Source organism: Fibrella forsythiae (assembly GCF_017353175.1).
Lineage (GTDB): Bacteria > Bacteroidota > Bacteroidia > Cytophagales > Spirosomataceae > Fibrella > Fibrella forsythiae.
The window spans coordinates 912786-1028128 of record NZ_JAFMYW010000001.1 but is presented as its reverse complement, the minus strand read 5'-3'; the positions used below and the strand labels follow the sequence as shown (position 1 = coordinate 1028128).

Sequence of the window (115343 nt, the reverse complement as noted above, 5' to 3'; positions counted from 1 at the left end):
CCGCCCCATACACGATACGCACATGGGCGTTGGCTGGAAGCAAAATAGCAACGGGCTGCCCTGTCGACGCCCGTTGCTGAGCGTAGGAAGGCAACCCGACCAGGAAGGAAAGGAGGAAGGTAAACGCGGTGAATTTTGTGAAGAAGCGCATCAGGAGCGGCTGGACTAGTCAGGCAATGTATGACAAACATACCAGTTAATAACGTCCCGCTTCTCCACCATTTTCTCTGAACATTATACCATGTTAGCGAGGATTATCACCGCCCCTTCAGGCGGTTGGGCAGAATGAGGGGTAAAGGCTAATACCCGTCATTCTGCCGGAACTCAGCCTTGTTTGTAACGGCGTCGATCTCACTTTGCGGAATGGGTCGCAGCACGTGATACGGCTGGATGTACGCGGCGGCATCCGGGTTGTATTTTTTAACCCGCTCAACGAGCTTGCCCGTCCGTTTCAGGTCGAACCAACGTACCTGCTCACCGGCTAATTCGCGCGCCCGTTCGTCGAGGATGAAGTCGAGCGTCACATCGGTGGCTGTTATGCGCATGGCTGCCTGCCTGCCGGGCACAGCCGCCCGGGTGCGAACGGCGTTGAGGTAATAGGCGGCGGAATCTGCCTGGCCAAGCCTGAACTGCGCCTCAGCCGCAACCAGGTACGTATCGGCCAGCCGAATCATGTAGGCATCGCGTGAACTCTGCGTTTCGGTATCCGTGGCGCGGGTTGGATCATCGAATTTCCGTAGCGAAATGTAGTGAAAACGGTCGTTTGGCGTACCGTCTGCCTTGTACATGTCATTCACATCATAAATCCGGTATCTTTTCGACTGTCGGAAGCTCGCTGTCACCGGATATTTCGTGGTCAGCACCGCCGTATCGCCTACATTGATACCCGCCGGGCGTTTGGTGGCGTCGGTTTCATTGGCCAGCCAGGCCGATTTGAACGAAGCGTTGTAGCGCGAATCGTTTTGCTCGTTGAACAGATTCAGGAGGAACAGCGTAGGCATGTACCGAACGTTGGGAAAGCCATTGGCCACGTCGCGTTTCATGCCCGGCTGGGTGTTGTATTCCATCAGAAACAGCGTGTGGTTCAGGTTGCTCCCCGCGTTGAATGTCAGGTTTGTTGAGTAGTTCACGGCCCATAGCACTTCCGTATTTTGTTGCCTGGTGATGTTCCACAGGTCGGCATAGGTGGGCAGCAATCGGTAGGTTGATCCGTTGATCACCCTGGTGGCGTAATTGCCGGCTTCCCGGTATCTGCCCTGGGTCAGGTACACCTTCGCCAGAAAAGCCTCGGCGGCGGGCCGCGTAATCCGGCCATACTCTGTCGTAGTTGGTGGAACAGCAGTAACGGCAAACTGAAGATCTGAGGAAATTTGCTGGTAAACAGCCTCAACGGGTGCGCGCGTGGCGGTTGTTTCAATGCTTTCGGTTGGTGTTAACCGGAGGGGAACAGCCCCGAAGGCTTCAACTAAATGGTAATAATACCAGCCCCGCAGGAATCGGGCTTCACCTTCCAGTTCTGTGCGGCGGGTGGCCGTCAGACCAGCGTTTGGCATGTAGGCCAGCACACTGTTGGCCAGATTAATGGCCGCGTAACACTGTTGCCACAGGCGGTTCTTAATCCAGAGGTTATCGGTCGTCAGCCCCTGATATGTCGTTAGCGCGGGTTGCGGAAAGACACCGTTTGAGCCGGTATTGCCGTTATTGGCGGCGTTCGTCCAGATGTCTGACCCCATTTCCATAAGCGCCTGCCCCTCTTCTTTTCCGTAGAAATAGCGGTTGTAGGTGTACAGGCCATTGACGCCCGCTTCAATGCCTTCGGGGGTGGTGAACAGGCTCTGGGCGGTAGAGCCGGCTGGGTTGTACTCGGTCAGGTCTTCTTTACACGCCAACAACATGGTGGCCAGCCCCAGCATCGACAGATAGGTCAGGTACGTTTTCATAATTGGATGCGGTTTGGGGTTAAAAGCCAAGGTTCAGGCCAACTACATACAGGCGCGTAAGGGGCTGATCAATAACGCCTTCTCCTTCCGGATCGAAATCTTTCAGGCTGCTGAACGTATGCAGATTTTTTCCTGATACGTATACCCGCAGGTTATCAATCTTTAGTTTGTTCATGACCGTTTTGGGAAGGGTGTAGCCCAGGGTAATGTTCCTGATCTTGGTAAACGAAGCCTGCCGTTCGGTCAGCGTGGTAACGTAGGTCGAAGCGCGGTTGGCGTTCGGGCGAGGGTATTCGTTCGTTGGGTTTTCGGGCGTCCAGTAGTCGATACTGGCTCCGTTATTGTTGCCATTCCGGTTGTACTTCGCGTAATAATCAGAGCTGATCCACTGACCCACGCGGGCCACAAGCAGTATGTTCAGGTCGAATCCTTTGAAGCGGATATCATTCGAGAGGCCACCCGTCCACTGCGGTACGCGGGAGCCAATGATCGTGCGATCCTGACCATCGATTTTGCCGTCATTGTTCAAATCGGCGATCTTTATATCACCCGGGATCGAGCTGTATCTGGCCGCTGCCGATTCTTCTCCCAGTTGCCAGATTCCCAGTTTCTTATAATCATAATAAATCTGCGACGGCTGGCCTTCAATCAGCGAGTTCCGGTAATCATCGGCAATGACGTTGCCATTTGGTAGCGAAACGATCATCTCCTTATTGCGGGCGAAAGTCAGGTTGGTCGACCAGGTAAAGCCTTTCCGATTGATGTTCTGCGTGGTGATACCGACTTCGATACCCCGGTTCCGGGTTACGCCAATGTTGCGGTTCACCGTCGTTACGCCCGTCAGCAACGGCAGCGTATAGGGAAAAATAAGGTCGTTGGTGCGGGCATCGTAGTAGTCGATATTGGCCGTTATGCGGTTGTTCAGCAAACCAATATCCAGCCCCACATCGGCCGTTGTGGTCAGTTCCCACTTCAGGTTCTGATTGCCGATGGTCTGGTTAATCAGGTAGGCATTGGCTGCGTTGGCATCGTTGTAGGAAAACGAAGCGGTTGTCAGCGAGCTTTGCGTGGCATAGGGGTTGATCACGTCATTCCCCGAAATACCGTAGCTCGTGCGGAGTTTAAGGTCAGAAACCACCTTCTGGTTTTTGAAAAACGGCTCGTCGCTGATGCGCCAGCCCAGGCCAGCCGAGGGGAAAAAGGCCCATTTATTGCCTTCTCCCAATTTCGACGACCCGTCTGTGCGCCCCGTAACGGTCAGCAGGTATTTATCTTTCCAGGTGTAGTTGATCCGCCCCGTGAACGAGATGAGGCGGTTGCTGCTATACCCACTTCCGTAAAATGGATTCTGGTTTGCCGCCGCCAGATTATAGAAGTACTGGGCCGGAATCAGTTGATTATTGCCGCCTGCAAAACTCGACGTGTTGTTGAACGACAAATAACTGGTAACACCCGTAACCGTGAAGGAGTGATCCTGGATGGCGCGCTTGTAGGTGAATACGTTCTCCCAGCTCAGGTTTCGGCTCTGGTTACTGGTAATAGATGCCTGCGACCGGCTGCCTGCTCCATCGATGGTATTTCGTCCGTAGTAACTACCGGCTTCGGACGTCGCGAAAATGGCACCCAGTGTTGAGCGAACCGAGAAACCCGCAAAAGGGGTCAGTTCAATGTAGGTGGAGAGCGTACCCCGGTTGGTTTTGGTGTTTCGTTTATAGGCACCCGGCTGCTCATCGGCCAGCGGATTGATGATGGTGCCGCCCAGCGGAAACGGGATAAAATTGCCATTTTCGTCGTAGGGCGTTCCCAACGGAGGAATATTGGAGGCCCGGTTAAACGGGTCGCGGCGAATGTCGTTATCGATGTACGCCAGTTGGGTTTGAATGCCGACGGTGACCCAGTTATTGATCGTCTGATCGATGTTGAGGCGGGCCGAGTACCGTTTGAATTCATCGAGCCGAATGATTCCCTTTTCGTTGTAATACCCAGCCGAGAAATACACTTTCGTTTTATCGGTGCCGCCGGTGATACCCAGCTGATGATCCTGCTGGAATCCCGGCTTGAGCAACAGATCGGGCCAAACCGGAAACTGATTTTTCTGAATAGCATCTAACTGAGGCGCGTTGAAAATCTTTGCGTCATCGGCGGGGCTGTTCCAGGTGCCCGCCGCCCGGTAAGCTTCGCGACGGAACGCAATGTATTCAGGACCCGTCATGAAAGCGCCATAACCCGCTACATTCGAGATGCCCGCGTAGGTGTTGTAGCTGAGTTTCGGTTTGCCGCTCGTACCCCGTTTGGTGGTTATAATAATAACCCCATTGGCCCCCCGCGACCCATAAATGGCCGTTGATGACGCGTCTTTCAACACATCGATCGATTGAATATCATTCGGGTTGATGTCGGCGGCGCTCACACCCTGCACGCCGTCAACAATGTACAGTACGTTGTTTGAACTGCCGGGGTTGGCAATAGAACGATTACCCCGAATCCGGATCGACGCACTGGCGCCTGCGTAACCACTGGCGCGGGTAATGTCGGCCCCCGGAATTTTCCCCTGAAGCGCTTCCACGGGGGTAGTAACGGGAATTTTCGTTGTTTCATCGCCTTTGATAGACACCACGGAGCCGGTCAGATCGCGTTTGCGCTGCGTGCCGTAGCCGATCACGACCACCTCCGACAACTGCTTGTTGTCTTCCAGCAGGGTGATGGCCAGCTCAGTCGATGCACCAACCGGCACTTCCTGTGCTACGTAGCCTACGAAACTGAAAACCAACACGCTCCCTTCGTCGGGAACAGTGAGCTGGAACGTACCTGACGGATCGGTAGTGGTGCCGCGCCCGGCGTTTTTAATGACAACACTCACGCCGGGCAGGCCCTGACCATTTTCATCCTTTATGGTACCCTTCACCACTTTGTCAACGGCCACCTGTGATAGCGCCGACGGCTGGAGAAAACGGCTCGTCGATGATTGTCTGGCCAGGTCTGTCTGCGTGCTGGCAAGGGTCTGAGAAAAGGCAACAGTGGAATAGCTTAGCTGAACCAGCCCGAGCAGGCTGATTGTCAATGCGTGCAGGTGCTTCATACATATTGGGTTGAGTAAGGTATCGGCAAAGGCCGTAGCTAATCAGCTGGCAGTCAGTAATCTGCCAGGTTTATATCTACTGTTGATTGACAAACTTAGTAGATTAGTGTGGCGTCAATTTCCACCATTTTCTCTAAAAATTGTACAATGTTATCCTGGTAGAATAAGGTGATTAACTAGGCTCATTTTGAGGAGCAGTAGGCCGGGGAGGCTACGTTCTTCGGCTGGCGATGGCCTATGACCGCGCCAGCCGGAGACCCACCGTGGAGCAACGTACCCCATTTACTCAAACCAACTTTTCCGAAACCTGAATAGGGGCAACGTCTTCCACCTTGGGTACTTCAGTTGTTGGCTGCCGACGCCAGTAATTGGCCAGGATAGACCCCGAAATATTCATCCAGGGGCTGAATACGGCGGCGGGCAACCCGAGGGTGCCCAGCTTCCCCATACTGCCCGCCAGCCCCGACGCCATGCCGCCGTTTTGCAGGCCAACTTCAAACGCGATGGTTCGGGCCGAATTTTTATCTAACCCAAACAACCGGCTGAGCCAGTAGCCGAAAAAGTAACCTGCTCCGTTGTGAATCACTGACGTGATAAAGAGCAGAAAACCAACCTGCAACAGATTGTCGCGACCGGCAGCGGTGGTAACAGCGGTGAAATAGATGATGCCGAACATAGACAGATAGGGCATCCAGTCGTCTAGCTTCGGGTTGCGCTTTGCCAGTTGATGGTAAATAAACCCGACCAAAACGGCTCCCAGCAGAAAGCTACCGATCTCAAGGAATTGGCGTAGTGCAGTACTGGGTACGTTTACTTCGATATACGCCCAGCCGCCCAGGGCCAGCACCGCCAGCCAGATGGTCGACAGACAAACCACTGCCCGAACGGTCCGAATGCCGGGTACTGAGGCCGTTTTCAAATAATCATGCAACAGGGCCGCGAAAATGGGCACAATGACGATTTTGATAATCTCCATCATCATGTTCACAAACTTGATCTCGATCAGCGTACCGGCCAGCAGTTTCAGCAGCAGGGGCGTTAGAAAGGGTGCCGCCAGCGTAGCCATAGCCGTAACCACCACCGACAGCACCAGATTGGCTTTTGCCAGATACACCATCACGTTCGACGCCAGTCCACTCGAGCAGGAGCCAATCAGAATGATACCGGCAGCAATTTCGGGGTCGAAATGAACGATGCGGGTCAGGAGTAAACCCATGAGCGGCATCACCGAAAAATGGCAGAGTAGCCCAATGGCAACGCCTTTCCCGGTGGTGGCCAGGCCCGAAAAATCACGGATACTCATCTGAATGCCCATGCCGAACATCACAAGCTGGATGATCACCAGAATGAGCCATTTATTCCGCAGATCGAACGTACCCCAATGCGTAAACGCCGCCGGGTAGATCATCCCTGTAACCACCGCCACAATGATCCAGGCGGTGTATTGGTACGTTTTTAGTGCCTGAACAGATCGCATGCCAAAGGCAAAACTAACGGCTGCCAGTACAGCCGCTGGCTGCCAGACAGCCGGTTGGTGAATCAGTAAACCAAGCAGCAATGCCACAAAAGCAAGGGCAGCGATCAGAAGCGGGAGTTTGGTCATGGGAAGGGTTCGGTTTGGTTGGCTGGTTAAGTTCGACACTCCGGGTTGCCTCGCGTGAGCAATTACGCTGCCACGCGAAGCGCACACTCGCGAAACATCTCGCTAGCCCATCTGCGACGCCAGATGCCCGATCGCGATGCCGGGGCTGGCCAGGATGGGGACAAGTTTATCCGCATCGGCCAACGAATCGACGACGCGTGCCATGGAAGCCTGGGCCAGCAGAATGACATCAACCTGTTGGCTCAGTTCCTTCAAGGCCGCAGCAACCGTTGCATCATGTGTTGCTGCATCGCCGCTCATGAGTGCGTCGAAAGCACCTTCGCACAGGACAGCCGTTAATTCGATTGCTTTACCAGCAAGGGCTGCCCGTCGACGAACCAGATCGCTGGTTGGCTCCAGCGTGGTGGCCAATGTGGCAATCACCCCGATATGCTGCCCCATCTGAACGGCCTGGTCAGCCATTGGCTGATCGACCCTCAACACAGGTACGTTGGTTTGTGCGGCAGCGGCTTCAACGGCGGCACCGATAGAGGAACACGTAACCAGAATAGAATCGGCGCCGGCATCCTCGGCCGAACTAACGTAATGGCCAACCCGGCGGGCAATGTCGGGCGTCAGTTCACTGCGCTGAATAATATTTCTGACCAGGCTATCATCAACGATGTTGACGATCTGTACACCCGGCAGGTGTTTCGCGCAAAGCTGCTGGAATACAGGGACTAACGTGGCTGAGGTATGGATGAGACCCAGTGTTTTCATACTGATAATGTTGTTGTTTTCTTGTTAAGACACCCTGCCTGCGCGCAGTATGCCGAAATAGTCGGGAGCACCGACTTGACCGCCTTTGAAATTCACCTCCAGGCCATCCAGCGGTGAACCGGGCGCCGTAGCTCGGCAAAGTGGTGCGCCCGGAACCAGCGCGGTAATTATTTCAACAGCTTCGATGCCCATTGCCCTTGCTGCGTAACTCGACGTATCGCCCCCCGCTACAACGACCCGTTTCACCCGTGTTTGCCGAACGATTTCTCTGGCAATCTGCCCCAGGGCAGTCCCGAGCTTCTCGGAAGAGAGCGTACGATGCTGCCGAACAGCCCCCCCTGCCGTGTGAACGATCACATTAGCGCCCTGACCTACGTGAGCAATCGCCTGCTGAACGTACCCGGCCACAGCGGCATCGGGTATGATACTGTCGTGGATTGTTTGCGCATCAAGAATCACCTCTGCAAATCCGTTTGCCCTTGCCCAGGCAATTTGCCCAGCCGTAACTGGTGAGCAACTGCCTGAGAGCACCAGCAACGGATTCGCACTGCCCGGGTCGGGCCAGGATGTTACCGGCGTCAAGGCCCCAGTCTGTGCCCAGTGGCTACCCAACGCCATATCAACGCCCGACGAACCGACCGAAAAGAAGGGCGTATCGGGGTTACCGTACGAGTCGATCAGCTCGCCAATCGAACGTAACTGCGTATCTTCCATCGCGTCGAACAGGATGACCTGCGCCCCATTTTCTATTAATTTAGTTGTTGAATCGGCAATAAACTGCTGACTGGTAGTGAGTTGGGTTAAATCGATCAGTCCGGTTGCTTTGTCGGTCTGCCTGGCCAGATGAAGCCTGATGTCGCTTTCTTCTGCGGGTGTAACCGGATGCTTGCTCATGGACGGGTGCCGGTCGAGCCGATAGACGGTACCGTAGCTACCTGTACCCAACCGGGCAAAGAGGTTGCCGAACGCACAATATCGGCCCAGGGAGGGTGCGGCAACCAGCAGGGGCACGAACTGCCGCTGAAACAGGGCGTGTCCAACATCAATTGCCCGTCCGATACTGCCGATTGCTGGCGACGAGTCGAAGGTTGAACAGACTTTGTAATGGACATGCCGGGTGCCCAGTTTCCGGAGTTCGGCAAAGGCTATCTTCAGCGTCGTTTCCATCGTTTCGGGCGGCATGGACCGAGTAAGACCCGCAACCCCAATCGCATCAAGGCCCTGGTACCTGCCCAACTGGTCGGCCGTTGGCGGTTCAATGAACAACGCCGTTTTCGCCCCCGCCCGACTAAGAAATTCGAGAGCATCGGTTGAACCCGTAAAGTCATCGCCATAAAAGGCCAGTAGCAGGGGCTTATCCACGTTACTTACCGCCAAATTTTTCCACCGATTTTGCGAACTCCGGGTACGTTGCCGCCGCCTGTTCAATACTCAATCCATCAACTGCTGCTTGCCACGCCTGTTGCAGGGCAGTTACGCCCGCCGCCGGGCCCATCGGGTGAGCCAGAATACCCCCGCCAGCCATGTAGAGCAAATCGGTGGTTTGGGTACGGCGGTACGTTTCGGGAGCCTGACCACCCCATTGCCCTGACGATACGACCGGCAACACCGAATAACCGCCAAGTACCGGAGTCAGGCATGCCTTGATCGACTGCACCACGCTGTCGTCCGATTCCCAGAACTTGTTTTGAATGCCATTCACGTGAATCTGATCAACGCCCGCCAGCCGCCACAATTTCTGATAGGCCGTAAAGTCGATGCCGAGTAGTGGGTGACGGGTCAGCATGCCCCAGCCGTTACGATGGCCGTGAATGGCCAGCACACGTTGATCACAGATTTTTTTGGCTCCCGCCAGCCCTACGCTGTTCAAACTGACCATCGCGCAGGTTCCACCTCGGCTGACGATCAGTTCGTACCGCTCCATCATCTCGTCGATTTCGCCGCTGATATTGAAGGCGTACATCACTTTTTTGCCCGTCTTATCGGCATGTCGGTTGATGACGTCCATCACCGTATCGACGCGCTTATCGAACGGTGAATTGGCTGATGAGCTGAGTAATTCGTCGTCTTTAATGAAATCGATACCAGACTCGGCCAGCGTCTGAACCAGCGTGGCGGTTTGCTCGGGCGATAGGCCGACGCTTGGTTTCACGATAGTCCCGATGAGTGGGCGACCCTGCACGCCGGTCAGTTCACGGCAGCCCGCGATGCCGAATGCCGGACCACCATAGTGATCGGCGTAAGAGGGAGGAAGCTCGATATCAAGGAGTTTCAGTCCGGTAAACTGCCGGATCTCGTATAAATTGCCCTGTAACGTAGAGATCAGCACCGGCAGGTTATACCCGAAATTCTCGACTGACCAGGACACGGTTACGATTGCCCGCTGATACGTACCTGACGCGCTGACGGCTCCCGGAATAGCGGGTTCGGTGACCGTTTCCAGTTGCACAACAGACTCGACCCGCGCGGCAAACCGATGTTTCAATTCGTCTGTCTCGCCCGGCACCGCCACGAACGTACCTGACGATTGTTCGCCAGCCAGCACCTGTGCCGCCGCCTCCGGGTCAAATGGGGTTTCAATGTAATACGTAGCTTTTATGCGTTCCATAGTGGGTATGGCTTACCGGATCAGCGGAATCCAGACGGCCATTTCAGAATGGCCCCGATTCGCCCAGGCGTAGTAGGGAATGAGCCGAACGGGCGTTGATTGCGGTGCTTTTTCTGACACTTCGCGGTAAAGCTGGTTTGTCCAACTGCTTTCGTCGAGTAGCCTGGCCGTGCCGTCGAGCGCGATCATATCGGTGTTCTCGAACCGGACAGGTGTCGGCTTGAAATCGAGTTTGGTTGATAAGGCGATGGTTGCCAGCTTCGTTTTACGATTATCCACCGACTCCAGACAGTAGACGATCGGGCCGCGTTTCACCGCCACCTGGTTGCGGTTTTCTTCCACCAGCGGATTCGCTTCGATGAGCTTTACCGGCATCGGCAGGTCGATGTCGACCCGGTCGCCCGCCGCCCATTTCCGGTTCAGTTCCGCGTACGTACCTGCCTGTACCCGCGTCTTCACCAAGGCCCCATTCACCTTGATTGTAGCCCCCTGGCACCAGCCCGGAATCCGAACGAACACTGAGAACGACGAGGCCGGAACCTGGTCCAGTTGAATGGTAATAGCACCATCCCAGGGGTAATTTGTTGTCTGCGTGAGCCGAAGCGGTGACCCGTCTTTCAGTTGGGTGTTCAACTGGTTGCTCCCAAACATAGTCAGCCACAGGCCTTTGTCGGAAATGCTGTACGCGTAATTGCTCACTTCCGAGACTGTACGCACCGTATTGGGCGGGCAGCAGTTCGACAGACGGATGTAGTTCTGGCGGCCACCCATCCAGCGCAGGCCGTAGGGGTACTCATCCGACGCACTCAGTGGGTTGGTGTAGAAGAACTTGTTGCCATCCAGACTGATGCCCGACAAAATGCTGTTGTAGAGTGCCAGCTCCATCACATCCGCGTATTTGGCATCGCCCGTGATCTGCAACATCCGGTAGTTCCAGAGCAGGTTGCCGATGTTGGCGCAAGTCTCGTTGTGGGCCGAATGGTTGGGCAACTGATACGCTTTTCCGTAGGCCTGATGAATTTTCTGAACCGTATCGGGCTTGTACGACGTGCCCTCGGGCGAGACACCATCATACAGCGCACCGCAGCCGCCCGTCACATACATTTTCCGGTTCACCACGTCGTTCCACATCAGATCGAGCGTAGCCAGCAGCGTACTATCGCCGGTTTCGGCAAAAACATCGGCGGCACCGGCAAACAGGTAATTGGCCCGAACAGCATGACCGATCACTTTGGTCATCTTGCGAAACGGCACCCGATCCGAGTTGTCGTCGGTCCCTTCCGACAGGCCCCGAATGTCGATCAGCTTCTGGGCCAGCGCCAGGTATTTCGGGTCGCGGGTAGTACGGTACATCTCCGTAATCCCCATATAATGCGACGGACAAATGGCATTACGCGCCTGTTCGGGACTGGCGTTGTTGTAAAAACCGATCAGGAAATCGGTCGCTTTTTTCGCCACGTTCAGGAGCGACGTTTTGCCCGTTGCCCGGTAGTGTACGCAGGCAGCGGTCATCAGATGGCCGAAGTTATACGCTTCAAAGCTCAACTTGTCATCGAACATCTTTTTCTCGCCCGACTTCTTCTGCTGAATAATGGCTTTCGTGTAAACGTATCCATCGGGTGCCTGCGCTTTGGTGATGACTGCAATGGCCTTGTCCATCTGCGCATCCAGCTTCCTGTCTTTGGTCAGCGCATACATACTCGCCACCGATTCCAGCGTTTTGTAGAAATCGCCATCGTGGAAGGATGGTCCTTTGAACTCACCTGATTGCAGCCCGGCGGCTATTTCGAAGTTCCGAAATGAATGGCTGACGGTCGGATTCGTGTAGGTATCCCAGAGGTGCGGCACCATCGAATCGCGGCATACCCGAAATCGATCAGCCCAGAATCCTGTTGTCCAGGTCAGTGCGTTCAAATCGGGACTTTCCAGCCGGGCAAATTTGCTTTGCGACGTATTGACCAGCGCGTTCGTCTGTCCCGGCGATACCTGCGCCGTTAATAGGTGAAAGCCGGACAAGGCAACGTACCTGAAAAGCTTATTGATGGAATTCATACGGAGTAAATAGCATAAAAGCCAAAACTAATGGTAATAAACCGCTGCCGTTTGTGCTATTTTCTCAAGGAGTTGTAGGATGTTAGCGTATCGGATTGGCGCGGTTATTCTGCTGAGAATGGATTGATGTTTGGCTGAAGGTTGCGTTGCGAGGTAGGTTGCTGATGCCTTACAGCTTGTAGCTCACCACGTAACTCTTTCCTTTTTCGATGGTCAACTCGAACTTTCCGTCGGATGTTGTCCGAATGGCTCCCTGCTTGCAAATGGGTTTTGCTTTACTGGCAAACCGAAGGGTACCGGTTCCGGCAGCGGCACCCGTCACGCGGATGTCTTTGGCACTGCAATACACGCTGACGTCGCCATCGGGTGTGGGTACCTTGCCGTCGATCCAGGCCAGGCCGCCCAGTTGTGGCTCGATCAGGTACGTATCGTAGGCAGGCGTGAGGGGTTTCACGCCCAGGTAATATTTGCCCAGGAGGTAAATCGGGCTGGCACCCCAGGCGTGGCAAAGGCTCTTGCCGAACTCACGACCATACATGGCGTAGTGCTCGGCTCCTTTTTTCGTCGGGTTGTATTCTTCCCAGAACGACGTGGCTCCGAGATCGAGCATACCGCCCCAGTAGGCCTTCATTTCCTTCGTTACATACGTCTGTTCGCCCAGTGCGCAAAGGGCTTCGAGTTCGTAGAAACGCATGTAGGGCGTGGTGATCCTGGGAACGTCCGGGTTCAGCAATACATGCTTTTTTACGGCCTGTTTTTTGGCTTCGTCGAGGTAGTTGAAAAAGATAGCAAACATGTTGGCGTAGCGCGTCACGTTCTCGGTCGGTACCCCGTTTATCCGGCTGTGAACGAGGGCCTGTTTCTGCTCATTCCAGTAGGCACTAAAGAGCGTTTGCTTCACGTCGGCGGCCAGTTTGGCATACTTGGTGGCGTTGGGAACATCGTTGACGATGTTGGCACAAACGGCCATCGTTTCCAGACTGCGCGCAAAGAGCAACTGCTCGAAACTGACCTCGCCTTTCTTGCTCAACCCTTCGGCCCAGTCGATGAAAACCCAGTCACCGGCCAATCCTTCGAGCAGGCCATTCTTGTTTCGTCGGGCCAGCATATAATCCATCAGGCTCTGCATACGCGGATAAAACTGCTGGACGAAGGCTTTGTCGCCCGAATAGAGGTAGTAATCGTAAATGCTTATGAACCAATAGGATGAATAATCCATGATGGTGTTGATGTGGCTCGTGACCGGATCTTTCCCGCGCATGGCCAGCATGGTGCGGGTCACCGTTGGCGAGTCGAACAGCAGGTAGTAGTTCATCAGGTAACTCTGCGAGGCATCGCCCGACCAGACCCAGCGGTCGCGCTTGATACCGTCGATAAAAAACTCGCGGGTGTTCAGGTGCAACGTGTAGGCCGCCACATCGTAGATCTTGTTGATCTGCTCATCCGAACAACGGAAACTGCCCCGGTCGGCCACGGGCAGGTACTCATATAGCATTGACACATTATCGATCGAAACGCTGCCATCGAACTGGATAGATACGTACCTGAACGCCTTGGTCAGTTCCATGACCGAGTCACGTTTTTGGGTCATCGCCAGGTGCAGTTCATCGGTCGTTTCACAGGTTTCGGTAGCCAGCGCTTCTTCCCGCGATTCGCCGTAGTAGATCATCACCTTGCCCTTGCCGGTCAGTCCGTTCAGCTTGATGAAGCCAAATGTTTCCTTGCCAAAATCAAGCAGGATGGAGCCCGGTTTCCGCTCTGTTTTCACGGCTGCCTGTTCGGTGGTGTTCAGCCTGAATGCCGATGGTGGCGTCTGGGCGGTGTTGAAATTCCACGATCCTGCTTTTAGCCAGGTTGTACCCGACTGATCAGAGGCTTTGCCCGTCTCGTCGATCCATTCTTTGTCTTCAAACGTAACTAGCCAGCTGTTGTCGGAAACCACGTTTTTGCCCTTCACGAAAATAGCGGGCACCCGATCCTGACAAAATACTTTCAGGCTCACCCGGTGCTTTCCGGCGGGAACCGTGATCTTCGTTGGAAAGCCCGGAAAGGCTTTGCCGTCTATCTTGACGTTGTACCGACCTTCTACGGTCAATTCTACCTCTTCAGCCTCAGGTATGTCGAAATCTTTATGGAAATCGATCAGGTTGTAATGACTGTCGAGCTTCCAGAACGGGGGCAGGAACGTGCCTCGTTCGGTACGTCGATTCTGCATGTTGTTGCCCAGCCAGACTTCATAATCGCCTGGGTACCAGATCCATGTTGCCTGTTTTTGGGCAAAACCCGGTGAGAGAAATGAGAGCAGTAAGCAAGCAAACAAAAGAGACTTTTTCATGAAAGAGGGGTAGGAGGAAGGGTAAGTGGGAAGTTGGGGGTGGGTGCATACTATCGCTATGAGCGTGTAACAACGGCTTTTTTGTCATCCCGACGACAGGAGGGATCGTGGCGTTCCTCCCGATAGCGCTTGGCACTTTTGACAAGAACGCCACGATCCCTCCTGTCGTCGGGATGACAAAAATCGCACCCTTTACCCCAGCATGCCGATCAGGTTCTCAACCATAATGGGTGAACCAATGTAGAGCGGCACGCGCTGGTGAAGGCTGGTGGGCTTTACATCAAGTACGGCCTGATGCCCTGTTGAGGCCAGGCAGCCTGCTTTTTCGGCCAGGAAAGCCAGCGGAAAGGCTTCGTAAAGGAGGCGTAGTTTACCGTCGCGGTTCTTTTTGGTGGGCGGGTACATGTAGATGCCTCCTTTCAGCAAATTCCGGTGGAAATCGCCCACCAGCGAACCAATGTAGCGGGCGGTGAACTGTCTACTCCGGCAGTTGGTCAGGTAATCGCGTACGCCCTGCTCGTAGCTGTCGAGATTGCCATCGTTGCAGGAATAAATCTGACCATCGACGGGGCTGTGAATGTCCGGGTGCGATAGAATGAACTCGCCTAGTGAGGCATCATACGTAAAGCCATTTGCACTGTGGCCGGTGGTGTAGACCATGATCGTAGATGAGCCGTAGAGGATATACCCGGCTGCTACCTGCCGCCGACCGCCCTGCAGGAAATCGGCCATGGTTGGTTCACTGCCTATTGGGGTAACCCGACGGTAAATCGAGAAAATTGTTCCGATCGAGACGTTCACGTCAATATTCGATGAACCGTCGAGCGGGTCGATGGCCACCACGTATTTGCCGTTGTTATTGCCCGTGAAGATGATGTCTTCGTCTTCTTCCGAAATAATGGCGCAGGCTTCACCGCCGTTCTTAAGTGCCCGACAAAAACGGATGTTGGCGATCATATCCAGCTTTTGCTGACTTTCGCCCTGCACATTCTGAACACCCATGCCACCCGTCAAGTCGATTAGGCCGGCCCGGTTCACTTCCCGGTGAATGATCTTTCCCGCCAGCGCAATGTCGCGGAGCAGCTGGGAGAGGTCGCCGGTGGCATAGGGGAACGCCGTTTGGCGGTGCATGATGTACCGGTCGAGGGTAACTCCGACGGGTAGTGCCAGGGGGTGCGACGACGAGATTTCGAGTTGGCTAACGTTCATGAGTATAGCAGCTAAAATTGGTACAGAAAAGGAGTAGTGCTGGATAGAAATGGAAAGTAACGTACCTGGCTCGTGCGTTGACAGGCAGAGCAAAGGCTACTCAAAGCAGACTGGTTGATAGATGACTCGTTGGGCGTAAAATCTGACAATCAGCAGATTGGCTATGTAAGATTAAGTTGCCAATTTTAGATACAGCTGTTTTTAATCTTTTTTATTCACGCAATCGTTATCGGGAACGTTGCCAATTATTGAACGGGATTCGACATTTATGTCTCAACCATCCCTTTCGCGATTTGCCCCCTTAGCGGTAAGTATTGAGTTGGGTGAGTGGCAAAGACTTTTCCAATGAATTGATTAGCGATATCTGGCTTCGCGCTGTGTTGCTTCGCGCTACGTGCCCTGCGCCTGTCGGGGACGCCTAGTCGAAGGGCAAGTAGCGCGAAGCAACACAGCGCGAAGCCAGCTACCTCACTACCGCGTCTGCTTCAACAACCAGATAGCCAGATCCTTACCCGCGTTGAAATTCTCGAAGGTGGCCGGGATTTTTCGCCCGTCGACGTACTCGGTGTAGAGCCAGGGATCACCCACGGCAAACACGGTGCCTTTGCCGATTTTAGCCGTTGCTATGATGACGTCGCCCGCTTTACTGACTACGGCTTTGGCTGGCGCTTTTGCGTTGATGGGTGCTAATTCTTTGATGTAAGCAGACTTCGTATTTGGGAAAATGGCACTACCAGCCGGGATGTCAACGCGGCCTTGCTCAAACTGATCGCCCTTCACCATGTTGATGTTTTTCGGCAGAAACTGCATTCCAAACTGAGCCGCTAACTGATTCAAATGGACATGCTCACAGTTCGATGTGTCGTTGGCCATCAAGACCAGCACACCACCCGCTTTCACCCAATCGGCAATGGCTTTACTGTCGGCGGCGCTGATGTAGTTTGGTTTCGCCGTTTCCTTCGGCGTATCAGGGTCGACGATGATATAGATATCTACATGTTTGAGTGAAGCAGCCGTTGGTGCTCCTGATACTGATACCGTTTTTGCGCCCAGATCGCGGAAGGTGTTCCCCCACAGCCAGAAACCCGAATGCTGCCGGTCTTCCCAGGTGTAGTGATACGGCTCCTGCTGTCCATCAGCACCCTTGCGGAATTCGTGGTTGAAATAGGTGTCTACGGCTACCGTGCGCGGTTTCAGACTAGCTCGCTCGTTGGCGGCTTCCATTTCCAGGCTGGCCAGCACGAACGGGCCAACGCCTTTCAAATCGTCCTGCCGGAGCTTTTCGCTCAGGTAATAGTCGTAGCTGCCATCGCGGTAGGGGTTGCCGCCCAGCCCGCCAACCGATACCGTCTTCTCAAGGTGAACCAGACCCTTTGCATCGGTCGAAGTGAAGTTTTTGAGCATGCCATCGTAGCCTTTCCTGGCGGCGGCCATCATCGATGCGGGCAGGTAACCCATCCGCACGCCCTTTGCCAACGTGTACACAAACATGCTCGTGCCCGACGCTTCGAGGTAGTTCCCCTTGTCACCAAGTCGGTCGGTTACCTGGTACCAGCAGCCCGATACGGGGTCCTGAAATTTCAGAACGGCGGGCATGAAGCGTTGTAGGATCGCTAGCAATTCGCCCCGGCGTGGATGCGAGGCAGGAATGTAATCCAGTACGTCGGCCAGCGCCATACCGTACCAGCCCAGCGACCGGCTCCAGAAATTTGGTGAAGTACCGGTTTTGGGGTTGGCCCATTTTTGCTCACGGCTTTCGTCCCAGGCGTGGTAGAGTAGACCGGTTTTCTCGTCGCGGGCGTGTTTCTCCATCCACACAAACTGGTTGATGATATCGTCGAAACCTTTACCGGTTGGGTCGTAGAGCTGGGTGTATTCGGCGTAGAACGGTTCGGCCATATACAGCCCGTCGAGCCACATCTGGTTTGGGTACGTCTGCTTGTGCCAGAAACCACCCTCTTTCGTTCGGGGTTGGTTTGCCAGTTGTCTCCGAAGCAGGTCTGCCGCTTTGCGGTATTTCTCTTTTCTGGGTAGCGACAGCTGAGACAGCAGCAACAGCGAGCGGCCGGGTGCGATGAAGTCGATGTTGAACTTGCTGGCCTCGTAATTCTTGATCGAGCCGTCTTCGTTCACCATCTGGTCCATACTTTTCAGCATGTAGTTGTAATAGCGCGCATTGCCGGTGCGGGTCCAAACGGCTTCAACGGCGTGCATCATCAGGCCCATCTCGTAGTCCCAGTGTGCCATCCGACCACCTTTGGCTACCATCGAATCGGGGTACGTTGCCATGATGGTGGCGGTCATTCGCTGCGACCAGGGAAGGGTTTGCGCCTGCACCCAGCAAGGCAGCAGGGCTAAGGCAAGGAGTACGTTTTTCATGGAAGTAGGTAATCACGACAAAAGTGGCCGCAACAACTGTATCTACCTTCCTGAACCTACCTGCATCAACGTAGAATTCGTTTCTGCGGGAAACGCGCCCTGAAAACGACTAGCCAATGTTGGGTGTAGATTGGTTGCGTTTATCTCCCGGCTGGCTGGTTTACAGCTTTTTATACCGACGGCGCAACGTACCTACAATGGAACTGCCCATGTTGCTGCTCAGACTCGACAGTAGACTCTGTCGCGACGGGGGTGTTCCGGTTGCTGTCAGCAGCGTGTGCCCGTTTAGGGCGCGATCGTCACCCGAAAAGGTTTCCCATTGTATTTTCCAGTCAGCAGTTGACTGATCGGAATCCGTCCAGATGACCCGGCCTGTTTTGGTATCGATCGCCCGCAGGTCGACGTCCATCCTGGCCTCTACGAGGTGTGTATGCAACGTAAGCGTTCCCTTTACCTTCTCCATCACGTCAACAACCGTGGAGTCGTTGATCCGCTTCGTGCCAACTTTGTAAAGCTGGTTGCTCTCTACGGTGGTCGACGTGGTGGTGAAATGACTGTCGTAGGGTCGGTAATCACTCACAGCCACCTGCACGGCTTCATTGACCGGAAACCCATCATAAAGTCTGAAGGCCCCGTCGATGCCAACGTCAACCTGATTGGGGTCGAGGAGGTGTACGTAAGGGGATGGGTGGTTGTCGCCCTGTAAACTGGAAAAAATGTCACGTCCCAGTTCGGCCGTTTCAGATGGGTCGAGTTCAGGGGTTAACACGGGCGGCTCAATCAATACGCGGAGAACGGCGTAGGGAAACGATTCCAGCGATTTTTGAGCGGCCTGCCGGTAACCGGGCACCCACGCCAGTGCTTTCTGATACTGCTCGTAGGCATCGCGCGCCGCCTGCCGGTTGCTCTCCCGATACACGTAGGCTGATTCGGCCAGCGCGTACCGTTCTTCGGCCGCCAGCCCCCTCGACTCGTCCAGACGCTGGCTGTAATCGGCTGGGTACGTTGCCAGCCAGTCTGAACCGGGCGCCGCCTGCCGGGCGTCGGTTGTCATTTGCTGGAGAACGCTGTATTCGGTAAAAACGGCTTCCCAACGAAAGGGCTTGCCGGCCTGGGCGACCAAACTACGGATAGTTGATTGATGCTGTTCGTAGCCATCCACAAAAGCCCGCTGAATAACCTGTTTCGCCAGCGCATGCCCCCGTCGGCTAATGCCCGGCTTCTGGCTCAATCGTTGACTGGCTTTTTGTACCGCTTCGGCAAAATCGCCGCGACGGTAGGCCGTTTTACCACTGCTGCACGACAGAACTACGACGCCGACAGCAACGAATAGCGGGAGCAGGTACGGTTTCATGACATAACGGATTTGGGAATGGGCAGTGGTTGCGTGTCAATAATGGTTAGTTAATGACACGTAGCTATTAAAAGCGATCTTTGCACTTTGACGTAATTGGAGTACTAAGGTTTAAGCAGCATATCATTGGCACGACGTCGCTATAAAGTATCGAAGAAACCGGTGGGTACGTCGCCGGGTACGTTGACCTACGTAGGTCAGGAAATAAAGCACGCGACCAAGATCAAGCGGGTCGAGTATAACGAAGAAGACTACCACATTGATGAATCGGGCAAGCTGAGCGCCTGTAAGTTACCCCCGGGCGACACCCCGCATGTGCTCTGGCTCGATGTAGACGGCATTCATGAAGCGTCGGTGGTGGGGGCGCTGGGCACGCAGTTTCGGCTGCATCCGCTGCTGCTCGAAGACGTGATGAACACGGAGCAGAAACCCAAAATTGACTTGTATGACGACACGCGGGCGAGTTCGGCGGGCGTTTTTGTAACGCTGAAGATGCTGCACCACAATAGCCGCAGTCAGGAAATCGACGCCGAGCATGTCAGCCTGGTGTTGGGAGCCAATTACCTGATCTCGTTTCAGGAAGAACGGACTAAAGATATTTTTGCCCCGGTGCTCGAACGAATCAAACTATCGTCGGGCAAGACCCGCCGGAACGGAGCCGATTACCTGCTCTACGCTACCATGGACGTGGTGGTCGATCATTATTTTGTGGTCATGGAAGGCATGGCCGAAAAACTCGACGACATCGAAGACCGGATCATTCGTGATGTTGCCGGCCGTGATACGCTGGCCCGCCTGTATGCTCTGAAGCGGGAAATGACGCTGATGCGCCGCTATGTGCAGCCACTCCGTGACATACTGGGCGTATTGCTGCGCGAAGAGTCTCCGCTGGTACACCCAACTACGATGCCTTTCCTGCGCGACTTGCTCGACCATGTCAATCAGGTGGTAGAAACGCTGGATTCGTACCGCGAACTCATCCCCGGCCTGCTCGACGTGTACCTCTCAACGACCAGCAACCGGATGAACGCGGTGATGAAAACGCTGACCATTCTGTCGGCCATTTTTATGCCGTTGACGTTCATTGTCGGTATCTACGGCATGAATTTCGACCATATGCCTGAGTTACACTGGCACTACGGTTATTTCATGGTACTCGGTATTATGACGGTGGTGGCAACGGCAATGGTGATCTACTTTAAACGACGCGGCTGGATGTAAGGGAATAGGGAGGAAGGTAAGAACGGAGGAAGGGGGAAAGAAAGCGCTGGTTTACCTTTGTTGCATGGTAACGCTCCTTCCTTCCTTTCCTTCCTCCCCACCTTTTCTCCTTCCTTTCTGGCTTACAGACTCGCGGCAGGTGATGGTGCCTGCACAGTCTGTTTTCTTCGCCATCCGCGGCGATCATCACGACGGGCATAACTATATCGGTGAGCTTTACAGGCAGGGCGTTCGGCAATTTGTCATCGAGCAGCCTGTTCCTGAGCAGGTCAACCATCCTGACGCTGAGTTTATCAGCGTACCCAGTACCGTGGCGTTCATGCAGGCACAGGCGGCCGCGCACCGGGCCTCATTTTCGATTCCGGTGATTGGCATTACGGGTAGTAACGGCAAAACGATCGTTAAGGAATGGCTGGCGCAGTTGCTCGCCGGGCCGGTCAACGGGGTGGCGTCCGGGTCGGCCGGGTACGTTGTGGTGCGTAGCCCCAAGAGCTATAACTCCCAGATTGGCGTGCCGCTGTCGGTACGGCAACTGAACGATACCCACACGCTGGCGATTTTCGAGGCCGGTATTTCCCGGCCCCATGAGATGGCCGCCCTGGAAGCGATCATCAAACCAACGATCGGTATTTTTACCAATATCGGCACGGCTCATGATGAAGGATTCAAAACCCGAAAACAGAAAGTTGCCGAAAAACTACGTCTGTTTACGGGCGTTGACACGCTGATCTATTCGCTTGATCAGGAGGAGGTTGCCGATGAAACAGGCATGTTGATCAGGGCTGTAAACCCTGGCTGTCAATTAGTGGGCTGGTCGCGCGAGGGGCGTCAGGGAGCAACGTACCTGATAGCCGTTCAGGGCGACAGACTCACCGTTACTCAGTCTGACAAGGCAGGCAAGTGGACAGTCCGCACGCCGTTCACCGATCGGGCTTCGGTTGAAAATCTGACCCATTGTGTGCTCACACTGTTAACGCTGGGGATTACCGACGAGACCGAACTCAACCGCCGCGTTGCCCGTTTGCGGCCCGTTTCCATGCGGCTTGAACTGAAAGAAGGAATCAACAACTGCGTGCTGATCGATGATTCGTATAACAACGATGTGGCCGGATTACGGCTGGCCCTCGATTTCCAGAAGCAACAGAGCAACCGAGCCCACAAGACCGTGATTCTGTCGGATGTGCTGCAATCGGGGCAGAACGAGGCCGACCTCTACACATTCATCGGGCAGTTGCTGGCCGAACAGGGCGTCTCGAAAGTACTGGGTATCGGGCCGGTTATCAGCCGAAACAGTGCCTCGTTTGGTAAGAATAGCCTGTTTTTCCCTGACACAGATACGTTTCTTGGTACGTACCCCACGCAACAGCTCCGCGACAGTGTTGTGCTGATCAAAGGAGCACGGGCCTTTGGTTTTGAACGAATCGTTGACCGGCTCCAGCAAAAAGTACACGGAACGGTGCTGCACATCGACCTCGATGCCCTGACGCACAACCTGAACCAGTATCGCGAACGGGTGGGTAGCCAGACAAAAATAATGGTGATGGTGAAAGCCTTCGCCTACGGAAGTGGTAGTGCCGAAGTGGCCCGTCTGCTTCAGTTTCACCGGGTCGACTGGCTGGCCGTTGCCTATGCCGATGAGGGCGTTTTTCTGCGTCAGCAGGGTATCACGCTGCCCATTATGGTGATGAACCCCTCGCCCGAAACCTTCCAGATTCTGCTGGAAAATAAACTGGAGCCAGAGCTATACAGCCAGCGTATGCTCAACGAGTGGGGTGGTTTCCTCGAAGGTCAACAAGCGCTGCACGCCGCGCCGCCAACTCCCTGCCACCTGAAAATTGATACGGGCATGCATCGGCTCGGTTTTCTGGAAGCTGAAATACCGGCCGTCGTAACGTACCTGACGGCGCATCCGGCGGTTCAGATCGCCACGGTCTTCAGCCACCTGGCAGGGGCTGACGAAGCAAAGTTCAACGCGTTCTCGCAAGAACAGTTTGAGGCGTTCAGCCGGGCAACGGCGGCGTTGGCGGCGGGTATTGACTATATGCCTGTTCGCCACTTACTCAACTCGGCGGGAATTGTCCGGTTTCCGGAGTTCAAACTCGACATGGTTCGGCTCGGCATAGGGCTCTACGGCGTTGAAAGCAGCCAGACAGAACCGTCGCTGTTGCACCCGGTAGGTACGTTGACCACTACCATCAGCCAGATAAAAACCGTACCGGCCGGCGATACGGTCGGCTACAGTCGGCGTGGTGTGCTTGATCACGATTCGCGGATTGCCACACTGGCGCTGGGCTATGCCGATGGCTACGACCGACGTCTCGGAAACGGAGTCGGATCGGTATGGGTAAACGGTGTGCTGTGCCCTACTGTGGGCAGTGTCTGCATGGATATGACCATGATCGACGTGACGAATGCCCCCGCCAGCGAGGGCGATTCGGTCGAGGTTTTTGGCCCCAACGTACCTGTCACTGACCTCTCGCAATGGATGGGTACGATCCCTTACGAGGTCCTGACCGGCATCAGTGAACGCGTTAAACGGGTATTCTTTGCCGCCGGCTAACAACCGGTGTACAGGATTCGCTGTACATTGGTCTGTAAACGGCTCAATACAATGAACGGACAACTCATTCCAACTCTCTACACCTGGGCGGGCGAAAACGACCGGCTGGAACAACTCACGGCCCACTTCTACGCGAAAGTGGCGCAAGACGAGATACTGGCTCCGGTATTTCTGCACATGTCGGCCGAACACGCCCAGCACGTGGCCCACTTCATCGGTGAAGTGTTTGGCGGGCCGAAGCGTTACACCGAGACTGATGGCGGCAGTCATGCCAGCATGGTTGAGCACCACATTGGCAAGCACCTCACCGAAAAACAACGCCGCCGCTGGTTAGCTCTCCTCCTCGACAGTGCCGATGAGGTTGGTTTACCTGACGATCCGGAGTTCCGCTCAGCGCTGGTTGGTTATCTGGAATGGGGCAGTCGCCTGGCTATACTCAACTCACAGATCGACGAAAACCCGATCACCGAAAGTGAGCCCATGCCAAAGTGGGGCTGGGGCGAAACCGGCGGGCCGTATAATCAGTGAATAGTTATCAACGTACCAAGCTACTAATTCAATGTTGTGTTTAGGTAGCTGGGTACGTTGATAACTAACTAGGAGAACTTCACCGCCCAGCTAATAAGCTTCCGAACGCGGTCGGTGTAGGGCGGAAACAGGAACTTCATGGTGCCGAACTGGCGGCGCAGAATACTTCGCCGGTGTGAGAGTTCCTGAAAGCCGAAGTAGCCGTGGTAACTGCCAATGCCGCTGTTATTTATTCCACCGAAAGGCATCTCCGGGTTGGTAAAGTGGATCATGGCGTCGTTGATCACCGTATCGCCGGCCGAGGTTCGGTTGATCAGGTAGTCGATATTTGCCTGTTTTTTGCTGTGGATATACAGGGCCAGCGGCTTCTCGCGGCTGTTGATGTGCGCCAGTGCTTCGTCCAGATTCTTCACGCTGACGACAGGCAATACCGGGCCAAAAATCTCTTCCTGCATGATTTGCATGTCGTTGGTGACCCCGTCGATCAGCGTGGGTTCGATGAAATTATCGGCTTCGTTGGTTCGTCCGCCCATCAATACGGTAGCCCCTCTCCGGGCGGCATCATCGATCAGCCCTTTGACGCGTTGAAAATGGCGCCGATTGACGATCCGGGCATAGCTGTCGGAAGCGGCACGGGCGGCGGCATCAGGGCCGTACATGTGTTCTACCACGGTTCTGATTTCGTTCAGCAGCGGCGTTTTTACCGTTTCGTGCACCAACAGGTAATCAGGCGCAATGCAGGTTTGGCCGTTGTTGAAATATTTAGCCCAGGCCAGAATCTCCGCCGTTTTTCTAATGTCGGCCGTTTCGTCAACCACGAAAGGCGATTTGCCCCCCAGTTCGAGCGTAACCGAGGCCAGGTGTTTGGCGGCAGCGGTCATCACCACCTTGCCCAGGGCCGGGCTGCCGGTAAAAAAAATATGGTTGAAGGGTAGTTCCATCATGGCTTGCGCCGTTTCAGCTGCTCCTTCGAAAAGCACCACTTCTTCGGGAGGAAACACCTCATCCACCATTCGTTTAAGCAGGGCGGCCGTATTCGGCGTCAGCTCCGACGGTTTCAGCATGCACACATTTCCCGCCGCCAGCGCCGCAATCAGCGGACCCACCATCAGATCGAACGGGTAATTCCAGGGCGAAATGATCAGCACGACGCCTTTCGGTTCATAATGGAGATAACCGCTGGTACCCACCAGCGAAAGGGGCGTTGGCACACGTTGGGGCTTCATCCACTGCTTCAGGTGCCGGATCGTATAACGCAAATCACCCATCAGCCCAACCAGTTCACCCAGATCAACCTCCGCCGATGGTTTCCTGAAGTCGGCGTGCATGGCCGCGTGAATAGCAGATGTGTTGGCCTCAATCCACGACTTGATCCGTTTCAGCCGCTCAATTCGTTCAGGAGCGGTTGTTAAAGCCATTGTGGCGGCGTGTTGGCGCAATTGGTTGAAGGCCGTTTGAATCGGTGCTTTCAGGTCAGTTTCGGGCGATTGGACGATCATAGCAGGGTAGGAATTTTTGATGAAACTACATAAAAAATGGATAGTTTCTGTCAGCCACGTGCCGCCATCACGGCTTGTTTAAGCACCCTGTACGCCGCTCGTACGGATGAAGTCGTGGTTAAAAACGGGTTGGTGCAGGAAGGTGTAACCCTATAAATCGTCTACCTTTAGGGCTCTCTGCTTGCACACTTCATCAGATCTTAACGGCTTACTGCACTATTCATCGAAAAATATGCCTTTTCCGATGAATATTTGGTGGGCCGATCGTTTTGCCGAATTTTCAACAAATTTGCGACGCTAATGCATAGGCAGAACCGTGCTTATCTGTTTGTTACGAATCTGTCAATAGCTACCCGATTTATCATCTTTTGATTCTGTGAAAGACTATATCCGCCCAATCAACCGACTGCTGGTTGCAAACCGGGGTGAAATTGCCATCCGCATCATGCGGGCTGCCACTGAGCTAGGCATCACCACCGTAGCCGTTTACACCTACGAAGACCGTTATTCGCTTCACCGCTATAAAGCTGACGAAGCCTACCAGATCGGGCGCGATGATGAGCCGCTGAAACCCTATCTCGACGTAGAAGGCATTATTCTGTTGGCAAAGAGTAAAAAAATCGACGCGATTCACCCTGGGTATGGCTTCCTGTCAGAGAACGTAAATTTGGCCCGTCGCTGCCGCGAAGAGGGCATTATTTTCATCGGGCCAACGCCCGAAGCAATGGAAGCGCTGGGCGATAAAGTCCGGGCCAAAAACCTAGCCACCATTGCTGAAGTACCCCTGATTCCCGACTCGCGGGAAGAAAATATGTCGGCCGAACGGGCCAGCGAAGAAGCCGCCCGGATTGGCTTTCCAGTGATGGTGAAAGCCGCCGCTGGTGGTGGTGGTCGCGGGATGCGAGTTGTGCGCGAAGCTGATCAGTTCGAGAAAGCGTTTACCGAAGCCAAGAACGAAGCGAAAAATGCGTTTGGCGACGACACGATTTTCCTGGAGAAATTCATCGAGAATCCGAAGCACATTGAAGTGCAACTGCTGGGCGATACGCACGGAAACCTGATTCACCTGTACGAACGCGACTGTTCGGTACAACGCCGTTTCCAGAAGGTCGTAGAAGTGGCTCCCTCGTTTGGTCTGAAGCAGGAAACGCGCGAGCAACTCTATGCCTATGCCCTGAAAATTGGTAAAGCGGCGGGCTATAGTAACGCCGGCACCGTTGAGTTTCTGGTCGATAAAGAAGAGAATATCTACTTCATCGAAGTAAACCCCCGAATTCAGGTCGAGCACACGATCACGGAAGAAGTAACGGGCATCGACATCGTACGGTCGCAGATTCTGATCGCGATGGGCTATCTGCTGTCTGACAATGGCATATACATCAACCACCAGGATGAAGTACCGCTGAACGGCTACGCCATTCAGTGCCGGATCACGACGGAAGACCCCGCCAACGGCTTCAAGCCCGATTTTGGTACGATCATCGCCTATCGGAATGCCGCCGGTTTCGGTATCCGTCTCGACGAGGGCAGCAGCTATCCCGGCGTAAAAATCTCGCCGTATTTCGATTCCATGATCGTAAAGGTGTCGGCGCGGGGGCGTACGCTGAAAGGCGCTACCCAACGCCTGCAACGCGCACTGGTCGAGTTCCGGATCCGGGGCGTGAAAACCAACATCTCGTTCCTGATGAACGTGATCGATCACCCGGTTTTCCAGCGGGGTGATGCGCGGGTATCGTTCATCGAAAGCCACCCTGAACTGTTCAAACTCCGGCAGCCACAAGACCGCTCCACGAAAGTGCTGCGGTACCTCGGCGAGGTGATCGTGAACGGGAATCCCGAAGTAAAAAAGCGCGACGACAGCAAGGTGTTCCGCACGCCCGTTGTTCCGATCTACGACCAATACGGAACGTACCCGGCCGGCAACCGCGACCGCCTGAACGAACTGGGCCGCGAAGGGTTCGCCAACTGGGTACGTGATCAGAAGCAGATTCTCTACACCGATACCACCTTCCGCGACGGCCACCAGTCGTTGCTGGCCACGCGGGTACGTACCCAGGATTTACAGAAAGTAGCCGAGGGCTTCGCCAAAAACCACCCCGAACTGTTCTCGATGGAAGTGTGGGGCGGTGCCACCTTCGACGTGTCGATGCGGTTCCTCTACGAAAGTCCGTGGAAGCGGCTGGCCGCCCTGCGCGAGGCTATGCCCAACATGCTGTTGCAGATGCTGTTCCGGGGTTCCAACGCCGTTGGTTATTCGGCTTATCCGGATAACCTGATCGAAAAATTCGTCGAGAAGTCGGCCGAAACAGGCATCGACGTCTTCCGTATTTTCGACTCGCTGAACTGGGTCGAGGCCATGAAAGTGAGCATCCGTGCCGTTCGCGAGCGCACCAACGCCATTGCCGAAGCCGCCATTTGCTACAGCGGTATCGACGAGAAATACACGCTTCAGTATTACGTCGACATGGCGAAGCAACTCGAAGACGAAGGCTCGCACCTGCTGTGTATCAAAGACATGGCCGGCTTGCTGAAACCCCTCGACGCGCAGTTGCTGGTTGGTGAATTAAAAAAATCGCTGAGCATTCCCGTTCACCTGCACACACACGACACGGCGGGTATTCAGGCGGCAACGTACCTGAAGGCCATTGATGCGGGCGTCGATATTGTCGACTGCGCTTTGGGTGCGTTGTCGGGTCTGACGTCGCAGCCGAATTTCAACTCCGTAGTGGCGATGATGCAGGGCCACGAGCGCGAATGCCCGGTTGATCTGCCGTCGCTGAACGCCTACTCCAACTATTGGGAAGACGTTCGGGAGTATTATTATCCGTTCGAGAGCGGCATGAAAGCCGGTAGCGCCGAGGTATACGAGAACGAGATTCCCGGCGGCCAATATTCGAACCTGAAACCACAGGCCATTGCCACGGGGCTGGGCGACAAGTTCGAGACGCTGAAAAAGAACTATTCGGTGGCCAATCAGCTGTTCGGCAACATCATCAAGGTGACGCCTTCCTCAAAGGTGGTGGGCGATATGGCGATCTTCATGACGGCCAATAACCTGACCGCCGACGATGTGCTGCAACGCGGCGAATCGCTGTCGTTCCCCGAGTCAGTGAAGGAGTTGATGAAGGGAATCTTGGGTCAGCCTTATGGTGGTTTCCCGGAAGATATTCAGAAGGTGGTCTTGAAAGGCGAGGAGCCCATTACCGGGCGCCCCAATGAGCACCTGGCCCCGATCGATTTCGACGCTGATTTTACCAAATTCCAGGAGGCGTTCCCGCGCAACGATGGCTTCCTCGATTACCTCTCGTACCAGATGTATCCGAAGGTGTATGAGGAATATTATAAGGCCATTGACCAGTACGGCGACGTCAGCATCATTCCAACGCCCGCGTTCTTCTATGGCCTGAAGCCCAACGAAGAAATCCTGGTGCCGATTGCCGAAGGCAAGAATATTCTGGTTCGGCTGCTGTTCATGTCGGAGGCTGATGCGTCGGGTATGCGCACGATCACATTCGAGCTGAACGGACAGGGCCGTCAGGTTCAGGTACGTGACAAGGCCCAGAAAGTGGTGAAAGCGCAGAACCAGAAAGTAAGCAAACCCACCGACATCGGCTCGCCGCTGCAAGGTCGCCTGACGCGTATTTTGGTGAAGCCCGGCGACGAGGTAAAGAAAAACCAGCCGCTGTTCGTGATCGAAGCCATGAAGATGGAAAGCATCGTGGCCGCCCAGCAGCCCGGCACCGTCAAGCAGGTGCTGCTTAAAGAAAACACCACCATCGAGCAAGATGACTGGGTCATCGAGATGGCGTAGCGAATATCAATCCGCGTTCACAAACTAAAACGCCTCGTGTCCACATGAAATATGTTGGATATGAGGCGTTTTAGTTTGTGAACGCGGATTGTTCCGAATCGATAATGCTTAGCTGACGTTTTGTAGCTTTACGAGCTTCTTTGGAGATAGCATAAGCAACTATTTCTTTCTTCTTGCCAAACGCCACCGCAGCCTTCTCTCCTGATCTCACGACTTGAATCACTGCTGAAAAATTGGCTTTCAAGTCGCTGATTGTTAGTGCTTTCATTATGGCCTGAATGCAGTTGTGCCCAAATATAGCAACAAGCGGGTTCAACCCACTACCTTACTTTACGCATGGCTACGCCGCCATCGAAGATCTGTTTCCATTGCCACGAAACCTTGCCGTTGGTGCGTTGCAGCACGAAAAATGGATCGTTGATCTTGACCCGGTCTTTGGCGTAGAAAGCACCATCTGTGGCCGATCGGTAGTAGACCTTCAGGGTCGTAGGCGTTCCGGTGGCCACGCATTCCAGCGTGTAGAAGGTTTGAATGCCCTCGGCGTGCACCTCGCAGAGGTTCATGCCTCTGTACTTATCGTTGACCTTAATGGTGTAGGTGACGCCGTCCTTCGTTTCGCCCGACCACGTACCCAGCCAACTGTCTGTTTGCTGAAAACCCGACAGGACGGCGGCTCCGAACCACATACCCGCTATGAACAATACCGTACGCATATAATTTAGCTGTAAAGTGATGAATGGGCGCTGACTACGAGTGCAGGAATCCGTACCACATCAGGCCAACCAGTATCGATTCGGCAATCCAGACATGCAATGTATTGTTCCGGGCCGCGCGGCGGACGACATAGTGCAGGCCCAGCGCCCCGGCCGCGAGCGGAATACCAAAGAGAAATTGAAGGATGTTGTTATCCCGCTTCATATCAACGAATCCGTAGAGGATCATTATCACACCCATCATGGCCATAAGCACGAGTGGGGTAATCAGGCTGGCTATTTTTGATAAATCCATCTGCGTGTCGGGTTAGCATTACCTTATTCTAACATGACTAGACGGGCATGTGTTTTAGGCCAGGGTTCCTGTGGGCGTCTGTTTTGCCTTCTTAGCTGATCGACTTCAACCGCTGACCTGTAGAAAAAGCCATTGGCTGTTTACGTTTCAGGGCCTTTAGCGCGAGGCCATTCAGCAACAGGCTTATACGCGACTCGGTCACGCTCCCCACTAAATCACCCGCGTCCGGCCTGCCTTATGTAGTGGCTTGGCCTGTGCTTCGATTTGTCCTATTTTTGCACACGAAGTCTGTTCATTCCCGGTGAACAATTGATACTCAACTTACAGTTTACCAGCGTTTTGCCAAAGCACCTCCTCCCGTTTCTCTGTCTACTGCTCATCGGAATGTTGTCATCTGGCACCGTGGAGGGCAAGCCTAAACCGCGCAGCAAAGCTGTTGTCCATACCCGACGAGTGGTTGTGCGCACAACTACGAAGCAGCCGGGAAAACGGCAGAAATCAGGTGTGACCAAGCGGGTTGTTATCAAAAAAGTAGTGATAACGAAGAAAGCCGCGAAGCCCGTTTCACCCGCCGTTTTGAGGAAGCTGCCGCTTGGGGGTACCATTTTTTATCTGGCCTCGGGGCATGGTGGTCCCGATCCCGGCGCGATTGGAAAGTTTGGCAAATCGCTTTTACCCGAAGATGAATACGCCTACGATGTGACCATCAGGCTCGCCGATTTACTGAAAAAGCAGGGAGCAACGGTGTTTATGCTGGTACAGGATCCTAACGATGGAATCCGGGATGATGCCGTACTGAAGCTCGACCACGACGAGGTAGCTTACCCGCATCAGGTGATTCCGCTCAATCAGACAGCCCGGCTTGATCAGACCACCACGGCAGTCAATAAGCTGTATGCCAGCCATAAAGCGGCTTATCAGCGGTTTATCACCATCCATGTCGATAGCCGGAGCCAGGGCCAAACGATCGACGTTTTCTTTTACCACCATAGCAACAGCCCGGTTGGGAAGCGGCTGGCCAGCCATATTCACCAGCGGTTTCAGGCGAACTACAAACGGCATCAGCCCGCCCGCCCCTACTCCGGCAAGGTATCGACCCGCAACACGTTGTACGTTGTCAAAAACAGCCACCCGCCCACTGTTTTCATTGAACTGGGCAATATTCAGAACCGGCTCGATCAGCGGCGGTTTCTACTGGCCTCAAATCGTTTGGCGCTGGCCAGCTGGATGATGCAGGGTATCATCGACGATTACAGGTCGCGCGGTAAGTTGCCGTAGGCCCGCCGCGGCGTACCGTCCTAAATCTTTCCAGAATTGGCCGCTACTTTCGTTTATAAATCAGGAGATAACGTTATGAAAGTACTGGTTGTAGAAGATGAACGGGGGCTGGCCGAGAGCATTACCGACTACATGACGAAAGAGGAATACATTTGCGAAACAGCGGCTACCTTTCGTGAGGCGGATGAAAAAATCCACCTTTACCAATATGACTGTATCATCGTTGACCTCACCCTGCCCGACGGTAGTGGCCTGCACCTGATTCAGACCCTGAAACAGCTCGTAGCCACTACCGGGATCATCATTATTTCGGCCCGCAACAGCCTGGAAGACAAGCTGAAAGGCCTTGAAATTGGCTCAGATGATTACCTGACGAAACCCTTCCACCTGTCGGAACTGAATGCGCGGGTGAAATCGCTGTTGCGTCGGCGTCAGTTTGGCGGACACAATGAACTGCGGTTTCACGAGATCACCGTTGTGCCACATGCCCGGCGCGTGTATGTGAATGAACAACTCACCACGCTGTCGCGGAAAGAGTATGACCTCTTGCTATACTTCCTGTCGAATACGGATGTTGTACTAACGAAAGCGTCGATTGCCGAACACCTCTGGGGCGACAACATCGACTCGGCCGACTCGTTCGATATGGTTTACTCGCACATAAAAAACCTTCGCCGTAAACTGCTCGACAAAGGAGCTGCCGACTATGTGCAATCGGTCTACGGGATCGGCTATAAATTTGGCTCGTTGTGAAGCTGCTCAACAAAGCCAATTACATTTACCTGCTCTTTTCGCTGGTTATCTACCTGCTGTCGGCGCTGGCGTTCTACCAGGTGACACGCTTCCTGATCTACGACGAAGTGGAAAGCCGGTTGCGGGTCGAGAAACGCGATTTCGAAGCCTACGTACGTACCCACCATGATTGGTCGAGCAGTCCGTATTTCGTTGAGAACAAGATCGTTGTGACGCCCGTCAGCCAGCGTACCCAGCCGCCGCCCGAAGCATTCTCTGATACGCTGATCCTTAATCGTTACGACAACGAACTGATTCCATTTCGGCAGTTGACGTTCTACGAGCCGGTCGACGGCGTCATGCACCGCGTTGCCATTCGCAAATCGCTGATTCAGACCTACCGGCTCCTTGAAGCCATTACGGCCACGATGGTTCTCTTTCTGGGCATGCTCCTGCTGGGTACGTTCTGGTTTCAAAGTCGCCTGTCGGGCCGTCTCTGGCAACCGTTTTACGACACCCTGGCAACCATAAAACGATTCGACCTCAGCAGTACGCTGCCCCTGCAACTTCCCCAGCCTGCGATCACTGAGTTCAGCGAATTGAACGACGTACTGCGTAAAATGGCCGATAAAATGCAGCACGACTATCACAGCCTGAAGGAGTTCACCGAGAATGCATCGCACGAGATGCAAACGCCCCTGGCACTCATCAACGCCAAGGTAGAGCAACTGATTCAGACTGAGCAATTGACCGCCACGCAAACCCACTGGATCGATAGTATCTACGAAGCATCGCGGCGGATCGCCCGCTTAAATCAGGGACTTCTTCTGCTGGCAAAGATTGAGAATCACCAGTTTATCGATGTTCATCCGGTTAATTTATCTGCCGAATTGCGGCAACGGTTGCTGGATATGGACGAGGTGCTGCTTCATAAGCAAATCCGGGTAAGTGAGGAGCCGGGTGCTGATTTTCAGGTGCTGTTACCTCCATTTCTGGCCGAAAGCCTGCTTAGCAATCTGGTCAGTAACGCCATTCGACACAACCATCCCGGCGGGTTCATCCAGGTACGTTCATCCGCCAGTCAGTTGCAGCTCTGTAATTCCGGGCCTTCACTCCATACAGCCCCTGAAAGCCTGTTTCAGCGTTTCCGGAAAGAAGGTAACAGCCACGAATCGGTAGGGCTGGGCCTGGCCATCGTCAGGCAGATTTGTGACACCTACCACTTGATGGTCACCTATCAGTATGCAGAGGGCTTGCACACACTCACGTTGGCGGGGCGCGAATAAATCATCCTTGCTGATAGCACAGAAGCCGACACATCGATGCTACCGGCAAGCATGATCAGTTGCCTGAACGGCCTTGAGCAGCCTGTCATTTTTGTCAACCATTCCATCCCGCTGAACCCGAAACAGGCGCTACGCATTACTTTTGTATGATGTCGCTTTGTGGCATTCCTTTTCAGCTCAATCAATGCGTAAATTCACCATACAACTACGGTCCGCCATTGCGGTTTTCTGTTCATCGTTCGTTCTCCTTGCCTGCACCACCTCCGACGATTACCTCGACCAGGGGCGGGCGTTACTACGCGAAGGTAAATCGCGGGAGGCGCTCACCGCCCTGAATCAGGCTGTAGAAGCCGATGCCGACAATGCCGATGCCTTCAATACCCGAGGCGTGGCTTATTTCGAGTTGAAAGAATATAGCAACGCTCTGCTCGACTACGATCAGGCCTTGAAACTCAAACCCGACTTTTACCGGCCGTATTATAACCGCGCTCTTCTTAAAACAGCCCAGGGAGACGTGCCGGCGGCGTTGAAAGACTATTCCGAAGCCATTCGACTAGCACCCGACACCGCCCGAACGGCCACCTCCGAAACGTACCTGAACCGGGGGCAGTTGTTTGCCCTACAAGGCCAAACCCAGCCTGCACTGACTGATTTTGACCAGTCGATCAAACTGAATCCGAAAAATGCGCTGGCGCTTTACAACCGGGGCAACCTCCGGTTCAACGAGAAAGACCTGCCCGGCGCCATCGCCGATTTTCAGGCTTGCGTGGCCACAGACCCAACTTTCGGTAAAGCGTTTTACGGGCTGGGGCTGGCACAGGTGCTGGCGAATCAGCGCGACGCCGCCTGCCTCAGTCTCAGGCAGGCGCAGAAGCTGAACTATGCGGATGCGGCCAGTGCTATTGCTGCGTACTGTAACTAGTGACAATCTACTGCCATGCGTAAAACGATCTCAGTGATTTTCGCCGTGCTATTCGTGCTCTTCGCGGCCCTTCAGTACAACGACCCAGATCCGCAGCTCTGGATTCCTGTCTATGGCTTTGCGGCCATGGCCTGCCTGATGGCGTTTGCCCGCATTGGTCAAGTCTGGTTTTTTGCCTTGATGGCCTTGCTCTATGGCGTGGCGGCTATTTACCAGTGGCCGCCCGCCTTCGAAGGCTTCCTGCTCGATGAAATGGGCATGAAGACCGTCAACATTGAGCTCGCCCGCGAATCGGGCGGCTTAGTCATCTGCGCCCTTGCTATGGGCCTGATGGGTTGGCTGGTGTGGCGGGAGAAGAGAGCGTTTACCTGATTTGTGTGGGTGTTGCTGCCGGGTGTTGTATTGCTGATGTATGGCGCTGCAGTGGTAGACTGGGGGCAGCCTGGGCGGAGTTGACCCGGTGGCTGCCCCGGGCCTGGAGTACGAAGCAAATCACGTCCGATGGCCCTGGCAACGTACCTACGCTGCCAGGGCCATCGGTACGGCTTCCGTTTTTCCTTCCGGCAGTTGCTCGGCAACCGGCTCTACCGTCACGATAATGAACTTAGACGTTGGCGTATTGCTGATGTACGCAACGCTGGCTACCGGTACCAGTGGGTTCACTTCCGGGTAGTAAGCCGCTGTGTTCCCTTTCGGGATATTGTAGGTAACGGCTATGAACCGTTCCAGTTTCCGTTCCTGACCCTCAAAATGGCTGGTAATGTTCACCAGCTGGCGCTCCCGAATACCACGTTCGTTCATGTCATCAGCGTTCATAAAAATCACACGCCGTTCCCCATACACCCCCCGATACCGGTCATTATAATCATAGATCGTCGTGTTGAACTGGTCGTGGCTCCGAATCGACATCATAACCAGCTGATCGGGTGCAACATCGTGTTTCATCATGTCGGTCACCGTAAAATTGGCCTTGCCGTTTTCGGTGGTAAAATTCCGTTCGCGTGGCCCGTTGGGCAGGTAGAATCCGCCGGGTTTCCTGATCTTTTCGTTGAACCTGTCGAAACCCGGAATAACGCGGGAAATGGCATCCCGTATGTTGTCATAATTTTCGGTGTAGCCGACCCAGTCTACCTTCGATTTCTCGCCCAGGGTAGTGATCGCAATACCCGAAATAATAGCCACTTCGCTCAGCATCTCACCTTCCAGCGGCTGTAACACGCCTTTATTCTGGCTAACTACGCCCATCGAATTCTCGCAGGATGTAAACTGCTGACCTGATTTCTGCCTGTCTATGTCGACGTGCGTCAGGCAGGGAAGAATCAATGATGTGTTGCCGGTCACCAAATGGCCACGGTTCAGTTTCGTGCTGACAAATACCGTCAGGCTTTGTTTGCGAATGGCCTCGGCCACAAATTCAGTATCGGGCGACGCCGACAGGAAGTTGCCGCCCAGGCTCATGAAGACTTTACTTTTCCCTTCGTGCATGCACTTGATCGATTCAACCGTGTCATGCCCGTGTTCACGCGGCGGCTCGAATCCGTATTCGTTCTGAAGCGCATCCAGAAACTCCTTGTGTGGGCGTTCCCAGATTCCCATCGTTCGGTCGCCCTGTACGTTGGAGTGGCCTCGCACCGGGCACGTACCTGCGCCGGGCTTGCCCACTGCCCCCTTCATCAGGTGCAGGTTCACGATCTCCTGAATGCTCATTACCCCATTTTTCTGCTGCGTCAGGCCCATGGCCCAACAGGTAACGAGCTTCTGTTTGGGCGCAATGATGTTGGCTGCTTCGAGCAACTGCGCCCGCGTCAGGCCGCTCATCTCCTCGATCTCTTCCCAACCGGTGTTTTTGATTGAGGTCAGAAACGCGTCGTAGCTGGCGGTGTATTCCTTGATGAACGCGTGGTCGATAACCACGCCCGGATTCAGTTCTTCGGCCCGGATCAGGTGCTTCATGATACCGCGAAGCACCGCCATGTCGCCGTTGATCTTTACCTGCAAGTGAAGATCGGCAATTGCCGTACCCTGGCCCAGCAACGTACCTACCGCTCTGATCGGATTCATGAAATCCTGCGGATTCTTGAAATGGCTCAAGCCCGCTTCGTGCAGCGGGTTTACGGCAATGATCTTCGCTCCGTTACGCTTGGCAATCTGGAGGGCTGTCAGCATCCGGGGGTGATTGGTGCCGGGGTTCTGCCCCATGATCAGGATTACTTCTGCCTCATGTACATCGTTTAGGGTGACTGACCCTTTACCCAGCCCCAACGTGGGACTCAGCGCCGAGCCGCTGCTTTCGTGGCACATGTTCGAACAGTCGGGCAAGTTATTGGTGCCAAACTGACGAACGAATAACTGGTACAGAAACGCGGGCTCATTCGGTACTTTCCCCGATGTGTAGAAGATGGCTTCATCGGGCGAATCCAGGGCGTTCAGTTCGTTGGCTACCACCTGAAACGCGTCGGGCCAGCTGATCTGCGTGTAGTGCGTTGCACCGGGACGGAGCACCATCGGGTGTGTCAGCCGACCAGCATTATTTAAATCCCGATCGGTCATGTGCGACAGGTCAACCAGACTGTGCTGGGCAAAGAACGCGGGATCTGCGCGGCGAATGTCGGCATCAGAAGCCGTTGCTTTGGCCCCGTTTTCGCAAAACTCCGCCACCGACCGATGATCGTCGGGGTCGGGCCAGGCGCAGGATGAGCAGTCGAACCCGTCTTTCTGGTTAAGTTTCAGTAAGGCATGCGTACCCCGGCCAACACCCGCTTCGCTCCAGGAAAATTCCATCGATTTCAGCACGGCCGTAACACCAGCCGCTACTGTGGCCGGTTTGCCCAATTTCAGGCCGGTGAAGGCGTTGGGCGGTTGGGCCAGCACGGGATTTCTGTCTTTCGCGCCAATGGTATCGGGGGCGGTTAACACGCGTTTATCCGCCGAACCATCATTTGACAAATCGGTCAGGTCGGCTTTACGCTGTATTCGTTCGTGATCTGCTGCCATTTCTGTTCCCTGATTGGGGTGTTCACCGCTCATCGGTTGATTTTCAGCGACTTGGTCAGCGGGATCGCTGGGCCTGCTTTCGCTTTTTGGGGATTTATCCATACTCGAAACAACTAACGTTGAGGGCACCAGGTAACTGGCTGGCGCTATGTAACAAGATAACAAAAAAACGGCCCAATGGGGGCAAAAACGCCTACACTTACTCATAACCAGGCGATGTAGGGTAATCTATTGGGTCTTCCGCCAGCAATTCATTACTTGTTAATCCTTCCCTCTATCAGACGTTCTGTTGGCTAAACGAGATAGGTTAAGCTGCCGCACAGTGATGAACACACGCCTGTCTCATAGTCAATCGCTGCGTTCAGTGTCGCCCCCTGGCGGAGATGCGGCGGCGGGATACCTTTCTTCGGAAGATCTAGTTGGTACAAACCGGCCAGCACAAGGCTATATATTTTCAGGCATGCGCCACTTAACGCGTGCCAGTTAACTATATCGCTTCATATCTGGGCATATCGCCCGAAAACGTTCAACTGATCGAGGGGACGAAGGGATAGATAATATCCTGTTTTTGTATACTATCCATAAAGTCAGTAAACGACCGATTAGCTAATAGTCATTTTTGGCACGATAATTAACTGGGCGCGGCTAGTAAAACATCCGGGCTCTTATAGCTCCATACCTGGCGAAAAGGAGCGAAATCAGTAAAAAATACCGTTGCCTAATCAAAAAATAAGTTGGCTTGACTTTTGTTAGGATCACCCATCAGATGAGGATAGCCAATAGTTCCCAGTGATTTAGCAGGTTAACCAATTCCTTCATTGTCAGTTTTTTAGCCTTCAGCATCCTGGTTGTTTATGGTATTTTCGAGCACTTTTCGGTAACCAGACACCCGGCTTCGTACACTAGACAGGTTACCAGAGACAGAAAGAACAGGCTACTCTGGCAGCGCACCTTATGCATTAACGACCACCGATTACCTCGGTTCTCGCCTGGTCGACGTAGGGCTTCCGCCTCACTATATGCCATTTCCGGTATGTAGTGTCCACCCAATTGATTCGATCATCTTGCCACCCCGTAGCTGACAAACCCCGGCGGTTGCCTGCCTGGTTACTGACTGCTTTTTACTGCTTCAGGCGCAGCCTTTACAACAACCGATGCCCAGGCTATATGGATGGGAGCATCAACCAGTTACAAGCCAATACATCTCATCACAGTAAGCGCTCTGCTTGCCAACTTATGCACTCATGAAGAAAGGACTATTCACTTTAGTCGCCTATGTTCTTTTACTGGCTTTGCCCATTGCCTCCGTTGGGCAGGCAATCAATCTGGGCACTGCCTCCACATTTGCCCTCTTTACGGCAAATGGTGCGTTCAATACCACGGGGGCGGCCGTGGTAACGGGCGACGTTGGTACGAGCTTAGGGGCTTTCAACGCGTTTCCGCCAGGGTCAGTTACCGGTCAGATTCGTTTGCCGGGCAGTACGCAGGCGAACCAGGCAGCGCTGGATGTGGTGGCGGCTTACAACGATCTGACGTCGATTACCTGCAGCACCTTGATCAGCCCCATTCTTGGAAATGGCCAGACACTGACCGCGGGTGTTTACTGCCAGACAACAGCCGCGGCATCATCCTTAGAGGGTACATTGACCCTGAATGGGCCGGGTACGTATATAATCAAGCTCAACAGCGCCCTCACTACTGCCGCCGGATCGACCATCAACCTAACGAATGGAGCCTGCATCAATGACGTTTATTTTCAGGTGAATGGTGCCGTAGCCCTCGGCGAAGGCGCTGTGTTCAGAGGGACGCTACTGGTAAACGGAGCCATCAGCCTGCTTGCCGGTGCCACCCTGGAAGGGCGCGCGCTGTCGATTGCCGGTGCAATTTCCGTTAGCAACAACGCGGTGACAGCCTATGCCCAGACAATGGCCGTTGCCGTTACTGCGGGCAGCTGCACCAGTGCAACCAACACCTACGATCTTACAGGCACGGTGTCGCTCACGGCGGCAGTGGCAGGTACGTTGATCATCACCGATGGCAGTAGTTCAACAACTGTATCAATCACCACGGGTCAGCCGTCGGCTACGTTTGGTCTTTCGGGGCTTCTTTCAGGAACAGAAACGCATACCGTTACCGTGACAGGCCCCGGCTGTAGTTCAGCGGTGATCACGTATAATGCGCCAACTTCCTGCACAACGGCGGCCCCGACCTCAGCTACATTAATGGGGTCGGTATACGTAGATAACAATGCCAATAACGTTCGTGACGGTGGCGATACACCCATTGCAGGTGTATCGGTCACGCTGCTGAACAGTAGCAGTTTGGCCGTTGCATCAATAACGACCGGGCCATCAGGTACGTATAGCTTCACGGGATTGACTATCGGCCAGCCTTACTCAGTCAGTTTCTCAACCCCGGCCGGCTATTCGATCGCCACACCTGCCGGTAGCATTACTGGTCCACTGACAGTACCCTCTGGAGCAACCGTTGCCATTGTTGATGCCGGTTACCGATTCCTTTCACCAGCAGTAACCCTGGGTCTGTTCGTCGATCGCTCCATTGCCAGAGTGGGTAACGTGCTCACATACACGATCGTGGTGACGAATTCAGGTAATGGCCCGGCTGCCAATGTCGTTGTGCGTGATTCAACATCGGCGGGTCTTAGTTACGTACCCAATTCTGTGATCGTTCCCGTTGGGACGACCTTTACTCAGGGAACGCCCGGAAACTGGATTATTCCCAGTCTCGCTGCCGGACAAAGCCTTAGTCTGACGTTTCAAGCTGTGGTCAACGGGGCAGGTATTTTGTATAATACGGCCAGTATTCCCGGCGATACGCTTCGGGTTTGTACGTCTATTCCCGTCAAGCTTTGCCCCGGTGACCAGTATATCCTGTCAGTGCCGGCCGGAAGTGCCAGTTATCGCTGGTTTAAAGATGGTGTACTAATCCAGGGCCAGATAACCAACGAATTAACGGTCAGCGCACCCGGTTCCTACAGCCTAGGCATTGACAACGTGGGCGGCCAGTGCCCCAATTTCTCTTGTTGTCCGTTTATCGTAGAAGCAGATACTTTACCTGTGTTTGCAGCAGCGGCCATTCCCGCTACCTGCGTCAGTAATACCGCGCAATCGAACGGGCAGATCGTGTTGAGTGGGTTCAACGCCAGCCATACGTATCAATATTCACTCGGCACCACCTTCGACTCGACCAACGCAGTAGCTGGTACAGCCCAGCCAATTCCTGCCAATGGACTCATTGCGAGTATGCTGGCGAATCCGGTGGTGGCGCAGGCGTATACGATTCGCGTAACGAACATCGCAGGCTGTTACACCGACGTAACCGTTATGCTCATGCCAACCGTCTGTACCTGCCCAACAGACGTCTGTGTGCCAATCGTTATTCGGAAAACAAAAGGTGTTGCTGTAGCTCGGTAGTGAGCGTACGAAATTGATATCCGTCAATTTTCAGGAGTTGAGTACGCCGTTGCTTTGGGGGTGTTCCATGGTGGCTCGCCACCTTATCGCTCCATAGCTATGTTATACATCATTTTCGGCGTTTTTGCCTGCTGTTTCGTACTCGAACGTTTGATACCCGGCTGGAAGCTTCCAGACGTACCTACCTGGACAATTCGTGTGCTGGCGATCAACTTCGTTCAATTGATCGTCGTGGTGCTTGCGGGTTTCACCTGGGAGAAATGGCTATCGGCCTATTCCGTATTTCACCTGTCTGAAGCCGTTGACAACGTACCTGGTGGAGCTGCGCTGGGGGGCGTAATCGCGTATGTGATTGCTACATTTATCTTTTACTGGTGGCATCGGTGGCGGCACACCGTCGATTTTCTATGGACGCATTTCCATCAGATTCATCATAGTCCGCAACGGCTCGAAGTGATCACGTCGTTCTACAAGCATCCGCTCGAGATGACGGTCAACTCCATCATTGGTAGCCTGCTGGTATACACTTTGCTCGGTCTGAATGCCGAAGCAGGCGCGATTTATACACTCTGCACGGCGCTCGGCGAGTTCTTTTATCATACCAACGTGAAGACGCCGCAATGGGTCGGGTATATTTTCCAGCGGCCCGAGATGCATCGTATTCACCACGAGTACGAAAAGCATACGAGCAACTACGGCGACATCGTGTGGTGGGATATGCTATTCGGCACCTATCAGAACCCGAAGGAATTCACGTCTACCTGCGGCTTCGATCAGGAAAAAGAACTTCGTCTCGGCGACATGCTCCGTTTCCGCGACGTACACAGCAAGTGAACCAAGTTGATGGTACACGGATTGGGCGGATTGACCTCTACGTAAGAAAATCTGTATCCGCCCAATCCGCATTCCTATTCACTTCCGCGTACTCTTTTTCGCCAACGATTTTGCCAGGTTTTCCTGTACTCTGAATTTGACGATGCGGGTGATCAGGTCGATGGGAAGCGGCTTGTCTAGGGGAAACTGGACCGTGCCTTTCGCGCAATTGTAAGCTGATAATTCGTCTTTGAAAGCCGTAATTCCCGAAGGTGTTGGGTAAAATCCGATATGGTTTTTGTAGCCCGCGAAATAGACCAGTTTGCCATCCAACATAAACGCAGGCATCTGGTAGCTGATCGTTTCTACCGCCTCCGGAGCTGCTTCTCTGATCGCCTGCCTTAGTTCTTCCAGCAGGTACTGAACAGCCTCGGGGAAATCATACAGGTATTCGTCGATAGTTTTTGGGGTGGGGGCACCTGCCTTCATACGTTCTAATAGAGATAAGTTGTGGCGTTCTTAGCAAAAGGCACAAACAACTTATCTCTAATAGGTTATACCCGACAAAGCCTATTTTTCGCCCGGATGATAGGTCTTCTCCACGTGCTTCTGCACATCTTCGGGGTAGAACAGTACGTCTTTAAATTTCCCTTCACAGTAAAGCGGAGCCTGGTCGGTAAAGTGTTTTTCGCCGGGGCGGCTGCTTTGTCCCCCCGTCACCACCGAACGAGCTTTTACGCGGTTACCAAACTCAACCACGGCCACGAAACTGTTGCCGACGCTACCATACCGTTTTTTCGTGCCTGGGTACGTTTTCGCTGCAAAAGCCGCCAGCGAGCCCCAGGCCGACGAGGTGAACCCCACGGGAATACTCGGCTGATTATCATCGTAGGTTTCCTGCGTCTTACCCGTCAGGCGCTGGTAGCGGTTGATTTCGCCCCAGGGTGTTTTCCAGGTACCAAAGTCGCGGGTCAGATCTTTCAGTACATCAGCCAGCGCAGTTACTTTCTCCTGCGCCGACGTTTTTTCGTTGGTAAACGCACTAAGACCCAGGTTATCGAACCGCTGGTCGGCAGCGGCACGGCTACGGGCCAGGCGCTGAATTTTTTCGCCCCACATAATCGCCAGCGTTTGCCCGATCGAAGCCTTTCCGTAGTTTTTGTCCCAGACTTTCAATACCTGAATCGCTTCAATAAGGTCGTTTGACTGATTGACTGCATCGCCCGAAACGGTCTGATACGCATTGAGCAGAGGCGGCAGCAGATCGTCGAACGCGGCCAGGTGCGGATCGTTGGCGGCCGCAATCAGCGTATCGAGCGTGAATATGGCTTTATGACTAAGCACCCTGTCGGCGTTAATGCCCCGATAGTTTTCGGCGTCGGGTGCCATATAGGTGGGGTACCTCTTTGGGTTGGGGCTGCTGGTTCCCGACACGGTAAAGGGCGTTGAATTGCAGTTCTGAATCCAGCCGGAAGCCGGGTTACGTACCTGCACGATATCATCGATCGAGTGCAGTCCCTTCCAGTCAGTCTCCGGGTTGCTGCCATCAACGGGCTGATCCCAGTTGAATTTAGGGTCGCGGCGGGGCATGAAGTTGCCATGCCAGTAGGCAATCGTCCCGTTCCGATCAGCGAAAACCGTGTTGTTTGAGGCGTTCCCGTTCAGCTTCATCACCTCTTTGTAGCTCGCGTAGTCGGTTGCTTTTGTGCGCAAATACGATTGCGAAAGAGCGTTCAGGGGCGTGTTCATCATGTCAATGGCGATCCATTTCCCATCTTTCTCGCCCGCAATAGGGCCGTGCTGTGTGAAATACATCGTGAACTCCCTGTACTGAATTCCGTTGCCCGATTTGTAAGGCAGGCGCACTTTCTGCGTCCGAACGGGCTTGAGCGTCACACCGTGTTTGTAGTAAAGGTCATTGCCTTTCTTCTCGATAGTTTCCAGATACTCGTCCATCGAATCGGCGTAACTCGACGTGTGCATCCAGCCACAATTTTCGTTGAAGCCCTGATAGACAAAGAATTGTCCCCAGGTAACGGCGCCGTACGCATTTAACCCCGCCTGACTGACCATGTGTACTTCCGATCGGAAGTAGAACGACGTATGCGGGTTGATCAGCAGCAGGGCATTCTTCGTTGCGCTCTTCGACGGCGCGATGGCAAACCCGTTCGAGCCGATGGATTCACGCTCGTAATGGTCGATATTGCTGTTAAACGACGTCGATTTACGCTGTTCATAAAACGCCTTCAGTCGCTCGATAGGCACCACGCTGATATTCCCGCCGATGCTGCCTTCGCTGAACAAGAGTGGCATCCAGGGCTGGAAACGTTTGATGAGCTTTGGCGTCACGGCCGGATGAGTGTGGAGGTAGTAGTTGGCACCGTCGGCAAAGGCATCCAGTAGCTGTTTCATCCAGACCGGGCTTTTCTTGTAAATGGCCATGGCCTGTGTAGAGTCCATAAACAGCCGGGCCCGCAGGTCATGGTACAATGCTGACTCGCCTTCGATCTCGGCCAATCGACCAATCGAGGTGATGTAGTTTTCTTCAACCCGGCCAAAATCATCTTCGCATTGCGTGAATAGAAGGCCAAACACCGCGTCGGCATCTGTCTTACCGTAAATATGAGGTACACCCCAGGTATCGCGGGTAATGGTAACCTGTTTTGCCCGTTGCTGCCAGCGCGCAATCTCAGCTTTGGTAAACGCCTGCCCGTTTACTTTATTGAAACTCAAGAAAAGGATGAGGCTTACGGCTAAGCACACCGACCGCGATGTAAAGCGATTCATTGAAAGGTAGTTATGATGAAATGAGGATAATGCTGGGTACGTTTCCCAAAATACACTTACTGCCCAAGTGCCACAAACCGTTTCGGAGCCCTTCGGTGAAGCGTTGCCTGTTCGTAGCTGTAGGTCAGCTTTATCAGGGTTGGCTCGTCGAATAACCGGCCCAAAAACTGAAGGCCTGCGGGCAAGTTGCCGGTGGTGTAGCCCATCGGGATGGTGAACGCAGGCAGGCCCGTGGCAGGGGCAATCAGCTGACTGTTATCGCCTTTGTAACCTTTGGCGTCGCCAACCAGCGCGGGGGGGTAATTCCAGCTTGGGTAAATGAGGGCGTCAACCTTGAGCCGATTCATTTCCGCTTCAATGCCTTTGCGGTACGCGATTCGGAGCGGGTCGGTGAACGCATCGCCACAGGGAATTTCAGGATGAACAGCCCGGCCCGAATGCGTTTGCTGGTCTTTCAACCTATTACGAACAATATCGGAATAGCCGCCCACGCGGATGATGTCTTCCAGCGTTTTCAGCGTGTCCCGCTTCACGAACGTCCGCAGGTACGTCTCCACATCGGCCCGAAAGTCGGCGCACCACTGGTTGGCGCGTAACGAATCGAAATCAGGAATAGTCACGTCGATCACTGTTGCCCCGGCGCGGGTCAGATCGGCCACGGCTTTATCAAACAGCGCTTTGATCTCGGGGTGAATATTCGTCTCCGTCAGTTGTCGCATCACACCGATCCGGGCGCCTTTTAGCCCATCTTTCTTCAGAAACTGGGTATACGTTTTGGGTACGTGTCCCTGACTGTTTTTGGTGATCGGATCATGCGGATCATAACCGGCCGTTACCTCCAGCAGGCGAACGGCATCTTCGACCGTGCGACACATCGGTCCGCCCACGTCATTGCGCGTATACAACGGGATAATGCCGTATCGGCTTACCAGTCCGAGCGACGTACGGAAGCCTGCCAGCGCGTTATGCGACGATGGGCCACGGATTGAATTACCGGTGTCAGACCCCAGTCCAACTGTTCCCAGATTGGCCGCTACCGCCGCTGCCGTTCCGCCACTCGATCCCGCCGGTACGTAGGCCAGGTTATACGGATTCAGCGTTTCGCCCCCCATTGAACTCTGCGAGTGCATCGGCGTAAACGCCCATTCGGCCATGTTCGATTTGGCCAGCACAATCGCCCCGGCTTCCTTCAGTTTCTGAACCTGCCACGCATCCTCACCAGGCACAAATCCCTTCAGGGCAATGGAGCCGCCGGTTGTCTGCAACCCTTTCGTATTGAAATTGTCTTTCACAATCACCGGAATACCGTGTAGTGGCCGTAGTTTCCCGGTTTTCCGAAACTCAGCGTCCAGCGCCCGAGCTGTAGCGATAGCTTGGGGGTTGATGAGGATAATTGAGTTGAGTTTGGTAGGTTGGTCATACGTCTGAATGCGCTCCAGGTACGCCCCAACCAGTTGTTCGCTCGTTAATGAACCCGTACGAAAAGCCTTGTGAATAGCGCTGATCGTGGTTTCAACCAGTTCGAATCTGGTCGCTGATACTGCTTTCGTTTGGGCTGAAACAAATTGTGGCGGCAGTACACCGGCAAGTAAGAAACAGACAAGGAATGAAAAGTAACGAAGGGCTACGTGCATACAGAGACTTGCGAGCGATGAAGTTGTCTGGTAAAAATAGCCTTTCCTGCTTCAACTCAGCCACATCCGTGCACTAGAACACTCGTTTCTTTGGCTTCTGCATGAATAAACCAAAGAAACGAGTGTTCTGGCGAACGGTGTCAGCTCTCTGAATGGTCGTTTTTCTGCCGGCGGCACTCAGGGGTTCACGTTTGGGCAGTCAGTGTAAGTCCGGGCTTCTGAAAAAGGAACACCGTCGGCATGCCGAATAGGGCACGTTCAACAGAGTTGCCCGCCTTGTCAGGCCCGGTGGCCCATCGATGGGTGGCTGTCTGTTCATGCTTCAAGATAATCCATGTCCTTCGAGAAGGTTTCCTCCAGGAACTGCAGGGCCAGCAGCGAGCAGAGCACAATCATGGTTCCGATCAGGAGCGGACCGTACGTTAAACCCAGCGATGGTTTCAGACCCACGAACAGCCAAGTAAGCGGTACGGTAGCTCCCCGCACGAAATTGGGTACCGACGTAGCCACGGTTGCGCGAACGTTTGTGCCGAACAACTCAGCGGCCAGGATGATGAACAACGTCCAGTAGCCGTTGCAGAAACCCAGGCAGGCACACAGCGCATAAAACTGTGTGGTACTGCTGACTGGCAGACATAGATAGGCTATCATCGTAAGAAACGATAGCAGCATAAACAGCCGGATTGCTTTCTTCCGGCTTTGCCACCGCTGACTGACGAGCCCGCTCACGATATCGCCAAACGACTGCCCGGCAAAGGCAAGCATGACCGCTTTCCCGGCTACGATCGGTTCAACGAGACCGGCATTTCGGCCAAATTCCGGCGAGAAGGTGATCAGAATGCCGACCACAAACCAGAGCGGAACCCCCACCACAATAGCCAGCAGGTACTTTTTCAGGCTTTCGGCATTCGTAATCAACTTCAGAAAATTACCCCGTTCCAACTGCTGACTCTTCAGGTTTTCAAATAACCCGGACTCAAACACGTTGACCCTCAGAACAAGCAGTAGCAGCCCGAGGCCGCCGCCCACATAATATGACATCCGCCAGGCAAACTGGTCAGCCACGAAGTAGGCAGTAATGCCGCCCAGTACGCCCATTGTAGCCACCAGTACAGACCCATAGCTACGTAATTGTTTCGGCAGAATTTCGGCAACCACCGTGATACCAGCGCCTAACTCGCCAGCCAGACCAATGCCCGCGATAAATCGAAGGGCGGCATACTGGCTCAGGTTGGTAACCAATCCATTAGCGATATTGGCGAGCGAATACATAAGGATTGAACCGAAAAGTACGGATAACCGCCCCCGTTTATCGCCCAGAATACCCCACAGAACGCCGCCAATCACCAATCCGGCCAGCTGCATATTGAGCAGAAAAACGCCTTCGGGCAACAACTGTTCGCCCGTTACACCCAACGCTTTCAGACTCGGTACCCGCACGACGCTGAACAAAAACAAGTCGTACATATCAACGAAATAACCAAGAGCAGCTACTAAGACCGGTAACTGAAATAAATACTGACGCGACGAGGCAGGCGTAGAAATCATGGAGTTAGGATGCTGGATATTGGTCGTTGGCTATTGGCTGATTGACTTGAGAACCAGAAGCTGCTTAAGTCAATTAGCCAATAGCCAACACCCGGTCTTTGCTAATTAAACGTTCGTTGGAATCACGTAAGGGGCTCTGTATTTGCGGGTAAGCATGGCGTTCGCCTGTTTGTCGCCCACAAACATTTCTTTCTGCGGATCGAAATCGAGGGTGCGGCCCAGGCGATAGGCGATGTTGCCAAGGTGCGCCAGCGACGAGGCCAGGTGCGCCGTTTCAACGGGGCCGTTCAGCATTTTCTTGTCTCTGGCCCGCGCGGCATCGGTGAAGTTCTTGTAGTGGTCGCCGCCCGCATTTCGGGCTGGGCCCGGTTCGCGGTTACGGCCCAGGTACGTCTTGTAATCGTTGTATCCGTTGATGACCATATAGCCCTTGTCGCCGTAGAAAATATTGCCTACTTCAACACCATCTTCTTTATTGGTCATCCAGGGACGTACCTCGAACTCAATGATCTTGCCCTGTTTCGGATAATGGTAGGTCGATGTCAGCACTTCGGGCGTCTCCTTGCAATCATTCCAAAGAAATTTCCCCCCTGCCGACGTGATTTTTTCGGGCAGGCCCACGTCGAGCCCCCACATGCAGAGGTCGGTTTCGTGAATACCCTGGTTGCCGATATCGCCGTTGCCGTAGTCCCAGAACCAATGCCAGTTATAGTGTACGTAGTTCTTGCTGAACTCCCGTGCCTGGGCTGGTCCCTGCCATAAATCCCAGTTCAACCCTTCCGGTACGGGCGAATTACCCAGGTTGCCAATGTCGGCCCGCCATTTATAGACGGTACCGCGCGCCATGTACACTTTACCAATAAGGCCGTCGCGCAGGTGTTTGATCGCTTCCTGAATGGCCACCGAACTCCGTAGCTGCACGCCATGCTGCACAATCCGGTTGTATTTGGCCGCGGCCTCGATCAGCTTCCGCCCTTCGAACAGGTTGTGGCAACCCGGTTTCTCCACATACACATCTTTCCCCGCCTGACAGGCCCAGATCGCGGCCAGCGCATGCCAGTGGTTGGGCGTGGCAATGCTTACGGCGTCGATGTCTTTATCGTCGTAGACCTTCCGCAGGTCCTGCTCCATCTTCACTTTCTTCTTGAATTTTTCCTCAAAGTCTGAGGCTGATTTCCGGAGCACCACGTCATCAACATCGCAGAGGGTAGCGATCTCCACGTTATCTATTTTCGAGAAGCCCGAAATGTGGTCTTTCCCCCGGCCGTTCAGGCCGATAACGGCGATTCGCAGGCGGTCATTAGCGCCAAAAGCACTACTCGGAATAAGGGTGGGAAGCCCTAAAACAGCCGCGCCAGTGGCCGCGGTCTGAATGAACTTCCGACGGGAAAAAGAAGCGTTTTCCATAAGAAAGATAAAGGAGTTATTGTTAGGAATAGGGACTTGAACTGTATCTGTTTCAGGTGGGGTGTTGCTGGTTGCGTGTGTTGCCGACGCCCGGTTGAAGGGCCTGAAGAAACAGCATTACGCGAGCAGGTGATTACCCGCAGGCAACTCCTGTTACTTAATCGAAAAAGGGACCTAAACTACTCTGAACCAACCGCTAAAATTCACAGGCGGGAAAGCGTCAGCCCGCCATCGACCATAAAAACCTGACCGGTTGAATACGGGAATCCACCCTCGGCGATAGCGGCCACGGCCCGGCCAACGTCATCGGGTAAGCCCCAGCGCGGTTGCACCGTCAGGCCATCAGCAATGAGTGTGTCGTATTTGGCTGTTACACCCGCCGTCATGTCGGTCTTGATGATTCCCGGACGTACCTCATAAACCGGAATCCCGAACTCGCCCAGTCGCACGGCGAATAGTTGGGTTGCCATGCTCAGACCCGCTTTTGAAATACAGTAATCGCCCCGATTAACGGAGGCGACCGTGGCCGATATAGACGAAACCGTTATGATACCTGCCTGAAAACCGGCATCCTCTTTCTTTTGCCGAATCATCCAGTTCGCTACTGCCTGCGTCAGAAAATAAGCGCCTTTCAGATTGACGTTCAGCAGTTGATCGAAGCTTTCTTCGGTGGCTTCCAGAATATCGGCACGTACCTGCGGCGCAATACCCGCATTGTTGACCAGCAGCGTCAACTGACCAAACCGGTCGTTGATCCTGGCCAGCATAGTGGCACGGGAAGCGGCGTCGGCAATGCTTCCCTGACAATAAATCACCTCGGTGCCAAACTGCCGTAACGTACCCAGCACATCCGTAACGGCCGATTCGTCGCGAACGCCGTTGATGGCGAGGTCGAACCCTTTTCTGGCGAGGTGTTCGGCAATGCCAAGGCCAATGCCCCGGCTGCTTCCCGTAACGAAAGCTACGGGGCGGGTACGTTCCGACTGTTTCACAGGCTCTCCTTGATAGCTTTTAACTGTTCAGCCTCCGGCAACTTCTTATACAGTGGGTCAAGCGGATAACAGCCGGAGACGAGGCCGTTGCGGGGTGCGGTGGTGCAATCGGAAAACGTTCGGCAGATGTGATTACGCACCAGCGACCGGCCAGCGATCATGTCGGCGGGCATCGTGGGGTAGGAGAGTACCATCCGGCCGAAACCGACACTGTCGGCCATGCCGTTGCGTAGCACGTACTGAGCTACGTTGGGTAGCCATTCCTGCAAGTAGGAGTAGCCTGATCCGATGATGACCAACGCCGGAAACGCCTTTTTCAACTCGCTGGTCACGTCGATTTGCCGCTTCACACCCAGCAGCGGATCTTCGGGCGGTAAATAGCCGTCAGATGGAGGAAACAGGGCCGGGCGCATCAGATGCGGATTGTAATAAGGACTGCCACCCGTGATGCAGATCAGCTGGATGCCCAGCGACTGGGCCAGGTCGAGGAATGCTTTCGGCTCGTTCAGGTCGATGTCTAATCCGGTTTGCTGCCCGCCAAATGCATACGGGTAGGCATCGGTTAGTTCGGGTTCACCAACGTCGTTCAGCCCTTTTTTAAACGGCAGCAAATCGAATGCACTCAGCCGAATTCCCATTTCCAGGCCTGGCGCCGACTGCCTGATGCCAGCAACGATGGTCTGAAGAAACCGGGTACGATTCTCGAAGCTGCCGCCGTAGTTGCCGGCTCTGTTTACGGCACTCAGGAACTCGTGGCCCAGATAACCGTGGCAATGTTTTATGTCAACAAAGTCGAAACCAGCCTGTTGCGCCAGCACAGCCGCATCCACGTATTTCTGAATAATGCCGTCGATATCCTCGTCGGTCAGCGTTGGATACTCGGCATTCATCCCAAATTTCTGATTGAGGTACGGATGCGAATACAGGATCTGTGATTCGAATTTCTTGTGGCTGTTTGGTTTGCAAAACCGGCCCGAGTGGGTCAGTTGAAGGCCAATCACCAGATCATCGGTACGACCGAATTGCTCCCTATGCTTATCCAGAATAAGCAGCCGAAGTTTGGTCAGTTCACCAATTGTGTCGGCGTTGATCACTAATTGGTTTGGGTTTGCTTTCCCCTCGTGGCAAACGGCTACGGCTTCGCACCCAAACAGCAGTTTGGCGCCGCTCTCGGCAAATTTCAGCCAGCGTTTCCGGGTAAAATCAGTCGGCTTCCCATCCAATGTTCCGTCCCAGCCCTCCATTGGTAAAATACACAGGCTGTTGCCAATCGTCTTCCCGGATTTCAACTGAATCGGTCGACCAAACGGACTTTCATCGGGTGGCAACAGCGTCTCGTCGAAGGCCAGATCCACCCCGTTCGTTTTCAGGTACGTTGTCAAATCCGAGGCCGTTTTAATCTGGGCCATCCGGGTGTACTTTGGTTTGTATTTACCACTCATGCTTAAAAAGGGAGGTTCAGGAAGGGTAGGGAAAGCAGCTTATACGCAGTTGAAAAACAGGTAATATGGTGCCTGGTCAATGGCTCGCTGGACGTACAGGGCTGCTTCCCGAATGTGGTAATCGCCCCACATACTCGACTCGCCGTAGGGGATTTTGCTTCCCCGGGGTACGTAGTCCCAGCCATTGGGCCGATGGTAGATTGAGTGCAGCAACAGGCCCTGGTGCTGCGGGTCGGTGCTGAGGTAAGGTTCGTCGAGCAACGTACCCAGCACGGTCAGACCGGCTTGCCAGTAGGTCTGGCCTGCCTGCCAGTTGGTTTGTCCCAACAACCCAACGTCGGGCACCTGGTCGGGATTTGTCCGTTGCTTGTTCATCAGGTAATTACCTAGTCGCAGCAAACCCTGCGCGGCAATGGCGGCGGCAGAGCTATCCACCGGTTCATGGTCGTTGACCGGTTTAGCGGGACGGTCCAGGTAGTCGCCGAGTTTATGGAGGTTCGGCGCGCCGGTGTCCCAGTAGGGAACGCCATCGGTCGGTGTGTTTGCAATGTAAAAGTCGCAGGTAGCGCGGGCGGCTTTGAGCATCATCGCCTCCAGGGCCTCACGTCCGCCCAGACCAGCCAGTTCATCATCATGAATGGTTGCCAGCGCTTCGAGTTCTTCGGCAAACCCACACATGGCCCAGGCCAGGCCGCGTGTCCAGGTGCTGAAACCGGTGTAGCCCTGCTGCGAATTCGGACAACGGTAATTTCCGTCAGTGACGTTAAAAATGCTTTCATGGGCGGTACGTCCCCACACATCGTAGGAGTCGCGCCCTTCACCGTAATACACCGAAAAATCGGCGGTAGCTTTGATGTGGAGCAGTGCCCGTTCCAGCAAATTGATGCGCACATCGCCTTCACCCTGGAATGTATGGCCAAGTAAGTAGCTGATAACCAGTGATCGGCAGGATCGAATTGTATCGACAAACAGGGAATGCGGCCCATTGAAGGAGTGTATGAAGCCGGCGGGTGTCCCTGCTCTTTCCCGCGTCGGTGTCCAGCGGTTTGCCTGTACGGCCCCCGACACTTTAAGCGCTAGCTCGTAGAAGTTCTTTTCCCACTCGTTGTACGGAATCTTACCTTCCCGCATCAGCCTGAGCAAGTTTCCGTAGGTACTGACGTTGTTGAAGCCGTGGTCGTGCACACCCACATGACTGACGTGAGGAGCCATACATTCAATTGTTCGCTGGCGACCCAGTTCGAGGAACTCATCCTGGCCGGTTGCATCGAACTGGAGAATAGCCGAACCATATTGAAAGCCCTGCGTCCACTCGGTCCAGCCGCGGGTGGTGTAGCGGCCTTGCATCGTGAAAACGGGAGACCCGTTGCTGATGTCATACTGCTGCTCGATGAGGTTGATTTTTTGCGCAGAGAGCGCCCAGAATCGCTGGAGTTTTGAGGATAAGTCAGCCGGTTTAATGGAAGGGTTGACGTGAATCATGCGGGATTGACGAATGGAATGTAGCGCAGCTTGTGCCACTCGAAGCTGAAAAACAGCATTTAGCTACATTCTACTTTCAGGCGGGCCGTTCGTACTATTTCATCCCGTTATAGGGCCGGTAATCCACCAGGGTTGGTAGTCGATTGGTTTGGAATAAGCTACTTTTGCACGTTAGTTAAGTCACTGAAAACAAACATGAAACAGACTGTTCTACTTTTTGGCTTGTTCCTGCTGGTCCTGACCGGGGCATCGGCCCAATCCTTTCGTGCGCTCGATAAATCACCCATGGATATGGCCTATTACCCGGACGATTACGCACATGATCGCAAGTTTGCCCCCGCCAAAGTGGGTAACGACAAGCTGGCTGCCCGCGTCACCTACACTCGCCCCGCGAAGAATGGGCGTGAGGTATTTGGCAAGCTGGTTCCCTACGGTAAGGTGTGGCGGGCCGGTGCGAACGAAGCGCCAGAGGTCAAATTCTATCAGGACGTAACGATTGGGGGCAAGAAAATTCCAGCCGGGAGTTACGCGTTGCTGACCATTCCGAACGAAACCGAGTGGACAATCATTCTCAGCACTGACCTCGACCAGTGGGGTGCCTACAGCTACAACCAGGCGCTCGACGTGCTCCGCGTGAACGTACCTGTACAGAAAGCAGACACGCCAATCGAGAACTTCTCGATCCAGTTTGCCAAAAAAGATGCCCAAACCGCTACGATGTATATGGGTTGGGATACTACGATGATAGCCGTGCCAGTGGGCCTGTAGGCGCTGCAATCTACTGTTCGTTCAACTGCTTCCTGACGCTGTGTATGCATGGCGTTGGGAAGCAGTTTTGGTGTTAGGCTGCGTTGCGAGTCAGGCATTCCGACTACGCCGGTTCGCCGCCCCGATCCCCATTATTTCGCCGGAAAAGTACCCCGATGCCTTCACTGGCAGCGGCTTTCCCAAATGTTTCCAGAATTGACTTCGTGTTTTGTCGACAGGTATCCGTGAGCCAGACCAAAGCCGGGTACGTTGTTTCTGATGAATCACTTACGTCGCGTATGTCGCTTCGGTCGGCAATCAGCAATCGGACCGTTGCTCGTGGGGATGGGCGTACTAGCGATGCCTGCCTGCGGGCAATCGATAACGCTGAACCAGGTGCTGGAGCAGAGTGTTCGGCAGTATCCGTTTCTGCGCGCTAAACAGGCCGAAATCAGCAGTAGCCAAAGCCGCCTGAAAGGAGCACGTATTGAGTTTCTGCCCAGCCTGATTGTGCAGGACCAATACACCTATTCGACCAGTAACGCCGTGAACGGGTCTTTTTTCCCGAACGAAGGAACGGCCATTTCTACGTCGGGGGGTATCCGGTCGCAGAACTATTACCAGCCTGCGCCCGGCAGTTATACCAGTGCCGTCATTGAATGGCGGGCCATCACTTTCGGGCGTATCAAAGCGAATGTGTCGCTGGCCAGGGCCGAGGTGCAACGTGCTCAGGCCGACTACGAAAACGAGCTGTTTCAGCATCAGGTACGTACCATCGACGCTTATCTGCTGCTGCTGATCAACCAGAAACTGGTGCAGATTCAGGAGCGGAACCTGGAACGTGCCCAAACGTTCAAACGCGTGGTTGACTCGGGCGTTCGGTCGGGTATGCGGGCGGGGGTCGATAGTTCGCTGGCCGGTGCCGAGGCCGTTCGGGCGCGGTTGCTCCTGCTGGAAAGTCAGCAGAATGAGCGGGTGCAGCGGCTCCGGCTGTCGGAGTTCACGGGGCAGTTGCAACCCGGCATGCAGGTTGACAGCCTGGGCTTTTACTCTAAACTGCCAACTCATCCGTCTGGCACGGACTCTGTCTCGGCGAAAAATCCGGTGCTGCGTCTGTTTCAATCTCAGATTACCCTATCATCGGCTCGCAGTCTGGCTACGCAACGGACCATGTTCCCCACGATCTCGCTGCTGGGGTCGGGCTGGGCGCGGGGGTCGGGCTTTGCCAATCAGGGCGATGTGTACCGGCCCAATCTGGCGATGGGCTTTGGGTACCAGGCCTATAATTATCTCTTCGGCGTGGTGGCCCGCTGGAATCTGACCAACATACTGCGTGTAAAGCAGGATTATCAAGGCGACCAGTATCAGGTCGAGCGTTTCCGACAACTGTTCAACGAGCAGCAACTCCGTGTCAATCGCCAGTTGCAGGAAGCCGACCTGCAATATCAGGTGGCGTTGGAGCAGGCCCGCCAAACGCCCATTCAACTGCAGGCCGCCCGGCAGGCCTACAATCAGGCAAACGCCCGCTACCAAAGTGGCCTGACCGATTTACCCACCTTACTGCAAAGCGTGCTGACGCTCAACCGCGCCGAGGTGGATGGGTACGTTGCTGCGAGCAATGTGTGGCGCTACCTGCTGTTGAAGGCTGCTGCCGAAGGTGATCTGTCTTTATTCACGAATCAGGCTAACTAACTGGTTATCATGAATCAACTCATTCGCTCCGCCCTGCGGAACCCCATTTCGGTGCTTGTCGGCGTTATCGCGATCCTGTTTTTCGCCGTCATGTCGCTGTTTAAAATCCCGGTCGATATTTTCCCGAGCCTCGATTTGCCGACGATCTACGTGGTGCAGCCCTACGGCGGTATGGCCCCCGACCAGATGGACGGTTTCATCGCCACGCGCTACCAGGACCACTTTCTGTACGTGTCGGGTATCCGTGACATCGAGGTGAAAACCATCCAGGGGCTGTCGCTCATCAAGTTACAGTTCTATCCCGGTACCGATATGGCGCAGGCCGCCGCCGAGGTGGCCAACAATGTGTCGCGTGCCAAAGCCTACATGCCCGACGGAACGGTGCCACCTCAGGTGGTCCGGTTCGATGCCAGTTCGGTGCCGGTTGGCCAACTGGTGTTTGAAAGTCCGTCGCGGTCGCTGAATGAAATTCAGGATTTTGCGTCGGCGCGGGTACGTCCCATGTTTTCGCGTATCGAGGGTGTCTCCAGTCCGCCGCCGTTTGGGGGAAACCAGCGGACCATTGTGATCAAGGTGAATCCGCAACTGGTTCGCAGCTACCAGCTCACGCCGGAAGAGGTCATCAAATCCATCATCACCAACAACCAGCCGTCGCCTGCCGGGAACATTCGAATCGGTGATAAAACGATGATGACGCCAGTGAACTCGCTGGTAAAACGCCCCGAAGATTTTCTGAACATACCCATCCGCGTGGGGTCGGGCCCAACCGTGTTTGTGCGCGATATTGGTACGGTTGAAGATGGGGCCGACGTAACGGTGAGTTACGCACTCGTCAATGGTCGTCGGGCGGTGTATATCCCGGTGGTGAAAAAAGCCGACGCGTCAACGCTGGATGTGGTGAACAACATCCGTAAGGCCATGCCCGAACTGCAAAACGCGGTGCCGGACGATGTGAAAATCTCCTACGAATTCGACCAGTCGGTCTACGTGACCAACGCCCTGAAAAGCCTGGTGACAGAAGGGATTCTGGGGGCGGTGCTGACCGGACTGATGGTACTTCTGTTCCTCCGCGACTGGCGCAGCGTGATCATCGTGGTGCTGACCATCCCGATCTCCATTCTGTCGGCGGTAATCCTGCTTAACCTGTTTGGGCAAACGATCAACATCATGACCCTGTCGGGCCTGGCGCTGGCGATTGGTATTCTGGTAGACCAGGCCACGGTATCGATCGAAAATATTCACCAGCATCTGGAAACGGGCAAGCCCAAAGCCGTTGCGATCTGGGATGCCTGCAAGGAAATCGCTTTCCCCGAATTTCTGATTCTGCTGGCTATTCTGGCTGTGTTTGCGCCTGCCTTCGTGATGAGTGGTGTTCCCCGGTCCATGTTCCTGCCGCTATCGTTATCGGTTGGGTTTGCCATGATTGCCTCGTTTTTATTGTCGCAAACCTTTGTGCCGGTATTGGCCAACTGGCTCCTGAAAAGTCATCCTGCCCACGAAGCCCCAACGCTGGCGCTCGACGCGCAGGAACGCCACGCCATGATTGACGAAACAGCCCATCCAGCGGCGAATCCGACGGGTTTCGAGAAGTTCAAACAACGCTATGCTGGCTTGTTGGAGAAGCTGATCAACCGTCGTGGATTGGTCGTGGGCAGTTATCTGGTGGTTTCTGTTGCGCTCATTGGCCTGTGCTTTACGGTCATCGGCACCGATATTCTGCCCCACGCCAACAGCCACCAGTTTCAGCTTCGGCTTCGTATTCCCGATGGCACGCGGGTAGAGCGTACCGAAATGGCCACCCTGAAGGTGCTCGATATTATCAAAGCGGAAGTGGGTCCCGATAACGTCGACATATCGTCAGCCTACGTCGGCACGGTCCCATCCAGTTATGGTACGTCCAACATTTTTGTGTTCAATAGCGGCCCACACGAGGCTGTGTTGCAGGTGTCGCTGCGCGAAGATCACCCGGTGCGCATGGATGATCTGAAAGAGCAGTTGCGCGGAAAAATTGCCCATGCACTGCCTGCTGCCCGCATCTCCTTCGAGCCAATCGAACTGGTCGACAAGATCATGAGTCAGGGGTCAGCTACGCCTATCGAAGTAACAGTGGCGGCCAAAGACCTGCGCGAGGCGGGCCGGTTTGCCAATAAGATCAAAGACCAGATGGCCCGGATAACGTACCTGCGCGATGTGCAGGTGGCGCAGCCGCTGGCGTACCCGATTCTGAACGTAAACCTCAACCGTGAGCGGGCGGGCCAACTGGGAGTCACTTCCACGCAGATAGCCCGGTCAATGGTGGCCGCGACCTCGTCGAGTCGATTTACGGATAAGAACCTCTGGCTTGATGAGTCGAAAGGCTTGGCCTATCAGGTGCAGGTACAGATTCCCGAATATCAGATGCAAACGGCCAACGACATCGGTAATATTCCGCTGAAGAGTGGCGGCCTGTCGCCCCTGCTGTCTGACGTAGCCACATTTTCGGAAGGAACCACCGCCGGTGAATATGATCGCGTTGGGCCAAACCGGCTGGTGACCATCACGGCGAATCTGCAGAAAAAAGACCTCGGTTCGGCCCAGAAAGCAGTGATGCAGGCGATCAAAGATGCTGGCGATCCACCCCGTGGCGTGCTGGTCGAGATGCGCGGCCAAACCCGACTGCTTGGCGATACGCTGGGTAGCCTGCAAACGGGGTTGCTCGTGGCCATCATCATTATTTTCCTGCTGCTGGCGGCGAATTACCAATCGTTTAAACTCTCTCTGGTGATTCTGGCGGCTATTCCGGCGGTGGTGGCAGGGGCCTTGCTGATGTTGCTGGCCTGCGGGGCAACGCTCAACCTGCAATCGTACATGGGCCTGATCATGTCGGTGGGGGTATCGGTCGCCAATGCCATTCTGATGGTCACCAACGCCGAGAATCTACGCAAAGAAATGGGCGATACGCACCGGGCCGTGGTCATGGCCGCCAACAGTCGGATTCGCCCGATCCTGATGACCACCATCGCCATGATTGCGGGGATGGTGCCGATGGCGTCGGGCATGGGCGAGGGCGGTGACCAGATCGCGCCGCTTGGTCAGGCCGTCATTGGCGGGCTGATCGCCTCAACGCTGGCCGCCCTGCTGATTTTGCCCTGTGTGTTCACGCTGTTCCAGACAAAAGCGACGCTCCAGTCGGTATCACTCGATCCGGAAGATCCGGAGAGTCAATTCTTTCAACCCTCGTTGTCTTCTGCTTCCTTATGAAATCGTATCTGAAACTAGTCGGCCCAGTCTGCATCGCCATCGGGTTTGCGTCCTGCACGTCGGCGGTGAGCGACGATAAAACGGCTAAAAAAGAGCCTGAAGTAACGTCAGTTGCCACGGCCTCGGTGCAATCGTTGCAGCCCAGCAAACGGGTAACCCTTCCCGGCGAACTGAAACCCTGGAATAGGGTGAACATCTACGCCAAAGTCAAAGGCTACGTCCGCGACATTTCCGTTGATCGGGGAACGGCCGTTCGGAAAGGGCAGGTATTGGCCCGCCTCGAAGCGCCGGAAGTACTCTCCGAGTTAAGTCAGGCGCAGGCGCAGCTACAGGCGCAGCAGGCGACGCTGGTAGAGCAAACAACCCGCGCCCGTGCCAGCCGACTGACGTATCAGCGACTGGTGCAAACGGCTAAAACTGCCGGGGCTGTATCGTTGCAGGAAATTGATCAGGCCGAGGCGAAAATGCAGGCCGACAGCGCCATGGTCGCCGTAGCGCGTGGTACGGTGCAGGCGGCGCGGTCCAACTACCAGGCGAAAACAGAATTGCGGCAGTACCTGACCATTACGGCCCCGTTTGACGGATTGGTGACTGAACGGAATATCAGTCCCGGCGCGCTGGTTGGCGCTGGCGATGGTAACAAGCCCTTATTCGTGCTGGAAGATAGCCGTACACTGCGCCTGACGGTGGCAATTCCTGAAACGTTCGCCAATCAATTGCAAACAAAAAGCGCCGTTTCGTTCACCGTCAACGCCATTCCCGAACGCCGTTTTAACGCCCGGCTGGCCCGTTCGGCCGAAAGCCTGATCGAAGCCAACCGCGCCATGATGGCTGAGTTCGACGTCACCAACGCAACGCACGAGCTGAAATCAGGCATGTATGCCGAGGTAACACTACCCGTAGAGCGGTCGGCTCACACGTTGTTTGTACCCACCACAGCGGTAGTCAGTTCCAGTGAGAAGATGTTTGTGATCCGTGTGCGCGACAACCGGGTACAATGGGTGGCAGTGCAGAAAGGTAACGTGCTGGACAGTCTGGTCGAGGTGTTTGGCGATCTGCAACCGGGCGTGACCATTGTCAGAACGGCATCGGAAGAGATTCGGGATGGTCAGGCAGTCACGGTAGCCACACGAAAATGAGCCAAATGCAAATCAATCACCCGAAGCAGATGGCGCGTTTCGCCAGGTTACTGGTCGTTACAGGGCTGGTGTTGTTGGCGGAATTGCCTGTGTGTGCGCAGGCATATGAAGGGAATCTGCCCGTTGACCCGATCCGGGCTACGAACTTCTTCGAGCCGCAACCGGCAGAAACACCGTATCAGGAACAGGTACGTATGCTGCAAAAACAATTGCTGAGTGAGGGTAAGCTGCTGAATGAACTGTCTGTTGTTGACCCATCGGCTTATACTGCGCTCCAGAGCAGATTGCATACGTACCTGGACAAACTGGAGCAGCAAAACCCCGATTATGGACAGTCGGCTGTTCACCAATCGGTCAGGCGTTTTTTACAGTCGAGCGAGGAACAGACAAAAGCAGCCCTTGCCAAAGGCCGCCGTCGACTGATGGAATCGAACAACGGGGCTGGGTCAACGGAGGAACTTGTAAGGCCCGAGAACCTGGCATTGGTGGCGTATGCACCCTTATTTCGGAAGGCTGATTTCCGGTCACGTCGCCTTCATATCGTCTTACCCGGCGAACAGATTACACCGCTAAAAAAGGTGGGCAGTTACTATTTGGTGCGCTGCGGAACGAACAAAGGATACGTCCACGAGGGTATGGTGCAGTCAGGTCAGCAGGAAAACGCCCGGATTAGTATGCAAAAGTGAAAAGCACCTCCCACCTCAGCCGGGCAGATAAACGCTGAATGTGCTGCCACTACCCGGTTGGCTGGTGGCCGTGATGATGCCCCCATGATTATTCACCACTTTCTCGCAAATAGCCAGTCCGATACCCGTACCGGTAAACTCGTTTTTGCTGTGTAAACGTTGAAACACCTGAAACATACGATCCACGTACTTTCCATCGAAACCAATGCCGTTATCACTCACCTGAACCCGGTGATACATCGCTACCTTTTTAATCGGTTTAATTAAGTCGGGCAAGTCAGCTGCCGATATCGGTTGGGAACCAACTGTAATTTGTGATGGAATGCCTTTCCGGCGAAACTTCAACGCGTTACTGAGCAGATTTTGGAAAAGTTGCTCTAGCTGTTTGCTGTCACCCTGCACCACCGGTAGAGCCGTAACAGTTACCTGCGCATTGGCTTCGGAAATGTTAATTTCCAGCATTTTTAATACATCAGCTACTACCTGATTTAATGAGATCGACGCCGGGTCTTCCTGACGGGTCAAGATCCGAGAATAAACCAACAGATCCTTGATTAGCGAAGACATTCGTTTCGCTGCCTGCTGCATCCGCATAAGCAGATCGACATCGTCTCCCAATTGAGTTCCCCATTTGGCTTGAAGGATATCACCGAACGACTGTATTTTACGTAAGGGCTCTTGTAGGTCGTGGCTGGCGATCTGGGCGAATTGTTGCAGATTTTGGTTCGAACGTTGTAGGTAGTAAACCGACTCCCGCAATTCGCTGGTGCGTTCCTGAACTTGCTGCGCTAGCGTATCGGCTTGATCTATGGTTTGTTCAAGTAGTTCTGACTGTTGTAGATGCATAGAAATCAGGTCAGCAAATAACGTGAACATGCCCACTGTCTTAGCGTTGTTAAGCTGGATAGGACTGGGGTCAATGGCGCAAAGCGTACCAAAAAACTCGCCTGTTTTCAGCACAATGGGAAACGAAATGTAACTCTGAAACCCATACATCTTTGGCGTATGATGGTTACGAAATGCTTCGTTTGCCTGCACATTATCAATGATTACGGGTTGTTGGTTATCGCGGATCTCGTTACAAATGGTTGTTGCTATCAGAAGCTCGTCACCTGGCACCAACCCAAACTGGATATCATCGCGTACGCTACAGGCAATCCATTTGTCTTCTGTTACACGGGCCACAGCGGCAAATCCCATACCTGTTGTCTGACAAACCACATCGAGTAGCGTGGTGATCAGAGGGATTCTCATCACCCGTTCAATGTCCTTTCCAAAATCAATGTCTGATTGAGCCATGTAGTAGAAAGCCATTTTAATTGAAAATAATTGTTTTACTGGCCTCCATCGATAGCTGTTTCTTAGAGCTCTCGGTGTGTTCTACCAAAACTAACTAGCTTTTTAACTGATTCGGTTTTATGCCATTGGTTTTTAGTGAGAGGCCGCAATCTCGAACGGGAAACAAGTTGACCAGGCAAATGAATACTAAATGTATTGCCAATTCGCGATTGGTTGGTAGTTAGACTAACGCTCCGAACTGCGAATGGCCAGCCCGATACTGAATCGCCAACCTCATGGTGACCGTGTGCACATTGACTTTCCTGAAGCATATGGTTCCGTTGCCTCAAGGCTGCTAATCGACTCGTAGGCTGTTCATCTACGTAAAAAAGTCAACCCGGCAATCCTTTCCGATAGGCCGTTGGCGTTTGGCCGGTAATTGATTTGAACGTCTTGTTAAAGTGCGACAGGTTGGTGTAGCCTACATCGGCGCTAATGGCGGCAATGGTGTGATCTGTGTGGAGTAATCGGCGTGCCTGGTTTATGCGGTACTCGTTTACGAAGTCAGAGAAAGTCAGGTGGGTCATGCGTTTGAAGTAGCGACAGAAGGCAGGGACCGTCAGGTTGGCCAAATCCGATACCGTGCGAAGGTCGATCGGTTCCGCATGGTGTTCCGCCACGTAACTGTAGATCCGGTTGATGCGCTGCTCTTCCTTCGGGTCTACGGTGAACTGAATGCCATCGGCCTGAAGTGGCTGTACGTCTGTGGCCTGGCCTAATTTCTGAAACACGCTCAATAGGGAAAGCAGGCGATCGAAGCCGGTTTGGTTGGCCAGTTGAACCAGTAGCGGACCAACAAGTTGTTTGGTTTCCGTGCCGAAAACCAGCCCCTGACTGGCGCGGTTGAACAGCCGTTTAACCGCCTCCATTTCAGGCTTCTTGAGAAACTCTGCGCCCATAAAATCGTCGCGCAGCTGAACGACTACCTCTTCATAGTCACCTTCTTTGTCGTAGCTGAAATTCAGATGCGGAATGTTGGGGCCGATGAAGATCAACTCGCCATCCTCATAGTTCGAGACATGCTGGCCAACGTGCCGTCGTCCGTTTCCTTCAGGAATATAAACGATCTCGTATTCAGGGTGATAATGCCAGTATACCCAACACGTTTGCGGGCTGGTCAGGTGCACCACCTTAAACGAGCTATCTGGCTCCGGTTCTATTTTCTCGAATTGTAGACGCATGGGTTGGGAAGGTGTTGAGATTAACCATGTTCCTTCATGATTTGCGTAATTTCTTTTTTGCTCCAGGCCCTTCGACTAGGCCGGTGCGCCGTCGCAATCCCCGCCAGGCTCAAAGCCTGGAGCGAAAAAGAAATTACGCAAAAGCAACGTATCTGGCGTAAATCATATAGTGCTAAATTAACATACCCATGGTCAATTATGATCCGCACTGTCCATGAAAATGTCAATACAGCATCATAAGGCGTAAATGAAAGCACATCGTTGGCGAGTAGAAGGCCATATCTTTGTGATATGAATTCATCTGCTCAACCAATTCATTCGTTCACCCGGCACCTGTTTGCTTTTTTCAGCGACGTGCAAGCCCGCGCCGTTGGCCTTGTCTTTGCTACCGAAAGCCTTGTTTTTGGCAGTTGGGTTGCACACATACCGCACGTGAAGGATTCGCTTCAGTTATCGGATGCGCAGCTGGGAATGGCCCTCTTCGCTATGCCCGCCGGCCTGATCACCATGAACCCGCTTACGGCCTGGATCGTGGGAAAGCTGGGGCAGGCAAACGCCTGTTTCTGGTCGGCGATTGCGTTATGCTGTAGCCTGCTCATTCCGGTCAACGCCACCAACGTACCTATGCTGGCAGTTGGCCTGTATATGGTTGGCCTGTGCAGTGCCCTCATCAATGTAGCCATGAATACGCTGGCGACCGACGTTGAAAAAGCGAACAATGTGGTCATTATGTCATCTTGCCACGGTATGTGGAGTGTGGGCGGTATTCTAAGTTCGCTGATTGCCGGAATCGCCATTGCCAGTCATGTGCCGCCGGGGCTGCATGTCGCTGGTATAGCCATCGCCGTTCTGCTCGTCACGTTCCTTGTTCGTCCCACACTACTGTCAATTCCGGTGGTGCCGCCCGAAAAGTCGGCTTCATTTGTCCGGCCCAATATCGATTTACTGCTGATGATTTTCATTGGGCTTGCCGTGGCCATGGGGGAGGGGCTGGCCTTCGACTGGAGCGCGGTCTATCTGCGCGATTCCCTGAAAACAACCAGTCAGGTAGCGGCGCTGGGCTTCGGTGCTTTCTCGCTGACAATGACATTGGGCCGGTTCATGGGCGATGCCATTATTCCCCAAATTGGTGCCAAACGCTGGTTACTGATCGGTGGGCTGATCGGTGCGGCTGGGCTGGTGCTGGCCGTTGTGGTTCCCGTGCCTGCTGTAGCGCTGATCGGCTTTGCGCTGCTGGGGGCTGGAAGTTCACTCGGAGCGCCCATCCTGTACTCAGCAGCCCTACGTATTCCGAACATTCCACCCGCCGCCGGGCTGGCTACGTTCGCTACGTTCAGTTTTGTTGGCTTTCTGGCTGGCCCACCCCTGATCGGCTTCATTGCAGAAGGGTTTGGCCTGAACTGGGGCCTGCTCTTCGTTGCCTTCATGCTGCTCGCTTCAGCACTCGTCAGCCGGTTTGTTACGTTATTTTAAACCAAGTCGATAATCGTAAGTCGGTAGTCAACAAGGCGCTGCATAGGATCAAGTCACTTAACAAGCAGCGCGACTATTGGCTACCGACTTACGACTACTGATTTACCTTTCTTCTATGCTAAAAGCAGTAATCTTCGATATGGACGGCGTGATTGCCGATACCAACCCGCACCATCAGATTGCCTGGCGGAAATACTACGAACAACACGGCCGGACACTCTCTGATGCCGAATTTGTGGAATATGTGTCCGGTAAGCATAACCGGGCTATTCTGGGGCATCTCTTCCCGGATCAGGTCGTTGATGTGGCTGATTTCGACCGGCTTGCCTACGAAAAAGAAGCCCTGTTCCGCGAAATCTATGCGCCTGATATTATCGCTGTTCCGGGGCTTGTTTCTTTTTTACAATTATTGAAAGAACACGGCATCAAAACAGCCGTTGCCACCTCTGCCCCGGTCGAAAACCTCGATTTCGTGATGGATGCGCTGGCGCTACGCCCGTATTTCGATGAACTGTTGCACGAAAAACTGGTCACTCGTCCCAAGCCCGATCCTGAGATTTACCTGAAAGCCATGGCAATGCTGGGCGTATCGCCGGAAGAGTCGATCGTATTCGAAGACTCGATGACGGGTGTGAAAGCGGGTCGGGCAGCGGGTGCCCGCGTTGTCGGCGTAGCTACCACACATACGCCGACCGAACTGGCCGAAGTGACCAACGATGTAATCACCGACTTCACGGAAATGACCTGGGAACGGCTGATACAGCCGAGGTAAGTCGCTATGTTTTTGTCATCCCGAAGATGAGGGCTCGTGTCGTTCTAATCAGTAGCGCCAGGCGCTATTAAAAGGAGCGCTACGAGCCCTCACGCTTCGGGATGACAAAAACATAGCGAAAAAGCACTTGCTAGTTCTTTTAGCCAGGACGGTCAGTGAAGAATCGTTGCTCGCTTCCGTCGTGTTAAACCAACCTCACCTGATCACCAACACGTACCTGGCCGCCCTGGATGACACGGGCGGTAATGCCACCATGACCGCGCAGGGCGTTATAACCGCCTTCGCCGAGGGCTGTCTCCATTTTAGAACAGGGATAACACTCACCGGTGTACTCCAGGATCACGTCCTCACCCAAACGGAATTGCTGTCCTTTCAACGCCAGCAGATTTAGGCCCGACACGACGATGTTGCGCCGTAGCAGCGCCGGGTCAATAGCCGGTTCGCCTACAAACGCGGCAATGGCTGGCAGGTGTTCGGCTTGAATAAGGGTGATGTGGCGTTTGCCATTCTGCCCTGAATAATGGTCACCCACTAAGCCTTGTTGCTCTGAAACGGTCACCTCCGTAACAGGCGTTACCGGTATGTTCCGCTGGGGACGAATGCTGATCCAGTCAACACGGCCGGGGTGGGCTACGGTGGTGAAAAGCTCTTTTATATTGGCAGGCATAAAGGCTGAGATGCTTATACCGACGGGGCAAACTCCAGGTTCACATCGGTTTTTTGCCCGTCGACGGTTGTATTCTGGCGAATGATCAGCTGGGTACGTGACAGGGCGATGATGGGGAAAATGCCCGCGAAGCCATTCACGTTTACGTCCAGCGCTTCATTATTCTGGACCAGATACCAGGTTCCGCCATTGAGTATCTGTTTTGTTGTCCGGTCAATGGCGCGGGCAACGTTTTTATTGGTAAACTGTATATCCGCAAAATTTAGGGCCAATGCACCTACGCCCAACCGGTTGACGGCTATGATGGTGCCATTTGTATCGGTGATCCGGGTGAGTCGCCAGTCGTTGGCAACCAGCAGGTCGGCACGGGCAGCAATCTGGTCAGCTTCACTTTTTTTGCAGGAGGTGAGCCCCGTCAACAGCAGGAAGATGAGTAGTACAGGGCCTTTAGCGAAACGTAAGTAGCGATTCATAAATGGGGGTTGACTGGATTTTTTGCTATTTTACTAACTGAACGAATAGAATTCAGGTTTCACGTATACCATTACCCTTAATACACGATCAAGTATGAAACGGGTTCTCCTACTCACCGCCCTGTGCGGGCTAGCTGTCTCCTGCACAACCACCCGGCCAACGCCGAGTCATCAGCCTGCCGACGAAACGGAGTATTACGTAAAAGCCTCGCCGCTCGAGGAGCTAAACCGGCGTATCCTGCCCGATCCTATCGGGGGGCTTGGTCACAGTAATGATGCGCAACTCAGTGTAACCGATATTCGTCTGACTGCCAAATACACGGTCCTGTACATGACATTCGATCACTCACGTGGTCAGTATGGCAGCAGCTCATCGACTCAGATCTCCATTGATCCAAAGGCTCAACTGGTCAGCCTCGACGGGAAAGAAACATTTGCCTTCGTGAAGGCTGAAGGTATTCGCCAAACGCCTGATCATATTGACGTTCAGGCCGGAGACAAGGCAAAATTCGTGCTCTATTTTGAGCGCCTGAAGCCGGGAATCGACGAGTTTGCGCTCTTTGAGTGTAAAGATTCTCCGGGCCTGACGTGCTGGAATGTGACCGATATGCACGTAGACAATCCGGCAGCGCAGTAGCCTATTCGCCTGATGGATCAGCGTTTAACCGTTCGGCAGCGGCAAAAATCTGCCTGGTCAACGCCAGGGCGTTGTCTTCGCCCAGTTTCTCGGAAAATTTCGCCCAGTTGGCCTGCCAGGCCCTGTCTACTGCCGGAGCCAGGTCTTCACCAGCCTGCGTAGCAAACACCATCGTATGCTTGCCCACCATTTCCCGACGAGCCAGCCCTTTCCCTTCCAGTTTTTCAATCAAGCGGGTAATGGTTGACGGGGAGAGTAACAGTGTCTCGCTCAGGTACGTTGGCGTCATACCCGGATTAAGGGCAATTTCGTTCAGCAGGTAGGCGTGCGAATAGGAGAGCCCCAGTTGAGCAAATTCACCATCACCGATCGTCGTCAACGAGCGAGCCAGCGCATTGGCAGAAAACAGCAGACAGGCCCCGAAACGTGTCGAGAGTGCTGCCGTTCCGGATTCACCCGGCGAAGTTGTAGTAGGCAAGTCTGTATGTGGTGCAACTGAGTCCATGACAGGGTAACAACTTGGCTGGCGAATCCGTTTGCCTGTTATTTGGATGGAAGGTGCACCTCGGCCATCATACACCGGGCCGACCCACCACCGTTGGCTTCAATGGTTGCCAGATCAAACGTTTGTATGGCCGCGTAGTCGTCGAGCACATCGATCTGTTTTTCGGTTAGCGACTGGTGCGCCTGCTTCGACATGATGAGCAATTTCTGGCCACGGGTCGTCTTCACCAGCAGCATGTTACCCGCAAACGCATTCATTTGCTCGATGGTAATTTCAATGATCCGTTTGCCAAGCCGCTCCAACTCCTGCCGAACCATCAGCCGTTCGTCGAGGTCCTGAATCGCCTGCAGACAAACTACGGCAAACGAATCACCAATACACATCAGCACGTTGGTATGGTACACCGGCTTGCCCGTTTCGTCTACGGCATGAAAGGACACGGTTTTGTAACCCGTTTGCCGACTGAATTCGGCCAGCACATCCGGGTCAGTGCGGGGGGACAGGCAGGCAAAGGCCACGCGGCTCATGCGGTCGAGCACCATGCTGCCCGTTCCTTCCAGGAATTTCCCCTCTTTCTCAAACGCCGTCAGATCCACCACTTTCGAAACGTGGAAATGCTGAGCCAGATCATCGATAATATCCTGGCGACGTTCCAGGCGGCGATTTTCGGCTTGCATGGGATACAATACCACCGTTCCGCTGAAGTGGAAAGACACCCAGTTGTTCGGAAAAATCGAATCGGGCGTGTGGGGGTCGGGCGTATCGTTATAGACCATGACATCTACGCCACTGGCCCGGAGTTGCCGAACCATCTCATCGAACTCACGTTGAGCGTCGGCCTGCGCCTGCTCAACTGGCCGACCAGCCAGTGACGCATCCTGAAACGAATTGGATGCTGCCGTTTGCTCGTTAAAGCCAAACCGGACAGGACGGATCATTAAAATGCGCTGCGTAGTTTGAGATTGCATAGGGTAGTGGATGGTTCAATGTCTGACGATTGAACCTGTATAAGGTTGTAACGTTTCGTTAAAAATACAGCAAAATCGATCAAAACCCTTCGCGAAGCAATGGTAAACTCATGCAATGGCTACCGCCACGGGCTCGGCTAAGTTCGGCAGAGGGGAGCATGATGAAGGTGTTTTCGATTGCTTCCGGCGATGATTCGCCCCGCTCGAACCGATCAAGTACCTCAGCGGCAGTGACCACATCGAATCCCGCCTGCCGGAAGGCTTCGGCCGTATAATCGTTACGGTCATAGCCAACCACAACACCATCTTTCAGCGCCAGCAGGTTGCACGAGTCCGTCCACTGTTCGCGGGCACCGAAGGGAAATTCGTTGTTGCCGGAATAAATGAAGGTTACCGGTTCGGTGGCGCCGAGGTCATTCCGGCTAATATTGGCCAGTAGGTCTTCGAGGTTCTCGATCTCGATCGGCTTTTGCTCCTGGCCCTTTCTGAACTGAAGAATTTTCAGGTCTTCAGACAGGTCTTTCGGGGCGAAAAAGTGCATCACATCCTGCTTCCTGGCTTCGTCGCCAGTGCGTGCCAACGTACCCAGCAGTACCCAGACATTCCGTTTCACCTGCGTAAATACGGTGTCGATGTGCATGTAATCGCGCTTTTTGGGAATCTTGATGATCGTGACGGTATCGACAACGCCTTTGTCGAAAACCAGCCGCATCACCTGCTGGGCGGCGTAGAGGGTTGTTCGCTCACTGCAGCCGATCAGCAGATGCCGTGGCCCGATCATCATCACATCGCCCCCTTCGAGGGTTGAGCGGCTAAGGTCGCGGGCCGTGTCGGAGTCGGGCAGGAGGAAAGCGTGTTCGTTGTCGGGGATCTCAATGATCTTATCCCGGTAATCGGCAAAGAGCGAATGATTGAAAAAGATGTATTGAGCCAGAAGTGCTTCGCGGGTACGTGCCTGTTTGGCCGGTTTGTTTAGCAGAATATGATCGTTGATGACGATGCCGATGTCGCGCGTGAAGATGAAGTTGGGCAGCGGCGCAAACAGCATCGTGCGGTCGGGGAGCGAGCCGGAGATCAGAATTTTGGCCAGTTCAACCGGGTCAACGCTGGTTAGCTGCTGTTGGGTCTTAAACGAAGTGCGTTCAATACCACAGATGGCCGCAATCAGTTTGGTACGAATGACCTCATCGGCCAGAATATCGGAGAGCAGGCACTGAATGTCAATGACCTTCTCTGACGCAAAATAGTCTGGGTGATCGGGTTTGAAAAAGCCACGGTCGGTGCCGGGGGCCAGGTTGGCCACGCGCCCTTTTATCTTGTCCGGATCGAGAAAATAAAGCAACAGTTTGACATAAAAATCATACTCATCGCGCCGCATCATATCCAGATTCACGATGTCTTCGAACAACCAGTCCTGCGCTTTTGAGGGCACTACCTTGCCTAAGCCCCGGTCGGGACTATGGATCAAAAGCCGCCGGAGTGTGCCGATTTCAGAAGAAACGCGGATGAAATCAGAAGTTGTGTTAGCAATCGTCTGCATACAAAAGGTAGTCGGATTGGTTTGCAAGGTACGCGATTGGCCCGGAAACTCACCGTTCAGAAGCTTCGGCGGTAAGTGAACCGGAGACGTTAACAATCGGCTCGTTTATTGGTTAGGTAGGTAGATTCTTCTCCGGAAATGAGTCTATTTTCTTTTCAGATTTCGAACCACTCAAACACGATTATGCAACCCAATATTGGCCTCGAAAAGGACGTACTGAAGCAGGATAACGAGCTACTAAATGCGTTTCTAGCTGACTTACACGTACTATACATCAAAACCCGCAAGTTCCACTGGGACGTGAGCGGCCCAAGTTTCAAAGAGTATCACGAGTTCTTTGAAGAGCAATACAAGGAACTGGAAGAAGAAATCGACCTGGTGGCCGAACGTATTCGGCAACTGGGTGGCCGGCCATTGGCCACGATGGCTGATTTCATCAAAACATCCAGCCTGAAAGAAGACCACGATGGACACATCAAAACGCAGGAAATGTTTAAACGCCTGCTGGCCGACCACGAACAGGTGATTCGGGAACTGCGCGACGATGTGAAAACAACAGACGAAGAACTGGAAGATGCCGGCACGGCCGATTTCCTCACCGGGCTCATGGAGGCCCACGAAAAAATGGCCTGGATGCTCCGGAAATACCTCTCTGACGAGCGGGGATAGCCACAGCGAAAATAGGGTGTTACCAGCCAGAAGGCTGCCTGACTACGGTTGGGCAGCCTTTTTTTGGTGGCTAACCACTTGCCTGTCGGGGGCACAATGGTGCCGACATTGTTTCTTTGCAGCATGAACGTAGGACCAAACTCACTGCCCCGCTTGATAGATAATGCGCTGCAACTACTCAAAGCGCTGATTGCTACTCCGTCGATGAGCCGGGAAGAAGGGCCAACCGCTGAACTGATTGCAACGTACCTGCGCTTACATGGCATCACCAGCAAGCGGGTTGGCCACAACGTGTGGGCTCAGAATCGCCACTTTGACCCCAGAAAGCCTACGCTTTTGCTGAATTCGCACCATGACACGGTAAAGCCCAACGCTTCGTATACCCGCGACCCGTTTGCACCGACGATTGAGGATGGTAAACTGTATGGACTGGGAAGCAACGATGCGGGTGGCTGTCTGGTAAGTTTGCTGGGTACGTTCGTGCATTTCCACGACCGGGCTGATCTGGCTTACAATCTGGTGATCGCGGCGAGTGCCGAAGAAGAAATCTCTGGCCGGGGCGGTATTGAATTGCTCTTGCCGCATCTGCCACCCATTGATGTGGCGCTGGTGGGCGAACCAACCCAGATGCATCTGGCCATTGCCGAGAAGGGGCTGATGGTGCTCGATTGTACGGTTCGGGGCCGGGCGGGGCATGCCGCCCGCGATGAAGGCGAAAACGCGATTACCAAAGCCATGCCCGATTTGCAGTGGTTTCAGACGTATCAGTACCCAAACGTGTCGCCGTTGTTGGGGCCGGTGAAACAGTCGGTAACGATTATTCAGTCGGGCACGCAGCACAACGTAGTACCTGATACCTGCACGTTTACCGTTGATGTCCGGGTAACCGAGCAATACACCCTCGAAGAGGTACTGGACATTGTCAGGACCAACGTACAGGCTGAGGTAGTACCGCGCTCGGTTCGGCTGCGCTCGTCAGGCATTGCAGTCGAGCATCCGCTGGTGCAGGCCGGGCTAGCGCTTGGTCGAACCACTTACGGGTCGCCAACGCTGTCGGATCAAGCGCTACTGCCCATGCCATCGCTGAAGTGCGGTCCCGGTCATTCAGAACGGTCACATACGGCGGATGAGTTTATTTATCTGATTGAACTGGAAGAGGGAATTGCCGGGTACGTTACCATGCTGGAGGGGCTGGTGTTACGCTAGTTTTTAGGCTAATCATTACTGGCTATTGCAACGGAAGCTGTTGAAATAGACTCATTTGCCCATGAACGCTTCACAATCTATCTCGCTCACTATACTGCTGATGGCAGCAATTCCCGCCTGCTCGCAAGACTCCATAATGGTCATAAAGCCAGTGTCTGGTTCACAGATCTACGATCATATGCCTATTAGGAAGGGACAAGGGACGGCTGTGCCCATGCCTGGCCCGCGCTACCAGTCGAGGCAGGGACCTATAGTAATACCGATGCTGCCTGATTCGCTCCGCCGCAGGCCTAAGCGGGATTCTACGAAATAACTTATCAGCAGAGAATTATCCGCTTATCTTGGTATTCAGCCGTTTGTCTAAATACTGAATCCCCAGAGTTTATTAATTAGACATTTGTCTAAGTATTTAATCGATGAGCAGATGAACGCGCTATTCAAGGCCCTGAATGACCCGACTCGCCGCCAGATGTTGGAATTGTTACGAAAGGGTGATTTAACCGCCGGTGAAATTGCGGATCAGTTCGAGATGACCAAACCCAGCATTTCACACCATCTGGATTTGCTCAGGCAGGCTGGTCTTGTCGACTCAACCAAGAACGGCCAGTTCGTAACCTACACCCTGAACACCACCGTGCTGGATGAACTGCTGGCCTGGCTGATGAACTTCACCGGTTCATCCTTACTCAATACATCGCCGCCGGCACCAGAGCCAGATTCGAGTAAAAAATCCAGTTAACTGTCTATGAATGAATTACTCTATTACTTTTTGTCATGGAAAAATTATCACGCTCGTCAGAATGGGTGTTAGTGTTAATCACTGTTTTACCACTCATGTATCTGGCGTCAATTTGGTCCGTGTTACCGGCTGAGGTGCCGACTCATTTCAGCGCCGAAGGCCAACCCAATGCCTATAACAGCAAAGAATCGCTGGCCATCGGGCTGGTCGTTCTGTCTGCTTTCATCTACGGCCTGCTTCGTGTGCTGCCAGCTATAGACCCCAGGAAGCACCTTAATTCGGCCAGTTATGCTCGAATTCGATTCACGATGACGCTTTTCGTAGCCGGGCTCTCCTGTGTTATTCTGTACATCATCCACGCCGGCAAAACGGGAGAGATCGTCTCTGATTTGATCTTATCGGCAGTGTTTCTATTGCTGGCAGCCATGGGAAACGTCATGCTGACCGTGCCGCAAAACTATTTCGTAGGCATCAGAACGCCCTGGGCGCTGGCTAGTCAGGAAAACTGGCGCAAAACACATCGGATGGCTGGTAAACTCTGGGTTAGTGTTGGGCTAGCGGCGTTTGTGGTGAGTCTGTTTTTACCGGCCGTGGCCAAAACAGGACTCACTGTTGTGGTCGTATTTGTGCTGGCTGTGGTTCCGTACGTGTATTCGTATCGGCTGTTTAAACAGGGACTGGTGGTTGCGTTGTTTCTGTTGGCCGCTACGTCGGCTGTGCAGGCGCAAACCGAAGAAACGATCCAGTACGCCATTACTCAACCGGCCGGTGCAAGTCTGACGCTGGAAGGAACATTGACCCTACCCGCCAACGTGAAAAAACGGGTGCCGGTAGTACTGTTAATTGCGGGCTCTGGCCCAACAGACCGGAATGGCAATAGTAGCGCACCCGGCTACCAGCAGATGAACATGTTTCGGCAACTGGCCGATAGCCTGACCAAACGTGGGGTGGCTGTGTTGCGGTACGATAAGCGCGGAAGTGGCACAAATTCAGTGCTTTATGCCGTCAGGCTCAACAAATCGGAAGCCAACTTCGACTACGGTGTCGATGACGCCGTTGGGTTTATCCGACAGCTACAGGCCGACAAACGGTTTTCATCCGTCACGGTGGCTGGTCATAGCGAAGGGTCGCTGGTGGGTATGCTGGCCGCAGCACAGACCAAAGTGACCCGGTTTATTTCCATTGCCGGTGCCGGACAGAATATCGCGGATATCATCAAGGTGCAGTTTGCCAACGGGGGCGTACAGGGTGATGCGTTGATAACTGCCACCCGTGATCTGGATTCGCTCAAGGCCGGGCAAGCCGTAAAGCAACCGCCCATGATGCTGGCTTCATTTTTTGCGCCCAAGGCACAACCGTACCTGATTTCGTGGATGAAATATGACCCGGCCGACGTAATAAAGGCATTCAAAGGGCCCGTGCTTATTTTGCAGGGCAAACGCGATATTCAAGTGGCCGTAACTGAAGCCGAACGACTAAAGGCTGCCCGCCCAGATGCCAAATTGGTCTTTTTCGATACAATGAACCATATCCTTAAAGAAGCCCCCGCCGAACGGATGGCAAATATGGCTACCTATAGTAACCCCAATCTCAGTATTGTACCTGCTCTGGCCGATACGATAGCCGATTTTGTCGGGAAGCGGTGAGTGGTTGGCTGGTTGATTGGTTAATTGGTTGGTTAATTGGTTGGCTAGTTAGTTGGTTAGGCTAGAAGCTTCGGTTCCTAGCCTAACCAACTAACTAGCCAACCAATTAACCAACCAATCAACCAGCCAACCAGCCACCACCCCTAATTCACTTCCCGTTCCTGTTTGTACTTCACGGCCAAGCCTTCCAATGAATATCCATTGACAGTGGCGGTGGTGAAATACTGATATTTAACGTTTATGAGCGCGTCGGCTCCCAGTCGTTTGGCCTGCAGGGTCAGTTTACCCATCAGCGCGTCTTTGTCGAGCATGGTATTTCCCCGCCCCAACATTCGCCCGCCTTTGATTCGCTGGTTTTGCTCAATTGGTTTTTCGTCGGTGATATACAGAAACTTAAGCTCGTCGTAGGTTCGTCCCGGTGACTGATCAGCATAAAAAAGGTCTACCGGGTATTTTGGGCCCGTTGAGATCGGAATGGCGGGCCGGAAACAGCCCGACATCAGAACGGGCAACAGCGTCAATGCGTAGCGATAAATAGAACGGCGGAACATGAGAAAATGGGCTAGGTACGTTCTAAACGGCTATTGAGTGGCTAAAGTTGCCAGAACCTCACCCACCACACGCGGGTAATGCGCATACTCCAGCGCATGCACCTTTGCGGCGACATCGTCGGCCGTATCAGTTGACAAAACGGGGCACCTGGCCTGAAAAATTATTTGTCCTTCATCGTACTGTTCATTCACGAAATGAATGGTGATGCCCGACTCTGTCTCGCCTGCAGCGACAACAGCTTCGTGAACATGGTGGCCAAACATGCCCTTACCACCGAATTTGGGCAGCAGAGCCGGATGAATATTGAGAATGCGGCCGGGAAATGCCTGGACCAGCGAGGCGGGTACCAGCCACATGAAGCCAGCCAGCACAATCAGATCAATCTGCTGTGCTTTCAGTAGCTCAACAAGGCGATCAGTCGTTCGGAAAGCGGGGCGGTCGAACACCACCACAGGTACGTGCTGGCCACAGCCAAATCCCCGGCGTGAGCGGTCAATGACACCTGCCTGTGGGTTATTGGTCAGAATAAGCACAAGCTGTACATCTGTCTGATCTGAAAAATGGCGGGCAATTTCTTCGGCATTACTGCCTGAACCGGAAGCGAAAATGGCGATACGTTTCAATAGCTGGCGAACGGATTGGGTACGTCGAAGTTTGAATGTGGGCTATAAAGGTAAAATACCAGCCTGATTGATGCCCGACAAAATTGTCAACTGACCGCCACTCACTGCTGTGTAGAACTGTCGGCGCATTAGTATCCAATTGCTCATAGCAACTAATTCCTACCTGGATAGCCAGAACTAATAGTTGTCACTGTGGGCATTTAGCCCTAACTCCGCAACTCGTAAACTCAGCAGATCATTGAACGAAGTAAACAGAGAATAAACACTTATAAAAAAAAGCACTTCACACACTTTTTAAAATAACCTGACTAACTTTCTGGTTACTATGAAGTAAAGTAATATTGTTTTGTGAAAGTAAATTATCGTGAGAAACAGGACACCCAATATAGATCTTTAATCAATTTTTTGCTTTTATTGGACATATATCAGTATGAATATCAGCGATTTGACTAATGAGTACTTACAGACTAACAACTTAGTTGGTTAATACTGGTTTTGTTCACTAAGATTGGCTTATTGTTAATACGCATAAGTATATTAAAATCGGAAAATACACGCTGTAGCAATTAATTGTGCGCTATACGCTGTACCGCTTAGGACTGTCTATATCACGAAGATCGCTTTATCGTTGCGTCTGCCATTCGTTGTTCCGGTCCTGATTTATCTGCTAGCTATTAGCGGCACTTCTTTCTCGCAACAGATCTATATCAACGAAATAATGGCGTCAAATGCGTAAACATTCTCGGATGAGACAAACGCGTTTGAAGACTGGTTTGAATTATACAATCCCAACTCGGTACCGGTAGATATCGCCGGCTATTACGTCACCGACAACCTGTCGAGTCCGACCAAACATCAATTTCCAACTGGCTCTGCATAGACCATAATTCCGGCTCATGGCTACCTGATTATCTGGGCTAGCCACGCACCAACCGTGGTCCGTTGCGCGTTGGTTTTAAACTGTCGGCTGAAGGTGAATGTACATGCCCGACGGAACGACGCTTGTTGATCAGGTAACGTTTGGGCCGCAGCGGACAGACATTTCGTGGGGGTCGGAAACCGGATGGAACGACAGACTGGTTGTTTTTCCAGCGAACATCAACCGTAGATGATACCAGCCCAGGTACGTCGAATGCAGGTCAGACTGGGTATAGTGAGGTGCTGAACGTACCTGTTTTTTCGCAGTCGGAAGGTTTCTAAAGCAGTGCCTTCAGCCTCAGTATTACATCGCCAGATCCTTCAGTTACCGTCTACTACACATTGGATGGGTCAGAGCCTAACCCGGCTGACCTGGGCGTAAACACGTTTATTTATAAAAACAATTATGTTGAGCTACCGGAGCAGACCGACGGTGCTTTGCTGACCGAATCGTATCAGACGTTTGCGTACACAGGTGCAATTGCAATTACCGATAGAAGTAACGCGCCTAATCGGGTGTCGTTAAAGTCGTCGAGCTACAATTCCGGACCTTATTACTTCCCTGTTCTACCTCTTTTCAAAAGTACGGTGGTGCGGCCGTGGGCCAACCGTACTTGATCACGTGTTTATTTCCAATGGCCATACCGTTACGATCCCTGTCACTACTGCCAACGCAAAAAGTGTAACGGTGGGCAACGCGGCCCGGGTTCGATACACTACCGCAACGGCTTCGCTGCGCATTGCGCCCTGATGCGCTGGGTACGTTCCTGCCAGACGGAGCCAGCGGTTACCGATCGGGCAACACCGGCAGGTACGTTGTGCCAAGACTTTCTGGCTAGTTTTATCTGGGCCGAACAACTGGTCGGCAGCCGCAATTGATGGGCTACGAACGGCATAATTTGGTTGGTACGGTGCATTTTCATTCGCCCCTCTCTACTTTTGTGGAACGTACCTGATGGCTTTTTATGCTCACGACCCAGCGATTGACTTTTTCGTATTCGCCTACCAAGTCCTTTACGTTTCCTGACGTTAGCTGTCCAGACAGCGATGCACTATTGATTCTTGGTCAGTCGGGAACAGGTAAAACCACGTTTCTGCATCTGCTGGCGTTACTGCTTACGCCTGAGTCCGGGTCGGTGGTTATTAATAAGACGGATCTGACCACACTCTCGCCTGCCCAAACAGCAGCATTTCGGGCGGCCAATGTGGGGATCGTGTACCAGAAACCTCACTTTGTCAGTTCATTATCAGTAATGGATAATCTGCTACTGGCCAATTACCTGGCTAATAAAGCAGAGGCTAAAGACCGTGCCCGCCAGTTAGCTTCGCAACTGGGGTTTTCAGAACATCTGGGCAAGAAGACCAACGAGATGAGTCAGGGTGAGCAGCAGCGTGTGAGTATTGCCCGTGCTATGATGAACCAGCCCGCCGTGATTCTGGCCGACGAGCCCACCTCCAGCCTCGACGATGAGAACGCCAATCGGGTAATTGCCCTGCTGCACGAACAGTCGCAGCAGATTGGGGCCAGTCTGATTGTTGTCACCCATGATCAGCGGCTGAAAGACGCCTTTACTAACCGGGTAAATCTGTGAGAAAAATCCTGCTATTGTTGCTGTTGTTGCCACTCCTCGGCGTTGCGCAAAACAGAAAGAAGAAAGATTACCTCGTCTCACTCACCACTGATTTTGGAGTGATGCGCCTCGTTCTACACGATGAAACGCCGAGGCACAAGGCCAATTTCATCCGCCTTGTCGACAGTTCGTATTACGATGGCCTGCTCTTTCACCGGATTATCGAGAAATTCATGATTCAGGGTGGGGATCCCGATTCGCGTACGGCTGTGGCTGGTCAATCACTTGGCAACGGTGATATCGGATATCTGGTACCTGCTGAACTCATTCCCACTCTGTTCCACAAACGGGGCGCGCTGGGAGCCGCCCGCGACGACCGGCCCGATAAAGCATCGAGTGCCGTACAGTTTTACATTGTTCAGGGGAAAGTCTGGAACGATGAAGACCTACAGAAGCAGATTGACCGCGCCCGCGCCCGAGGAGCGACCCGCATTTTTACCGACGAGCAGAAACAGGTATATAAGACCATTGGTGGAACACCCCATTTAGATGGGAACTACACGGTTTTTGGCCAGGTCATTGACGGCTTAGCCGTGATTGACAGCATTGCCAGACAACCACGAAATTCGAAAGATCGCCCTCTTAAAGACATTCGAATGAAGATGAAAGGGGAGTGGGTCAAGAAGAAAAAAATTACTAAAAAATACGGATACGAGTATAAAGCGTAGCGGAGCAAGGTATTGTGCGGCTAGTGCATAAGTCTCTATGAACATTCTAATTACAGGTGCCAACGGACTGTTAGGTCAGAAATTAGTTGGCTTGCTGGCCAATCAGCCTAGCGTTAAGTTAACTGCCACCGCCCGTGGGGCTAACCGACTGCCTGTTGCTGATGGGTATACGTACCTGGCCATGGATATTACTGATCGTCAGCAGGTGCTGGATGTGATTACCCAGGTACGTCCTGATGCGGTGATTCACGGTGCCGCCATGACCGACGTAGATAAATGCGAGCTGGACAAAGACGGTTGCTGGGCACAAAACGTGACAGCCGTTGAATACATCGTTGAAGCCTGCCGGGCAGTTAACGCATTCCTCTGCCATGTTTCGACCGATTTTATATTCGACGGCGCAGCCGGACCCTACACGGAGGAGGCAGAGGGTAACCCAATCAGTTTCTACGGCTGGAGTAAATATGCTGCCGAAAAAGTAGTGATCAACTCTGGCCTTAATTGGGCTATAGCCCGCACGGTGCTGGTTTATGGCATTGCGCACGACATGAGCCGGAGCAACATCATTCTCTGGGTGAAAAAATCGCTGGAAGACGGCAAGACGATCAAGGTTGTAACGGATCAGTTTCGTAGCCCAACGCTGGCGGAAGATCTGGCCGCCGGTTGTGCGCTGATAGCGCAGAAGCGGGCAACCGGTATTTTTAATATTTCGGGCAAAGAAGTATTGACACCGCATGAAATGGCGATTCAGACCGCCGATTATTTTGGCCTTGATAAATCACTGATCACCGAAGCAACGGCGGCTACGTTTACACAAACCGCCCGCAGGCCACCCCGTACCGGCTTCATTATCGACAAAGCGCGCACCGAACTGGGCTATGATCCGCGCAGTTTCAGTGAAGGGATTGCCTTGCTGGCCGAGCAGATTTCGGGTCGGTAGGGGCGGAGCGTATGGCAAAGAAGAAAGCGAAATATTACGTTGTCTGGCAAGGTCGTGAAACGGGCGTTTTTGATAGTTGGGAAACGTGCAAAAAGCAGGTAGACGGCTTCGATAAAGCCCTGTTCAAGTCGTTCGATAGCAAGACCGAAGCGATGAAGGCCTACACCGACAACCCGCGCAGGTACGTTGGTAACAAGCCGAAAACGGCTCCGCAGATGAAGCTGTCAGACCTTCATCGGCCGCCTATTGAAGACAGTGTGGTGGTTGATGCCGCCTGGAACACAGCCACCGGCGATATGGAGTATCAGGGTATTTACCTGCCCACTCGGGAGAAAATCTTTCACCGGGGACCGTACCACGATGGGACCAACAACATCGGTGAATTTCTGGCCATCGTGCATGCGCTTGCGTTGCTCGATCAGCGCAAGAGTAACCTGCCCATCTACTCCGATTCGCGCACGGCCATCAGTTGGGTAAAGAAGCAAAAGGCCAACACCAAACTAGACCCTACGCCCCGCAACGCCGAGCTGTTCGACCTACTCGAACGAGCCGAAACCTGGCTGAAAACGCATCGCTTTGCCAATCAGATCCTGAAGTGGGAAACCACCGAGTGGGGTGAAAACCCCGCCGATTTTGGACGGAAGTGAAACTGTTGCTCACAACAACTAAGCTCTTTTTGTCATCCCGACCGCACCGGCGGACCGGTCGGGACGACAAAAAGGCTGGTACTAAACCCCGGATATCGTTTCGTACCAAGATTGTAACCAGGTTGGCTTGGCCCGTAGGATAGACTTGCCAACTTTTGAGTAGGCCTAACCGCTTGGATCTCACTGCCTCTACGCTGTTTGCGGGTACTATCTTGGCGAAATTAGCCATTGGCCCTTTACAAATCCGTAATAAAGCCCTACGTTTGTACCGGCAAATCGGTGCTACCAGCTCCTGCTGAATCCCCCAGGTCCTGACGGAAGCAAGGGTAGGTGGTCGTAGCGGTGAGACATTCGATTTGCCTTTTTTTTTGCCCTTTCCTCAACCATGCAGGTTCTCGACACCCTCACCTCGACCTTCAGAGGTACGTTCGGCGAAACGCCTACGCTCATCCAATCGCCCGGTCGCGTTAATCTAATCGGAGAACATACCGACTATAACGAAGGCTTCGTACTGCCAGCTGCCATTGATAAGGCAATTTTCCTGGCTGTTGGGCCCCGCACTGATCAAAAACTGCATTTCGTTTCTGCCGATCTGAACAGCACCTTTCAGGGCAGCCTGACCGCTATCAAGCGTAGTTCGAAGGGCTGGGCGAATTACCTGCTGGGTGTTGTTGACCAGGTGCAGAAAGAGACCGCTCTTCCGGGCGGATTGAACGTTGTTTTCGGCGGTACCATCCCCATCGGCTCGGGCCTGTCATCATCGGCAGCGCTGGAGAATGGGGTAGCTGTAGCCCTGAATCACCTCTACAGGCTGGGTATGGAACGGGTGCCGATGGCCCTACTGTCGCAACGCGCCGAGAATCAGTTTGTGGGCGTGCAGTGCGGCATCATGGATCAGTTTGCGTCGATGATGGGCAAACACGGTCATGTCATAAAACTCGATTGCCGGTCGCTCGACTATGAATATGCTCCACTGGCCATGGATGGTTACCGAATTGTACTCTGCGACTCGCGGGTGAAGCATTCACTGGCGGCGTCGGAATACAATACGCGGCGGGCCGAATGCGAAGCAGGCGTGGCCATTATCCGAGCGGTTTATGGCGATCAGGTACGTTCCCTGCGCGACGTAACGCTGGATATGCTCAACAAGCACGTACGCGATCAGGAACCGCTGCTATACAAGCGGTGTGCCTACGTAGTGCTCGAAAATCAACGCCTGCTCAGTGGCGTAGCTGACCTGGAAGCCGGCAACATCGACGCATTCGGGCAGCGGATGTACGAATCGCACGAAGGGCTTAGCAAGTGGTATGAAGTGAGTTGCCCTGAACTTGATGTGCTGGAAGACATTGCCCGGGCTCATCCCGGCGTTTTGGGGTCACGCATGATGGGCGGTGGTTTTGGCGGATGCACGATCAATCTGGTGCGCGAAGAAGCCCTGGCTGATTTTGAGGCGGTTGTTCAGAAAAAATACCTTGAACGAACAGGGAAGCAAACCCTGATTCATACGTGCCGGATCGAGAACGGAACGCACATTATTGCTTAACACACGGCCCATTTCCAGGTCGCATAAACCAAGTAATCTGTCAGAATACTGCAGTTAGATACTGCTAAACTGACTTATTTTTGCCGGACGATATAACTCTATATATACTACACACATGAAATTTTTCATTGATACCGCCAACCTCGCCGACATTCGTGAAGCACAGGACATGGGCATCCTGGATGGGGTGACCACCAACCCTTCGCTAATGGCCAAAGAAGGCATCACCGGTAAAGACAACGTGATGCGCCACTACAAGCAGATCTGCGAAATTGTAGAGGGCGACGTTAGCGCTGAAGTAATCGGCACTACGTTTGATGAAATGGTAAGCGAAGGCGAGGAACTGGCCGAACTCGATGAGAACATCGTTGTAAAGATTCCAATGACCCGCGATGGTGTAAAAGCCTTGAAATACTTCTCGGAAAAAGGCATTCGTACCAACTGTACGCTGATCTTCTCGGCCGGCCAAGCACTGCTAGCCGCCAAAGCCGGTGCATCGTACGTGTCGCCATTTGTTGGTCGCCTCGACGATATTTCAACCGATGGCATTGAATTGATCGAGCAGATCGTGACGATCTACCGGAACTACGGTTACACAACGGAAGTGCTGGCCGCTTCGATCCGTCACCCAATGCACGTGATTCAGTGCGCTGAAATCGGAGCCGATGTAATGACCGGTCCATTAAGCGTGATGACCGCCCTCCTGAACCACCCGTTGACTGATATCGGCCTGGCCAAATTCCTCGCCGACCACAAAAAAGCGGGAACGGCGAAATAAAAAGTTAAGAGTGTAGAGTTAAGAATTAAGAGTTGCTTCGCTTATTTACTTCGTAGGTAGCGAGCAAAGCAACCCTTAATTCTTAACTCTACACTCTTAACTCTCTTCTACTATGTTCAACTCCGATCCCGTTCTTTCGCTGTACGAGGCTGATATTTATCAGGACACAAAGCTCGTGCTGGGCGACGTCTCGTTTGATATCTTCAAAGGCGAGTTTGTCTACCTCATCGGCCGGACGGGCAGCGGCAAATCATCGCTCCTCAAAACGATGTATGCCGATTTGTGGCTTCAGCAGGGTCGGGGAAAAGTAGCAGGCTTTGCGCTGGAAAAACTAAAACCCGGTGATGTACCATTTCTGCGCCGTAAGGTTGGTATTGTCTTCCAGGACTTTCAGCTGTTTTTCGACCGGAATGTAGAGGAAAACCTGAAGTTCGTACTTCGCGCTACGGGCTGGACAGACAAAGCAAAGATGAGCAACCGCATATCGGAGGTGCTGATGCAGGTAGGCATGGGTACACACCAGAAACGGATGCCTCATCAACTATCTGGTGGCGAGCAGCAACGAATCGTTATTGCCCGCGCGATGCTCAATGAGCCACTGATCCTGATCGCCGATGAGCCCACGGGTAACCTTGACCCCGGCGTAGCTGACCAGATCATGGGGGTTTTCAAGCAGATCAACAATGCCGGTACCGCCATATTAATGGCGACCCACAACTATGACCTGATTCACAAATTTCCGGGACGCACCCTGCGGTGCCAGGATGGTCAGGTAATTGAACTACACGGTTAGTCGAACCGCTCAACTTCTTATACTTTCTCGAAGACCAGCCGGTAGTGATCCATAATTTCCCGCTCGAAACAGACGCGGTTGGGGCTTTTGCGGAACACATCAATTAGCCCTCTGAACGACGGGTTAGTTAGTAAACGAGGGAGCAACGAGGCGTAAAGCGCGTATTTCTCCAGCTTGAACTGTCTGAACCGTTTTCGCCATTGACCGATCGTTTCGATGTAATCGAGGCGGCCGCTGCTTTGGGAAATCAATTTAAATTGTGGTTCCGCATTCCGGATAACTTGTTCCGGCCCGTAGGGTAGCCAGGAACCGGGAAACTGAGCGATCATCAGTGCCAGGTAGTACGCATCCGAATCTTTGTCGGCATCCAGACTAACTGATTCGAAAAGAGGCATGTTGTTGCCAAAGACCATCGTCTGCATATAAAAGCGGCCGCCAACGGGCAAAAGCTGATGTAGCTTTTGAAAAAAATCGGCATAAACAGCATCCTGCTGGCCAGCCTGCCATTGTTCGATTGAGCAGAAATGTTCCAGCCCACCAATGCAGCTGACCGCGTCGAACGTGCCGAAGTCGGCAGGAGAGATGGTGCGGCAGTCTTTCACATCGACCGTCAGGCCATTCTGCTTACAAGCCTGCGCCTGCCCCGTTGATAGCGTTACGCCCCGGGCAATGGCACCTTTGCCCTTGATGTACGTCAAAAACGGCCCCCACCCGCAGCCCATATCCAACACCGACGTACCTGGACCAATGCGAAGGCTATCAGCAATAAACGCATGTTTCTGCGTCTGCGCTTCTTCCAGCGAAAGTGAAAAGTCGCCGTTGTACATGGCTCCGCTGTAATCGCCGGTTTCCCCAACGCTCAGGCGAAAAATGCGGTCAATAGTGGAGTAGGTGAAATCCAGATCCTGTTGAGTGGCCATGAGGAAATTGGTTGTTTCGTTGACTGGGTAATTGGTAGACTGGATGATTGCTTTGGTGCCAGGTCCGGAGCCTGTCACAGACGCCTGGGCGAAGGGCCATAAGCGCGAAGCAATCCTGACGATGTTCCGCCAATGATTTACATGGAATAGGTACGTTGACTGCTACACAGACTGGAGCTCTGCCTGGCCCATCTTTTTAAGCATGCGATAATGAGAACCGAGCGCCGAGAAGAATGTGGGGTTCTCCAGATAGGGAAGCTTAAACTCGTGAGCCGTCTGTTTTACGATGACCGAGATGGCCGGGTAATGGATATGGCAGATTTTAGGGAACAAATGGTGTTCGATCTGCCGGTTCAGGCCACCGCAGAAAAAAGTTGCGATCCTGCTTTTGGGCGCAAAATTGGCCGTCGTCTGCATCTGATGCACTGCCCATGCTTCCTCAATGGCCCCCAACTGGCCGGGCACTGGAAAAGAGGTGCCTTCAACTACGTGTGCCAATTGAAAGATCAAACCGATCATCAGGCCTTCTGCCACGTGCATCACCACAAACCCGAGTATGATCTGCCACCAGCTAAAATCAAGAACGAGTAGAGGCAACACGAGAAACGCCACGTAGTAGGCCGCTTTGTAGAGAAATAGATTGACGTACTCCCGGCGGGGATGATTTGCGTTGTTGTGTTGCCCGATTTTCTTTTTAAAAAATTTGATATAGTCTTTACGGAACACCCACGAAAGCGAAGCCAACCCATAGAGCGGGAAGGCGTAGAGGTGCTGAAACCGCTGCCAGGGTTTATAGGGTTCACTGGTGTCGAGGCGGATTAAGCCGGGCGCTACGTCAATATCTTCATCATGCCCCGGAATATTGGTGTACGTATGGTGCACCACGTTGTGCATGATCCGCCACATATACGGACTGGCACCAACCAGGCAGAAACTACGGCCAAGCATTCGATTGACGCGACTCTCGGCCGAAAAAGCGTCATGCAGTGCGTCGTGCGACACGTTGAAGCCGATAAAGGCCGCAAAGAGGCCCAACAACGTAGCGAGCCCGAGCGTGGCCCATCCGCTAAACTGGTTCGATAAAATTAGACCGTACAGCCCGGCGTAGGTGCCCAGAAAAAAAACGGCCTTTAGCCACATGGCTCCGTTGGCGTGGGTCGATAGTTGTCGCTCACTGAAATACAGATCGACGCGGCGACGAACGGTGGCAAAAAATTCGGTTCGATTAAGCGGGATAAATTTGAGACTCACTGCCCCCTTGTTCATTGTGTTTACCATCGTACAAAGTTGGTAAATCGGGTAGGCCGGGCTTATGATGGAACGGGTATGAACGCAGATAGCCATCAAACAGGCAAGTGATGGTTATCATGGAGCATACTGATGATAAGCAGGCCTCAACGCCTGAGTCGGGCCAGCTTCTCCATATTGAGCAGCGTGATCTGCCCCCCCGATAGGTCGATCAGTCCTTCGGTTCGCAGGTCGCTCAGGGTTCGGATAACGGTTTCGGTTGATGCCCCGACCAGATCGGACCAGGTCTCGCGCGATAGACTCATGGCCGGCAATCGGCCATTGGTTAAGGTAGCATCCAGTGGGTAGAGCTTGTGCTGAACCATTAGTAAAGCTTCGGCAACCCGTTGGCGGACAGATTGGTAAGCGAGCTTGATCAATCGTTTTTCCCGTTCAACCACGTCATCGGCCAACAGCCTGATGAAATAGTTGGCCACATCGGGATTATGATCGATCAGGTTGAAAAAGTCCGATTTGGGAACGGCTACCAGTTCGGCATCGTCCAGCATTTCGGCCGATTCGTTATGCGCTTTCTGTTGAAGCAGGGCCAGATACCCCACAAAATCGCCCGGTCCCGCCAGGGCGGTAATGTACTGATTGCCGCTGCCATAGGTCTGGAACCGCTTCACCTGCCCTTTTCGAATGAAATAAATAGCCGACGGAAAATTACCTTCAGCGTAGAGCACCTGCTTTTTCCTGTAGTGAACAGATGGGTACGTGTCGGCGGTGGAGGGCTGTTCGCTAGTGGGTTCTCTAACGGAGCCCAATAAAATCGCCAGCCCGTCGACGTGTTGCTGTAGCCTGGTTTGTTCGCCTTTGCGAAGACGCAACTCCACCGCATTCAGCAGGGCTATATCATCGAACGGCTTGGTCAGGTAATCATCAGCCCCCAGGTCCATACCCGAGCGGAAGTCGGTTACGTTGGCTTTGGCGGTCAGAAAGATAAACGGAATTGTGGCCGTAGTAGGGTCTTTACTGATGATATGCAGAACGCCGTAGCCGTCGAGCTCGGGCATCATGATGTCGCAGAGGATCAGGTTTGGCACCACAGTGCGGGCAAGTTCAACTCCCTGTTTCCCATCAGCGGCCTGCACAACCCGATACTGGGCAAGGGTAAGAATCTCGGCGATGTTTTCGCGTACCTCCCGGTTGTCTTCAATGACCAGAATCGTTTTCATACCGCTTCGGTCGATAAAGGTAAACGGACTGTGAACACGGTGCCTTCATTCTGTTGACTGGTAAATTGTATACTGCCTTCCAGCAGATCGACGTACCGCTTAACGAGGTAAAGGCCAAGGCCTGTGCCCTGAATATGAATGGCGTTTCGGGCCCGAAAGAAATTGGTGAATAACTTATCCTTGTCGACATCCGGGATGCCGATGCCGTGATCCTGAACGGCAATGATCAACTGGTTGTCAAGTACCGCGCTGGTAAGCTGAATGTCCATATCATCGCTGGAATACTTGCTGGCGTTGGTCAGCAGATTGAGCAGGATATTTTTCAGCAGTTGCCCATCAATACTGATCTGGGAGGGGCCCGTGGTATGGGTATACGAAAACCGCTGACCAGTCCGGGCAACAGCCACCGTATCGTTGATCACGTCCCGGCAGAAGTCAATAAGATCGAACTGATAAGGGTGACTGCTAATGATGGCCTGATCCATCTGACTAATTGCCATGAAGTCGTTCAGAATGCGAGTCAGGCTGTTAATAGCTGATTTGATTCGCAGGACATGCCGTTCACGTTTGTCTTCATCAGCCGGGCTATTGTAGCTGCCGATCAGTGAAGCCGATGACATGATCGTCATCATGGGCGTTCTGAACTCATGCGAAGCCAGCGTCACGAAATTGGATTTCAGGTCGTGTAGCTCCCGTTCGCGGGCCAGTAACCGGGTACGTTCGGCGTCGTTGTGACGTTCCTGAACAGATTGGCGCTCTGATTCCCGAAGCGCCCCTCGAAGTTGCTGTAGCTCAGTAGTACAATCGGCCAACTTCCGGGTCAACTCGCTGTTTGCCTGTTCCAATTGACGAAGCAAACTGGCCGAGTGGCTTGTGTTCCCCGTAAGGTCCGTATTGGTATCGTTCATTAGCGCCGTTTATCATCAGCCTGCCTCCATAAACCGGGTAACAGTTGTACGTGAACAAAGGTCTACGTTCAGAACCACTCAGGCTATGATGGGGGTCAACATACCATATGATAGTTAGTGTACGGGAGACCATCTGCTGAATCTAGTAGCTTTGCCCGCTGATCAGGTCAATGAGCATTGACCGGATGGTTGCAACCGGGCTATTTGTCTGAATGGCAGCCAGAAATGCCGTTTGCTGTGCCTGTTCACGGACTGATAACGGATTGTGCGTTACATCCTGGGCCAGAACCAGCACGCCGTCGTCTGACTGAAGGTATACCTGATTATAGCGGCCACGAAGCCCATCCAGCTGGTATTCCTCAACGTATTGCAAAGGCTGCTTTGTGTCAACAACCTGAATAAGCCGTTCGAGCATACCGGACTGTACTACGTCTGGTGCCAGCACAGTCAGCGGTTGGCTCAGTATATCTTCTTCCGGATGGCCTGTTAATGCCTTCTGCATTGAATTGGCGAGCAGATACGTGAAGTCAGTAATCTGACCAGCATCGTTACGGACGGCTTGCAGCAGAGCAACACCAGTTGATGCTGTGCTAATAACAGAAGCAATAGGGTCGGTTACCAGCCATGTTTGTGGAAATAAAGCAGATTGAGAGTGGCCGGAAGGTTCTTGAAAAAATGGATGCATGGTACTACCTGACCAGAATAGGATGGAGCCAGATTACTAGGATGAACAGTATAGCGGTGGCTAATCGTACCGCAGAACAACTAAAGTAAGTAAGGAAATAATCGTAAGATTCTGACGTGAGCGCTGGCTTGAACCGCTGAAAATTGACAGAAACTAAGTGTATGGTTTAATATGGTAATTTATTTATATGTTTTCCGGGTACGTTCAGGCAGATCCGCTGGAACGAACCTTCCTCCCGGTAGGGAACAAACGTGGTGAAGTCTCCGTTTAGTAGCTGGAAAGGACCAGTTGTTTTGTTTAATCTTTTCGGTTAAAGGTTGAACAAAACGTTGATCTCTACGGTTAGTTTAGTAACCATAGCACTCCTCCGGGCGTAGCGTTAATTCGCTGATTACCAACGCACTTAGGTCTGCCTGTGTTGTACACATACTTTGTAACGACAGGTTGGATCATTGATTTGATTCAGAACTACACATGACGGAACCCAACGGGGCAGATACCCCTCGCGTAGCCGTGTTCCGCAAAGAACACTTCAACGCAGCTCACCGGCTAAATAACCCAAACTGGTCGGATGAAAAGAATGCCCGTGTCTATGGAAAATGTAACAATCCGCATTTCCACGGCCACAATTACGATTTGATTGTGCAGGTTAACGGACCGATCGATCCCGAAACGGGGTACGTCATTGACATGAAATACCTCGGCGATCTGATCAAAATCCATGTGACTGACCGGTTCGATCACAAAAATTTGAACCTCGACACCGACGAATTTCGGGACCTGAACCCATCGGCCGAGAACATTGCCATCACTATCTACAACATTCTCAGAACCCAACTTGAGCCAACGCTCGATCTGAAAATTCGTCTTTATGAAACCGAACGGAACTTCGTTGAATACCCTGTCAACTAATGGCATTCACCTGAACGGAAACGGGCACAATCATGGCCTGACCGATGAACTGGTGGACGACATGGGCGACAACCACGCCAGTGCGAATCTCGAAACGCCCCTGCGTGACGATGCGTTCGCGCTGGACGACGACTTAAAAATTGATCTGATTGAGGAACATTTCCGCGAAATAATGACCATTCTGGGCCTTGATCTGACCGACGACAGCCTGAAAGGTACCCCGCGCCGGGTGGCCAAGATGTATGTCAATGAGACGTTTAAGGGCCTGAACCCGGCTAACAAACCCAGTACTACACTGTTTGAGAACAAGTACCAGTATAACCAGATGCTGGTTGAGCGCGACATCACGGTGCAATCGTATTGCGAACACCATTTCGTGCCCATCATCGGGAAAGCGCACGTGGCCTATATCTCAAGCGGTAAAGTGATCGGCTTATCGAAATTGAACCGGATTGTACAGCACTTTGCCAAGCGTCCGCAGGTTCAGGAGCGCCTGACGATGCAGATTGCCGACGAGTTGAAAAGGGCGCTGCAAACGGAAGATGTCGCAGTCATTATTGATGCGGCTCACCTCTGTGTATCGACCCGCGGCGTGAACGACACGGCCAGTTCAACGCTGACTGCCGCCTATAGTGGCAAGTTTGACGAAGAAGCCACCCGTCAGGAGTTCCTGAAGTATGTGGGGATGAAGCCAACAATGTAGCAGAGTTTACAGTTTTCTGTTTACCATTTTCTGCTGCGCTGCTAAGATGCGCTGATAAGACACGTATCTACTGAGTAGTATCGCAACAGAAAACGGTAGACAGAAAACTGTAAACTTTCTTTACATGCAAGGCAAGAATATTCTCATTATCGGAGCCAGTTCGGGCATCGGCCACGCACTGGCTCTTTCGCTTCAAGAGCAGGGGGCCACCTTGTTCACAGCCGGTCGCCGGCAGCCGGAAGGGATCACATCGACCCATATGCACTGGGATGTGAACGAACCCGCTATCGACGCGCTGAACCAGTTGCCCGACACGCTTCACGGCTTGGTGTATGCACCGGGGACTATCAACTTGAAGCCGTTCCAACGCCTACAGCCAGCCGATTATCAGGCTGATCTGCAAATCAATGTGTTAGGCGCTGTTTCTGCTATCCATGCGGCCTTACCTGCGTTGAAAAAGCCGAAAGGATCCAGCATTGTGCTATTCAGTACAGTAGCGGCAAAACTGGGTATGGGTCTTCACTCATCCGTTTCGGTAGCCAAATCGGCCGTTGAGGGATTGACCAAGTCGCTGGCTGCTGAGTTTGCTCCGTTAGCCATACGCGTCAACGCGGTAGCGCCTTCGCTGACCGATACGCCACTTGCCGAATCAAAAGGCTTGCTGGGCACACCCGAAAAACGGGAAGCAGCTGATAAGCGTCACCCCCTGAATCGGGTTGGTACACCAGCCGATATTGCCAGCATGGCGGCTTACCTGCTCAGCGATCAGGCTTCCTGGATTACCGGCCAGATCATCGGCGTTGATGGTGGTATGGGGAGTTTGAAATAGACGTTGTCTCGTTAAGGTTAGGTATCATTTTGCTTGCACATGGATTGCTTACGCGTGCTGGGTTGCTTTTTTGCTATAGGCCCTGAGCCTGTCGAAGGGCCCATAGCAAAAAAGCAACCCAGCACGCGTAAGCAACATAATACCATAACAAAAAGGGCCACCGGATAACCGGTGGCCCTTTTTGTTCAATCAAACTAACCTAGTGCCGAATGACCTTAACGGTCTTGGCCTGCGTTGGCGTATTTACGCGGAGCAGCAGCAGACCCGCTGGCTGGTTGCCCAGCTTGAAGGTTTGGCGATCTGCCGCCGCCGCCTGCTCAACCTGATGCTCAACGATGGTGCGGCCGCTCAAGTCGGTCAGGACATAGTGAAGTGGCTGCCCGATTGCGCCGGTAACTTCTACCTGGGCGTCGCCCTGAACGGGGTTACCCAGCAGGCGTACGGTCAATTCGGGCATAGGCTCGGCTTCTACCGACCGACGGCCGTTAGCACCTGGTTCCTGACCCCACACAATTTCCTGACCTACATACACCACTACGCGGCTGTTCTGAAACAGGTTCTCCGGCCGCTCCTGGTACGAGTAATCGTTGGCCTGATTGAAGCGACCATCGGTTTTGCTAATGCGATACCGGATAAGGCCTGTGTTGCTCAGCGGCGCAAATTGGCCCAGATTAGCAAAGCTCAGTTCCAGGTACGTATCCGCGTTAGCTAATGGCGTATTCAGGCGGACGATCTGCGTGCGCACGTTCGACGTGCCGAGCGCTGCGTAATCCAGTTCGACGTTGAGCGGTTGAGATCCATCGGCAGTGAAGTAATAGCGGATTTTCAGGTCGCTGTAGTTCACTGGCAGGTTACCCTCGTTTTGCAGTTGCAGGTACGTGCTGATCTGCGTGGCCGACGGGCCATTCTTGCTTTCGGTAAGGGCCCGAATCTGACGCACAGGCGTTACGGTTCCTGGCTCCTGACCAGCAACCAGCACGCCATCGTAATAGGCGGTAATGCGTGGATTGGCAACCAATTGGTCGCGCACGGTGGCGTATGAGTAATCGTCCAGCTCATTCAGCGCTGAGTAATCAGCTTTCGTAAAATAGCCCTGGATCGCTCCCGAATTAGCACCCGGTGCCAGGCTTCCGGCTCCCTGCGTAAAGCTGTATTCCACGTAGCCAAAGGCACCCTGACGAGGTTGAGCCAGCGGTACGTAACGCACTCGAACGTTTGAAGAACCCAGTTGAGCGTATGTAACCGACAGGTTTGGTTGCTGGGTCAGGTTTTCAAAGGTCAGGTAGTAACGCAACGTCAGCGGGGCCAGCGATAAGGCTGTTGTACCTTGATTCACAAGCTGTAAAACGGGCTGGATGGCGTTGTTATCAGCGTAATTATCAACGTCGCGGTGCAGCACCTGAAGCTGGATCGCCGTCACCGTTACGCTAACCGTGGTCGATACAGTCTGGCTACGCGGCATCGTTGCGTCGCCTGCGATGATCGTGAACGTCTGCACACCGGCTGGGAGGCCCGAAACGGTGGCCGTGTTGCCGTTGGGCGTAATCGTACCCGGTCCGGTGAAGGTGTAGCTGTAGGGCGTGGTACCGCCCGAGACCGTGGCCGATAACGTTGTGGTACCGGTGGTTAACAATTGCGAAGGCGTAGCCGATGCTGAAAGTACCAGGGGCGTAGCCAGGGTGAACCGGGCAACACTTGGGTCGTGATCGCTGTCTGGATTGGTAAATTCGGCATTGATGTGCACGACATCGTACTGATCCAGCTTGCCCAGCAGGCTGTTACTCACCAGAATGTGGTCGATCGTCTGCGAGTTGCCTTCGAAATTATACGTGTAGCGCTCGTTGGCAGGTAACGTTTCGATCAGCGCGTTGAGTGGGGCACCTTTCAGGATGTTAACCGGCGCCGAGAACTCGAAGTCGTTGAGGTCACCCAGCACAACTACATTGGCGTTGGGGTCGATAGCCAAAATGCTCTGCACGAAGTTACGGACAACCGTAGCCTGATCGCGGCGTTGTGCTTCGCTGAAGAGTGTGGCGGGTTGATTAACGCCGAACAGGATATCGTCGGGAATTTTAGAGCTGAAGTGGTTACCGATAATGAACACTTTCTGGCCATTGAACATAAACTCACCTGCCAGCGGCTTGCGGCTGTTACTGGCCGGGCCCGATCCGTCGTTGTTGGCAAAGGCAGGGTTGGTTGGGTCAACACGGCCAGGGTTGAACGACAACTGCGGTGCACCATTCACATTATTGACGGTTGTGGCGGCTGTTGATGTACCACCGGGACGATCAACGAACGATACGCGGTTTGGGTTGAACAGGAAGCCTACCCGGATATTGCCACCCGCCTGACCACCATCCTGGTCATCGACCGGGTTGATCTGGCGATATTGGTACGTAGGACCACCGGCGCTGGTAATAGCGTTGATGAGCAGGCCGAACGTAACGCTGGCGTCCACCACGGCATCGTTGGTAGCGCCGTTATTGTCCTGAATTTCTTCCAGCAACAGAATGTCCGGTGTTTTCAGGTTAGTGACAATCCGGTTGGCCAGGTTGGTAAACTTGCTGCCTGGGTCGCTCGGAGCCAGATTCTCTACGTTGAAGGTCGATACGGTCAGCTGGCTGGCCGTGGCTCCCAACGAGGTTACTTCTTTGGTTAAGCCGTTTGAGATCACGGTCGGTACCGACGTGAGCAACACTTCGTAGTTATCAGCCACCCAGTTAACAATGCCCGTCGCCGTGCCTAATTGGGCGCCAACGTTCACCGATGGCGTCAGGAAACCGTTGCTTGGCGGGTTCAGAATCGTATCGTCGAGCTGAATGCGCTCGGGGTTGAAATCATTGGCACTAACGATCACGCCACCGCGCGACGATTTGATCGTGGCATTGGCACCGTTATCGGCAACGACCCAAAGCTCGCCTGCTGCCGCTCCCGACTGCGCCGTTGGACTAACCGCCAGCGGGTTGTTGATCTGCACCAGCATGGCTTCCAGGCTTTCGTAGAAGTCGATACCATCTGTGGCCGGATCGAACGCCAGACCACCCGTTTCAACATTTCCGACCTGGTCTTCGATGATCATGTTTGGAATCGTACGGCCACCATTGCCCAGGAGCGTTGCCGCTGGTAGTGCATTCCCTGTTGATATCGTAACTACGGTTGGGGTCTGAATCTGGGTAACCGTCAGGTTGTTCGTGCCTGCGCTGCCACCCGAGCGGAACTCAGCAATGCTGCCACTGACCAGCACTGACGTGCCTACCGCAACAGATGGAGCTGTGCTGGTGAATACGAAAATACCTTCTGAGGTGCGGTCGTCAGTGTCGGGGTTTGGGTCCTGCATGTAGAAACCGTTGGTACGTAATCCTGTTACGATACCAGGTACGTTGTTAACCGTTTGGCCTAGCAGCGGTGAGATGTGCGCCGCGCCCTGAATATCGTGGATACGCTGGCTTGGCGTGATTTCATCGTCAGCGATGATGCCCGTAGCCGAGGCCGAACCAATCGTGTAAGCTGCATTGGCCGTGATAGTGAGGATAATGGTTTCGTTGGCGTCAATGACCGAATCGTCTACCGGCGTCAGTGTAATCGTGATCGACGACTGCCCGGCTGGAATTGTTGCCACACCGCTCAACGCCGGAGTGAAGTCGGTGCCGTTGGTGGCTGAACCGCCTATCGAATAGTTAACGGTTAAGTCTGCCGAGGTACTGCCCGATCGTGATAGCGTGAAGACGATCGGATCAGCACCCGCTTCTGCGCCGTTGGCATCAGTGGCTACGATGGATACCGAGGGCAGCGTTGGCGTGCCGCCACCACCGCAACTGACCGAGTGCGTGCCTAGTCCGTCGAAGGTATCGATAGCGAAACCATCCCACTCAACGCTGGGGTCGAATACATCGGTTGGGTTGACGTCACCGCTGCAAAACGCGGCTTTCCGGCGAATGGTGTTATCAGCTGTAGAGGTCAGTCCCGTGCCCCATTCGGTCGCCGGAAAAGGAGTGCCTATCTGTCCGATAGCATCGACCACCGTACCTCCTGTCCCGCCTTTACGCAGGACAACCGCATCGTTACCATTATAGAACGTAGAGGTAGTGGTCTGATTCGCTTTCGCCAGAATCGTGGCGTTGGCCGCCGTGGGCGCCACCACATACGTGCCCCCCGCCGCAATTGTGCCAGTAAGCGTAATAGTAGTATTGGCTGAAGTGCTGCCGTTGAAATACATCTGTATGATGTATTGACCAGTAGCCAGATTAATGGCAGAGCCGGTGCCGTTGTAAATTTCAAGGGCTTTGTTGTTGCTGCTTCCCTCAATGTATTCGGAGAAGAAAAGATCGGTAGGCGCTTGTGCCCTTACCCATGTTGGCGTCATGCAAAGCATGAGTAGCCCGAGCCAAGCGTAGAAAGCTCGCTGTAGAGATGAAGTCATGAAAGTTGGTATAAGTTTTCAGGAACAAAGCTACTATATCCATATTCTATATGGTATTAGCGGAATGTTATCTTCTGATGATTCTTACCTCTTTCTGACTGGATTTGTACAAGTTGGAAAATAAGGGCACGGAAAGTGATCAACTGGCCTGGGTACGTTGCCTATTCAACCGGCAGCAGCACTCTGATGTCAGCGATCAGTTTATCGATCTCCAGCGGTTGGGTGCCGTTATACACGCCGCGAATCCTGCGCTGCTGGTCAACCAGGATCAGGTGCTCGGTATGCAGAAATTCAGTCGAGTCTTTGGTGAAACCGATGGCGTCTTCGGCGAAATACGATTGGCGGGCGAGGGTATAGAGTTGACTTCGACCCCCGGTTAGTAGATGCCATTTGCCGGCAATGACGCCTTTGCTGTCGGCATAGCGGCGAAGGCGGGGAATAGAATCGATCCAGGGCGTGACGCTGAATGAGAGTAGGGCTACCTTCGGCTCTTTCCGGAATGTGTCCTGAACTGCTTTGAGCAGGCTGGTCATCTTTGGACAGACCGTTGGGCAGGACGTGAAAAAGAAGTTGGCAACGTAAATTTTGCCCGCTACCGTTTCCTGCGTAACCAGTTGATTCGTCTGGTCCCGGAAGGAAAAATCGGCGATGCGGTGCGTGATCTTTTGATCCGCCTCAGCCGGGTCAGCCAGCCAGACAGGCGTAAAGTCAGGGGTGTTGTAATAGGGTACCGTTGCTTCCGACAACGTACCTGCGTCTAGCTGACAAGCGATGGCGACAGCCGCCAGGGTAATGGCGAGGCTAATGCGTAACAGTGATGGAGTCCCAGACATTGACACAGTTTTTAACGCCGGTGAACCCATAATGCCGGCCATTCCGAACTTCGTAATTGACTTTCAGCGTGCCGTTATCGAACCACTGACGCTGAAGGCCCACTTCCTGACCTTCGTGGTAGTTGCCCGCCAAAGCCGGTTTGCCATTGGCATACCATTCAGTACGCGAGCCTTCGTATACATCGTTTTTAAACTGATACACGAACGCCGGTTTTCCTGACTCGTGCCAGCCGCGTTGTTCACCTTCCTGCCAGCCGTTATGATAATGACGTTCTTCTCTCAGTCGACCGGAAGCATACCATTGACGGTGTACACCGTCAGCTTTTCCGGCCAGAAAACTACCGCAGAAGAGGGTGTCGCCTGAGGGTGTTATGTGAACCTGCCAGCCGCTGAAGAGGGTATCAGTCAGCCACAGGCTGCCGGCACGTTGTTGCCAGCCAGGTACGTCGCTGTTAACGTACCTGGCTGGTATGGCTGGTGGTGTCTGCTTTTCCGACTGGCAGGCGACAAGTAATACGAGCAGTAGCCAGCAGAGAACACTATTGCGTAACAGTGCCCGACTTGCCATAGAATCCGCTGCCATTCAGGTATGGGTCTTCGGCGGTGATGTGATAATGATAAATGCCGTTTGGGTAATCGGCCGTGGCGCTGGTGTGGCCGTGGTATTTGTCCAGATCGGAATTGGTAATGGTCTTGCCATTCTCGGTTGGGCCATACACCGGAAACCCGTCGAGCAAAAAGCCGAGCAGGGCGTCTTTCCCTTTTGCCTTGGTCAGGTAGGTTGGCTCAACGTGGTAATGGTATTGACCCTGCTGCTGTGGATGGCCAGCGTACTGATCGAACCCGTTGATCTCGTTTGTCAATACCGCCCGTTGAGCAGCGTACTGGTTATAGAACGCCACTCCATTGAGCGAGACACCAATGGCACCCAGTGGGGTTTCGGCATGGGCGGCGTCAACGGCGGGGTTCATCGGGATTTTAAACGTCAGGCTAAATTCGCTGATCCGGTTTGGGTTCGAAGCGTACTTCGTGTTCGTTCCGTTGTAGGCTTCGTACAGGGTGCTTTCCCACTGGGTTCCCTGATAGTATGGGCTTTTATGATCGGGTCGCCCCTTCGTCTTGATCACAATATTGGTACCCTCAACATAGATCTCAGTAGCGCCGTAAATCTTCTTATACACGTCGGGCACTCCCGTGCCAACCGTCATGCTGGTGCTGGTTGTGCCGGTGGTCGACGGCGTAACGGTGTCGGTCGATTGCTTGCAGGCTACGAACGTGAGAAGCCCGGTTGTGAGCGTCAGCCCGCAATAAGTTGTGAAGAGTTGGATTCGGTTCATCGTGATGGTGATTTATGGTTTAGACGACCTATCAGGTACGTTCCTACGGGCGGGGAGGCAAATTAGCTGGCGGGCCTTCTGGCTGTCCATCAGGCGAAGGGCGAGGCGGGCGCTGTTGCCGACCGAATAAGCGACTCAGCTCGCTGACCAGTTGTCTGAACGCCGCCTGTTGGTCTGGGCGGCAGAGCTGTTTTATGTCGTTAAAATGATCGAAGTTCAGTTGAGCTTGCTCCCGCTGATTTTGCCCGATCTGTCGATTAAGCGACGTAATCTGTGCAGTATCCGGCTGATCGTTCTCTAATAAACCGTAGTAATCGCGGTACAAGTGCACTGATTGGCTAGCCAATTCGCGGGTCTGTGCCCGATGCGCCTCAATCAGCGTTTGATAGCGTTCCTGCTGGTTGTCATCGAAGTGAAGCCGCTCAATTATAATCCGGGATGGCCCTTCGCCACCGGGTGGTCCATCTTCTGGCCGGCCACCGGGTTTTCCGGGGCGTAGCACCAAAAATCCAATGGTAACCAGATTTAGCAGCAATAAGCCAATCACGGCTATGGTCAGTAGTTTTGTCCGCTCCATAGGTCATAGAGTTGATTGCTGGCAGGATACAGGTGCATTTCGGTGATCACGGTGTTCAACTCGTTCTTTTCCTGAACACCCTGCCCTGCCATACCTGCCAGTATCTGCCAGTTTAGCAGGGCCAATACGGCAAACGATGCTGCAACAACCCACACCAGTCGGCCAGGTACGTAGGCTGTTGATGGGGTAGTAGAGAGCCGATTCCGGATCCTGGCGAAAAGGAACGGGCTGGGCTCTGTCCGGTTTAGCCCGTCGAGGCTACCCATAACGTCATTGATCCAGTTGTCTTTTTCGGGTTCCATACGCAGTTAGACGATAGTGGTGTTTGTATTCCTACGGCCTGATCGAGTTGTACCAGTTCGCCAGTTGTTTTTTTAATGTGGCGTTGGCACGTTGAAGCAGTGACTCAACGGCCCCCACGGTAATGTTCATCACTGCTGCCGCTTCCATGTTGTTGAGTCCCTCAACGCGGGTTAAGATATAGGCGGTTTTTTGTTTGTCGGCGAGTTTGTCAATGGCCCTGAACAGGATTTGCGCATTTTCCTGGTGCTCGAGGAGTACCCCCGGGTGAACGGCCTCGGTGGCGTCGTGCTCAACGGCGCCCGTTTTGGGGTTGAAGAGGCTGGTCAGGAAGGCGAATCGTTTCTGGCGCTGCTGATGCCTTACAAAATCAATTGATTTATTGACGGTGATCCGGTACAGCCAGGTCGTAACGCTGGCCTCCCGGTTGAACGTACCCAGCGAGCGAAATGCCTCTATATATACGTCCTGGGTAATCTCCTCAGCATCTTCCCGATTCCGAACGTACCCCAGTGCCGTATTGTAGACGCGTCCCTTCGTCAGGTCATACAACTGCCTGAACGCACCCTCATCACCCTGCCCGATGGCATTCAGAAGCACTGTCAGATCGGGAACTTGGGGCATAAGGGCTGGTAACTGGCAAGTAACGAATGGCCGTGATTAGCGTTATTCCGATGAGGAACGTACCCAGGCAGCGCTGTTCCCGGCCAATCGTTAGCTGAAATACTTGCCCAAATCTACGTTGCCGCCGGTTAGGATTATACCGATAGTTTGATCAGTGAATTCATTTTTATACTTAAGTACAACGGCCAGTGGAACGGCGCACGATGGCTCGATAATGATTTTCATGCGCTCCCATACCAGCCGTTGCGCAGCTCTGATCTCGTCATCACTGGCGAGCTTGATTTCATGTACATATTGGCGAATGTAGCCCAGGGTACGTTCGCTGAGCGTGGCCATCAGGCCGTCGGCAATGGTCTGGATATAAGGCGCTTTTTCAACCTGACCGCTTTTCAGCGAGAGAATGGCATCGGCGGCACCTTCGGGCTCGGCACCAATCACCCGTGTTGAAGGAGACAGCAACTGCGTGGCCAGGGCTGTACCGCTGATGAGCCCGCCACCACCAACGGGCGCTAGGATTACATCGAATGGTTTGCCCGTAGGATTGTCCTCGATCAGTTCGATGGTGGCCGTGCCCTGACCGGCAATGACGTGATCATCATCGTATGGGTGAATAAGCGTAGCTCCTGTGCGGGCTATCACGTCAGCCACGGTGGCCTCGCGGGCCGCGAGTGTTGGCTCACATTCGATCACATGGGCACCGTACCCACGCACGGCGTCTTTTTTTACCTGCGGGGCCGTACGGGGCATCACCACGTAGGCGGGCATGCCAAGCTGACGGGCCGCAAACGCCACCGCCTGCCCGTGGTTGCCTGACGAGTGCGTGGCAATACCGTTAATCTTTTCTTGATCAGTTAGTTGAAGCGCTGCGTTCATGCCGCCACGCGCTTTGAACGCCCCGATTTTCTGGAAATTTTCGCACTTGAATACGATCGACGCACCCACCATCTGGTCAATGGTTTGGTTAGTGAGGCAAGGGGTCCGGTGAATGTATGGACGAATGCGATCGTGGGCGTCGTGCAGGGTTTGGCGGGTCAGCATGGAGAGAATAGGTTGTGTTTCCGGCTCAAATCTAACAAATTGCCCCCCGGTTGGCGTTTTAACTGTATGCATTGATCAGTATTCACAGCACAGGCGACCTGTTTTCTGACTTGTCTGAAAAGCAAGCAGCATGGGTAAACTGAACTGTAGCTCGAAAATCCTGTTCATCTTGTAAATTCTGTCAAAACTTCCTGGTCAGCTTAAACGCCGCTTTACTATACAACCATGACATCTAGTGTAACTCCTACGCGGCCACCGGCAACGTTACTCTTTATCTTCGGCGGAAGCGGCGATCTGAACTTCCGCAAACTCACGCCCGCCCTCTACAACCTGTTTCTCGATGGCTACATGCCTGAGCAGTTTGAGGTAGTCGGCATTGGTCGGACAGCCTACACCGACGATAGCTACCGCGAACGTCTCCTGGAAGGTATCGACGAGTTTTCTCGTCGTAAGAATGGCCCCGAGAATCAATGGGCTACATTCTCGCCCCGGGTTGGCTACCTGCAAATGGACGGAGGCGATGCGGCGGCCTATCACCTGATTGGCGACCGGGTCAAAGCGCGCGAAGCCGACTGGGGCGGACCAGCCAACATTATTTTCTACATGTCGGTAGCACCGCAGCTTGTGCCGGGCATTGCCACAAATCTGAGCCAACTCGATTTCTGTGGCGATAAAAGCCGGGTACGTATCGTGGTCGAAAAACCGTTTGGCCATGATTTGCAAAGTGCTCGTGAACTGAACGCGCTCTTGCTAAGTCACTTCGCGGAGGAGCAGATCTACCGGATTGATCACTACCTCGGGAAAGAGACCGTACAGAACCTGTTGGCGCTGCGATTTGCGAACACGCTGTTTGAGCCGCTCTGGAATCACAATTATGTGGAGTACGTGCAACTGACGGCCGCTGAAACAGTGGGCCTCGAAGGCCGCGGTGGATATTACGAACAGTCGGGTGCCCTGCGCGACATGATTCAGAATCACCTGCTGCAACTGCTGTGCATGGTGGCAATGGAACCACCCACCTCATTTGAGGCCGACGAGATTCGGAACAAGAAAGTAGACGTGCTGCACGCTATACGCCGTATTGCACCCGATCAGGTCGATCAGGTTGCCGTTCGGGGTCAGTATGGCGCGGGTGAAAAGGATGGCGGTTCGGCGTCCCGAAAGCCTACACCCGCATATCGCGATGAAGAAGGTGTAAAACCCGACTCGATGACCGAAACGTTTGCCGCCGTTACGTTCTTCTGCGACAATTGGCGGTGGGAGGGAACCCCCTTCTACGTGCGGACAGGTAAGCATCTGGCCGAAAAGTCATCCGTTATTACGGTTCAGTTCCGTCCGGCTCCGCATTATGCGTTTCCGGGTGCGGCGGCCAAGTCGTGGCAGCACAATTGCCTTATCATCAGTATTCAACCGGATATGAACATCCGGCTTCGGTTTCAGGCCAAGCGTCCGGGTCAAACGCTGGCGCTCGATCCGGTTGAGATGGAGTTCAACTACAACACCTCATTCACGGAGCAACAGCCTGAAGCTTACGAAACCCTGCTGCTCGACGTGATGGCGGGTGACGCCACGCTGTTCATGCGCGCCGATCAGGTCGACGAAGCCTGGCAGATCGTTATGCCGATCCTCGACCAGTGGGCGGCCCAAACCGACCCAGCCTCCATGCCGATCTACGAGCCCGGCTCGTGGGGCCCCGACCAATCGACCGAAATGATCGAGAAAAACGGTTTCAACTGGATGAATGAATAAACGAATGTCGGATTTTGGATATCGGATTTGGGATTTGCGTTGCGTGGTTAACAGTGCGGTCCTGAGAAAGCGGAGCAAATCCCAAATCCGATATCCAAAATCCCAAATTGCCCTATGACCATCACCGTCACCGAAAATCCCGCTGATCTGGCCCAGAAAGCGGCTGAGTGGATCACTGACTACGCCGAGCTTATTCTGGAGCAGCGCGACCGATTCACGATTGCCTTATCGGGCGGGAGCACGCCCAAAGCGCTGCACGAACTACTGGCCAAACCACCCCTTCGTGATCGGATCGACTGGAGCCGCGTACATGTGTTCTGGGGCGACGAGCGGTTCGTGCCGCTGACCGATGAGAAGAACAACGCCCGGATGGCCTTCGACACGTTGCTGGACCATGTACCTGTACCCGCTGACCAGATTCACGTGATGCAGACCGATCTGCCGCCCGAAGCATCGATGGCTGCGTATGATACGTTGCTACACAAATACTTCGACGGACACGCCCACACCTTCGATCTGGTGCTGCTCGGCATGGGCGACGATGGCCACACGCTCTCGCTGTTTCCCGGAACCGAAGTCGTGAATGAGGAACGTTCCTGGACCAAGGCCTTTTTCCTGACTCAGCAGGATATGTTCCGCCTGACGTTGACCGCGCCCGTTGTGAATAAGGCTGCGGCGGTGCTATTTCTGGTTGCAGGAGCTAATAAGGCCGATGCGCTTCATGAGGTGTTACACGGTAAGTACCAGCCTTATAAATACCCGTCGCAGCGTATCAAACCAGCTACCGACGAATTTGTCTGGTTCCTGGATAAAGCCGCTGCTGCGAAACTGTAAAAAGGGATTTCAAGACGGAATGGTCTGAGATCTCGGACTATTCCGTCTTGAAATCCCTTTTTTTACCGTTGGGTGCCGAAGTCGTTCACCCAGTAGTACTTGTAGGTGCTGGTAGCGCTGTAGGCGTAACCGACGCCTACCTCTTTAAATGATGGATTCATAATGTTGGCGCAGTGGCCGGGCGATTTCAGCCAGCCATCTACTACGGTCCGGGCTGTTGAGTATCCAGCGGCAATGTTTTCGCCCGCAGTGCGCCAGATGTACCCTTCGCGCGTCATCCGATCCCAGGGCTGCGAACCATCGCGACCAGTGTGGCTGAAATAATTGTAGGTAGCCAGATCGAGCGCGAATTTATCGGAGGCTGTATTCAGCTTTGTATTCAGGGCCAGTGCAGGAGCGGGTGCGTAGGTGGTGCTGCCACACAGACACGACTTTGAGCGGGCTGCATTCAGGTACGTCAGAATCTCCTGCTGCAGGGCTACCGATGCCGCGCGGGCACCAGATGACTTCACCTCAACTACTCCCGTTATCACCCCCGATGAGGTAGCTGTTGCTCCTTCGCTGGAGATACTTGTTGATGACGTAGCTACGGGCGTCTGCTCCTGAGCTTTATCCAGGACGTTATCTGACTGACAGGCGGCCATCCCGAACAGGGCGATTAACAAGCCTAAACCATATGATTTTTTCATGTATAGATGTTTATGTGTTCGATCGTAGAACGATCAACAATGATGCCTGGTATCTGGCAAATAGTCGGACACCTTTGTAGTCAGCTTAGTTGATTCTGTATCGTACTGAGAACGAGTTAGCTACGTGCGTATTAAATTACGGGGTAACTTTTTCAGATTACTTTCAAGTAAGGAGTTGATAGCATCGCCATTGGCACTTGTTCAGCGTATGGTGGAGCGGCTCGCCGTCGTTATATTGCCTGCACGTACTTCCTCCCACGTATATGCGCTCAACACTACTGCTCCTTATCTCCCTTTTCATACTTCCGCCCCTATACGCACAGTCAGTTGGCCCAGTGGCTCCATCGCTGGTTCTGTCGGAGCGCGACCGGGCCAAACAGATCGACGATGTATTGGAAGACCGGTTCACGAACCTGCTTCCCCAACTGATGCGTCGTGAGGGTATCGACATGTGGGTGATTATCTCCCGTGAGTACAATGAAGACCCTGTCCTGAAAACGATGCTCCCCTCGACCTGGCTATCGGCCCGTCGCCGAACCATTATGGTCTTTTTTGATCGTGGCGATAAAGAAGGCGTAGAGAAACTGGCCATTGCCCGCTACGACGTAGGTACGTTGCTCAAGGGAGCTTGGGACATCGACGTGCGGCCCAATCAGTGGGATGCGCTGGCGGCCATTATTGCCGAACGCAAACCGAAGAAGATCGGCCTGAACCGCTCGACCAACTATGCCCATGCCGATGGGTTGACGGTTACGGAACAGACGGAATTTCTGGAGAAATTGCCCGCCGAGTATCAGAAACGCATTGTTTCGGCCGAGAAACTGGCCGTTGGCTGGCTGGAGACACGTACCCCCAAAGAGATGGCGCTCTACCCGATGATTTGCCGATTGTCGCACCAGATCATTCAGGAAGGGCTATCCGAGCAGGTGATTCAGCCGGGTGTGACCACGACCGACGATGTGGTATGGTGGTTCCGGCAGCGCATTACCAACCTGGGCCTTGATACCTGGTTTCATCCGACGGTTGATGTGCAACGCGCTGATTCGAACGATTTCAATCACCTCCGTACGTTCTCGAAACGGCCTGATAAAGAAGTGATTCAGGCGGGTGATCTGCTCCATGTCGATTTCGGCATAACGTACCTGCGGCTAAACACCGATCAGCAGCAACACGCGTATGTACTGCGCCCCGGCGAGACCAGCGTACCGGAAAGTATTCGCAAGGCTTTTCAAAAAGGCAATCGACTACAGGATATCCTGACCGAGCAGTTTGTGGCAGGTAAATCGGGTAATCAATTGTTGCTGTCAGCACTGGACCAGGCGTCGAAGGAAGGCATCAAAGGCACCATTTATTCGCATCCGATTGGCGTGCACGGCCACGCCGCCGGTCCCACTATTGGCCTCTGGGATCAGCAGAAAGGCGTTCCCGGCCCCGGCGATTACCCGCTGCAGGCCAACACGGCCTATTCCATTGAACTGAACGCCGCCGTTGAGATTCCGGAATGGAAGAAAATGGTGCGCATCATGCTGGAAGAAGACGGCTTTTTCGACGGGCAAAAGTTCCGTTACATCGACGGCCGCCAGACCGAAATCTACACCATTCCCCGCACGCTTGGGTACGTTCGGTAAAGGACAAGAAACTAAAACCCGTGTACGGGGAGTTTTACGAAAAGATGAGTTTACAACCGATTATTAGCCGTAACCTGCCCATTATTACGCAGATTCTCAAGCAGAATCGGGTAAAACGTGCGTACGCTTTCGGGTCGGTTTGTACAGACCAGTTCGGCCCCAAAAGCGACATAGATCTACTGATTGCCTTTGACGATGGGCTGGACCCCGTTGTCTATGCCGAAAATTACTTTGCTATTGCCGAGGAAATGGAAGCGTTGCTGAAGCGACCTGTAGATTTGGTCACAGAAGCATCGGTTCATAATCCATACTTTATCAAAGTGATGAACCAGACAAAGACAGTTATCTATGAAGGATGAAGCCCGTAAGTTCTTATTCGACATCGCGGAGGCTATCATACACATCGACTTTCATCTGAATGGCGAACGCGATTTTGTAAAATTCACTAGCAATCTGACTGTACAGCGGGCCGTTGAACGGGAGCTAGAAATTATTGGCGAAGCCATGAGCCGACTGCTCAAACTGGATGAAGCTGTTTCTATTACGCATTCCCGTCAAATCGTTGGTTTGCGAAACAGAGTGATTCATGCGTACGACGCGGTTGATCTGACAACCATCTGGGGTGTTGTCAACAAGAGCCTTCCGCTACTGGCAGAAGAGGTGGAAATCTTACTGCAACAACCTGATTAGTTCAATACGGTTTTTCGACGAACAAAAATTCCGTTACATCGACGGCCGCCAGACCGAGATTTACACCATTCCCCGCACGCTTGGGTACGTTCGATAGGAGGGTTTACAGCAATTGGCGTGGCCAGTCACTCTGAATCACCCTACCGAACGTGGTTCACTTATGGCTGCGCCCTTTTCGTCAATAAGGCGTATGTCCGTGGCTGCTCATACGTTTGATGACGGCGTCGGCAATGTTCCTCCCGAGGGTTAGCCCCACCTCGTTGTCAGTCCGAAAATGGATGCCGCCCTGAAAGCGTGACTCGGCGCAATCGGTGGCTACCTGCTCAAATTCGGCACGATCGGCCGGAAAGAAGTGCGCGAGCAAATAGCAGATGGCCCCGGTTGTGGCGGCGTGGCCCGATGGATAACCCGGAAAAGGTGGCGTTTTCAGCAGCGGTCGGTACGTCGGGTCATATTGATCGGGGCGGATTCCCCAATAGGCGTATTTCGCATCGAAAACCGCCACAAACGAATCATACATCGTAATGGCGTGAGCGGCATACAGTCGGGCGGCCTGTGGTGGGTTCAGGTGGAGGTTATGCTCGAATAGCTTCCGGTTGAGCAAGTCACCGGTCGAGAAGTTGCCATTGAAGAAAAACGCGTTGGCTTTGGCCCGATTTGTATGCTTGTAGGCCTTCAGTTCAGCCATATCGGCGGCAAAATCGGGTGGGGGACCGGGCCGAAACTGATGGCTGCTGCTCAAGACTACGGGTTTGCACAAACCACCCGTTACGAACATAGGTACGTCGCCTGTCCAGATACCTGCCTGTTGAGGGCGTTTGCCGTCCCACGGCGTGCTGGGTACGTAGTTGGCGGTGCGGGCCAGCTCAAGTTCGGCAATCCGTTTTCCCAACTCAAACCCGGCGCGGGTATCGCTCGGAAAGGCCATGCCAGCCGCCACACGTGCCGCCATGACGCGATTGGCCATGCGTTGCGCCGAGTCGGCCATGGCCGGAAAATAATGGGCAATGATGGTGGCTGCTGCGCCCGCTGCCACCGAATGTTCGCAGGGATACGAGGGACTGTCGGGCGCCTGGCCGTAGGCCTGTATTCGTTTGTCAGCAGAGAAGGGGCGCGGGCGTTTGTGGGCGAATTTGGTGTTCCAGGCTACAATGGTAGCGTCGTAGATCGCCACGTTGAGGAGCATATTGCTAAAGGGACCATTGGGCGTCGGGTTGGTCATCCAAAGGTTGCTCATCCAGTTGGTCCAGTGATAGCCGGGAGCACCCGCGTTCCAGTACGTGATCTCCTGCCGGGTGGAGGCAGTCAGTTTTTTTTGCAGCAGCACGATCTGCTCAAGTTCCCGTTTGACAGGAGCCGGGGCAGGCAAACGATGGGCAGCCCCCGATTCGATAAACCAGGTTTTCCACTGACCGGCGGTTGGTTCAAGTTGGGCAAACAGGGGCGTGATGGTGCCGCAGACTAAGGCGAGAAGTCGTGTTATCTGTTTCATTTTTCAGTTGTTAAGCCGCAAGAATACGTAGGGAGAAGCGGCTTAAACTGGCGTCATCAGCAGACACCCGAAGCCCGTCTACCAACAACCGGATACCGGCAACAGACCGATTCGTTGACCCAAATTCGTTGTTTGTTGACGTTGGCAGGCGTGGCCTGTGAACTTGCCCAAAAGCGTGTTTACTTCGCCCTATGAAGTTGTTGATCAGGCAGGAACGGGTTCGGCTGTATCTCCGGATTGGAGTGGCTTTTTTGCTGCTGGGTGTCATTGGCGACCTGCTGTATGACGTTGCGTCGGTTGGGCCCAAAGCCGTGAATCACGTCTGGATGCTAACGTACCTGACAACCCTGAACTACCTGCTGTACGATCACCTGCTACCGGCTGTCCGGCTCACGTGGAAGCGTGTGTTGCTGGGTTTTTTGCTGGTCTGGGTGTGCATCGGCCTGTGCTCGTTTGGGTTGAATGCCTGGCGAATGATGGGGATCAGGCTGCAGCTGTACACCGATTTGGCGGCGTATAAGACCAATAGCGATGCCCTGAAGGCACAGATGGGGTATAGCGTTGGCTCACTGTTCTTTTTCGGAATCATCCGGTACACCTATGATTTCAGGCAGTTGAAAGAAACGGCTCAGCAACTTCGGATCGAGAAACAGGCCGCCGAATTGAACTACCTGAAATCGCAAACGAACCCGCATTTTCTGTTCAACACGCTCAACAACATTTATGCACTGTCGCGCGAAAAGTCGGAGATGGCCCCGGAGGCTATTTTGCGGCTGTCGGAGCTGCTGCGCTACATGCTCTACGAAACGGGCGGCCGACACGTGGCCCTCGACAAAGAAGTAACGATCATCACCAACTACCTCGCGCTCGAGCGTCTTCGTTACGATAACACACTGCGGGTAACTTTTACAACGGATATCGACAACCCCGGTCAACCCTTACCGCCCCTGCTGCTGATGCCATTAGTTGAAAATGCGTTTAAGCATGGCACTGCCGAAACGCGTCAACTGCCGTTCGTGGACATTCGGTTGGCCGTGAGGCAGCACCGATTGCAATTTGTGATCCGAAACTCCATTGACCGATCAACCGACGCGCCCATCACTGAACGCATTGGCCTGACCAACTTGCGCCGACAACTCGAACTGCTCTTTACCGATTACCAACTGCAGTTGGTGCGCGAAGGGCCGGTGTTTGTTACCACGCTCACCATCAACCTGACCAGCCATGTCTAAACTTACCTGTTTGATCATCGAAGATGAACCGTTGGCCGTTAACGTGCTGACCAGCTACGTAGCGGAGGTTCCTTTCCTGAGCCTGTTGGGTACGTGCAAAGATGCCCTGCTGGCTACTGATTTTCTGCGTACACAGCCGGTAGACCTGCTTTTTCTGGACATTCACCTGCCCCGGCTGAAAGGCATGGCGTTTCTGAAGACGTTGCCAAATCCCCCTGCGGTCATCATCACCACGGCTTACCACCAGTATGCGGTAGAAGGCTTCGAGTTGAATGTAAACGACTACCTGCTGAAGCCCATTCGCTTCGAGCGTTTTCTGGTCGCCGTGAATAAGGTGTTGAAGCCGAACCGGGCTTTACCCACCCAGATTGAGGCCGACCCGCCGAAAGACCACCTGTTTCTGACTGTTCAGAAGAAAAAGATCAGGATACAGTTTGCCGATATCTGTTACATTGAAAGTCAGCGGGAGTACGTAAAGGTAGTGACGGCCCAAGCCACGTACCTGACCAAATTAAGTACCCACGAGATCGAGGCCCTGTTACCACCTGACCGATTCCGGCGTGTTCACCGGTCGTTCATTGTGTCTGTTGAGAAGATCGGGGCCTATACGGCCGAAGCTGTTGAGATTGGCGGAGTGTCGATTCCCATTGGCAGGGGGTACCGCGATGCGATCAGTATGTTCTAACGTACGAATGGTGATCCCCCAACGCCCGGGTACGTTCGGTAAGGGCTACTTCACCACAGCATCATAGAGCTAAAGCTATCTCCCCAACAACGCGTTGGTAAAGCATAAGGAGACTGTTGGCCTCTGTTCTTTTTCTGGTCTTTTCAGGAGAAAACGCCGTGAAGAACTCGGTTTAATTCATCCATAACATGTTGGCGACCAATCACCGAATCGAGCACATCGGTTGGCCGTTGGTTATTCATAGCGGGTCTTCGGGTTTGAAGCCAACTGTTAAAACCGGCTTGATTTCTGAATACATCGACACCTTTAACGTATAACTCGGATAACGAAATTGCTTTCTCCGTCTCGTCCGACGTCAACCTAGTCTTTGTCCGTATTTGGCGCTGGTAGGTACTTTCAGAGATGGCCAGAATATGGCTCATCTGCTTATTGGTGAAGCCAAAACTACTTTGTAAAAAAGCGGCAGACTTCATTGGAATACCTTCTTTTACAATTTCCATGAGGTCAAAATCATGGCGAACCGCCCGTCTGATAAGCTGATCACCACCTAATCCATCGATGATCTTACGAATAGATACCTGCATGGGATTCTAATAGTTTTAGTACTGTCATTTGATGACACATCGACAAAGCTCATAATTCTTTATAACGCTTTTTGCCTGCGTAGTACCTTTGCGGCGTACAACACGTGAACGCCCGACAGAACGAACCAGCCTCTGACTCGCTGCGACCTGTCGCCCTTTCACGTATTCACTCTTTTACCCTTTATAAATGGAGTTCCGGATCGAAAAAGACACGATGGGCCAGGTGCAGGTACCGGCCAATGTGTACTGGGGCGCGCAGACGCAGCGCTCGATTGAAAATTTCAAAATTGCGCAGGACATCAACCGCATGCCGCGCGAGATTATCCGGGCGTTTGCCGTGCTGAAGAAAGCCGCCGCCCTGACGAACCTCGATGCGGGTGTGCTGCCACAGGAAAAATGCGATCTGATTGCCCGCGTCTGCGACGAAATCCTGGCGGGTGAACTGGCTGATCAGTTTCCACTGGTAGTGTGGCAGACCGGTTCGGGCACGCAGAGCAACATGAACGTCAACGAAGTGGTGGCCTACCGCGCTCACGTGCTGAACGGTGGTTCACTGCTCGACGAAAAGAAAGCCATTCACCCCAACGACGACGTCAATAAATCGCAGAGCAGCAACGATACCTTCCCGACGGCCATGCACATTGCGGCCTATCAGGCGCTGGTGGAGGTGACGATCCCGGGCATTAAAAAACTGCGCGACACCCTCGATGCCAAGGCGAAGGAGTTCATGCATGTGGTGAAAATCGGACGTACCCACTTCATGGACGCCACCCCGCTGACAGTAGGGCAGGAGTTCTCCGGGTACGTGTCGCAACTCGATCATGGCCTGCGGGCGATCAACAACTCGCTGGCGCACCTGAGCGAACTGGCCCTGGGCGGAACAGCCGTGGGAACAGGCATTAACACGCCACCGAACTACTCGGAGAATGTAGCCAAACACATTGCTGACCTGACGGGCCTTCCGTTCGTCACGGCCGAGAACAAGTTTGAAGCGCTGGCAGCTCACGACGCCATTGTAGAAGCACACGGCGCGCTGAAAACCGTGGCCGCCAGCCTGATGAAGATCGGTAACGACGTGCGCATGCTGTCGAGCGGACCACGGGCGGGCATTGGCGAACTGTTTATTCCCGACAACGAGCCGGGCAGCAGCATCATGCCGGGTAAAGTGAACCCAACGCAGTGCGAAGCCATGACGATGGTAGCGGCGCAGGTGATGGGCAACGACGTAGCCATCAACATCGGCGGCATGAACGGCCACTTCGAGCTGAACGTGTTCAAGCCGGTGATGATTTACAACTTCCTGCATTCGGCCCGCCTGATCGGTGATGTGTGCGTGTCGTTCAACGACAAGTGCGCCGAAGGTATCCGCCCGATCGAAGCGAACATCGAAAAGCACGTGCAGAACTCGCTGATGCTGGTGACGGCTCTGAACACGAAGATCGGCTACTACAAAGCCGCCGAGATTGCCCAGACCGCCCACAAAAACGGCTCGACGCTGAAAGAAACCGCGGTCTCGCTTGGTTACCTCACCCCCGACGAGTTCGACCAATGGGTTGTGCCCGGCGATATGGTAGGGGAGATCAAGTAGGGTACCTTTTTAGGGTATATGGCTGGAAATCGGATGGCGTTAACGTCATCCGATTTTTTAGTTTATGTGCTGTAGGTACGTGTTGAAAGCGTTCAACTGGTGGTAGTGTACTTCTGCTTAATGATTCCAGCGCAGGCCGGCTGAGTTGAATGTGACCTGATTCAGGTTTTGGCCAAGGATCTTCAGCTGGACCGTCATTTTCCGGGCGGCGCGTACCTTTCGGGTCAATTGTTCTGTATCGTCGAAGAAGATCAAATTGCCCCGACCGTTAGCGGCGGCTGATAGAGAGAAGGTAACGGGCTTACCGGCATCGAACTGAATTAATGCTTTACCGCCCTGGAAGCTGGGTGCCAACAGGCCTTTCGAGACAGACAGATACGCATTTGTGGTTCCGCCCCGGGCGCGAATCGTTAAGGTTACGGTTGAACCCCCAGCATACGGGTAGGGTAGCTGAAGCAGGTCAATCGCGTCCAGGGTGGCTTTGTAGGCAGTGCCACCCGAGGGGTCGGGCGTTTGCTGATACTGCCATCCAGCCGGTGATGCCGATGGATTTTTGGGTTGAGGTACAGCTGAAATCGGTGCAGGGCTATGAAGGACGTAGAGCAAACCAACCAGCCAGAGTGATAATTGCATAACAGCGTAATGAGAAAATTCAGAATAGATACAAAGCTGGTTATTTCAATGCGCCCTGTACCGAAATGGTTTGATGGCTGGTCGCAAACCGACCGTCGGGCGTGATGGCTTGCACAACAATCAGGTATCGGCCTTCCTGGTCGGAGGTATAGAAACTGAGGTTGGCTTTGCCCTGCTGGTTGGTTGATACGCTTGGATTCCAGTACAGCAGATTGCGAAAGTCAGGCAGTCGGCTGGCCAGTTGACCGGGCGTGGCGTAGCTGGGGGCGTAGAACTCCCGCCGCGCCTGTAGCCCCTCGTATTCCAGCACCACCGCGTGCGGGTCGAGTTGAAAACCGGCCAGATCGGCTTTGTAGGTCTTGAAACTGATGATGCCCGGCAGGTTCGCGTAGCCCAGCATATACCGCCGCGTTACTACATCCAGCGATTTAATCTTCAGCGGACTAAATGCCATAATCCGGTCGACGTCGTACACTGGTACGCCATCGAGCAGGATCAACGGGTCATCATTGAACGGCATGCGGTAGGGCATGTTGCTCACCCGCAGCACAAAATGCCCGTTCTGACGCCGAACCAGCACGCCGGGTACGTATTCGCTCAAGACCTCTTCCAGCACCGTAAACCGCGTGTAAGTGTCCAGGTAATACCGTTCATCGGGTTTGTTATAGAACATCGAGCTGTCGGTGTCTGACCGCAGTGCCGGATTAGCATAGGCGTTGAAATAGCTGTTCTGCACCTGCATAGCCAGACTGCGCGCCTGTAAGGGCTCGTTCACCGTTTTGTTCAGGTCTGGCGCTGGCATTACCGTGCTAGTCCCGGTTTCGGTATACGGATTCAGAATGTCGACACGGTGCAGACTGTCGCCCGCTGAGGTTTGCAGAACGAGGTCATGGGTTCCGTAGAACTCGGGTAACTCAAAGCGTACCAGCCCCCTGTTGTCGCTGCGGGAACTGTATAGCCGAATTGATCTGCCGGGAATGGCCAGGAACGTAGGTACGTCTCTGGCAGGCGCACCCGTACCTGCGTCTGTTACACGGCCCAGAACGACATGCCCTTTGTGCTCGGGGGGCTGAACAGCATCTGCTGGTCTCGGATTCAGCACATCGTCCCACCGGAACCGCCGCCAGCCGTGGGTCAACAGGAGGTTGTCCAGGGCGGCATCGGCTTCCGGGCCCGTCTGGTTCAGGTAATACTGTGGCGACTCAACAGAGCCCCGAAGATCGGAGGTGAGCCATAAGTAATCACCGATGGCCAGGCCTTCTTCTGACTGCAGCGAATCGACTTTATAGACTGATACAGACGCATTGGCCGGCAGGGGTGATCCGGTTGGACTGCTGGCGGTGAGGCCCATAACCACGTTATCGCGGGTGGCGTAGCGGTCTTTGCCCGGTGTAACCTGGAGAGTCATGCTGGCCTGTGGCCGCCTGGCTACTAATCGCTCGCAAACGGGCTTACCCGCCGCATCGAACAGGGTCAAATGAGAGATTCCCTCGCCCAGCTTACTTTTCGGTACCGAGAAAAGGGCCTTATTCCCTGCCATAGTTTGCCCTTCAGCTACGTTCACTACTTGTCTGGTATGCCCAATCAAATAGACGGTGGCAGCCGCCTGGTTTGCCTGAACGATAACCTGAAGCGTACCATCGCCTGTGTCGGTGACCTGCATGCTGTAGCCTGTTTCGTCGATTGCCGGAAGCGGCCGACTGATCGAATGGCCTTTCCGGTCGACGAACACAACCCGATAGCGCGTGCCAATCGATGGCGTGAAGGCGAACGTACCCAGGCCGAACTTAACCGATGAGAACCGGGCCAGCGTATCGTTGGCCGCACCCAGCAACGCCCCCCGACAATCGATACCCCGACCGGTTTTGGTGTCAACCAGCTTGAACGCCACCTTCGCGGGAAGGCCGTTCACCAGATGGCCCCCTTCCGGAAACAGTTGCGCATCGTAAGCCAGTGAATCAGGTAGCAACGGCAGGTCCAGTCTGCGAAAGGAATTGACAATGGTGATCGGTTTTTCGAAGAGGAATTCACGGCTCGTCGATTTCATCCATTGCGTGTAGGCACGGACAGTGTAAGTTCCTGAAAGTAAAGATGTTGGCAGGTATACCGAACCCATTCCACGACTGCTGTCCAGCGCAACTTTAGCCTGAGCTACTGCTTTCTGGTCTTTATCCAGCACGTCCAGATAGGCTACTTTGCTTACATCGAGTGGGCGGTGAACCATGCCATCGACGTAATACATGCGGAACCAGATCCGTTCTCCCGACAGATAAAAAGACCGGTCGGTGTGTACAAAAAGCTTCTCCTGTACTACCTGGTTCCGGTAGGTCTCCAGCTGCTGTTGGAGCCAGGGCAGCACCGGCTGCTGAGCATAACTGACCTGCGTTAAAAGCAGGAGCAAGCAACTCCACCTGATGGCGTTTTTCATACTCATTGGGGCCAGAACGATGGTCGTGTGGTGGTGCCTACATCCCGGCAATCGGCGCAATGGGTACCGGTGGCCAGGTATTGTACGTTTGGTTTCAGTTCCTTTATGGCGATGTACCCGCCTCCGGGGCTCAACAGGGCGCTGAGTGGCGGCGGTTGTTGCACGCCCGGCGTAGGAATGGTGTCCAGCGTACAGTATTCGTATCCCGTTCGCAGCAGATTGTACGACAGCTCGAGCGGACGATTGATGAAGACACGTACCTGATCGGTGGTGTAACCATCCAGAAAACCGAGAACCGGCTCGGTGGGGTTGGTTACGCTGTGCATGTTCCCGCCGATCTGCGAGGGTAGCGGGTCGAACAGGCTGCCGAGTTGTTCGGTTGTTTTCTGCAGATTTTCCCAATACGCATAGGCCTCCTGCGAGTGCGCATACTGCTTCACCATCAGGCTGTATTTGATCCAGAGTTTGGGTGAGCTGCCCGGAATGAACAGGAGCGGAGCCCGTTGCAGCACATCCTGCGTGAGCCGGGCCGTGTTGCCGAGGTTGATAGACGTCGATGTCTGTGTCCGCCAGCAGTGGTTTACGGGTGGGCTCACGCGATCAATCACCCGTCCGTTTACGTAATCGAATGGTGATTCAAAGGGCGTTCTTATTTCGTACGTATCCTCGTATTCCCAGCGATAGTAACGCGTTTTGTTGGTGGCATCGTGCGTGTTTACATAGATCTGCAAACCGTCGTTCTTAACCTCCCACGACAGACTGTCGATCTTTGGGGTCTGTTTGATGATGATCGGGTCAGACAGGTATTCGCCGCCTGCCTGCGTTCTGATACGTACCCGGTATGATTTGCCAACGGGCAGCGTAGTACCGGCCAGCGTGTAGGTTCCGGCCGCGCTTTCCACAAACGAAAATTTTTCGCCCGTTGTCCCTTCCACACTAATGGTTGCTTTGGCTTCAGCCAGTGGTTTGCCGGTGGTGCTCAGGTTTTGCGTGCGCGAGAGGGTAATGGTGCTGGTGCCCGTCCCCCCGTTCAGAAAACCGTCGACGACCAGGTACCGGTTTGGCGCTTCGATCTGTGGCGGGCGGTACGGATCAACGCAGCTGCCAATGAGCAGCAGCACGACCCCGGATAAAGCCCATCGCCTGAAATTGAACGTTTTCATACCGTTAGAATCTGAAATTGTAGGTCAGCGTTGGAATTGGCTGACCGAAAATGGATAATTGATAACCCCGAATGCCGCCGTTGGCCGAGTTGAAGTAAACCGAGTAAGGGTTCCGGCGGCCCGTCAGGTTGTAGAGACCCACGGTCCAGGAGCTGTGCGCCAGCTTCTTAACCTTATGATTACCTTCGATATTGAGCGACAGATCCGTCCGGAAATAGTCGGGAATGCGGTATTGATTCCGCTCGGAATAAAAGACCCGCTCGGCGCCCGCCAGCACATATTTGGCCAGC

General features: G+C 53.7%; 98 protein-coding genes (2 of these 98 cut by a window edge). 43 read left to right on the top strand and 55 right to left on the bottom strand.

Features of this window, described 5'->3' with window-relative positions; all coding sequences use genetic code 11:
* The 12 genes from J2I46_RS04830 to J2I46_RS04775 form a co-directional block, all read right to left on the bottom strand.
* On the bottom strand, positions 1-151 hold the 5' end (the start) of the coding sequence (locus tag J2I46_RS04830; protein WP_207327789.1) for an alpha-d-galacturonidase. It extends 2564 nt beyond the left edge of the window; the window shows 151 of its 2715 coding nt (coding positions 1-151); it begins with the start codon at positions 149-151; the stop codon falls past the left edge of the window.
* A gap of 148 nt (positions 152-299) precedes the next feature.
* A complete protein-coding gene (locus J2I46_RS04825; RefSeq protein WP_207327788.1) occupies positions 300-1940 on the bottom strand; it encodes a RagB/SusD family nutrient uptake outer membrane protein in 1641 nt (546 codons plus the stop codon).
* 19 nt (positions 1941-1959) lie between these two features.
* Positions 1960-5019 (bottom strand): SusC/RagA family TonB-linked outer membrane protein, encoded by a 3060-nt coding sequence (locus tag J2I46_RS04820; protein WP_207327787.1) that lies wholly within the window; start codon positions 5017-5019, stop codon positions 1960-1962.
* A 286-nt stretch (positions 5020-5305) separates the two neighbouring features.
* Positions 5306-6622 carry a bile acid:sodium symporter family protein gene (locus tag J2I46_RS04815; RefSeq protein ID WP_207327786.1) on the bottom strand — a complete coding sequence of 439 codons (1317 nt, stop codon included), beginning with the start codon at positions 6620-6622 and terminating at the stop codon, positions 5306-5308.
* Positions 6623-6724: 102 nt separating this feature from the next.
* A complete protein-coding gene (locus J2I46_RS04810) occupies positions 6725-7381 on the bottom strand; it encodes an aspartate/glutamate racemase family protein (protein WP_207327785.1) in 657 nt (218 codons plus the stop codon).
* A 24-nt stretch (positions 7382-7405) separates the two neighbouring features.
* Positions 7406-8743, bottom strand: coding sequence for a four-carbon acid sugar kinase family protein (locus tag J2I46_RS04805; protein ID WP_207327784.1), 1338 nt, complete (start codon positions 8741-8743; stop codon positions 7406-7408).
* Between the two features lies 1 nt (position 8744).
* On the bottom strand, positions 8745-9989 hold the full coding sequence (locus J2I46_RS04800) for a ribulose-bisphosphate carboxylase large subunit family protein (protein WP_207327783.1): 1245 nt from the start codon (positions 9987-9989) through the stop codon (positions 8745-8747).
* A 12-nt stretch (positions 9990-10001) separates the two neighbouring features.
* Positions 10002-12041 carry an aceric acid hydrolase gene (locus J2I46_RS04795; RefSeq protein WP_207327782.1) on the bottom strand — a complete coding sequence of 680 codons (2040 nt, stop codon included), beginning with the start codon at positions 12039-12041 and terminating at the stop codon, positions 10002-10004.
* Between the two features lie 169 nt (positions 12042-12210).
* Entirely contained in the window at positions 12211-14376 is a 2166-nt protein-coding gene (locus J2I46_RS04790) for an alpha-L-rhamnosidase-related protein (RefSeq protein ID WP_207327781.1), read from the bottom strand.
* A gap of 192 nt (positions 14377-14568) precedes the next feature.
* The gene (gene fbp, locus J2I46_RS04785; protein WP_207327780.1) at positions 14569-15585 is read right to left on the bottom strand and encodes a class 1 fructose-bisphosphatase; all 1017 of its coding nucleotides are present in this window, start codon (positions 15583-15585) and stop codon (positions 14569-14571) included.
* A gap of 471 nt (positions 15586-16056) precedes the next feature.
* Entirely contained in the window at positions 16057-17964 is a 1908-nt protein-coding gene (locus J2I46_RS04780; RefSeq protein WP_207327779.1) for a glycoside hydrolase family 88/105 protein, read from the bottom strand.
* Between the two features lie 160 nt (positions 17965-18124).
* Entirely contained in the window at positions 18125-19318 is a 1194-nt protein-coding gene (locus J2I46_RS04775; protein ID WP_207327778.1) for a hypothetical protein, read from the bottom strand.
* A 126-nt stretch (positions 19319-19444) separates the two neighbouring features.
* On the opposite strand from J2I46_RS04775, the gene corA reads away from it, so the two are divergent.
* The 3 genes from corA to J2I46_RS04760 all read left to right on the top strand — a co-directional run bounded on the left by corA (position 19445) and on the right by J2I46_RS04760 (position 23627).
* Positions 19445-20539, top strand: a complete 1095-nt coding sequence (corA, locus tag J2I46_RS04770) for a magnesium/cobalt transporter CorA (RefSeq protein ID WP_207327777.1) — start codon at positions 19445-19447, stop codon at positions 20537-20539.
* A gap of 64 nt (positions 20540-20603) precedes the next feature.
* On the top strand, positions 20604-23099 hold the full coding sequence (locus J2I46_RS04765; protein ID WP_207327776.1) for a bifunctional UDP-N-acetylmuramoyl-tripeptide:D-alanyl-D-alanine ligase/alanine racemase: 2496 nt from the start codon (positions 20604-20606) through the stop codon (positions 23097-23099).
* Between the two features lie 51 nt (positions 23100-23150).
* Positions 23151-23627, top strand: coding sequence for a group II truncated hemoglobin (locus J2I46_RS04760; RefSeq protein ID WP_207327775.1), 477 nt, complete (start codon positions 23151-23153; stop codon positions 23625-23627).
* A gap of 68 nt (positions 23628-23695) precedes the next feature.
* On the opposite strand, the gene J2I46_RS04755 is transcribed toward J2I46_RS04760, so the two are convergent.
* Positions 23696-25126, bottom strand: a complete 1431-nt coding sequence (locus J2I46_RS04755; RefSeq protein WP_207327774.1) for an aldehyde dehydrogenase family protein — start codon at positions 25124-25126, stop codon at positions 23696-23698.
* Between the two features lie 376 nt (positions 25127-25502).
* Between J2I46_RS04755 and J2I46_RS04750 the strand changes: the two genes are divergently transcribed.
* Positions 25503-28937, top strand: coding sequence for a pyruvate carboxylase (locus tag J2I46_RS04750; RefSeq protein ID WP_207327773.1), 3435 nt, complete (start codon positions 25503-25505; stop codon positions 28935-28937).
* Positions 28938-29007: 70 nt separating this feature from the next.
* Here the strand turns inward: J2I46_RS04750 and J2I46_RS04745 are convergent, their stop codons facing one another.
* The 3 genes from J2I46_RS04745 to J2I46_RS04735 are packed head-to-tail and all read right to left on the bottom strand — an operon-like array spanning position 29008 to position 29945.
* Complete coding sequence (locus tag J2I46_RS04745) at positions 29008-29205, bottom strand: prevent-host-death protein (protein ID WP_207327772.1); 198 nt, start codon at positions 29203-29205, stop codon at positions 29008-29010.
* 52 nt (positions 29206-29257) lie between these two features.
* Complete coding sequence (locus J2I46_RS04740) at positions 29258-29650, bottom strand: DUF5991 domain-containing protein (RefSeq protein ID WP_207327771.1); 393 nt, start codon at positions 29648-29650, stop codon at positions 29258-29260.
* Between the two features lie 34 nt (positions 29651-29684).
* Positions 29685-29945 carry a hypothetical protein gene (locus J2I46_RS04735; RefSeq protein ID WP_207327770.1) on the bottom strand — a complete coding sequence of 87 codons (261 nt, stop codon included), beginning with the start codon at positions 29943-29945 and terminating at the stop codon, positions 29685-29687.
* Positions 29946-30329: 384 nt separating this feature from the next.
* On the opposite strand from J2I46_RS04735, the gene J2I46_RS04730 reads away from it, so the two are divergent.
* The 5 genes from J2I46_RS04730 to J2I46_RS04710 all read left to right on the top strand — a co-directional run bounded on the left by J2I46_RS04730 (position 30330) and on the right by J2I46_RS04710 (position 34535).
* The gene (locus tag J2I46_RS04730) at positions 30330-31223 is read left to right on the top strand and encodes an N-acetylmuramoyl-L-alanine amidase family protein (RefSeq protein ID WP_229379498.1); all 894 of its coding nucleotides are present in this window, start codon (positions 30330-30332) and stop codon (positions 31221-31223) included.
* Positions 31224-31298: 75 nt separating this feature from the next.
* Positions 31299-31976, top strand: a complete 678-nt coding sequence (locus tag J2I46_RS04725; RefSeq protein ID WP_207327769.1) for a response regulator transcription factor — start codon at positions 31299-31301, stop codon at positions 31974-31976.
* Positions 31973-33241, top strand: coding sequence for a sensor histidine kinase (locus tag J2I46_RS04720; protein ID WP_207327768.1), 1269 nt, complete (start codon positions 31973-31975; stop codon positions 33239-33241). The genes J2I46_RS04725 and J2I46_RS04720 overlap by 4 nt, the downstream gene beginning before the upstream one ends.
* Positions 33242-33425: 184 nt before the next feature.
* The gene (locus tag J2I46_RS04715) at positions 33426-34163 is read left to right on the top strand and encodes a tetratricopeptide repeat protein (RefSeq protein WP_207327767.1); all 738 of its coding nucleotides are present in this window, start codon (positions 33426-33428) and stop codon (positions 34161-34163) included.
* Positions 34164-34178: 15 nt separating this feature from the next.
* Complete coding sequence (locus J2I46_RS04710) at positions 34179-34535, top strand: transmembrane 220 family protein (protein ID WP_207327766.1); 357 nt, start codon at positions 34179-34181, stop codon at positions 34533-34535.
* 147 nt (positions 34536-34682) lie between these two features.
* Here the strand turns inward: J2I46_RS04710 and J2I46_RS04705 are convergent, their stop codons facing one another.
* Positions 34683-37259 carry an FdhF/YdeP family oxidoreductase gene (locus tag J2I46_RS04705; RefSeq protein WP_207327765.1) on the bottom strand — a complete coding sequence of 859 codons (2577 nt, stop codon included), beginning with the start codon at positions 37257-37259 and terminating at the stop codon, positions 34683-34685.
* A gap of 1142 nt (positions 37260-38401) precedes the next feature.
* Here J2I46_RS04705 and J2I46_RS04700 point away from each other — a divergent pair.
* Entirely contained in the window at positions 38402-40591 is a 2190-nt protein-coding gene (locus J2I46_RS04700) for an ice-binding family protein (protein ID WP_207327764.1), read from the top strand.
* A gap of 99 nt (positions 40592-40690) precedes the next feature.
* On the top strand, positions 40691-41425 hold the full coding sequence (locus J2I46_RS04695; RefSeq protein ID WP_207327763.1) for a sterol desaturase family protein: 735 nt from the start codon (positions 40691-40693) through the stop codon (positions 41423-41425).
* A gap of 78 nt (positions 41426-41503) precedes the next feature.
* Here the strand turns inward: J2I46_RS04695 and J2I46_RS04690 are convergent, their stop codons facing one another.
* The 8 genes from J2I46_RS04690 to J2I46_RS04655 all read right to left on the bottom strand — a co-directional run bounded on the left by J2I46_RS04690 (position 41504) and on the right by J2I46_RS04655 (position 52696).
* Positions 41504-41893, bottom strand: coding sequence for an iron chaperone (locus J2I46_RS04690; protein ID WP_207327762.1), 390 nt, complete (start codon positions 41891-41893; stop codon positions 41504-41506).
* 81 nt (positions 41894-41974) lie between these two features.
* A complete protein-coding gene (locus tag J2I46_RS04685) occupies positions 41975-44191 on the bottom strand; it encodes a penicillin acylase family protein (RefSeq protein ID WP_207327761.1) in 2217 nt (738 codons plus the stop codon).
* 56 nt (positions 44192-44247) lie between these two features.
* Entirely contained in the window at positions 44248-45825 is a 1578-nt protein-coding gene (locus J2I46_RS04680) for an amidase (RefSeq protein WP_207327760.1), read from the bottom strand.
* Between the two features lie 315 nt (positions 45826-46140).
* Positions 46141-47373, bottom strand: a complete 1233-nt coding sequence (locus J2I46_RS04675; protein WP_207327759.1) for an MFS transporter — start codon at positions 47371-47373, stop codon at positions 46141-46143.
* A gap of 105 nt (positions 47374-47478) precedes the next feature.
* Positions 47479-48780, bottom strand: coding sequence for a Gfo/Idh/MocA family protein (locus J2I46_RS04670; protein ID WP_207327758.1), 1302 nt, complete (start codon positions 48778-48780; stop codon positions 47479-47481).
* Between the two features lie 203 nt (positions 48781-48983).
* The gene (locus J2I46_RS04665) at positions 48984-49772 is read right to left on the bottom strand and encodes a 3-ketoacyl-ACP reductase (protein ID WP_207327757.1); all 789 of its coding nucleotides are present in this window, start codon (positions 49770-49772) and stop codon (positions 48984-48986) included.
* The gene (locus J2I46_RS04660) at positions 49769-51214 is read right to left on the bottom strand and encodes an oxidoreductase (protein WP_207327756.1); all 1446 of its coding nucleotides are present in this window, start codon (positions 51212-51214) and stop codon (positions 49769-49771) included. The genes J2I46_RS04665 and J2I46_RS04660 overlap by 4 nt, the downstream gene beginning before the upstream one ends.
* Before the next feature lie 39 nt (positions 51215-51253).
* A complete protein-coding gene (locus J2I46_RS04655; RefSeq protein WP_207327755.1) occupies positions 51254-52696 on the bottom strand; it encodes a glycoside hydrolase family 88 protein in 1443 nt (480 codons plus the stop codon).
* 195 nt (positions 52697-52891) lie between these two features.
* On the opposite strand from J2I46_RS04655, the gene J2I46_RS04650 reads away from it, so the two are divergent.
* The 5 genes from J2I46_RS04650 to J2I46_RS04630 all read left to right on the top strand — a co-directional run bounded on the left by J2I46_RS04650 (position 52892) and on the right by J2I46_RS04630 (position 60200).
* Complete coding sequence (locus J2I46_RS04650; protein ID WP_207327754.1) at positions 52892-53464, top strand: DUF2911 domain-containing protein; 573 nt, start codon at positions 52892-52894, stop codon at positions 53462-53464.
* 258 nt (positions 53465-53722) lie between these two features.
* Positions 53723-55135 (top strand): TolC family protein, encoded by a 1413-nt coding sequence (locus tag J2I46_RS04645; RefSeq protein ID WP_207327753.1) that lies wholly within the window; start codon positions 53723-53725, stop codon positions 55133-55135.
* A gap of 9 nt (positions 55136-55144) precedes the next feature.
* Positions 55145-58375: an efflux RND transporter permease subunit gene (locus J2I46_RS04640; RefSeq protein WP_207327752.1), complete on the top strand. Its 3231-nt coding sequence runs from the start codon at positions 55145-55147 to the stop codon at positions 58373-58375.
* Entirely contained in the window at positions 58372-59514 is a 1143-nt protein-coding gene (locus tag J2I46_RS04635) for an efflux RND transporter periplasmic adaptor subunit (RefSeq protein ID WP_207327751.1), read from the top strand. The genes J2I46_RS04640 and J2I46_RS04635 overlap by 4 nt, the downstream gene beginning before the upstream one ends.
* Positions 59511-60200 (top strand): hypothetical protein, encoded by a 690-nt coding sequence (locus J2I46_RS04630; RefSeq protein ID WP_207327750.1) that lies wholly within the window; start codon positions 59511-59513, stop codon positions 60198-60200. The genes J2I46_RS04635 and J2I46_RS04630 overlap by 4 nt, the downstream gene beginning before the upstream one ends.
* A 15-nt stretch (positions 60201-60215) precedes the next feature.
* Here the strand turns inward: J2I46_RS04630 and J2I46_RS04625 are convergent, their stop codons facing one another.
* Together J2I46_RS04625 and J2I46_RS04620 are read right to left on the bottom strand one after the other, a co-directional pair.
* Positions 60216-61499, bottom strand: a complete 1284-nt coding sequence (locus J2I46_RS04625) for a GAF domain-containing sensor histidine kinase (RefSeq protein ID WP_207327749.1) — start codon at positions 61497-61499, stop codon at positions 60216-60218.
* Between the two features lie 371 nt (positions 61500-61870).
* Positions 61871-62719, bottom strand: a complete 849-nt coding sequence (locus J2I46_RS04620) for an AraC family transcriptional regulator (protein WP_207327748.1) — start codon at positions 62717-62719, stop codon at positions 61871-61873.
* A 291-nt stretch (positions 62720-63010) separates the two neighbouring features.
* Between J2I46_RS04620 and J2I46_RS04615 the strand changes: the two genes are divergently transcribed.
* Together J2I46_RS04615 and J2I46_RS04610 are read left to right on the top strand one after the other, a co-directional pair.
* Complete coding sequence (locus J2I46_RS04615; protein ID WP_207327747.1) at positions 63011-64192, top strand: MFS transporter; 1182 nt, start codon at positions 63011-63013, stop codon at positions 64190-64192.
* A gap of 115 nt (positions 64193-64307) precedes the next feature.
* Complete coding sequence (locus J2I46_RS04610) at positions 64308-64964, top strand: HAD family hydrolase (protein ID WP_207327746.1); 657 nt, start codon at positions 64308-64310, stop codon at positions 64962-64964.
* Positions 64965-65148: 184 nt separating this feature from the next.
* Here J2I46_RS04610 and J2I46_RS04605 read toward each other — a convergent pair whose 3' ends face one another.
* Together J2I46_RS04605 and J2I46_RS04600 are read right to left on the bottom strand one after the other, a co-directional pair.
* Positions 65149-65631 carry an MOSC domain-containing protein gene (locus J2I46_RS04605; RefSeq protein ID WP_207327745.1) on the bottom strand — a complete coding sequence of 161 codons (483 nt, stop codon included), beginning with the start codon at positions 65629-65631 and terminating at the stop codon, positions 65149-65151.
* A gap of 14 nt (positions 65632-65645) precedes the next feature.
* Positions 65646-66104 (bottom strand): hypothetical protein, encoded by a 459-nt coding sequence (locus J2I46_RS04600; protein ID WP_207327744.1) that lies wholly within the window; start codon positions 66102-66104, stop codon positions 65646-65648.
* Between the two features lie 94 nt (positions 66105-66198).
* Between J2I46_RS04600 and J2I46_RS04595 the strand changes: the two genes are divergently transcribed.
* Positions 66199-66741, top strand: a complete 543-nt coding sequence (locus J2I46_RS04595; RefSeq protein ID WP_207327743.1) for a hypothetical protein — start codon at positions 66199-66201, stop codon at positions 66739-66741.
* Position 66742: 1 nt separating this feature from the next.
* On the opposite strand, the gene J2I46_RS04590 is transcribed toward J2I46_RS04595, so the two are convergent.
* The 3 genes from J2I46_RS04590 to J2I46_RS04580 all read right to left on the bottom strand — a co-directional run bounded on the left by J2I46_RS04590 (position 66743) and on the right by J2I46_RS04580 (position 69754).
* Positions 66743-67219, bottom strand: coding sequence for a MarR family winged helix-turn-helix transcriptional regulator (locus J2I46_RS04590; protein WP_229379496.1), 477 nt, complete (start codon positions 67217-67219; stop codon positions 66743-66745).
* Between the two features lie 65 nt (positions 67220-67284).
* Positions 67285-68214 (bottom strand): citrulline utilization hydrolase CtlX, encoded by a 930-nt coding sequence (ctlX, locus tag J2I46_RS04585; RefSeq protein ID WP_207327741.1) that lies wholly within the window; start codon positions 68212-68214, stop codon positions 67285-67287.
* A gap of 79 nt (positions 68215-68293) precedes the next feature.
* Positions 68294-69754 (bottom strand): arginine deiminase family protein, encoded by a 1461-nt coding sequence (locus tag J2I46_RS04580; RefSeq protein ID WP_207327740.1) that lies wholly within the window; start codon positions 69752-69754, stop codon positions 68294-68296.
* Between the two features lie 183 nt (positions 69755-69937).
* Here J2I46_RS04580 and J2I46_RS04575 point away from each other — a divergent pair, with 183 nt between their 5' ends.
* The 4 genes from J2I46_RS04575 to J2I46_RS04560 all read left to right on the top strand — a co-directional run bounded on the left by J2I46_RS04575 (position 69938) and on the right by J2I46_RS04560 (position 74014).
* On the top strand, positions 69938-70423 hold the full coding sequence (locus tag J2I46_RS04575; protein ID WP_207327739.1) for a Dps family protein: 486 nt from the start codon (positions 69938-69940) through the stop codon (positions 70421-70423).
* Between the two features lie 123 nt (positions 70424-70546).
* A complete protein-coding gene (locus J2I46_RS04570; RefSeq protein WP_207327738.1) occupies positions 70547-71629 on the top strand; it encodes a M20 family metallo-hydrolase in 1083 nt (360 codons plus the stop codon).
* Between the two features lie 424 nt (positions 71630-72053).
* A complete protein-coding gene (locus tag J2I46_RS04565) occupies positions 72054-72368 on the top strand; it encodes an autorepressor SdpR family transcription factor (RefSeq protein ID WP_207328114.1) in 315 nt (104 codons plus the stop codon).
* Between the two features lie 35 nt (positions 72369-72403).
* Positions 72404-74014 carry an alpha/beta fold hydrolase gene (locus tag J2I46_RS04560; RefSeq protein ID WP_207327737.1) on the top strand — a complete coding sequence of 537 codons (1611 nt, stop codon included), beginning with the start codon at positions 72404-72406 and terminating at the stop codon, positions 74012-74014.
* Positions 74015-74157: 143 nt separating this feature from the next.
* On the opposite strand, the gene J2I46_RS04555 is transcribed toward J2I46_RS04560, so the two are convergent.
* Together J2I46_RS04555 and purN are read right to left on the bottom strand one after the other, a co-directional pair.
* Positions 74158-74565 carry a hypothetical protein gene (locus J2I46_RS04555; RefSeq protein ID WP_207327736.1) on the bottom strand — a complete coding sequence of 136 codons (408 nt, stop codon included), beginning with the start codon at positions 74563-74565 and terminating at the stop codon, positions 74158-74160.
* A gap of 30 nt (positions 74566-74595) precedes the next feature.
* Entirely contained in the window at positions 74596-75189 is a 594-nt protein-coding gene (gene purN, locus J2I46_RS04550; protein ID WP_207327735.1) for a phosphoribosylglycinamide formyltransferase, read from the bottom strand.
* 1020 nt (positions 75190-76209) lie between these two features.
* Here purN and J2I46_RS04545 point away from each other — a divergent pair.
* Complete coding sequence (locus J2I46_RS04545) at positions 76210-76389, top strand: hypothetical protein (protein WP_207327734.1); 180 nt, start codon at positions 76210-76212, stop codon at positions 76387-76389.
* Between the two features lie 21 nt (positions 76390-76410).
* On the top strand, positions 76411-76725 hold the full coding sequence (locus J2I46_RS33455) for an FN3 associated domain-containing protein (protein ID WP_207328113.1): 315 nt from the start codon (positions 76411-76413) through the stop codon (positions 76723-76725).
* A gap of 98 nt (positions 76726-76823) precedes the next feature.
* Here the strand turns inward: J2I46_RS33455 and J2I46_RS04535 are convergent, their stop codons facing one another.
* Entirely contained in the window at positions 76824-77003 is a 180-nt protein-coding gene (locus tag J2I46_RS04535; protein ID WP_207327733.1) for a hypothetical protein, read from the bottom strand.
* 69 nt (positions 77004-77072) lie between these two features.
* Here J2I46_RS04535 and J2I46_RS04530 point away from each other — a divergent pair, with 69 nt between their 5' ends.
* The 7 genes from J2I46_RS04530 (at position 77073) to J2I46_RS04500 (ending at position 83107) form a co-directional block, all read left to right on the top strand.
* Positions 77073-77699: an ABC transporter ATP-binding protein gene (locus J2I46_RS04530; protein WP_207327732.1), complete on the top strand. Its 627-nt coding sequence runs from the start codon at positions 77073-77075 to the stop codon at positions 77697-77699.
* Complete coding sequence (locus J2I46_RS04525) at positions 77696-78406, top strand: peptidylprolyl isomerase (RefSeq protein ID WP_207327731.1); 711 nt, start codon at positions 77696-77698, stop codon at positions 78404-78406. The genes J2I46_RS04530 and J2I46_RS04525 overlap by 4 nt, the downstream gene beginning before the upstream one ends.
* A gap of 37 nt (positions 78407-78443) precedes the next feature.
* Complete coding sequence (locus J2I46_RS04520; protein WP_207327730.1) at positions 78444-79346, top strand: SDR family oxidoreductase; 903 nt, start codon at positions 78444-78446, stop codon at positions 79344-79346.
* An 11-nt stretch (positions 79347-79357) separates the two neighbouring features.
* Positions 79358-79993 carry a ribonuclease H1 domain-containing protein gene (locus J2I46_RS04515; protein WP_207327729.1) on the top strand — a complete coding sequence of 212 codons (636 nt, stop codon included), beginning with the start codon at positions 79358-79360 and terminating at the stop codon, positions 79991-79993.
* 385 nt (positions 79994-80378) lie between these two features.
* A complete protein-coding gene (gene galK / locus J2I46_RS04510) occupies positions 80379-81536 on the top strand; it encodes a galactokinase (protein ID WP_207327728.1) in 1158 nt (385 codons plus the stop codon).
* Positions 81537-81651: 115 nt separating this feature from the next.
* Positions 81652-82314, top strand: a complete 663-nt coding sequence (gene fsa / locus J2I46_RS04505; RefSeq protein WP_207327727.1) for a fructose-6-phosphate aldolase — start codon at positions 81652-81654, stop codon at positions 82312-82314.
* 112 nt (positions 82315-82426) lie between these two features.
* A complete protein-coding gene (locus J2I46_RS04500) occupies positions 82427-83107 on the top strand; it encodes a cell division ATP-binding protein FtsE (RefSeq protein ID WP_207327726.1) in 681 nt (226 codons plus the stop codon).
* Positions 83108-83124: 17 nt separating this feature from the next.
* On the opposite strand, the gene J2I46_RS04495 is transcribed toward J2I46_RS04500, so the two are convergent.
* The 5 genes from J2I46_RS04495 to J2I46_RS04475 form a co-directional block, all read right to left on the bottom strand.
* Entirely contained in the window at positions 83125-84027 is a 903-nt protein-coding gene (locus J2I46_RS04495; RefSeq protein WP_207327725.1) for an SAM-dependent methyltransferase, read from the bottom strand.
* Between the two features lie 162 nt (positions 84028-84189).
* Complete coding sequence (locus J2I46_RS04490; RefSeq protein WP_229379494.1) at positions 84190-85305, bottom strand: fatty acid desaturase family protein; 1116 nt, start codon at positions 85303-85305, stop codon at positions 84190-84192.
* A gap of 116 nt (positions 85306-85421) precedes the next feature.
* Positions 85422-86492, bottom strand: coding sequence for a response regulator (locus J2I46_RS04485; RefSeq protein WP_207327724.1), 1071 nt, complete (start codon positions 86490-86492; stop codon positions 85422-85424).
* Complete coding sequence (locus tag J2I46_RS04480) at positions 86489-87400, bottom strand: sensor histidine kinase (protein WP_207327723.1); 912 nt, start codon at positions 87398-87400, stop codon at positions 86489-86491. Before J2I46_RS04480 ends, J2I46_RS04485 begins: the two co-directional genes overlap by 4 nt.
* 142 nt (positions 87401-87542) lie before the next feature.
* Complete coding sequence (locus J2I46_RS04475) at positions 87543-88085, bottom strand: nitrogen regulation protein NR(II) (protein WP_207327722.1); 543 nt, start codon at positions 88083-88085, stop codon at positions 87543-87545.
* 474 nt (positions 88086-88559) lie between these two features.
* Here J2I46_RS04475 and J2I46_RS04470 point away from each other — a divergent pair, with 474 nt between their 5' ends.
* The 3 genes from J2I46_RS04470 (at position 88560) to J2I46_RS04460 (ending at position 90529) form a co-directional block, all read left to right on the top strand.
* The gene (locus J2I46_RS04470; RefSeq protein ID WP_207327721.1) at positions 88560-88997 is read left to right on the top strand and encodes a 6-pyruvoyl trahydropterin synthase family protein; all 438 of its coding nucleotides are present in this window, start codon (positions 88560-88562) and stop codon (positions 88995-88997) included.
* Positions 88957-89700, top strand: coding sequence for a GTP cyclohydrolase I FolE (gene folE / locus J2I46_RS04465; protein ID WP_207327720.1), 744 nt, complete (start codon positions 88957-88959; stop codon positions 89698-89700). The genes J2I46_RS04470 and folE overlap by 41 nt, the downstream gene beginning before the upstream one ends.
* Positions 89701-89824: 124 nt before the next feature.
* Positions 89825-90529: an SDR family NAD(P)-dependent oxidoreductase gene (locus J2I46_RS04460; protein ID WP_207327719.1), complete on the top strand. Its 705-nt coding sequence runs from the start codon at positions 89825-89827 to the stop codon at positions 90527-90529.
* A 199-nt stretch (positions 90530-90728) separates the two neighbouring features.
* Here J2I46_RS04460 and J2I46_RS04455 read toward each other — a convergent pair whose 3' ends face one another.
* The 8 genes from J2I46_RS04455 to J2I46_RS04420 all read right to left on the bottom strand — a co-directional run bounded on the left by J2I46_RS04455 (position 90729) and on the right by J2I46_RS04420 (position 99658).
* Positions 90729-94949 (bottom strand): cellulose binding domain-containing protein, encoded by a 4221-nt coding sequence (locus J2I46_RS04455; RefSeq protein ID WP_207327718.1) that lies wholly within the window; start codon positions 94947-94949, stop codon positions 90729-90731.
* 161 nt (positions 94950-95110) lie between these two features.
* The gene (locus J2I46_RS04450) at positions 95111-95782 is read right to left on the bottom strand and encodes an SCO family protein (protein WP_207327717.1); all 672 of its coding nucleotides are present in this window, start codon (positions 95780-95782) and stop codon (positions 95111-95113) included.
* Positions 95751-96365: a toxin-antitoxin system YwqK family antitoxin gene (locus J2I46_RS04445; RefSeq protein ID WP_229379492.1), complete on the bottom strand. Its 615-nt coding sequence runs from the start codon at positions 96363-96365 to the stop codon at positions 95751-95753. The genes J2I46_RS04450 and J2I46_RS04445 overlap by 32 nt, the downstream gene beginning before the upstream one ends.
* Positions 96322-97119: a YHYH protein gene (locus J2I46_RS04440; RefSeq protein ID WP_207327716.1), complete on the bottom strand. Its 798-nt coding sequence runs from the start codon at positions 97117-97119 to the stop codon at positions 96322-96324. Before J2I46_RS04440 ends, J2I46_RS04445 begins: the two co-directional genes overlap by 44 nt.
* 43 nt (positions 97120-97162) lie before the next feature.
* Positions 97163-97696, bottom strand: coding sequence for a periplasmic heavy metal sensor (locus J2I46_RS04435; RefSeq protein WP_207327715.1), 534 nt, complete (start codon positions 97694-97696; stop codon positions 97163-97165).
* Positions 97675-97998 (bottom strand): hypothetical protein, encoded by a 324-nt coding sequence (locus J2I46_RS04430; RefSeq protein WP_207327714.1) that lies wholly within the window; start codon positions 97996-97998, stop codon positions 97675-97677. The genes J2I46_RS04435 and J2I46_RS04430 overlap by 22 nt, the downstream gene beginning before the upstream one ends.
* Positions 97999-98029: 31 nt before the next feature.
* A complete protein-coding gene (locus tag J2I46_RS04425; RefSeq protein WP_207327713.1) occupies positions 98030-98620 on the bottom strand; it encodes an RNA polymerase sigma factor in 591 nt (196 codons plus the stop codon).
* A 90-nt stretch (positions 98621-98710) separates the two neighbouring features.
* Positions 98711-99658, bottom strand: a complete 948-nt coding sequence (locus J2I46_RS04420; protein ID WP_207327712.1) for a threonine ammonia-lyase — start codon at positions 99656-99658, stop codon at positions 98711-98713.
* Positions 99659-99883: 225 nt separating this feature from the next.
* Between J2I46_RS04420 and zwf the strand changes: the two genes are divergently transcribed.
* The gene (zwf, locus tag J2I46_RS04415) at positions 99884-101407 is read left to right on the top strand and encodes a glucose-6-phosphate dehydrogenase (RefSeq protein ID WP_207327711.1); all 1524 of its coding nucleotides are present in this window, start codon (positions 99884-99886) and stop codon (positions 101405-101407) included.
* 114 nt (positions 101408-101521) lie between these two features.
* Complete coding sequence (pgl, locus tag J2I46_RS04410; RefSeq protein ID WP_207327710.1) at positions 101522-102241, top strand: 6-phosphogluconolactonase; 720 nt, start codon at positions 101522-101524, stop codon at positions 102239-102241.
* A gap of 62 nt (positions 102242-102303) precedes the next feature.
* Here the strand turns inward: pgl and J2I46_RS04405 are convergent, their stop codons facing one another.
* On the bottom strand, positions 102304-102930 hold the full coding sequence (locus J2I46_RS04405; protein ID WP_229379490.1) for a CAP domain-containing protein: 627 nt from the start codon (positions 102928-102930) through the stop codon (positions 102304-102306).
* A gap of 263 nt (positions 102931-103193) precedes the next feature.
* On the opposite strand from J2I46_RS04405, the gene J2I46_RS04400 reads away from it, so the two are divergent.
* Genes J2I46_RS04400 through J2I46_RS04390 form a run of 3 tightly spaced genes read left to right on the top strand, consistent with a single transcriptional unit; the run spans position 103194 to position 105248 of the window.
* Entirely contained in the window at positions 103194-104558 is a 1365-nt protein-coding gene (locus J2I46_RS04400; RefSeq protein ID WP_207327709.1) for a M24 family metallopeptidase, read from the top strand.
* A gap of 44 nt (positions 104559-104602) precedes the next feature.
* The gene (locus tag J2I46_RS04395) at positions 104603-104917 is read left to right on the top strand and encodes a nucleotidyltransferase family protein (RefSeq protein ID WP_207327708.1); all 315 of its coding nucleotides are present in this window, start codon (positions 104603-104605) and stop codon (positions 104915-104917) included.
* A complete protein-coding gene (locus tag J2I46_RS04390) occupies positions 104907-105248 on the top strand; it encodes a HepT-like ribonuclease domain-containing protein (protein ID WP_207327707.1) in 342 nt (113 codons plus the stop codon). The genes J2I46_RS04395 and J2I46_RS04390 overlap by 11 nt, the downstream gene beginning before the upstream one ends.
* A gap of 178 nt (positions 105249-105426) precedes the next feature.
* On the opposite strand, the gene J2I46_RS04385 is transcribed toward J2I46_RS04390, so the two are convergent.
* Positions 105427-106740: a vanadium-dependent haloperoxidase gene (locus J2I46_RS04385; protein ID WP_207327706.1), complete on the bottom strand. Its 1314-nt coding sequence runs from the start codon at positions 106738-106740 to the stop codon at positions 105427-105429.
* 191 nt (positions 106741-106931) lie between these two features.
* On the opposite strand from J2I46_RS04385, the gene J2I46_RS04380 reads away from it, so the two are divergent.
* Together J2I46_RS04380 and J2I46_RS04375 are read left to right on the top strand one after the other, a co-directional pair.
* Positions 106932-107972, top strand: a complete 1041-nt coding sequence (locus tag J2I46_RS04380) for a sensor histidine kinase (RefSeq protein ID WP_207327705.1) — start codon at positions 106932-106934, stop codon at positions 107970-107972.
* Complete coding sequence (locus J2I46_RS04375; RefSeq protein ID WP_207327704.1) at positions 107965-108657, top strand: LytR/AlgR family response regulator transcription factor; 693 nt, start codon at positions 107965-107967, stop codon at positions 108655-108657. The genes J2I46_RS04380 and J2I46_RS04375 overlap by 8 nt, the downstream gene beginning before the upstream one ends.
* Before the next feature lie 143 nt (positions 108658-108800).
* On the opposite strand, the gene J2I46_RS04370 is transcribed toward J2I46_RS04375, so the two are convergent.
* Positions 108801-109241, bottom strand: a complete 441-nt coding sequence (locus tag J2I46_RS04370; RefSeq protein ID WP_207327703.1) for an Xre family toxin-antitoxin system antitoxin — start codon at positions 109239-109241, stop codon at positions 108801-108803.
* Positions 109242-109428: 187 nt separating this feature from the next.
* Between J2I46_RS04370 and fumC the strand changes: the two genes are divergently transcribed.
* Complete coding sequence (gene fumC / locus J2I46_RS04365) at positions 109429-110829, top strand: class II fumarate hydratase (protein WP_207327702.1); 1401 nt, start codon at positions 109429-109431, stop codon at positions 110827-110829.
* 117 nt (positions 110830-110946) lie between these two features.
* Here the strand turns inward: fumC and J2I46_RS04360 are convergent, their stop codons facing one another.
* The 4 genes in view from J2I46_RS04360 to J2I46_RS04345 are tightly spaced (at most 40 nt apart) and all read right to left on the bottom strand, a layout consistent with a single transcriptional unit that may run on beyond the window.
* On the bottom strand, positions 110947-111462 hold the full coding sequence (locus J2I46_RS04360) for a hypothetical protein (RefSeq protein ID WP_207327701.1): 516 nt from the start codon (positions 111460-111462) through the stop codon (positions 110947-110949).
* 40 nt (positions 111463-111502) lie between these two features.
* Positions 111503-113890 (bottom strand): hypothetical protein, encoded by a 2388-nt coding sequence (locus tag J2I46_RS04355; protein ID WP_207327700.1) that lies wholly within the window; start codon positions 113888-113890, stop codon positions 111503-111505.
* A gap of 2 nt (positions 113891-113892) precedes the next feature.
* Positions 113893-115053 carry a DUF4249 domain-containing protein gene (locus tag J2I46_RS04350; RefSeq protein WP_207327699.1) on the bottom strand — a complete coding sequence of 387 codons (1161 nt, stop codon included), beginning with the start codon at positions 115051-115053 and terminating at the stop codon, positions 113893-113895.
* A 4-nt stretch (positions 115054-115057) separates the two neighbouring features.
* A protein-coding gene (locus J2I46_RS04345) for a TonB-dependent receptor (RefSeq protein WP_207327698.1) crosses the window boundary here: on the bottom strand, positions 115058-115343 show its end. 2480 nt of this gene lie beyond the right edge of the window; 286 of the gene's 2766 nt are visible here — the last part of the coding sequence; its start codon lies off the right edge, out of view — the gene reads right to left on this strand; its stop codon occupies positions 115058-115060.

Coding starts and splice junctions, on each gene's coding strand:
- J2I46_RS04825 (WP_207327788.1), bottom strand. CDS start 1,940: ATGAAAACGTACCTGACCTATCTGTCGATGCTGGGGCTGGCCACCATG.
- J2I46_RS04820 (WP_207327787.1), bottom strand. CDS start 5,019: ATGAAGCACCTGCACGCATTGACAATCAGCCTGCTCGGGCTGGTTCAG.
- J2I46_RS04815 (WP_207327786.1), bottom strand. CDS start 6,622: ATGACCAAACTCCCGCTTCTGATCGCTGCCCTTGCTTTTGTGGCATTG.
- J2I46_RS04810 (WP_207327785.1), bottom strand. CDS start 7,381: ATGAAAACACTGGGTCTCATCCATACCTCAGCCACGTTAGTCCCTGTA.
- J2I46_RS04800 (WP_207327783.1), bottom strand. CDS start 9,989: ATGGAACGCATAAAAGCTACGTATTACATTGAAACCCCATTTGACCCG.
- J2I46_RS04795 (WP_207327782.1), bottom strand. CDS start 12,041: ATGAATTCCATCAATAAGCTTTTCAGGTACGTTGCCTTGTCCGGCTTT.
- J2I46_RS04790 (WP_207327781.1), bottom strand. CDS start 14,376: ATGAAAAAGTCTCTTTTGTTTGCTTGCTTACTGCTCTCATTTCTCTCA.
- fbp (WP_207327780.1), bottom strand. CDS start 15,585: ATGAACGTTAGCCAACTCGAAATCTCGTCGTCGCACCCCCTGGCACTA.
- J2I46_RS04780 (WP_207327779.1), bottom strand. CDS start 17,964: ATGAAAAACGTACTCCTTGCCTTAGCCCTGCTGCCTTGCTGGGTGCAG.
- J2I46_RS04775 (WP_207327778.1), bottom strand. CDS start 19,318: ATGAAACCGTACCTGCTCCCGCTATTCGTTGCTGTCGGCGTCGTAGTT.
- J2I46_RS04765 (WP_207327776.1), top strand. CDS start 20,604: ATGGTAACGCTCCTTCCTTCCTTTCCTTCCTCCCCACCTTTTCTCCTT.
- J2I46_RS04760 (WP_207327775.1), top strand. CDS start 23,151: ATGAACGGACAACTCATTCCAACTCTCTACACCTGGGCGGGCGAAAAC.
- J2I46_RS04755 (WP_207327774.1), bottom strand. CDS start 25,126: ATGATCGTCCAATCGCCCGAAACTGACCTGAAAGCACCGATTCAAACG.
- J2I46_RS04745 (WP_207327772.1), bottom strand. CDS start 29,205: ATGAAAGCACTAACAATCAGCGACTTGAAAGCCAATTTTTCAGCAGTG.
- J2I46_RS04740 (WP_207327771.1), bottom strand. CDS start 29,650: ATGCGTACGGTATTGTTCATAGCGGGTATGTGGTTCGGAGCCGCCGTC.
- J2I46_RS04735 (WP_207327770.1), bottom strand. CDS start 29,945: ATGGATTTATCAAAAATAGCCAGCCTGATTACCCCACTCGTGCTTATG.
- J2I46_RS04730 (WP_229379498.1), top strand. CDS start 30,330: ATGTTGTCATCTGGCACCGTGGAGGGCAAGCCTAAACCGCGCAGCAAA.
- J2I46_RS04725 (WP_207327769.1), top strand. CDS start 31,299: ATGAAAGTACTGGTTGTAGAAGATGAACGGGGGCTGGCCGAGAGCATT.
- J2I46_RS04715 (WP_207327767.1), top strand. CDS start 33,426: ATGCGTAAATTCACCATACAACTACGGTCCGCCATTGCGGTTTTCTGT.
- J2I46_RS04710 (WP_207327766.1), top strand. CDS start 34,179: ATGCGTAAAACGATCTCAGTGATTTTCGCCGTGCTATTCGTGCTCTTC.
- J2I46_RS04705 (WP_207327765.1), bottom strand. CDS start 37,259: ATGGATAAATCCCCAAAAAGCGAAAGCAGGCCCAGCGATCCCGCTGAC.
- J2I46_RS04700 (WP_207327764.1), top strand. CDS start 38,402: ATGAAGAAAGGACTATTCACTTTAGTCGCCTATGTTCTTTTACTGGCT.
- J2I46_RS04695 (WP_207327763.1), top strand. CDS start 40,691: ATGTTATACATCATTTTCGGCGTTTTTGCCTGCTGTTTCGTACTCGAA.
- J2I46_RS04690 (WP_207327762.1), bottom strand. CDS start 41,893: ATGAAGGCAGGTGCCCCCACCCCAAAAACTATCGACGAATACCTGTAT.
- J2I46_RS04685 (WP_207327761.1), bottom strand. CDS start 44,191: ATGAATCGCTTTACATCGCGGTCGGTGTGCTTAGCCGTAAGCCTCATC.
- J2I46_RS04680 (WP_207327760.1), bottom strand. CDS start 45,825: ATGCACGTAGCCCTTCGTTACTTTTCATTCCTTGTCTGTTTCTTACTT.
- J2I46_RS04675 (WP_207327759.1), bottom strand. CDS start 47,373: ATGATTTCTACGCCTGCCTCGTCGCGTCAGTATTTATTTCAGTTACCG.
- J2I46_RS04670 (WP_207327758.1), bottom strand. CDS start 48,780: ATGGAAAACGCTTCTTTTTCCCGTCGGAAGTTCATTCAGACCGCGGCC.
- J2I46_RS04660 (WP_207327756.1), bottom strand. CDS start 51,214: ATGAGTGGTAAATACAAACCAAAGTACACCCGGATGGCCCAGATTAAA.
- J2I46_RS04655 (WP_207327755.1), bottom strand. CDS start 52,696: ATGATTCACGTCAACCCTTCCATTAAACCGGCTGACTTATCCTCAAAA.
- J2I46_RS04650 (WP_207327754.1), top strand. CDS start 52,892: ATGAAACAGACTGTTCTACTTTTTGGCTTGTTCCTGCTGGTCCTGACC.
- J2I46_RS04645 (WP_207327753.1), top strand. CDS start 53,723: ATGAATCACTTACGTCGCGTATGTCGCTTCGGTCGGCAATCAGCAATC.
- J2I46_RS04640 (WP_207327752.1), top strand. CDS start 55,145: ATGAATCAACTCATTCGCTCCGCCCTGCGGAACCCCATTTCGGTGCTT.
- J2I46_RS04635 (WP_207327751.1), top strand. CDS start 58,372: ATGAAATCGTATCTGAAACTAGTCGGCCCAGTCTGCATCGCCATCGGG.
- J2I46_RS04630 (WP_207327750.1), top strand. CDS start 59,511: ATGAGCCAAATGCAAATCAATCACCCGAAGCAGATGGCGCGTTTCGCC.
- J2I46_RS04625 (WP_207327749.1), bottom strand. CDS start 61,499: ATGGCTCAATCAGACATTGATTTTGGAAAGGACATTGAACGGGTGATG.
- J2I46_RS04620 (WP_207327748.1), bottom strand. CDS start 62,719: ATGCGTCTACAATTCGAGAAAATAGAACCGGAGCCAGATAGCTCGTTT.
- J2I46_RS04615 (WP_207327747.1), top strand. CDS start 63,011: ATGAATTCATCTGCTCAACCAATTCATTCGTTCACCCGGCACCTGTTT.
- J2I46_RS04610 (WP_207327746.1), top strand. CDS start 64,308: ATGCTAAAAGCAGTAATCTTCGATATGGACGGCGTGATTGCCGATACC.
- J2I46_RS04605 (WP_207327745.1), bottom strand. CDS start 65,631: ATGCCTGCCAATATAAAAGAGCTTTTCACCACCGTAGCCCACCCCGGC.
- J2I46_RS04600 (WP_207327744.1), bottom strand. CDS start 66,104: ATGAATCGCTACTTACGTTTCGCTAAAGGCCCTGTACTACTCATCTTC.
- J2I46_RS04595 (WP_207327743.1), top strand. CDS start 66,199: ATGAAACGGGTTCTCCTACTCACCGCCCTGTGCGGGCTAGCTGTCTCC.
- ctlX (WP_207327741.1), bottom strand. CDS start 68,214: ATGCAATCTCAAACTACGCAGCGCATTTTAATGATCCGTCCTGTCCGG.
- J2I46_RS04580 (WP_207327740.1), bottom strand. CDS start 69,754: ATGCAGACGATTGCTAACACAACTTCTGATTTCATCCGCGTTTCTTCT.
- J2I46_RS04575 (WP_207327739.1), top strand. CDS start 69,938: ATGCAACCCAATATTGGCCTCGAAAAGGACGTACTGAAGCAGGATAAC.
- J2I46_RS04570 (WP_207327738.1), top strand. CDS start 70,547: ATGAACGTAGGACCAAACTCACTGCCCCGCTTGATAGATAATGCGCTG.
- J2I46_RS04565 (WP_207328114.1), top strand. CDS start 72,054: ATGAACGCGCTATTCAAGGCCCTGAATGACCCGACTCGCCGCCAGATG.
- J2I46_RS04560 (WP_207327737.1), top strand. CDS start 72,404: ATGGAAAAATTATCACGCTCGTCAGAATGGGTGTTAGTGTTAATCACT.
- J2I46_RS04555 (WP_207327736.1), bottom strand. CDS start 74,565: ATGTTCCGCCGTTCTATTTATCGCTACGCATTGACGCTGTTGCCCGTT.
- J2I46_RS04535 (WP_207327733.1), bottom strand. CDS start 77,003: ATGCCGTTCGTAGCCCATCAATTGCGGCTGCCGACCAGTTGTTCGGCC.
- J2I46_RS04530 (WP_207327732.1), top strand. CDS start 77,073: ATGCTCACGACCCAGCGATTGACTTTTTCGTATTCGCCTACCAAGTCC.
- J2I46_RS04520 (WP_207327730.1), top strand. CDS start 78,444: ATGAACATTCTAATTACAGGTGCCAACGGACTGTTAGGTCAGAAATTA.
- J2I46_RS04515 (WP_207327729.1), top strand. CDS start 79,358: ATGGCAAAGAAGAAAGCGAAATATTACGTTGTCTGGCAAGGTCGTGAA.
- galK (WP_207327728.1), top strand. CDS start 80,379: ATGCAGGTTCTCGACACCCTCACCTCGACCTTCAGAGGTACGTTCGGC.
- fsa (WP_207327727.1), top strand. CDS start 81,652: ATGAAATTTTTCATTGATACCGCCAACCTCGCCGACATTCGTGAAGCA.
- J2I46_RS04500 (WP_207327726.1), top strand. CDS start 82,427: ATGTTCAACTCCGATCCCGTTCTTTCGCTGTACGAGGCTGATATTTAT.
- J2I46_RS04495 (WP_207327725.1), bottom strand. CDS start 84,027: ATGGCCACTCAACAGGATCTGGATTTCACCTACTCCACTATTGACCGC.
- J2I46_RS04490 (WP_229379494.1), bottom strand. CDS start 85,305: ATGGTAAACACAATGAACAAGGGGGCAGTGAGTCTCAAATTTATCCCG.
- J2I46_RS04485 (WP_207327724.1), bottom strand. CDS start 86,492: ATGAAAACGATTCTGGTCATTGAAGACAACCGGGAGGTACGCGAAAAC.
- J2I46_RS04480 (WP_207327723.1), bottom strand. CDS start 87,400: ATGAACGATACCAATACGGACCTTACGGGGAACACAAGCCACTCGGCC.
- J2I46_RS04475 (WP_207327722.1), bottom strand. CDS start 88,085: ATGCATCCATTTTTTCAAGAACCTTCCGGCCACTCTCAATCTGCTTTA.
- J2I46_RS04470 (WP_207327721.1), top strand. CDS start 88,560: ATGACGGAACCCAACGGGGCAGATACCCCTCGCGTAGCCGTGTTCCGC.
- folE (WP_207327720.1), top strand. CDS start 88,957: ATGAAACCGAACGGAACTTCGTTGAATACCCTGTCAACTAATGGCATT.
- J2I46_RS04460 (WP_207327719.1), top strand. CDS start 89,825: ATGCAAGGCAAGAATATTCTCATTATCGGAGCCAGTTCGGGCATCGGC.
- J2I46_RS04455 (WP_207327718.1), bottom strand. CDS start 94,949: ATGACTTCATCTCTACAGCGAGCTTTCTACGCTTGGCTCGGGCTACTC.
- J2I46_RS04450 (WP_207327717.1), bottom strand. CDS start 95,782: ATGTCTGGGACTCCATCACTGTTACGCATTAGCCTCGCCATTACCCTG.
- J2I46_RS04445 (WP_229379492.1), bottom strand. CDS start 96,365: ATGGCAGCGGATTCTATGGCAAGTCGGGCACTGTTACGCAATAGTGTT.
- J2I46_RS04440 (WP_207327716.1), bottom strand. CDS start 97,119: ATGAACCGAATCCAACTCTTCACAACTTATTGCGGGCTGACGCTCACA.
- J2I46_RS04435 (WP_207327715.1), bottom strand. CDS start 97,696: ATGGAGCGGACAAAACTACTGACCATAGCCGTGATTGGCTTATTGCTG.
- J2I46_RS04430 (WP_207327714.1), bottom strand. CDS start 97,998: ATGGAACCCGAAAAAGACAACTGGATCAATGACGTTATGGGTAGCCTC.
- J2I46_RS04425 (WP_207327713.1), bottom strand. CDS start 98,620: ATGCCCCAAGTTCCCGATCTGACAGTGCTTCTGAATGCCATCGGGCAG.
- J2I46_RS04420 (WP_207327712.1), bottom strand. CDS start 99,658: ATGCTGACCCGCCAAACCCTGCACGACGCCCACGATCGCATTCGTCCA.
- zwf (WP_207327711.1), top strand. CDS start 99,884: ATGACATCTAGTGTAACTCCTACGCGGCCACCGGCAACGTTACTCTTT.
- pgl (WP_207327710.1), top strand. CDS start 101,522: ATGACCATCACCGTCACCGAAAATCCCGCTGATCTGGCCCAGAAAGCG.
- J2I46_RS04405 (WP_229379490.1), bottom strand. CDS start 102,930: ATGAAAAAATCATATGGTTTAGGCTTGTTAATCGCCCTGTTCGGGATG.
- J2I46_RS04400 (WP_207327709.1), top strand. CDS start 103,194: ATGCGCTCAACACTACTGCTCCTTATCTCCCTTTTCATACTTCCGCCC.
- J2I46_RS04395 (WP_207327708.1), top strand. CDS start 104,603: ATGAGTTTACAACCGATTATTAGCCGTAACCTGCCCATTATTACGCAG.
- J2I46_RS04390 (WP_207327707.1), top strand. CDS start 104,907: ATGAAGGATGAAGCCCGTAAGTTCTTATTCGACATCGCGGAGGCTATC.
- J2I46_RS04385 (WP_207327706.1), bottom strand. CDS start 106,740: ATGAAACAGATAACACGACTTCTCGCCTTAGTCTGCGGCACCATCACG.
- J2I46_RS04380 (WP_207327705.1), top strand. CDS start 106,932: ATGAAGTTGTTGATCAGGCAGGAACGGGTTCGGCTGTATCTCCGGATT.
- J2I46_RS04375 (WP_207327704.1), top strand. CDS start 107,965: ATGTCTAAACTTACCTGTTTGATCATCGAAGATGAACCGTTGGCCGTT.
- J2I46_RS04370 (WP_207327703.1), bottom strand. CDS start 109,241: ATGCAGGTATCTATTCGTAAGATCATCGATGGATTAGGTGGTGATCAG.
- fumC (WP_207327702.1), top strand. CDS start 109,429: ATGGAGTTCCGGATCGAAAAAGACACGATGGGCCAGGTGCAGGTACCG.
- J2I46_RS04360 (WP_207327701.1), bottom strand. CDS start 111,462: ATGCAATTATCACTCTGGCTGGTTGGTTTGCTCTACGTCCTTCATAGC.
- J2I46_RS04355 (WP_207327700.1), bottom strand. CDS start 113,890: ATGAAAAACGCCATCAGGTGGAGTTGCTTGCTCCTGCTTTTAACGCAG.
- J2I46_RS04350 (WP_207327699.1), bottom strand. CDS start 115,053: ATGAAAACGTTCAATTTCAGGCGATGGGCTTTATCCGGGGTCGTGCTG.